This window comes from Rhodococcus sp. DMU2021 (assembly GCF_019641445.1).
In the GTDB taxonomy this organism is placed as follows: Bacteria; Actinomycetota; Actinomycetes; order Mycobacteriales; family Mycobacteriaceae; genus Rhodococcus; species Rhodococcus pyridinivorans.
Genome location: NZ_JAIFKB010000008.1, coordinates 57,672 through 167,171, shown reverse-complemented (window position 1 = coordinate 167,171; position 109,500 = coordinate 57,672). Strand labels below are relative to the sequence as shown.

Genomic DNA, 109,500 nt, shown 5'->3' with positions numbered 1-109,500 from the left:
AGTGCCTCTCTCGATGACGGATACTTGACCTTCGACAAGCCAAGAATCCACTACCGGACAGGCACTTCCGTGCTTTACACGCCGGGCTCAGCCCGCATGAGAGGAAATCTCCAGGCTAGCCCAGCCAGGTCACGGGTGCGCCCTATCCGGTGATCTGCCGCAGCGTCTTCGGCGTCCTCGGCGCGAACATCCCCGCGATCATCCGCGGTCTGATCGCGGTGGCGTGATACGGGATCCAGACCTTCCTCGCCTCGGCGGCACTCGACGTGGTGCTGATCAAGCTGTTCCCCTCGCTCGCACCCTATGCCGTGGTCGAGGACTACGGGTTCACCGGCCTGTCCGTACTCGGATGGGCCAGCTTCCTGACGCTCTGGGTGCTGCAGGCCTGCGTGTTCTGGCACGGCATGGAGTCGATCCGGCGGTTCATCGACTTCTGCGGGCCGGCCGTCTACGTCGTGATGTTCCTGCTGTGCGGTTATCTGATCTCCCAGGCCGGTTGGAGCGCAATCGATCTGACCCTCGGTGAGGTCACGCACACCGGATGGTCGTCGGTGCCGGTCATGCTCGGCGCGATCGCCTTGGTGGTCTCGTACTTCTCCGGCCCGATGCTCAACTTCGGCGACTTCTCCCGGTACGGGAAGTCCTACGCCGCCGTCAAGAAGGGCAACTTCCTCGGTCTGCCGGTGAACTTCCTGGTCTTCTCGCTGCTCGTGGTGATCACCGCGTCGCTCACGCTGCCCGTCTACGGCGAACTGATCACCCCGTGGAATCTGTACGACAACCCCGAGGTCATCCACTACACCCTGAAACCCTGGGCGCGTTCATCGGTCCGCTGTTCGGCATCCTCATCGCCGACTACTACCTCGTGCGCAAGCAGAAGGTGATCGTCGACGACCTGTTCACGATGTCGGAGAAGGGCGCGTACTTCTACCGCAAGGGCTACAACCCGGCCGCGGTGATCGCGACCGTCGTCGGCGCCGTGGTAGCGATGATCCCTGTGCTGTTCAACGATGCGCCCGGCATGGGAACCGCCGCCCAGTACAGCTGGTTCATCGGCTGCGGTCTCGGTTTCGTCGTCTACCACCTGCTCGCGACCCGCACCCGCCTCGCAGTCCGTCTCCCCGACCGGGTCGCACAGGAAGCAGTCTGATCCTCCATGTTCATCAAGGTCGTCAACCCGAACACCACGTGGTCGATGACCGCCACGATGGGCCCACCCTCGATCGAGAGCCACTACGACGAGGCGCTCGCCGTGCCGGGCATCCTCACCGAGATCGAGAAGGGTGAACGCGACGGCGTCGACGGCTACGTCATCGCGTGTTTCGGCGATCCCGGGCTGGACGCGGCGCGCGAGCTCGCCGGCGGGCCCGTCGTCGGCATCGCCGAGGCCGCCATGCACACCGCCGCGGTCCTGGGGCGCGGATTCTCCGTCGTCACGACGCTGGCCCGCACGACCGGACGCGCGTGGGACCTCGCGCACCGCTACGGCATGCGCGACGCGTGCCGGGGCGTGCACGCGTGCGACCTGCCGGTGCTCGCCCTCGACAGCGATCCCGACGCACGCAAGATCGTCACCGAGGCGTGCCTCGACGCCCTGTACGAGGACGGTTCCGACGCCATCGTGCTCGGCTGCGCCGGGATGGCCGACCTGTGCGCGCACATCTCCGCGGAGATCGGAGTGCCGGTGGTGGACGGTGTCGCGGCCGCGACGCTGACCGTGCAGTCGCTGGTCACGATGGGGCTGGCGACCGGCAAGCGAGGAGAGTTCGCGGCTCCCCCACCGAAGCGCTATGCGGGACTGCTCGACGGGTTCACGACGGGCGGGTGAAGCCCCCTACGATCGGGACGTGCCGTCCATCCACCATGCACCGCTGAGGAAGACCGACCCCGAGAGCCTGTACCGGATCATGGCTCTGCGGACCGACGTGTTCGTCTTCGAGCAGGGCATCACCAGCGAACCGGAACTCGACGGCCGCGATCTCGACCCGACCACCGAACTGTTCTGGACGCGGGAGGGCGATGAGGTCCTTGCGACGCTGCGCGTGCTCCACGACGACGGGGACATCGCCCACATCGGCCGTGTCGCCACCGCCCGGCACGCACGCGGGCGCGGCCTCGCCGCGGAGCTGATCGAGGCGGCGCTCGGGACCTGTCCGGGAGTCGTCGACATCTCGGCGCAGGCGTATCTGGAGCACTGGTACGCGCGATTCGGGTTCGTGCGCACCGGAGCGAACTACCTCGAGGCCGGGATCGACCACGTGCCGATGCGCCGCACCCCGTGACCACAGGGCGCCCGTCGGGGTGCGGTCACGGGGTGCGGGCGACGACGCGTATCAGCCGATCTCGAAGTGGACTCCTGTGAGTTTCTCCGACAACTTCCACAGCCGCGTCGAGGTCTCGCGGTCGCGGGCGCGACGCCCCACGCCGGCGACACCGGGCGCTCCGTAGAGCAGGAGACGCGGACCGATGTAGCCGCCCGCGATACCCGGATCGGAGGCGGCGAGCACGACCGATTCGGCCCCCTGGTCCGGGGTGCGCTGCAGGATCGTCTTGCCGAAACCGAACAACCGGTCGAACCACGTCCCCGTGTGACTGCCCACCTCGGTCGCCGCGTAGCCCGGATGGGCCGCGACGGCGCGCAGCGGTGAGCGGACCGCGGCGAGGCGTCGTTCGAGCTCGAGCGCGAACAACAGATTCGCGAGCTTCGACTGTGCGTACGCCGCGGCGCGGTTGTACGGGCGGCGTTCCCAGTTGAGGTCGTCGAGATCGATCCGGCCTATCAGGTGGGCGGCGCTCGACACCGTGACGATGCGGCCGGTGATACGCGGCAACAGCAGTCCGGTCAGGGCGAAGTGTCCGAGATGGTTCGTTCCGATCTGCATCTCGAACCCGTCGGCGGTGCGACCCAGCGGCACCGCCATGACCCCGGCGTTGTTGACCAGGACATCGATCCGGCGATCGGCGAAGGCGTCTGCGAAGGCACGGATCGCCGAGAGGTCGGCGAGATCGAGCGACATCATCTCGGCCCGGGGGCCGATCTCGTCGGCGATGCGCTTGCCCCGGTCGACGTTGCGACCGGCGAGGACGACGGTGGCGCCGGCAGCCCCGAGGGCGCGGGCCGTCGCTTCGCCCACACCGCTGGTGGCCCCCGTCACGACGACGGTGCGGCCGACCAGCGATGTGGTGGCGTCAGGCGCCAATCGAGGATTTGAGCATCGGGAGCATCGCCCACAGCTCGTCCTGCCAGTAACCCCACGAATGGGTACCGACGATCGGGAACGAGAAGTGTGCGGTATCGATACCCAGGGTCAGCAGGCGCACCTGGAAGGCGCGGTTCTGCGTGCGGGCGAGCGCTTCGAGACCCATGGCGTTGGTCGTGTTGAAGCTGCCCACGAGCGAGTTCGGCCGGTCGTACTGGCCGGGCAGACCGCTCGCCGCGGAGACCCACATCGGCAGTCCGCGCATCTGCGGCGCCGCGACGAACGGGTCGTGACGCAGCCACGCCGAGTCCCAGGGCGGTCCCCACATCGCGTCGGCGTTGTATCCGCCGGCGTCGAGCATGGCGAGACGGATGGCCTCGCGCATACCGGGGGCCGAGAGGTTGAGGTAACCCGAGAGGGAGCCGGCGAACTTGAACTGGTCGCGGTGGTAGGCGGCCAGGATCAGCGCCGCGTTACCGCCCATCGACAGGCCGACCACCGCGTTGTTGTTGCGGTCGATGCCGTAGACGTTCGCGAGATGGTCGGGGAGGTTCTGGGTGAGGAAGGACTCCCACTTGTAGGTGTAGGGCTGGCCGTTGAAATTGCTCGGCGCGTACCAGTCGGCGTAGAAGCTCGACTGTCCGCCCACCGGCATGATCACGTTGACGCCGTGATCGGCGAGCCACGCCGCGTTTGTCTCGTGTTCCCAGCCGCTCACATCGTCGGTGGCGCGCAGACCGTCGAGCAGATAGACGGCCTTGTTGCTGCCGTTGTTCGCCCGCCAGATGCGTACCTTGATCGCCCCGACCCCACCCGGGGCGGCGACCATGTCCTCGTGGAAGCGATCGTACGGATCGGCCGCAGCCGTGCCGGCGCCGAGCCCACTGAACGCGAGCGCCAGCGGAAGGACCAGTGCCGCCACCAGCAGCCGCACGAGAGCGCGTCCCCCCCGCCGACGTGTTCCGGTTTTCGCCGACATCGTCACAACATGCTCCCCTTGCACTCCAGTAACATTCTTCACTTCCGTCCCAGGGTATCGACGGTGCAGAAACCTTAAGCAGGCTTGCACACAATCGTTATCGTGGAAAGTCCGGCAGCGTTATCGTCGGGCCTTCGGCGCTCGCATTCCGGGCGCACCGCTAACCTCACGACCCGTGCCCGAAGCTCCCCTCCCCGTTCGCGACGGCCTGAACCCCACCCGCCTGCGACTGCCGGAAAATCCCAGCTGGGAGACCATAGCGGAGTTCCTGCTCACACGCTTCCCGAACGATGCGGCGCGCATCGCGGAGAAGATCGAATCCGGCGAAGTGGTCGTACAGGACGGCACAGCGGTCACATTTTCGACCCCGTACGTCCCACGCGAATTCGTGTATCTCTACCGTGACCCGCCCGCCGAACCGCGCGTCCCCTTCGAGATCGACGTCCTCCACCGTGACGAGAACCTACTCGTCGTGGACAAGCCGCACTTCCTGGCGACCACCCCGCGTGGTTCCTGGGTGACGGAGACCGCCGTGGTCCGGTTGCGCAAGGATCTGGACCTGCCCGAACTGTCCCCCGTTCATCGGCTCGATCGGCTCACGGCGGGCGTCCTGGTGTTCACCGTCCGGCGCGAGGCGCGACGCGCGTACCAGATGCTGTTCGACCGGCGTCTCGTCGAGAAGGAGTACGAGGCGATCGCCCCGGCCGCGCCGCGCCTCGACTTCCCTCGCGAGGTCCGCAGCCGTATCGTCAAGGAGCGCGGCGTGCTGCAGGCCCGCGAGGTCGACGGTCCCGTCAACGCCGTGACCTCGATCGAATTGGTGGACACGGCCGACGACCGTGCGCGTTACCGTCTGCGTCCCGAGACCGGCCGGACGCATCAACTCCGGGTACACATGAACTCGCTCGGAATCCCCATTCTCGGCGACAACCTCTATCCGGAGGTGTACGAGCTCGAGCCACAGGATTATTCGAATCCGCTGCAGCTTCTGGCCAGATCCTTGTCGTTCCACGATCCGATCACAGGTCGGCCGACCCGCTTCGTAAGCCGACGAAACCTGGCAGCATGGAGTAACAGCACACCAGGACCCCGCTGACCGGCGAGTTCTCGTCTTGGAGGTTTCCATGGAAATCGGCAGCATCTCGCGTACCTATGACGGGCGGGTGGCCCTGCGGTTCGAACGCTCGTTCCCCCACCCGCCGGAGAAGGTGTGGCGGGTCCTGACCGATCCGCAACATCTCCGCGCCTGGTTCCCTGCCGACGTCGAGTTCGCGCTCACACCCGGCGCCACACTCGAATTCCGCTCGACGCAGGAACAGACCCGCCGTTTCGGCCTACCCGAAGGGCACACCAGCATGGGCAGTGTCCTCACGGTGCGGCCCGCACGGATCCTGGAATACCTCTGGGACACCGACGTTCTGCACTGGGAACTCACTCCGGACGGCTCCGGCGGGTGCTGGCTCACCCTCACCCACACCACCGACGACGAGGAGGACGCCCTCGCACACGGCGCCGCCTGGCACGCCGGGTTCGAGGTGGTCGAGGCCCAATTGGAGGAACGCCCGGTCGACTGGTCGATCTGGGACCGCGCAGCCGAACTGAGCACGCACTACCAGGGCAGCTCGGGCTGATCGCCCGGCTCGGGACTCGGGCCGATCACCCGGGTGGAATATCCGCCTAGCGGCGCGCCCCACGTCGCGCGGGAGCCGAACCGATGCCGTCGAGGTCGCGCTCCCGCGCGGTCGTGCGCGCCACGATGCGCGCACCCCAGGCACCGATCGCGTCCCAGTCCCGGAAGTCACCGGAAGGGGCGCCGACCATCCTGACGACCATCCGTTCGCCGGTGCCGAGCACCGCCGGATCCAGCTTCCCCGGGAAGGTGCGATGTTCGACGGCCTCGATGCGTTCGGCGACGGCGCACGCGTCGTAGCACGTGTTCACCGACCTCCCGCCCGAGGCGACGGGACCCGACGAGAACAGGTAGACGTCGCGTTCGCGCAGTTCGGCCGCGTGCCGGTCGGAGAACTCCCGCGCGCTGCGCAGCCAGCGACTGCGGTAGACGGCGCTGCCGAGCATCACGACGTCGTACGCGTCGACCTCGTCGACGTGCTCGGGCGCGTTCACGTCGACCTGCGCGCCGTGGTGGCGCATCGACGCGGCCAGCGCAGTCGCGATCTCCGCGGTCGAACCGTGCCGACTGGCCACCGAAACAAGAACCTTCATCACTACCTCCGGACCCGCGTCGAACCATGATCGCCCCGAAACCGGGCCTTGACCAGGGCCGAAGTGCTCTTTGCCCGGTATCGGCAGATCACAGTCGGACGAATCCCCTCATATCGGACCGCGTGGCAAGGTGGAGGCAACGCGCACCGAGAGGAGCAGATGGATGCCCAGCACATCGTCGGCGACCGTCGCGGAGGAGGCGGAACGCAAGTACTCCGCCACCGGCGACCGGCCGCTTCCGGACCTGACGGGACTGCCGTCCGTCGATGCGATCGACGTCGACCGGTTCGAATTGTCGGCCCAGTACTACGACACCGCCGACCTGTGCCTGCTGCGCTCGAAGATCACGCTCCGCAGGCGCGAGGGCGGCGACGACGCGGGATGGCATCTCAAACTGCCCTCCGGTGTCGACACCCGCACCGAACTGCACTTCCCCCTCGGCGACGACTCGGCCGAGGACGTTCCCGCAGACCTCGGATCCCTGTTGCGCGGCATCCGCCGTGGCGCCCCGTTGAGCCTGGCCGCTCTGCTCGTGACCCGACGACATCGGCACCGGCTCCGGTCGTCCGACGGCGGCTTCGTCGCGGAGGTGGTGGTCGACGACGTCGACGCCGTGCGCAGCGCCGACGGATCCGAGATCCGCTGGAAGGAGATCGAGGTCGAGTGGAATTCCACCCTCGGCGACGAGACGATCGGCCGATTCCTCACAGCACTCAAGGAACGCTTCGCGGCCGTCGGGATCACCCGTTCGGAGAGCCCGTCGAAGCTCCACCGCGTGCTCGGCGACCTGCTCCCCGCCCGCCCGCCGATCGCGAAGGGCCTGATCCCGGTACGCGACTATCTCTCGAGCGAACTGCACACCCTGGGGTTGTCCGACATCGCCGTCCGCCGCGACGCACGCGACGCGGTGCACAGCATGCGCAAGGCCGCGCGGCGTCTGCGCAGCGCACTGCAGACCTATTCCGACGAGATCGTCGTGGATCCCGATCTCGTCGACGAACTCCGTTGGCTCGGAAGACGTCTCAGCCCGTCACGTGATCTCGAGGTCCAATGGGAACGGCTCACGGATCGCGTAGCCGACATCCCGGTCGAATCGCACCGGGAAGCGACGAGAGCCCGTATCGACGAGTACTTCTCGGCACGGTCGGAGGCCGCCCGCCTCGAAGCAGTCGACACACTGGACTCGGACCGGTACGTCGGGCTGCTCACCCGCCTCGACGCGGCGATCACCGACATAGCGCCCGCCACAGAAGCGGCGGGGGCACGGCCGAAAGTGGCACGGAAGGAACTGTTGCGCGCGGTCGCAGCGCTGTCGAAAAAGGTCTCGCGCCGCGTCGACAGGGTCGGCGACGCCGAGAACCCGGCGGAGCGCGACGCGCTGATGCACCGGGCACGCAAGGGCGCCAAACGGATGCGGTATGCCATCGAGGTGATCGCGCCGCTGCATCCGAAGCGTTCCGGGCGGATCCTCGACCGGTTCGACGACTTCCAGGATCTGCTCGGTGAATTCCAGGACTCCGTCGTGGCGCGGGAACACCTCCTGGACATGCTCTCCGAGCAGGGCCACACCGCCGAGACCAGTTTCGGGCTCGGGATCCTGTTCCGGATCGAGACCGAGATCGGCGACGCGCAGGCCGCACATCTGGACAGCGGATGGCGGAAGGCATACCGCGCCGCTCGCCGATTGTGGACCTGATCGAGGCCGGAAGGCTCTGGTCGGGGCCTCCCCGATCGGGGATCATGAAGATCGTCGACACCGGGTCACGGCCGCGTCGTGGCGGTAACGTGGCCTCGGTCCGACCTGCGCGCGGGAAGCCGCGCGTCGCAACGAGAAGGAGACATCCATGAGCACACCGAGCACCCGCAAGGCAGTCGTCGCAGGCGTCGACGGCTCCGAAACGGCTGTAGCGGCAGCGCGGTGGGCCGGTGCCGTCGCGTCGCGCATCGGAGCACCCCTCCACCTCGTGCACTCGATGCCCCCGGAGGGCATCTTCTACAGCGAGGCCGCAGTGCTCGTGCAGTCGCAGATGATCCAGCAGCTCGAGGAGGACGGCAAGAAGCTCCTCGCCGACGCCGCCGAGCGAGTCCGCGCAGATCACCCCGAGCTCGAGATCAGCAGCTTCATCGGTCCCGGTCCCGCAGCCAAGTCGCTGCTCGAGGCCGCCGAGGACGCACGCCTGGTCGTCATGGGCGCCACCGGCGCGGGTGCGCTGGAGAACTTCCTCCTCGGCTCCACCGTTCTGCGCGTCGCGAACCATGCGCCCTGCCCGGTGGTCGTGTGGCGCGGCAACACCGATTCTCCGCTGCCCGATTCCCGGCCGATCGTCGTCGGTGTGGACGGTAGCGAATTGTCCTCTGCCGCAGTCACTCACGCGTTCTATCTCGCGTCGGCCCTCGGGGTTCCGCTGCGGGCAGTGCACTCCTGGCTCGGTGACGCCGCACTCGGTGTCGGCGCCACGGCCGCGCTGGTCGATTGGGATGCCGTGGAGACCTCGGAGACCGCGGTTCTCGCCGAGACGCTGGCCGGCTGGAGTGATCGCCACCCCGAGGTCACCGTCGAGCGTGTGATCGATCGGGGCCCGGCCTCGAAGGTCCTGCTCGCGCACCTCGACGACGCCCAACTCGTCGCAGTCGGAAGCCACGGACGTGGCCAGTTCCGCGCCGCCCTGCTCGGATCCACGAGCCAGAACCTGCTGCACAAGGCTCCGTGCTCGGTGCTCATCGCCCGCAAGGTCTAGAACCGATCGTTCCGGTTCGACGGGGATCGCTTCGACGAAGCGATCCCCGTTCACTGTTCTCGGGGCGCGATCACCAGGGCGCTGGACCGAGCATGCTCTCCAGTCGCGCCGCGTCGACGGTCTCGACACCCGTATCGATCGCCGCTGCCTCCGGCCACGGATCCCGCCGGCGGAGTTGCTGTTCGAGCACGGCAGGGGTCGCATCGGAGGCATCGTCGCCGCGCTCGGCTCGGGATGCCATCCGTTGCAACAGGATTCCCTTGTCTGCACGGCACTCGATCTCGATCACATCCACGGAAGCACCGTCCGCGACCTTGCGGGCCGCGTCGCGCTGCCCGGACGACAACCAGGTCGCGTCCAGCACGACGGATCGTCCCCGGGCCAGAGCGGTCTCGGCACGGCGCAGCAGTTCGCGGTAGGTCGCCTCCGAATGCGTCGGTGCGTACAGACCGGCATCCGTACCGTCGCCGGTGCGGTCGGTGGGTTGCAGACCCGCCAACTCCTTGCGGACGATGTCGCTGCGCACTACGTCCGCTCCGAGATACGCACCGACCGTGCGCGACAGTGTCGTCTTGCCGGTCGCGGAGACACCACCGACGAGCACCATGCGCACGCGCCCCCGGTCGAGATGTCCCTCGAGCAACTCGACGAAACCGGTCGCCGTTTCCCGCGCCGCTGCATCACCCTGCTCGTAGCGTAGGGCGGTCACCTTCGCGCGCACCAACGCTCGATAGGCGATGTAGTGGTGCACGAGAGAGGAGGGCGGATGATCGCCCGAGACCTCACCATATTGCTCGAGCAACCGCCGTGCTGCGGGTTCGGCACCGAGACGTTCGAGATCCATTGCGAGGAAGGCGAGATCGAGTACTGCGTCGCCGTAGCGTAACTCGTCGTCGAACTCGAGGCAGTCGATGATGCGCGGACCGTCGTCGAGACAGAAGATGTCGTCGGCGAGCAGGTCGCCGTGTCCGTCCACGGCCCGGCCCGCCGCGATGCGTTCGTCGAACAGCACCGCCCGGCCGGCGAGGTAACGGTGCACGGACTCCCGGATCCGCGTCAACGCCCCGGCACGATCCGCCCCTACCTCCAGCCGGCCGAGATGGTCGAGACTGAGATCCCACAGCTCGGCGACGAAATCCGCGGAGGCACACCGGTCGATCTCGGGACCGTGCGGCGAGGAGGCGTGCAGTGCGGCGACCTGCTGTGCCACCTCGTCGATCACCACCGACACGTCCTCACCTCGGCGGACCGCGGCGGCCAGGCGCCGGTCGTCGGGCAGCCGCACCATTTCGACGAGGTGCTCGCACAACTGTCCGTCCGGGCCGTGGACGTCCGCGACGCCCAGATAGACGTCCGGTGCGAGACGCCGGTTGAGCTCCACCTCCCGGTGGCAGATCCGTTCACGGGCCTCACGCGTGCGGTTGTCGAGGAAGCCCAGGTCGAGCGGCTTCTTCAGTTTGTGCACGCGCTCGCCGACGAAGAAGACCACCGACGAATGCGTCTCCCTCACCCCCGCGTAGCCGACACCCTCCGGTCCGGCACCTGTGGTCACTGCGCCCTCCCTGTCGTCGGCGGCTCCCACCGAGTCCTCTCGTCCACCATATTGTCGTTCAGACACTCCCCCGGTGCATCTGCACAGCGCCCACCGGTGCATCCGCACAGTGTGTGTTCTCCTCCGGATCGCCCGAACGAACCGGCCGCGACAGGTAGCTTTCACACCGAGGTGACTTCTGGACGGGGTGAGATGAGAAACGATCAACCGAGCCGGGTACGAGGAGACGACACCGTGCGGGCGGACGACGGACCCACGGTGGCGGTCCTCGCGTACACGACGACTCTCGAACGAACGATGATCGAGGATTGGCTGCGCTCGGACGAGCTTCCCGCCGAGTACCGCACGCCGACCCGCCCCGAGTCGCTCGACCTCGACTCACGGGTGCTCACCGAGGAGCTCGTGACCCGCACCGACGATCCGCTGATCCTGCCCTTGCGGATCGTGTGGCTCCCGGCGGAGCGCGACGGTGCGCGGCGTATCCGGTTTGCCGACGTCCTTGCCCTCACGAACCCACGCAATCCGAATCTGCTGCTGCAGAAATGGCTCGTGCGCAAGGGTGCCGACCGCTACCGGATCGTCGTCGCGAAACCGGCCCGCCTGTCCGAACTGCGGGACGCGCTCAGGGCGGAGGGCGGTGACGGTGACGACGGGGCACTCGCGCGGTACGTGACCCGTCGCGCCGTCGTCGCGCTCGAACGCGCGGAGCGAGCGGTGATCGGCGACCGCTACAAGGTCCCGCGGCTCGTCGCCGCCCAGATCATGGACTCGCCGATCTTCCGGCGCCGTCTCGACGAGATCGCCGCCGAGCACGGCCTCTCGCGCGCCGAGGTCGAGTCGCGGGCGCGCAGTTCCCTCGACGAACTCGTGGCCGTGCAGTCACGATTGGTCACCGACCTGTTCACGCAGGCGATGCGGCCGTTGCACGCGTCGGCATGGACCGTGCACGCCGACGAGGCCGGTCTGCGCGCACTGCGCGAGTCCAACCGCCGGTACGCCCTGGTCTTCCTCCCCTCGCACCGGTCCTACGCCGATGCCTTCGTGCTGGGCGACATCCTGGCGGCGAACGATTTTCCCGGCAACCACATCATGGGCGGGGCCAACCTCACCTTCTGGCCGATCGGTCCCGTCGCCCGCCGCACCGGCACGGTGTTCATCCGGCGCAGCTTCGCAGACGACGACGTCTACAAGGCCGCGCTCGAGGAGTACTTCGCGTTCCTGCTGAGCAAGCGGTTCAACCTCGAGTGGTACTTCGAGGGCGGCCGGACCCGCACCGGCAAGCTCCGGGCCCCGCGCTACGGATTGCTCAGCTACGTCGCCAACGCGATCCGCGGCGGACGCGTCGAGGACGCGATGCTGGTGCCGGTCTCGATCACCTACGAGGGACTCGCCGAGGTCGCGGCGGTCGCCGCCGAACAGACCGGCGCGACGAAGAAAACCGAAGGCCTGGGATGGCTGGTGCGCTACGCCCGCAATCAGCGCAAGCGGGCCGGGAACGTGTACGTGCGGTTCGGCGATCCCGTGTCGATGCGCGAACTGCTGGTCGCCGGTGGGGATCCGGACCTGACCGCACCGGCGCCGGCAGCCGACCCGTCCGCGGCGCCGACGGATTCCGAGGAGATACGGGTGCTGCGCCGCAAGGCGCTGCAGAAGGTCGCCTTCGAAGTCGCGGTCGGCATCAACTGCAACACTCCGGTGACGGTGAACTGCCTGGTCACCCTGGCCCTGCTCGGTGTGCGCGACCGCTCGCTGACGCTCGAGGAGGTGCGGGCCGTGATCGCACCTGTCCGCCGTTATCTCGATCGCCGCGGTGTCCCGCAGGGCGGGCTCCACATCCTCGACGTCGAAGGTGGGCTCGAGGACGTGCTCTCGTCGCTCACCCACGCGGGGGTGGTCACCACCTACGCCGGCGGGGAGGAACCGGTCTACTCGATCCAGCCGGGTCAGCATCTCGTCGCGGCGTTCTACCGCAACAGCGGCGTGCACTGGTTCGTCAACCGGTCGATCATGGAGCTGGCCATCCTCTACGCGCACGCCAATCTCGGTGACGATCCTGTCCGGGTGGCGTGGGAGGAGGCGAAGAACCTGCGCGACCTGCTGAAGTTCGAGTTCTTCTTCCCCGACCGAGACACCTACGAGACCCAGATGCGCGACGAGCTCGCCTTGCTCGTCCCGTCCTGGGGCGACACGCTGCCGACGAAGGACGAAGCGCTGACCGGTCTCGTCGAGACCGGCTTCTTCATGTCGCACCGCACGCTGCGGTCGTTCTTCGACGCGCAGCTCGTCGTCGCCGAGCGCCTCGCCGTCCGGGATCCGGAGCTCGAGGTCGACCGCGCCGCCTTCCTGTCGGAGTGTGTGGCGGTGGGCCGGCAGATGCTGCTGCAGCGCCGCCTGTACGGGCCGGAATCGGTGTCGTCGGAGTTGTTCGCGTCCGCGCTCGACCTGGCGCGCAATCGAGGATTGCTCGACCACGACGAGGACCCCGAGACCGTCCGCGAGCGCAGGAAGGCATTCGCAGCGGAGCTGTCCGAGTTGGCCCAGCGGGTCGCGCTGGCCGAGTCGCTCGACGTGTCGAACAGAAAGGTGGAACGGTGAACCTCGAGCAGGCCCTCGAACGGGTGCGTACGGGTCCGCAGGGACCCGAGGTGGCGGCCTTCTTCGATTTCGACGGCACCATCGTGCACGGCTTCTCCGGTGTCCACTTCTTCCGCGACCGGGTGCTCGCCGGGAAGGTCTCCGCATCCGAACTGGCCGCGACGATGATCAACGGGATCCGCGGGACGGAGACCGAGGAGGACTTCGAACGCTTCGTCGCGATCGCCTTCAAGGCGTGGCGCGGTCACACCGAGGACGAGCTCTACGAGATCGGCCGCCGGCTGTTCATGACGACGATCGCCGGACACCTCTATCCGGAGGCGTGGCAACTCATCGGCGCGCACCAGAACGCGGGCCACACGGTGGTGATCGCCTCGTCGGCGTCCCGCTACCAGATCCAGGCCGCCGGGGACGCGCTGGGCGTCGAGCACATTCTGTTCACCCCACTCGAGGTCGAGAACGGTGTGCTCACCGGACGGGTCGACGGGAAATCGTTGTGGCGCAGCGGCAAAGCGGAGGCGGCACGCAATTTCGTCGAGACACACGGCATCGACGCCGAGGCCAGCTACACCTATTCCAACGGTGGTGAGGACGTGGAGTTCCTGGCCGTCGCCGGCAACCCCACGGCCACGAACCCCGATCGCACTCTCACCCGATTCGCCATCGAACGCGACTGGCCGATCATGCGGTTCCGGCCGCGCGGTACGCCGGGCGCCCGCGAACTCGTCCGCACCGCCGCCGCCTACGGCGGGATGTTCGGCTCGGTGTGGACGGGTCTCGGTCTCGGTCTGATCAACCGCAGCCGCAAGACCGCGCTGGACTCGATCATCAGCATCGGCACCGAGGTCTCCCTGGCCCTCGCCGGAGTGAACGTACGCATCGTCGGGGAAGCGAATGCGTGGGCCGCCCGGCCGGCGGTGTTCATCTTCAACCACCAGAGTCAGCTCGACCCGGTGGTGCTGGCCAAGGTCCTGAGGCAGGACTTCACGGGCGTGACGAAGAAGGAGATGGCCAACGACCCGTTGTTCGGGCCGCTTCTGCGGTTCGTCGGCGCCACCTTTGTCGACCGCACGAACACCGAGCGGGCGGTTGCGGCGCTCGGACCCGTCGTCGACACCCTCCGCGAGGGGACGTCGATCGTCATCGCCCCCGAGGGCACACGCTCGCTGACCCCGGCGATCGGCAGGTTCAAGAAGGGCGCCTTCCACATCGCGATGCAGGCCGGTGTCCCGATCGTGCCGGTCGTGATCCGCAACGCCGGCGAGATCCTGTGGAAGCACTCGACCCTGCTGCGGTCGGGCACCGTCGATGTGGCGGTGCTCGAACCGATCGACGTGAGCGGCTGGTCGCGGGAGAACTTCGGTGAGCACATCGCCGAAGTCGAGGACCTCTACCGCCGCACGCTGTCGAGTTGGCCCACCGACTAGATGACGAACGAGACCGTGACACCCGAGGAGCCGGACGACGGAGCCGACGAGAGCCCGCACGGTGAGAGCGGGCCGCTCACCCCGAAGCGACGCCGGTATCTCAAGTGGATCGTCGGTGCTCTGCTCGTCGTGGTGCTCACCGTCGAGATCGTGCTCGTGTGGCCGGAACTGTCCGACAGCGTCCGCGGCCTCGGGCATCTTCACTGGGGTTGGGTCGCGGCAGCGGTGTTCGCCTCGATGGCGGAGATGTCGACCTTCGCACGGGTGCAGCGGGCGCTACTGTCCGCGGCGGGTGTGAAGGTCTCGCAATGGCAATCGCTTTCGGTGGCCCTCGCGGCGAACTCCATGAGCGTGACCCTGCCGGGCGGACCGGTGGTCGGGACGACCTTCACCTACCGACAGATGCGGCGCTGGGGCGCACCCCCGGTGGTGGCGACCTGGCAGCTGGTCATGGCCGGGCTCCTCCAGGCCGCCGGACTCGCACTGCTCGGCATCGTCGGCGCTCTGCTCGTCGGCGCCAGCAACAACCCGTTCTCGCTGATCTTCTCGCTCGGCGGTCTGCTGCTGCTGGTCGTGCTCATCCAGTACGCGGCCGGCAATCCTGGTTCGTTCGAATCGATCGGCCTGATCGCCCTGCGGAGCCTGAACCGGTTGCGGAAGAAGCCGGAGCAGGCGGGTGCGCGAGCGTGGCGGAAGATCGTCGGCCAGCTGAGCGCGGTGCAACTCGATCGTCCTCATGCGGCCCGCGCGTTCGGCTGGTCGCTGAGCAACTGGGTATGCGACGGTGCTTGCCTGGCGTTCGCCGCATACGCGGTCGGTGGCGCGCCGAGCCTGGCCGGTATCGCGGTCGCCTACGCGGCCGGAACCGCCACCAGCCGTGCCATCCCGCTGCTCCCCGCCGGTCTGGGTGTCATGGACGCCGTGCTCGTGCCGGCGCTCACCGCCTCCGGCATGACCGGCGCGCAGGCCCTGTCGGCGGTGGTCGTCTACCGGTTGATCAGTTTCGTGCTCGTCGCCGCGGTCGGCTGGATCGTCTTCGCATTCCGCTACCGGAACGTCGGCGAGGAGGGGGACGAGGACGAAACTCCCCCGGACCTGCGGCTCTGGGACGACGGCTGAAGGCGCCGACCCGAAAAGATCGCCCGCGCGCCGGTCGGGGCGCTAGCGTTGTCCTCCATCCGGATGAATGGAGGGACGAGGTCCGTGGCACAGCACGAGGTCACACGTAAACGGGAAGTCTGGTCGGGCCGGTCGGTGTTCATCATGGCCGCAATCGGCTCGGCGGTCGGACTCGGCAACATCTGGCGCTTCCCGTACATCGCTTACGAGAACGGTGGTGGCGCATTCCTGATCCCGTATCTGGTCGCGCTGCTGACCGCGGGTATCCCCCTTCTCCTGGTCGACTACGCGATCGGGCACAAGTTCCGCGGATCGCCGCCGCTGGCCTTCCGCAGACTGCGCCGCGGCGCCGAATTCATCGGCTGGTGGCAGGTGCTGGTGTGCTTCGTCATCGGCGTGTACTACGCGGTGATCGTGGCCTGGGCCGCGCGGTACACCTTCTTCTCGATCACCGAGGCCTGGGGCGACGACCCCGAAGGCTTCTTCATGAGTTCGTTCCTGAACCAGGACACCGATGCGACCTTCGGCCTGAGCTTCGTGCCGGGCGTCGCGTGGACGCTGCTGCTGGTCTGGATCGCGACGCTCGCGGTGCTCGCTCTCGGCGTCCAGCGCGGTATCGGCAACGCCAATCGGTTCTTCGTGCCGTTGCTGGTCCTGCTGTTCGGTGCGCTCGTCGTCCGGTCGCTGACCCTCGACGGCGCGACCGCCGGTCTCGATGCGTTCTTCACCCCGAACTGGTCGGCGCTGACCGACACCGGGGTGTGGATCGCGGCGTACGCGCAGATCTTCTTCTCGCTGTCCGTCGCCTTCGGCATCATGGTGACCTACGCGTCGTACCTGAAGCGCAAGACGAACCTCACCGGTTCGGGTCTCGTGGTCGGGTTCTCGAACTCGAGCTTCGAGGTGCTCGCCGGCATCGGCGTCTTCTCCGCTCTCGGCTTCATGGCCCAGGCGCAGGGTGTCGAGGTCGGTGAGGTGGTCGCGGGCGGTATCGGCCTCGCCTTCATCGCTTTCCCCACGATCGTCTCGGAGATGCCCGGCGGCCCGCTCTTCGGTGTGCTGTTCTTCGGTTCGCTGGTCTTCGCCGGGTTCACGTCGATGATCAGCATCATCCAGGTGACCGTCTCGGCCTTCCAGGACAAGACGGGCCTCGGCCGGGTGCCGGCGGTACTCGCCATCGGTGGTGTGTCGGCAATCGTGTCGCTGCTGCTCTTCCCCACCACCACCGGCCTGAACACTCTCGACGTGGTGGACCGCTTCGCGAACCAGTTCGGCATCGTGGGTGTCGCCTTCGTGGCGCTCGTGGTGGTCGCGTGGATCTATCGTCGTCTGCCCGAACTCCGCGACCACCTCAACTCGGTGTCGTCGTTCAAGGTCGGCACGGGCTGGATGGTGTTCACGGGCATCATCACCCCGCTCGTCCTCGGCTACATGCTGTTCAGCGAGATCCGCGACCGTGTCCGCGACGGCTACGGCGGTCTTCCCGACAGCCTGGTCACGGCCTTCGGCTGGAGCGTGCAGGCCGGCGTGATCATCCTCGCCGTCCTCCTGACGTTCATCCCCTGGCGCAGGGGAATCGACGAGGAATACGAGCTGGACGAGAACCGTCCGCCCGCATCCGCCCAGGCGCCTGCTTCGTCCGGTGCTCCCTTACCCGGACCCGACTCGTCCACAGGAGGTACCCGATGAGCACAGCGGCCGTCGCCATGATGATTCTCGCCCTCGTCACGCTGTGGGGCGGTCTCCTGCTGAGCATCCTGCATCTGCGTAAGCATCCGGACGATCCGGACTGATCATCCGCACCACCGACTCACATGGGTGTCGGTTCGGTAACACCACGGGGCGGCGCTCTGGCCGGAGCGCCGCCCTTGTGGTCTCCTGGAGCGGTCATACTCTAAACCTCTAGTTTAGAGTTAGGTAAAGCCCGTCCGGGTGTCACGACCCACAGGAGGAGAACCCCATATGAGCCGCAGACACCGCAATCGGATGCGTCGCATCTCGGCCGCCGCAGCCCTGACCGTCGCCGCAGGTCTGGCGCTTCCCACCATCGCCGGCGCCGAACCCGCACCCACGGACCCGGCAGCACCGGCGGAAGCGCCCGCCACGAGCCCGCTCGTGAGCTCGCTCGAGGCTCTCCGCGCGCTGCCCGGCGTCGATCCCACGACTCTCGCTGCCGCCGAAGCGATCGCGAACGCACGCGGAAGCGCTGTCGACGCGGCCGAAGCGACACCGCTCGGCGCCTACGAGGACGGCATGGAGTTCCTGCGTCGCCTCGGCGTCGAACCGTTCCTCTACCCCACCGGCGCACCGTTCTGCACGGCCGACGGCGACCTGCCGCTGGGCACCGTGCCCGCCGTTGCGGGTGCTCTGCCCGGGCCATGGCCGAACCGCAGCCTGTCGCCGCTGCCGGGCACCCTGAACGTCGTCTCGCCCGGTGAGACGCTCTTCGCGTTCGTCCCCGTCGGCCTCGAGGAGGACGCCGACACCTCGGGCATCCAGCTCGCGTGGTTCAACGTCAACACCTTCCAGGGTGGCTTCGTCCCGATGGGCACGCCGGAGGAGACCGCGGCGGGAGCCATTCCGGCCGGCCTTCCCGTCCAGGCCCGCGGCATCGTCGAGCAGGCCATCACGACCTTCATCGCCGACACCCTGCCGCTGGGTGGCGTGCGGGTCGCGCCGGTCGAGACGGGGTCGGGCACCGTACTCTCGGCCGTCTTCGGCAACGTGCGCAACGGCGACACGCAGTGCTTCTTCCTGCCCACGATCGGCATCGTGGACGTGCCGGCCTGATCGAACCAGAGCTCCCGAGCGGAGCCCAGAACTGCAGCGGGTGGGCGTCAGCACGCCCGCTGCAGTCGGTTCAGCCGGTCGAACACGAGCGTGACGGCGGTGTCCATGTGCGCGAGCACATCGTCGACCGACTGCCGGCCCGCCACCCAGGCGACCAGCGCCGACATCCACACGTCGGCGATGATCCGCACGGCGTTGAGCACCTCTTCGGTGACGATGTCGATGCCTGCCGCCTGCGCGAACAGTCGGGTGAGCACCTCACCGAGACGGTCGAGTTCGGGCGCCGAGGACGCGTCGGCGAACATCGCCGCCCGGATGAGCGCGTCGTAGCGCAGCGGATTCTCGGACAGACGCGGCATCACTCCGCGCAGGACGCCCATCAGGCGCTCGGCGGCACCGTCGCCAGGGATCTCCACGGTGGTCACGGCTTCGGCGGCGGTCTCGAATTCGAGTACGAGCGCCACGACGAGCAGGTGGTTCTTCGAGGGGAAGTAGCGGTAGACCGTGCCGAGAGCGACACCGGATCGGTCTGCGACCGCCCGCATCTGCACGGCGTCGTATCCACCCTCGGAGGCGAGCTCCTCGGCGGAGGCGATGATCCGCATGTACCGCGCCCGCTGTGCCGGTCGCAGGCCCGCACCGGGCGACCGGGTGGACCCGAGGGCCGGCCGCGAGGTCTGCGTCGACGCCGACTCCTCGCCCGCGGTCTCCGTCGTCGACTGCTCCGTCATCACGCCACCTTCCGTTCATGCCCGTTTCGAGGATAGTTCAGCGTGGGACGACTGCCTTTTCGTACGGCCGACCGGCCGCAACCGGACAGGTGTCCGGAAATCTCTTCCCTCCGGATGTAGAACGCGTTACATTTTCTCCGTCACCGTCTGGAGAGGGGCTGTTGTGCGCCACGGAATCACCCTGTTCACGAGCGACCGGGGAATCCGGCCCGAAGTCGCTGCCTCGACCGCGGAGAGTCGCGGTTTCGACAGTTTCTACGTGCCCGAACACACCCACATCCCGATCCGCCGCGAATCCGCGCATCCGGGAACGGGCAACGAGACCCTTCCCGACGACCGTTACATGCGCACCCTCGATCCGTGGGTGGCGCTGGGGCTCGCAGCCGCGGTGACGTCGACGATCAAACTGGGCACCTCCGTCGCACTGCCCCTCGAGCACGACCCCATCACGCTCGCCAAGACCATCGCGAGCCTCGATCACCTCTCCGGCGGCCGGGTGAACTTCGGTGTCGGATTCGGTTGGAACGCAGAAGAACTCGCCGACCACGGCGTACCGCCGAAGAAGAAGCGCACCGCCATGCGCCAGTATCTCGAAGCGATGCAGGCGCTGTGGACCGAGGAAGAAGCCTCCTACGAGGGAGACTTCGTCGCATTCGGGCCGAGCTGGGCGTGGCCGAAACCCGTGCAGCAACCACGGCCCCCGATCTTCCTCGGCGCCGGTTCCACCGACCGCAACTTCGACTGGATCGTCCGCCACGCCGACGGCTGGATCACCACCCCCACGGAGAACAACGTCGTCGACAACGTCGCCCGTCTCCACAAGGCCTGGGCCGACGCCGGTCGTGCCGGAACTCCCGAGATCCTCGCTCTGGCAGGCCGTCACGACGCCGAACAACTGAAGATCTGGGAGGACGCCGGGGTCACCGAGGTGATCTTCGGTCTGCCCGACCGCGCCCAGGACGACGTCGTCGCGTACATCGGCCGACTCGCCTCGAAACTCGACCACTGATCACCGACCCCGAACGGACCCCGATGAGCACCGATCTCCACCCCCTTCCCGCCGGCAGCGTCTCCACCTGGGACCACGAAGCCGACGTCGTCGTCGCCGGTTACGGCATCGCCGGTGTCTCGGCGTCCATCGAGGCCGCCCGCGCGGGTGCCGACGTGCTCGTGCTCGAGCGGACCGGCGGTTGGGGCGGTGCGGCCTCACTGTCGGGCGGCATCGTCTACCTCGGCGGCGGCACCCCGCTGCAGAAGGCCCTCGGATTCGACGACACGCCCGAGAACATGAAGGCGTTCATGCTCGCCGCGCTCGGGCCGGGCGCCGACGAAGCGAAGATCATCGAGTACTGCGAGGGCAGCGTCGAACACTACGAGTGGCTCGTGGACAACGGCGTGGTGTTCAAGGAGAGCTTCTGGGGCGAACCCGGGTGGGAGATCCCCGGTGACGACGGCCTGATGTACTCCGGCGGCGAGAACTCCGCGCCCTTCAACGAGATCGCGACGCCCGCCCCGCGCGGCCACGTCCCGCAGATGACCGACAAGCGGACCGGCGAGAAGGGTGGCGGGTACATGCTCATGCAGCCGCTCTCCCAGGTCGCCGAAAGCCTCGGTTTGCGTGCCGAATACGACGTGCGGGTTCAGCGGTTGATCGTCGACGGCGACGGACGCGTCGTTGGCCTGACGGCCAAGCAGTACGGCAAGGACGTCCACATCCGGGCCCGCCGCGGCGTCGTCCTCGCGACCGGCAGTTTCGCGTACAACCAGGAGATGGTCGAGTCGTACGCGCCGCAGCTCAGCGGTCGCCCGGGTGCGGCGATCGAGGAGCACGACGGCCGTGCGATCCGCATGGCGCAGGCGCTCGGCGCCGATCTCGCGCACATGGACGCCACCGAGGTCGCCTTCTTCGGCGACCCGCAGTTGATGGCCCGCGGCATCCTCGTCAACGGCCGCGGTCAGCGGTACGTCCCCGAGGACACCTATCCGGGCCGTATCGGTCAGCTCACGCTGCTGAAGAACGACAACCAGGCCTATCTGATCATCGACGAACAGGCGTACGAGGAGGGTTGTGCGGCAACGAGTTCGACGCCCTTCTTCCGGTTCCGTCCGAAGTGGGTCGCGGAGACCGTCGCCGAACTCGAATCCGACATGGAACTGCCTGCCGGGACGTTGCAGGCGACCGTCGAGGTCTACAACAGGCACGCGGAGAACGGCAGCGATCCGGTGCTGGGCAAGAAGAGCGAGTGGGTCAAGCCCATCGGCAGCCCGATCGCCGCGCTCGATCTCCGAAACTGCACAGCAGGTTTCACGCTCGGCGGTCTGCGCACCTCGGTGAACTCGGAAGTGCTGCACGTGTCCGGCGATCCGATCCCCGGCCTGTTCGCCGCCGGTCGCTGCACGTCGGGCGTGTGCGCGTGGGGTTATGCGAGCGGCACGTCGCTGGGGGACGGAAGCTTCTTCGGTCGCCGCGCCGGTCTGTCGGCCGCGAAGGGCTGAGACCGAACGGGTGGTTCCCGCGGCCGAGCCACCGGAACCACCCGTCAGGTCAGAACACGCGATCCAGGTCGCGTGAGACGATCCGATCGGCGCCGTACTCGGCGAGTGCCGCGATCGTCATCGACGGATTGCACGCCCCGGTCGATCCCGAGATCTTCGCGCCGTCCACCACATACAGGCCGGGCTGGCCGTGCACGCGACCGGCGTCGTCGCACACCGCCCCGAACGGCGCACCCCCGAGCGGATGGAAGGTGTTGATGTCGACGGCGTTGACGTCGATGACGATCGAGGCCGGTCCCGCGATCCGCCGGATGCGGGCCTCGATCGCGCGGGTGAGTTCCCGGTCGTAGGCCTGATCCCAGTTCAGGACCGCATCGTCGCGGCCGGCGTCGTAGTGCCAGACTCCTCGGCCGTCGACGATCCCCAGACCGATCATCGTGGTCGTTCCCACATCGTCGGGGAACGGCACCGGGCCGGTGACGATCATCAACGGTCCGGCGGGATCGGTGTAGTCGCGCATACCCACACAGGCGGGGCCGCCCTGATGGTCGCCGGGGCTGACGAGCGGACTCGTCACGGCGAACACTCGGTCGCCGTTGTTGCCCCATCCCGTTCCGACGCCGTCGGGAAGATCGGGGACGAACCCCTTCGCCTTCGCCTTCACGAGGAGACGGGTCGTGCCGGCCGATCCGGCACCGAGGAACAGCGACTGTGCGAGGATCCGCTTGCGTTCGAGAACCTTCCCATCCGTGTGGATCCGGTCGACGTGCACGATCCAGGTGCCGTCCGGAGCGCGCTCGATGTCGCCGACCCGATGCAGCGGCTCGACCGTGACGTGTCCCGTGCGTTCAGCTTCGGCGAGATAGGTGACGTCGACCGAGAACTTACCGCCGTTGTTGACTCCGTAGATGACGTCGCCCGTCGTGTAGGACGGTTTCAGTTCCCCGGTCAGCTCCCGTCGCGCGAAGTCCCAGTCGATGCACATCGGCACCCTGAACGTGTCGTAGCCCTCCGAGCCTGCACGGTCCAGGAACTGTCGTGAGGACCGGTACCGATCGTGGTCGAGCAGATCGTCCGGGATGGTCGCGACCTGCAGCATCCGCGCCACCCGCCGGTAGTGGTCGGAGGCCAGCAGGTCGTAGTCGATACGCGAGGACACCGAATCGGAGAATCGCTGCCCGTCGGGCTGCACGGTCATGCCGTGATAGGCCAGCGAACTCCCGCCGACCCCCGCGCCGCACATGACGTCCATGCCGTTCCCCGGAACCCGTTCGATGAGCCCGGTGAACGGTTCGGTCGGGATCGGCGGAGTACCGGTCATCACCGGGGCGGACGACAACCACGACATCCGCCGGTCCGGTTGCAGCATGTGAGGGAACGTCTCGGCATTCGGTCCCGTGGGCCAGCGGATGCCCCGTTCGAGGACCAGGGTCTGCACACCGGCCCGGCCGAGATGCAACGCGGTGATCGCACCGCCGAATCCGCTGCCCACGACGACCGCCCGATGGCGCTCCTCGGTGACCTCGGCGCGTGCGCGTGGGATCGGGGACAACGACAACGCGGCAACGGCCGCACCGCCGACGACGGTTCCCCGCAGGAAGGTACGGCGGGACAGCGCAATATTCACGAAGGGCTCTCCTGGAGCGTGGTCAGACAACCGTGAGCGGGAGTGGGATTCCCCGATCTTCGAAGACGAAGGACGAACCCGTGCTGAAGCGCGTGATGGCGACCTCGTCGCACTCGTTCGCCGGGGATTCGGCACGGAACACCTCGACGACGAGAGCCTCTTCGGTCGCGGAGACCAGGCGGGTGGTGAAGTGCGGGTCCACACCGCGCACCAGAGCGTCGAGCGGACCGAGGTGTTCGGGGTCGATCAAAGTGGGCCAGGACCCGTCGTCGAAGGCGCCACCTCGCCGGTTGATCCGGAGACCCAGCGCGTCGTCGTCGAAACAGATCACCCGATCGACATACCGGTCCGGTGCCAGCATCGGGTGTACGTCGAGCACCGCGGACAGGCCGGCGAACGAGCGCGGCAATCCCAGCGCGGTACGGATGCGCTCGGACGTGATGCCGGCGATACCCGTGAGCTGCTTGCGGGTCAGCTCGATCGCGGACTGCTCGTCGGTTCGCTTGCGCACACTCATGAGGAAGCCCAGAGCGAGCAGGTGATGCTGCAGGCACACCTCCTCGGCGATGCGTACCAGGGCCGACTTCGAGAACTCGTCGAACCGGAGGTCTGCGAGGAGGGGACCCGAATAGTCTTGTCTCCCTTCGCCTTCGCGGTCGATCGGGCTCAGCTCGAGTGCCACGGCCGCGGACCGGCCGAGCGCTTCGGTGTGAGGTGCGACAGCCGGTGGTTCGTACGAGGGGTCGATGGTGACCGTCCACGCGCAGTGCGGGTGCCGATCGGCCGGCGCGCGGGGCGGCCGATGGATCGGCCGCACCCGGGCGTGCGGATTGGTGGCGAGCGCGGTGGCGTCGAAGGTCGGGTCCTCGATGTCGTGGCACATCGCGGTCACGTAGGCGTCGCCGAGGGGCTCGACGTCCATCAGCGCCCCGCAATGGTCGAGCGAGAACTCGCCGTGGTCGCGGTCGTCGACGCGATAGCGGAAGTCCATGAACTGCGGGGGCGCCCCGATATCGAGTTGCATGCCCTTGAAGATGGTGACGACGTCGTCGCCCTCGAACTTCAGGGCACGCTGCATGCGGCGCGTGTACCACGGCGACGACGCCTGCCATTCCTCGATGGCCACCTCCGCCATGCCCTCCCGACCGAACGCCGAGATCAGATGCGCCATCCCCGAACGGTCGATGAGCTGACCGCACAGCAACAGTTCGGGGACGAGCGCGGCGAGGTCGGTGCGGGAGAGCGCGGCGAACGATCCGCCGGTGTCCACGCCGGTCACCACAACGGAACCGGCGACTCGCCGACCCGGTACCAGCCGGGAAGACGCTTCTTCCCCGTCGATCGCTCGATCCGCTTCTGCATGCCGCCGGACAGCGCATCCGCCGTGATCATCTCGAGGAACAGGTGCGAGACGTTGCCGAAGTCGAAGAAGTCGCGCTGCCACGACCACTGGAAGTTGCCGCCGTACCGGAACCAGCTCCCGCCGATGCCGTGCACGGAGTAGTGCTCGCCGTTCTCGCGGGTCGCGTCGGCGATCTGCTTCCAGAACCCGATCACGTCGCCGGAGCGTTCGTCGACGACGAACTGCTGGTAGGGATACTGCCAGCCTTCGAGCCCGTCCATCTCCTGGCCCAATGCGAGGTCGCGGATCTCCTCGCGGCCCACGGCCATGAACTCGTCCTTCGGACCGTAGTTCCAGCCGTAGGTGGCGTCCTCGGTGTACAGGTCGGCCAAAGGCTTCCAGTCGCCTTCGGCCTCGGCGCGTTTGTTGGCGTCGACCCAGCGGGTGATCATCTCGTCGAGCTCGGCACGATCGAACGTGGCCATCCTGTCTCCTGGTCCTCAGTCTTCGACGATGCGAAGGGCTTGGGTGGGGCAGTACTTCACAGCTGCTCGTACGTCGGCGTGCATCTCCTCCGGCACGGGGTCGAGGAGGATCTCCACCTCACCCCGTTTGGCGACCGTGAAGGCGTCCGGGGCTTCCATCGAGCACATCGCGTGTCCTTGACACAGATCGAGATCTGCTTCGATCCTCATCCGAACCTCACTCCTGCGTTGCCGTGCCGGTGCCGGCCGCCGCGCGGGTGCGACGCCGGTACCGCACAGCACACGGCTGTTCGAGCTGGACCACCATCTTCGAGTGATCGTTGCGGTAGGTCTCGGGCGGCTGGGACAGTTCGAACTCGAAGTCGCGCAGCAGAACCGAGAATATCGCCTTCAGCTGCATGAGCGCGAACGCCGCTCCCACACAGCGGTGCCGGCCCGCCCCGAACGGGATCCAGGTCCACCGGTTGACGATGTCCTCCTGGTTGGGGTCGATGTAGCGGCCGGGATCGAAGGCGTCGGGATCCGGGAAGTCCTCCGGGATCCGGTTGGAGATCGCCGGTGTCGCACCCACGAGATCGCCCTCCGAGATCCGGTATCCGGCGACCTCGAAGTCGTCGCGCGCGACCCGAAGAAGCAGGATCAGCGGCGGGTGCAGGCGCAGCGTCTCCTTGAGCACCGCCTCGAGTACCGGGATCTGCCGCAGTGCATGGAAGCTCACGCTCTCGCCGTCGGAGTACAGGACGTCGAGTTCTGCCGTGACCTGCTGCATGCACTCGGGGTTGCGCAGCAGTTCGATGAGCGCCCAGGCCGCCGTGCCGGAGGTGGTGTGGTGGCCGGCGAACATCATCGAGATGAAGATGCCGGTGATCTCGTCGGCACTGAACCGCTCCTTGCCGTCCTCGTCCTTGATCGAGACGAGGACGTCGAGCATGTCGCGGTCCTCCTTGCCCTGCGGCGGGTTCGCGATGCGTCCGTCCATGATCTCCTGCACGAGCTCCACAAGCCCGCGGCGGGCCTCGTCGCGTCGCCGGAAACTCTCGATCGGCGCGTAGGGATCGACGAAGGCCAGTGCGTCGGTGCCCTTCTCGAGGTCGTGGTAGAGGTGGGCGAACCGTCCGTCGAGCTGGTCGCGGAACTTCTTGCCGATCAGGCAGGCCGACGACGTGTAGATGGTCAGCTCGGCGAAGAATTCGAGCAGGTCGATCTCGCCTTCGTCGCCCCACCGGGCGACCATGTCCTGCACTTCGCGGTCGATGGTCGCCGCGTGACCGCGCATCTGTTCGCCGCGCAGCGCCGAATTGTGCAGCATCTCCTTGCGGCGTTCGGGGCTGGCGTCGAAGACGACACCCTCACCGAAGACCGGCTTCATGAACGGATAGGCGGCCTGCTGATCGAGATCCTCGTCCGCGGCACGGAAGAAGAACTCGTTGGCCTCCGCACCGGAGAGGAGTACGACCTTCTTGTCGGCGAGCTGGAAGACCCCGACGTCGCCGCACTCCTCGCGCACCCGGCGCATGAGCGCAATGGGATCGGTGCGCAGTTCCTCGAGGTGGCCGTGTTCGTGTTCGCCGCCGGACACACGCCGGGGCTCGACGAGTGTGGTCATGGATTGTCCTTCCGCAGGGGTGCTTCGGGTTGAACCTCGATGAGCACGATGTGGGCGCCGCGGGGGGCCGAGACGACCGAGAGCGCGGCCGCGGCGATGTCGGATGCGCGAAGGAAGTAGGGGTGTCGGGCGAAACCCCATGTGCCCCAGTCTTCGAGCATCGGTTCGAGCACCTCCGCCGGCGCGGTCATGCCGGCACCGGTCTGCGTCGGTCCGGGGCGCACGACCGACGCGCGGACACCCGTACCCTCGAGTTCCATCCGCATCTCGCGGACGAGCGCTTCGAGGCCGGTCTTGGCGGCGTTGTAGGCACCCATCCAGGGCCGGGGAAGCACGGCACAGTCGGATCCGATCACGACGAAGTCGCCGCGCTTGCGTTCGATCATGCCGGGGAGCACGCGATGGGCCAGGCGTTGGGTGCCCATCAGGTGCACGTTGACCTGGAAGGCGAACCGGTCGGGGTCCATCTCGTGGGGCAGCGCGAAATCCATGTCGCCCGCTCCCGAGACGACGATCTCCGCGGCGCCGAGAGCCTCTTCCGCTGCGGTGACGAACTCGTCGACGGATTCGGTGGACGACACGTCGAGGAAGTGGGCGAAGGCCTCGCCGCCCTCACCGCGGATCTTCTCCGCGATCGCCGCGCACTCCTCCACGCGGCGCGCCCCGAGCGCGACGGGGTGCCCGGCCTCGGCGAGCGCGTAGGCGGTGGCGGTACCGATTCCGGAGGAGGCTCCGGCGACCAGCGCGGGACGGCGTTCGGGATGGGGTTCGAATCTAGGCATGTCGTTCGGTGACCTCTACAGGAAGGGCCGCGAAGCCTCGGACATTGGTGGAATGGACACGTTCGCAGCGGTCCTCGTCGATCTCGTAGTCGGCGACGCGCCGGGCGAACTGTTCGAGCGCGATGTTCGCCTCGAGGCGGGCCAGATGTGCACCGAGGCAGAAATGCACTCCCCCACCGAAACTGGCGATCTTCTGGGAGCTGTCGCGTCCGATGCGGAAGTCGTCGGCGGTGTCGAATACGTCGGAATCGCGGTTGGCGGATCCGATGAGCAGCAGCACCTTGTCGCCGGACCGGATGGTGGCGTCGTGCAGTTCGATATCGGCGACGGCGGTGCGGGCGACGATCTGGCTCGAGGTGTCGTAGCGGAGGGTCTCCTCCACCCACTGCGGTGCGCGAGCCGGATCGCGGAGGACCTGCGCCACCTCGGATTTGTTGTGCGCGCCCCAGTAGAGGGCGTTACCGAGGAGTTTCGTGGTGGTCTCGTTGCCCGCGACCACCATGAGGAACATGAACCCGATGATCTCGTCGTCGGTGAGCCGGTCGCCGTCGATCTCGGCTGCCAGCAACGCCGACGTGAGGTCGGAGGTCTCCTTCTTCCGGCGTTCGGCGAGCATGTCGGCGTAGTAGCCGACGAGGTGCAGCGATGCCTCCATCGCGGCGACCGGCACGTCGAGCACGCCCTCCTCGCGGTGGACGACGAGGTCGGCGAGACGGCGGATCTCGCTGCGGTCGGATTCGGGCACGCCCATGAGTTCGGAGATCACGTCCATGGGCAGCTTGCCTGCGAACTCCGAGATCCAGTCGAATTCCCCTGCTTCTGCAGCGGGTTCGAGATAGCGCAGGGTCAGTTCGAGGATGCGTTCCTCGAGGTCGGCGACGCGCCGCGGAGTGAATCCCTTGGAGACGAGCCGGCGCATGCGCATGTGGCGCGGGTCGTCCATCGCGAGGAAGGACATCACCTTGTGGGCGTTGGGCCCGTAGGCGGACGGATCGAGCGAGACACCGTTCGCACTCGAGAGTCGCGTGTTGTCGCGGAAGGCCGCGACGACGTCGGCGTGACGGGACAGGGCCCAGAACTCGAGGTCGGGGTTGTGGTAGACCGGCGCCTCTTCACGGAGGCGGCGGTAGGTGGGATACGGATCTTCGTGGAAGGCGTAGTCGTACGGGTTGAAGATCACGGGGCCGAGCGTCGGTGGATCGGGCGAAGCGGGCCCTGCGTGCGACGCGGAGCCCGGGGATGCCTGGATCATGGCTCACTCCAATAGAAGTCGGGCGGATGTCTCCAGCCTGTCGGCGAGTTTCTCGTAGGTGCCGTAGCCCATGCCGGCCCGGACCAGCGCGCCGGCGTAGAGCAGTTCGAGTGCTTCGAGTTCGTCGGGATCGGAGTCGGCGCCGAGCGCTGCCGAGATCCGGTGACGGATGTCGAGTCCGATGCGCGCACGCAGGTGTTCGACATCGGGGTCGTGACCGAGCAGTGCACTGGTGACGGCGGCGGCGAGTTCGGGTTCGTCGGCCAGCAACAGCGCGATTCCCCGCAGCACCGCGACCACCCGATCGGCACGGCTCGTGCTCTCGGCGTCGGCCGTGGGAGCGTTGGCCAAGCGACGCCAGAACACCTCGGCGACGAGGTGTTCCTTCGACGAGAAGTAGGTGTAGGCGGTGGCCGGGGCGACACCGGCGCGGGCGGCGACCATACGCACCGTCAACCCCGTGAATCCCTCCTCGCGGAGCACCTCGACCGCGGCCTGCGTGAGCCTCGCAACCGTGTCGGCCTGCTTCTCGGTCAGGCGGCGACGGGTCGATTCGAGATTCACGTTTCTGGACACGTGTCTGGACATTACTACGGTTGGAGGGGGTCGGCAATGCCCGCAGCGCGTTCATTCGGCGAATTCAGCGCTCTCGGGGGTGGATACGGACGGGCATGGACTTGATGCCGTTGATGAGATTCGATCGCAACCGCCGCGGTTCACCCGCCGGCTCGACCCGGTCGATCCGGGCGGCGAGGGTCTCGAACATGATCCGCAGTTCGAGTCGCGCCAGATGTGCCCCGAGGCAGAAGTGCACACCCGTCCCACCGAAGGCGACGTGCGGATTGTGCTCGCGCCCGATGTCGAAGACGTGCGCGTCGTCGAAGACCTCCTCGTCGCGGTTCGCGCTCGGGTAGTAGACGATCACCTTGTCGCCCCGTTCGACCTGCTGGTCGCCGATCGCGGCCGGACAGGTGGGCGTGCGGCGGAAGCCGACCACGGGCGTGACCCAGCGCAGGATCTCCTCCACGGCGCTGTCGATCAGACCGGGATCGTCCTGCAGCCGGCGCCATTGTTCGGGATGATCGACGAAGGCCTGCATCCCGCCCGAGATCGCGTTGCGCGTCGTCTCGTTGCCCGCGATGACGAGCAGGACGAAGAACATGTCGAACTCCATCTCGGAGAGCGTGTCGCCGTTCTCGTCGGGACACCCCAGCTTCGAGACGATGTCGTCGCGCGGTTCGATGCGTCGTTGCGCGGCAATCTCGTTGGCGTACAGGAAGATCTCGGCGGCGGCGAGCTCGCCGTCCTCCTGGGTGGTGCCGTATTCGGGGTCGTCCCAGCCGATCATGCGGTTCGACCAGTCGTAGAGCTTGCTGACGTCCTCGGCCGGTGCGCCGAGCAGCGCTGCGATCACCTCCAGCGGCAGTGGTGCCGAGATCGCCGGGACGAAGTCGATCACCGTGCCGTCGCGTGCGGCCTCGATCGCGGCGTCGACGGTGCGTTCGCACGTCCGCCGGATGCGCTCCTCGAGCGTCTTCACCATGCGCGGGGTGAAGCCACGGCTCACGAGTTGCCGAAGGCGGGTGTGCTCCGGCGGATCGAGGTTGAGCAGCATGGACGCCTGTTTCAGGCGTGTCTCCTCGTCGAAATCGTCGATCTGGGTGGTCCCGAGGGCCGAGGAGAAAGTCGTGCTGTCGCGGGAGACCGCGATGACGTCGGCGTGCCGGGTGACGGCCCAGAAGCCTGCGCCGCCCTCCTCGGGTTGGCGGTGGACCGGACAGGTGCGCCGGAGTTCGGAGAAGTAGCCGTGCGGGACCCCCTGGGCGAAGACGTCGGGGTTCTTGAGATCTGTGGGTGAAGTCGTCATGAAGCCGCTCTCGTGGGATTGTACGAATGGTATTCGTTTACAAACTACTCACCTTCGTTTGGAATGGAAGCCCCTTAGACTGCTTTCATGGCAGACGACAACTCCCGACCCGTGCGTCGGCGGACACTGACCCGCGACAAGGTCGTCGCAGCCGCGCTCGGGATCGTCGACGAGCTGGGATGGGAACAGCTCACGATGAGCACCCTCTCGTCGCGCTTGGGAATCGTCACGGCCTCGCTGTACAACCACGTCCGCAATCTCGACGATGTGCGGGCGACCGTGCAGATCCGCGCGATGAGCGATCTCGGAGCGCATCTGCGGGAGGTCGCGATGGGCCGCAGCGGCGTCGACGGGTTGCGCGCGCTGATCGACGCCCACCACATCTGGGCCGTCGAACATCCCCGCCGCTACGAAGCATTGACCACTGCACCGGTCGATCGCGACGGTCTGCTCGCCGCCGCACTGGACGCCAACGTCGCTCTGCGAACGATGCTCGCATCCTGCGGCGTTCCGGAGGAGGAGACGCTCGAGGCCGCGGTCGGCATGTTCGCCGCCCTGCACGGTTTCGCGGTTCTCCAGAGCAGCGGCTTCCTGGGCGACGAGCTCGATCTCGACCGCATCTACGAAGCGGTCGTGCGCGGAGTTCTGGCCGGCGCCTCCCTCGACCCCACGAAGACACGCTAGAGTGGCACGCATCAACTGAACACGTCCGTCTTCAGATGGAGGGGTCATGCGGACGATCGACACTCTCGGCGATCTCGTCTCACCGCTCGGTGGCACGATCAACGCCGCCAACGTCATCATGCAGCTCGCCCATCCCGGCGTCGGCCAGGGCGTCGTCGACAGCACGGTCGATACCGGCCGCGCCGATCTCCATCCGGTCAAGCGGGCCCGCACGACCGGCACCTATCTGGCGGTCGCGGTGTTCGGTAACGACGCCGACCGCGATTTCGTCCGCGAGTCGGTGCGGAAGATCCACGCGCGGGTCACGTCGTCACCCGGCGCGGAGGTCCGCTACAGCGCCAACTCCCCCGCCCTGCAGTTGTGGGTCGCGGTCTGCCTGCTCAAGTACTTCATCGACCAGCACGAATTCCTGTACGGCCCGCTCACCGAGGAGCAGTACGCCCGCATCCTTCGCGACGGCGCAACCCTCGCGACGACACTGAACGTCCGACCGGAGTCGTGGCCCACGACCCGCGAGGAGTACGAGGAACTGTGGAAGGCCGGCGTCGCCGACATCTCCATGAACGAGCAGGTGCGCGAGTACCTCACCGAACTCTGCAATCTCGCGTTCCTCGAGGTGCGTCTCGGACGACTGGGCCGCGGGATCCACCGGGTGCTCGGCAGGTCGTTCGAACTGATCACGCGCGGTGCGCTGCCGCCGGAGTTCCGCGACCTCATGCACTACCCGTGGACCGCCGACGACCAGCGGCGTTTCGACCGCTATCTCGTGGCGGTCCGGCGCCTGCACCGCGTCACGCCGTGGATATGGCCGTTGCTGTGGAAGTCCTATCTGCTCGATCTGCGCACGCGGCGACACCTCGGACTGCGCGTGTTCTGACCGGAGACCACCGGACCCTCGTCGAGACCGGTGTTGTGTGCGAGATTCGTCGAATTCCTCACACACGACACCGGTTTCGTCCGTTTCGGACGAACCGTTGCATTCGATCGCGTCGCCGAACTATAGTCCAGACACCTGTCCAGAACCGAGGGAACGTCTGATGACACTTCGCCCTACCGACAGCTCCACCCTTCTGATCGACGGCAAGCTCGTACCCGGCAGCGGAGGCACCTTCGCGATCACCGATCCGAGCACCGAAGAACTGCTCGGCCACGCGGCCGAGGGCACCGCCACCGACATGGACGCCGCGATCGCGGCCGCGCGTCGCGCCTTCGACGACACCGACTGGTCACGCGACCACGCCTTCCGGGCCCGCTGCCTCCGTCAGTTGCGCGACGCCCTGCGCGAACACATCGAGGAACTGCGGGAGATCACCATCGCCGAGGTCGGTGCTCCCCGATTCCTCACGAGCGCCGCGCATCTCGAAGGCCCCATCGACGACCTGCTCTACTTCGCCGACCTCGCCGAGAGCTACGCGTGGACGCAGGATCTCGGCAACGCCTCCCCCATGGGTATCCCGACCCACCGCTATCTGCTCAAGGAGGCGGTCGGGGTCGTCGGCGCGATCACGCCGTGGAACTTCCCGCACCAGATCAACTTCGCCAAGCTCGGGCCCGCTCTCGCCGCCGGGAACACCGTGGTGCTCAAGCCCGCCCCCGACACCCCGTGGTGCGCGGCACTGGTCGGGCGGATCGCGGCCGAGGAGACCAACATCCCGCCGGGAGTACTGAACATCGTCACCTCGAGCGACCACCGGCTCGGCGCACAGCTGAGCGAGGATCCGCGCGTCGACCTGATCTCGTTCACCGGTTCCACCGCGACCGGCCGGGCCGTGATGCGCGCGGCCTCCGAGAACCTCAAGAAGGTCTTCCTCGAACTCGGCGGCAAGTCGGCGTTCATCGTCCTCGACGACGCCGACCTGCGCGGCGCCTGCTCGATGGCGGCCTTCACCGTGTGCACGCACGCCGGCCAGGGCTGCGCGATCACCACGCGCCTGCTCGTCCCCCGCGAACGGTACGACGAAGCCGTGGCCCTGACCGCGAAGTCCATGAGCGGTATCCGGCCCGGCGACCCGCGCGATCCCGGCACGGTGTGCGGGCCGCTCATCTCCGAGAAGCAGCGGCAGCGCGTGGAGGGCTACATCCGCCTCGCCGTCGAGGAGGGCGGCACGATCGTCACCGGCGGCGGACGTCCGGCCGAACACGAGCGCGGCTTCTTCGTCGAGCCCACCCTCATCGCCGGCCTCGACAACTCCGCGCGCACGGCGCAGGAGGAGATCTTCGGCCCGGTGCTCGTGATCATCCCTCACGACGGTGACGACGACGCGATCCGCATCGCCAACGACTCCCTCTACGGCCTCTCGGGTTCGGTGTACGGCACCGATCCGGACCGCATCGCGCGGATCGTCGCAGGTGTACGGACCGGCACGCTCGGCGTCAACGGCGGCATCTGGTACGCCGCCGACGCCCCGTTCGGGGGCTACAAGCAGTCCGGGATCGGCCGCGAGATGGGTGTGGCCGGTTTCGAGGAATACCTGGAGACCAAGCTCGTCGCCGAACCCGCGAGCTGACCCGAACTTCCGAAAGGACTTTTCCGATGGCACGTTTCACCGGTCGCACCGCGATCGTCACCGGCGCCGCCCAGGGGATCGGCGAGGCGTACGCGCGTGCGCTCGCCGCCGAGGGCGCGAACGTGGTGGTCGCCGATATCGATGCCGAACTCGGCGAGCAGGTTGCCAAACAGATCGTCGCCGACGGCGGCATCGCGAGCTTCACGTCGGTCGATGTCTCCGACCCCGCCTCCGCCGAGGCACTCGCCGTGTCGACCGTCGAGACCTACGGCGGCATCGACCACGTGGTCAACAATGCCGCCATCTACGGCGGCATGAAACTCGATCTGCTGCTGACGGTTCCGTGGGACTACTACAAGAAGTTCATGAGCGTGAACCTCGACGGCGCCCTCAACGTCACCCGCGCAGTGTGGCCGCACATGACCAAGAACGGCGGGTCGATCGTCAACCAGTCGTCGACGGCGGCCTGGCTGTACTCGGGTTTCTACGGGCTCGCGAAGGTCGGGATCAACGGTCTCACACAGCAACTCGCCGTCGAGCTCGGCGGGTCGAACATCCGCATCAACGCGATCGCCCCCGGCCCCATCGACACCGAGGCGACCCGCACCACCACCCCCGCGAACATGGTCGCCGACATGGTGAAGCAGTTGCCGCTCAAGCGCATGGGCACTCCCGACGATCTCGTCGGCATATGCCTGTTCCTGCTCTCCGACGAGGCCGCCTGGGTCACAGGGCAGATCTTCAACGTCGACGGCGGGCAGGTGATCCGCTCGTGACCGGCTCCACGATCGGCCGGGTCGGTTACATCGGGCTGGGCAACATGGGGGCACCGATGGCCGAGCGGGTGTTCACCCGACCCGGAGGCCTCACCGTGCTCGACGTGGTGCCCGAGGCGATGAGCCCGTTCACCGACAAGGGTGCCGCCGCGGCGTCGAACCCGGCGGAGCTGGCCGCCGACTGCGACCTCGTGTGCGTGACCGTCCTCGACGACGCCCAGGTCCGCGACGTCGTCACCGGTCCGGACGGACTTCTCGCGACGGCCCGGCCCGGCACGGTCGTCGCGGTGCACTCGACGATCTCCGACACCACCGCCGTCGAACTCGCCGCGAAGTGCGCCGAGAAGGGAGTCGACTTCGTCGATGCACCGGTCAGCGGCGGCGCCGGCGGTGCGAAGAACGGCACTCTCGCAGTGATGGTCGGCGCGACCGACGACGGCTTCGCCAAGATCGAAGAACCGTTCGGCACCTTCGCGTCGCTGGTCGTGCACGCCGGTCCCGTCGGCGCGGGAACCCGGATGAAGCTCGCCCGCAACCTGCTCCACTTCATCGCGTTCACCGCGGCGACGGAGGCACAGCGACTCGCCGAGGCCGCGGGCATCGACCTCACCGAGCTCGGCAGGGTCGTCCGGCACACCGACGCGATCACCGGCGGCGCCGGTTCGATCATGTGGCGCGACACCACATCTCCCCTCGCAGAGGACGACTCCTGGTTCCCGATCTTCTCGCGCGTGCGCGCCCTGGGTGAGAAGGATCTCGCGCTCGCACTCGATCTCGGCGATCGCCTCGGAATCGCCCTGCCGCTCGGAGCCCGGGCGCTGTCCGACCTCGGCCCCGGCCTCGGAGTCGGCACGGGCGAGATCGCACGGACCCGTTCCCGGAAGGAGCACGCATGACCGACGAGACCCGCCGCCGCGGCCTGGAGATGATGTCCAAGGTCTACGGCTGGGAAATGCAGGACGGTCCCGGTGAGCACTTCGCCGTCACCGCCGACCACCTGTTCGCGAACATCTGGACCCGGCCCGGGCTGACCATTCGTGATCGGCGACTGCTGCTGCTCGGGGCACTCACCGCACAGGGGGCCCCCGACATCGCCGAAATCCAGATCGAAGCGGCGCTGAAGAACGAGGAGCTCGACGAGCAGCAGCTCCGCGAGATCGCCCTGTTCCTGTGCCACTACGTGGGCTGGCCGCTGGGCTCGAAGCTCGACAACGCAGTGGGCAGCGTGCTGCAGCGACGGAAGGCGGCGGCCCGCTCGTGAGCATCCCCGGCGGATCCGTACCGGAGCCGGACTGTCCGGAACTCGGATTCTACGGCCTCGCCGGGCACGCCGACGACCCGAGGGCGCTGCTCGACGAGATCGTCGTCGCCGAACGCATCGGTCTCGGCTCGGCCTTCCTGTCGGAACGGTTCGACACCAAGGACGCAGCAGCGCTGGCCGGTGCGGCCGCCGCGACGAGCCGCACGCTCGGGATCGGCACCGCGGCGACCAATCCGCACACCCGCCATCCCCTCGTCACAGCGACGATGGCGACCACACTGCACCGGTTGAGCCGCGGCCGCTACGCCCTCGGGCTCGGCCGCGGCTTCGACGTGCTGTTCGCTCTCATGGGTCTGCCTCGCGTGACGTCGGCGCGGCTCGAGGACACCGTCGATCTGCTCCGGACGCTGTGGCGCGGTGACGCGGTCGTCGACCGGCACGGCCCAGCCGGCGACTTCCCGTATCTGCGACGCACCGCCGAGGACGTCGACCGCATCCCGATCCTCATGGTCGCGCTCGGCGAGCGCACGCTCGACCTGGCGGGACGCGTGGCCGACGCCGTCGTCCTGCACACAGTCTTCACCGGACCAGCGACCCAACCAAGGCCGCTGCGCGCCCAACCCCCGATTTTCTGCTCGATGTACGTCCTTCCGGGCCATATGGCAGGTAATCGACACCACGTCGGGATCAGCGACAACAGTTCGGGTCCAGCACTATCCGCAGGGCTTCGAGAGACTCGGCGCGAGGGCGGTAGAAGACGTTCATCCCGCGGCGTTCGGATACGACCATGCCGGCCTTGCGCAGTTGCCCGAGGTGGTGACTGACGGTGGATTCGGTCAGGTCGACGCCGGTGGCGAGATCGCAGGTGCACACTTCGCCGTCGTCGGCGGTGAGCAGGATCGACATGAGCTTGATGCGGACCGGGTCCGCCAGCGCCTTCAGCCGCAGGGCGAGTTCGAGAGCTGCGTTGTCGCTCATCGGCGCGGCCGAAACCGGTTCGCAGCAGATCGGGGCGCTGACGTCGATCACAGGCAGAGCTTTCGGCATGGTTCGAGCTTATCCACTTACTTGACATATGTCGAAAAGGTGGCGCATCCTGTACCCGTCCAGAGTTTCGACATATGTCACACAAGTGGAGGATGTCATGTCCCGCGCACAACTCGCCCTCAACGTCGACGACCTGCAAGAAGCGGTCGCCTTCTACTCGAAGCTGTTCGGCACCGAACCGGCCAAGGTCAAGCCGGGCTACGCGAACTTCGCGATCGCCGAGCCGCCGCTCAAGCTCGTGCTGCTGGAGAACCCCGGCAAGGGCGGCACCATCAACCACCTGGGCGTGGAGGTGGAATCGAGCGAGAAGGTCCATGCCGAGATTGCCCGCCTGACCGGCGAAGGGCTGTTCACCGATGAGGAGATCGGCACCACCTGCTGCTTCGCTACCCAGGACAAGGTGTGGGTCACCGGCCCGGCTGGGGAGAAGTGGGAGGTGTACACCGTCCTCGCCGATTCGGAGACCTTCGGTTCGAGCCCGCAGCATCTCGACGATCCGGCCACCGCCGGGGGTGGGGTGTGCTGCGGCACCGCTGCGGCCCCGGCCGAGGACACACAGCAGGCCCCGGCCGCACCGTCCTGCTGCTGAACAACCCACCTCGATGTCGGCCACCGGATTCGGGTGGCCGACATCGGTGTCTTCAGCGACGGAGCCGGTGGGCGAGGTCGGTGACGCGAGCGGCGATGTCGTCGCGGACCAGCCGCATCCGTTCGATGCCGTCGATGCCGCGCTCGGACGGCTCGTCGGTGTCCCAGTTCTCGAACTGTGTCCCGGGCACCGGATCGAGACGGGCTTCGCGGCCGAGGGTGACCACGAGATCGACGTTCCGAACCAGCTGGGGGTCGACCGGTACCGGGGTCTGGCCGGTGATATCGACGCCGACTTCGAGGAGTACTTCGGCGGCCAAGGCATTGATGCTGGTGCCGGGTTTCGTGCCGGCGGAGTGCACCGTAAGGGTGTCGCCGGCGGCGGCTTTCATCAGTCCGGCGGCCATCTGGGATTTTCCGCCGTTCTTCACACAGACGAACAGCACCGAGGGTGTGCTCACGGTCGAGGTCCTTTCACGCAGGTCGGGTGTCGAGGTCGAGGTCGAGGTCGGCGACAGCGGCCTTGGCGGTGCGGCCGACGCCGAGGAGGGTGGCCGAACCGGGTCCGGTCCAGTCGCCGTAGCCGAGCAGGTGCAGGCGCGGTTCCTTGAGTGCGCGGGTGCCGGCGACCGGCACCGTGCCGGTGTGATCGCGCAGCCGCAACGGGCGCAGGTGTGCGAGGGCGGGCCGAAATCCCGTCGCCCACACCACGACATCAGCCCGCTGGTGACGCTCGCCCCAGGCGATGCCGTCGACGGTGAGCCGATCGAACATCGGCAGCGCGGTCAAGACGCCGCGCTCACGGGCGGCAAGCACCTCCGGGACCATCACGATGTCCCCCAGGGCGGCGATGCCGCCGGGATCAGTCCGTCCGGCAGCCAGGGCCACTGCACGGCGGGAGGCGAGCTCGAACAAGGCCCGGCCGTCGACGCCATCCGGCAGGAACCGCGGGGGCCGGTTGGTGACCCAGATGGTTCTCGCGGTGGTGGAGATCTCGGCGACGAGTTGAGCCGCGGAGTTACCACCCCCGACCACTACGACGTCCGAGCCGGTGAACTCGGCCGCGCTACGGTAGTCGACGGTGTGCAACTGCCGCCCGGTGAACACATTTATGCCCGGATAGCTCGGCAGAAACGGTCGCTGCCAGGTACCGGTGGCGCTGATCACCCGCCGCGCCCGCCACTGCCCGCGGTCGGTGTCGACCAGCAGATCAGGGCCGTCGCGGCGTACCGCCTGCACCCGCACCGGCCGCTCGATCGGCAGGCCGTAGCGGGTTTCGTAGGCGGTGAGATAGTCGACGACATGCCGTGCCGGCGGGAATCCGTCCGGCCAGCGGGGCATCGGCCACCCGGGCAGGGACGCGAATTCCGCCGGGGAGAACAGATGCAGCGAGGACCACATGTGCGGCCACGCCCCACCCGGCCGTTCCTGGTCGTCGAGGATCACGAAGCGGTGCCCCGCCCGGCGCAGATAGTAGCCGGCAGCCAGACCCGCCTGCCCACCGCCGATCACCACGACATCGACGTTCGTCGTCATCGGAGAGCCTCGCGTCAGCGCGGGGTGGGCGGGGCGGTCAGCTCGGCGATGAGGGCTTCGACCTTGGCGCGGATCTCATCGCGGATCGGACGCACCGCCTCGAGGCCCTGCCCAGCCGGGTCGTCGAGCACCCAGTCGCGGTAGGACTTGCCGGGAAAGACCGGGCAGGTGTCCCCGCAGCCCATCGTGATCACCACATCCGATGCCTGCACCGCCTCGGTGGTGAGGATCTTCGGGTTCTCGGTCGAGATGTCGATGCCGACCTCGGCCATCGCCGCGACCGCGGCCGGGTTCACCTGCTCGGCCGGGGCGCTGCCGGCCGAACGCACCTCGATCCGGTCCCCGGCCAGAGCGGTGAGGAACCCGGCGGCCATCTGCGAGCGGCCGGCGTTGTGGACACAGACGAACAACACACTCGGTGTGCTCACGGATCAGACCTTTCGTGGCGCCGGCACCTGCGCCGACTCGTGACGGGTGAAGCGCTTCCGTAGGGCGAGGGAGACGTAGACCAGGGCGACCAGGACGGGAACCTCGATGAGCGGTCCGACCACCCCGGCCAGGGCCTGCCCGGAGGTCACGCCGAAGGTGCCGATCGCCACGGCGATGGCGAGCTCGAAGTTGTTACCCGCCGCGGTGAACGCGAGGGTGGTGGTGCGTTCGTAGCCGAGGCCGATCGCGGCGCCGAACAGGTATCCGCCGACCCACATGATCGCGAAGTACGCCAGCAGCGGCAGCGCGATCCTCACCACGTCCAGCGGGCGGGAGGTGATCTGCTCGCCCTGCAAGGCGAACAGGATCACGATGGTGAACAGCAACCCGTACAGGGCCCACGGTCCGATCTTCGGCAGGAAGGTGTCCTCGTACCAGGTGCGGCCCTTGGCCTTCTCGCCGAAGTGTCGGGTGAGGAACCCTGCGACCAGGGGAATGCCGAGGAAGATCAGCACCGATATGGCGATCTGCCATGGCGATACGTCCAGGGCGGCCTGTTCGAGGCCGAGCCAGCCGGGGAGCACCGACAGGTAGAACCAGCCGAGCACGGCGAACATGATCACCTGGAACACCGAGTTGATCGCCACCAGCACCGCCGCGGCTTCCCGGTCGCCGCAGGCGAGGTCGTTCCAGATGATGACCATGGCGATGCACCGGGCGAGACCGACGATGATCAGGCCGGTGCGGTACTCGGGCAGATCCGGCAGCATCAGCCAGGCGAGTGCGAACATCAGTGCGGGTCCGAGGATCCAGTTGAGGATCAGCGACGAGACCAGCAGTTTGCGGTCGCCGGTGACGGTGTCGAGGCGGTCGTAGCGCACCTTCGCCAGCACCGGGTACATCATGATCAGCAGACCGAGGGCGATCGGCAGGGAGATGCCGTCGATCTCGATGAAACTCAACGCTTCACCCAGTCCGGGGATCAGGCGGCCGAGCAACAGACCCACCACGATGGCGGCGCCGATCCACACGGCCAGATACCGGTCGAGGGTTGACATCTTCCCGACGACAGCCGGGTGTTCGGTGTTCGTCGCGGTCATCGGGCCGACTCCACGGCATCGCTGGCCGGGGCACAGCCCGAACCCGGCAACACCCCTACCTCGGCGGAGAGCACGGCCGACAACTGCGCCAGGGCTGACGGGATCACCCGGTAGTACACCCAGGTGCCACGGCGTTCGCAGTCGAGCAGGCCGGCCTCGCGCAGCACCTTGAGGTGATGCGAGATGGTCGGCTGGGACAGGTCGAAGGCCGGGCTGATGTCGCAGACACAGCTTTCGCCGCCCTCATGGCTGGCGATCAGGCTGAGCAGCCGTAGGCGTACCGGGTCTCCGATCGCCTTGAACATCCGGGCCAGGTCTGCGGCCCAGTCCTCCGTCAGAGGTTCCCGTACCAGTGGTGCGCAGCAGAGGTCACCACTATCAGTTTGAATCGACACCCATCAATATTGACACTGATCGAATCAGCCGGCAAATCGTCTTGCCACATCCGGTCAGGGCAGAACCTCCTCCCACAGAACCTGACGGTTCACATTCCTAGGATCACCGCCCATGACAACCAGTACCCAGTTCACGCCTTCTCGTGAACGGCTCCTCGAGCTCATCGACGAACTGTGGAACGGATGGAATCGGTTCTTGAACCGAGACCCCAATCGTTGTGCCGACCGCGGGATACCGAACATCCACTGACCACAGCCGTGGTCATGGCCTATGAAACAGCGATCACCGCGCATTGGCTCGCCGAGGTGGGAGATTCGCGGTGATCTCCGTCAGTCCCCCGTACAACGAGTCCGGTGGCGGCGGCACGGCGTGTCCCGTCGTAGCCCGGTCGACAGATCGCATCTGGTCGGTCCTCGCGACCGTCGACGAGTCGACGCCCGAGGATCTTTCGTTCGCGGAAGCTGACCGGACGGCTCGCGACCTACCTGCAGGGCTGTGGTGACGTGCTCGTGCGTGCGAACAGCTGGGATCCTCAGGTACTGCACCGTTTCAGGGACGACGCGCAGGTCCGTGCTCATTCCGGACCGATCGACGCGGCGCCCACCGAAACGGCGCCAAGCCCACCGAGCTCGCCCCGGTCGCCGCCGCGTGGCGGACGACCCGCGACCCCGAGCGTTTCGCACCTCTACCCGCAAACCCCGGCCGGAGCGCACGATGACCGATCTGTAGTTGTCGGTGGACGACCTGACTCCCGAACGACTCTCGGCCGTGCTCGGTGGCACGGTACGCACGTGCAGGTCGAGCGGATCGGAACGGGCCGGATCGCCACGAGGACCGAGCGCGGCGACCGCATGTTCGCGGTGATGGTCGAGCGGTCGTGCGCCGCGATCCGCGATCTCGACAGTCTCACCGTCGTGTCCGAGAGCATCGGACGCCGCGATCGGTCGGTAGGGTGCTCGGGATACACCGCATCACGCGAGAAGAACGGAGATCCATCCGATGTCCCGCACCACCCTGCCCCGTGAGGCGATCGAACTCGCTGAGGCGACACCGGGTTTCATGCCCCAGGACGAGGGAACCGCACTGCACGAGGCTGCGGTGCAGTATCTCGGTGACGGCGTCGGCGTCGAGATCGGCACCTACTGCGGCCGCTCGACCGTGTATCTCGGCGCTGCGGCCAAGGCGACCGGCGGCACCATCGTCACCGTCGACCACCACCACGGTTCGGAGGAGCATCAGCCCGGCTGGGATTACCACGATCCGTCGCTGGTCGACCCGCACACCGGCCGCCTCGACACGGTCGGCGCACTGCGGCACACTCTCGCCGACGGCGACCTCGAATCGCACGTCGTCGCGGTGGTCGGCAATTCTCCTGTGGTGGCGTCGTTCTGGCGCACCCCCGCCTCGTTCGTGTTCATCGACGGCGGACACAGCAGCGAGGCGGCCCGGGCGGACTACGACGGCTGGGCGAGATGGGTGCGCATCGGCGGCGCCCTGATCATCCACGACGTCTTCCCCGACCCGAAGGACGGCGGCCGGCCTCCGTACGAGATCTACTGTCTCGCACTGGAGAGCGGGGAGTTCGTCGAGAAGTCGGTGACGTCCTCGCTGCGTGTTCTCCAACGCACCGCCGGCACGGTCGGATCACGGCCCGGCAGCTGAACTACCGGACGAGCACCGGGCAACGCTCGGTGCAGCGGTCGGCGCCCACCTGGTCGGCGGGTGCCGCCGCATCCCGGAAGATCGCGTTTCCTCCCGTCGTGCGCGAGAGCGCGTCGGCGGCGAGGATCACCGCTGCGCTGGTCCAGGAACTGACCTCCACCGGCCAGCGCTTGCCGTCGGCGTAGACCAGACCGGTCCAGTACGAACCGTCCGGGTCGCGCAGATGCTGCATGGCCGCGAACAATTCGCGGGCACGCCCGGCGTGGCCGAGTGCGTCGAGCGCCAGGACCAGTTCGCACGTCTCGGCTCCGGTGACCCACGGACGATGGTCGACGCACCGGATCCCGAGACCGTCGACGACGAAATCCGGCCAGCGTTCGCGGATCCGTTCGTGCGCATCGGTGCCGCGCACCGCTCCCCCGAGGATCGGGTAGTACCAGTCCATCGAGTACTCGGGCTTGGGCGTGAACGCCTCGGGATGCCGACGCAGAGCGTGGCCGAGACGGATCAGCGCGACCTCCCATTCGGGTTGCGCCTCACCGATCAGATCGGCGATCCGCAGACCGCACCACAGACTCTGGTGGATACTCGAACAGCCTGTGAGCAGCGCTTCGTCGAACATCCCGCCGTCGCCTCGCGCCCAGGAGATCTGGCCGCCCGGCAACTGCATGTCGACCACGAGGTCGAGCGCTGCCCGCACCGTCGGCCACATGTGCTCGACGAACCCGCGATCACCCGTCACGAGATGGTGGTGCCATACGCCAACGGCGATGTAGGCCGTGAAATTGCTGTCGGTGTCGTGGTTCTCGACGATGTCGCCCCGGAACTGGATGGGCCACGACCCGTCGGCGCGCTGCGTCCGCCGCGACCACTCGAAGGCGGCGTCCGCCTCTTCGCGTAAACCGATGACGGTCAACGCCATCGCGGATTCGATGTGATCCCACGGGTCGATGTGCCCACCGGGGAACCACGGGACGGCGCCCGAGGGCTCCTGCATCCGCGCGATGGCCCGGCCCGTCGCCAGGCTCTGTTCCGGCGACAGCACACCCGGCACCGACGGCACCGTCACGCGCGCGGATTCACCGCGCCGCACCGGCGTTTCCCGGCTTCTCGAGGTAGAACACGACACTCTTCCCGATGACGGGATCGAGGATCTTCTCGGCCGTGCGAGTGATCCACGGGGCCTTCATAAGATCCCAGACCAGCAGCCGGTGGTACGCCTTCGTCAGCGGATTGTCGTCGTTGTCGACGCCGACGGCGCACTTGAGCCACCAGTACGGTGCGTGCAGTGCGTGGGCGTGGTCGGTGCCCGAGACCGTCAGACCGGCTGAGGCGAGTTTCGCGGCGAGTTCGTCGGCCTTGTAGATGCGGATGTGCCCGCCCTCCACCTCGTGGTAGGCATCCGACAGTGCCCAGCAGATCTTTTCCGGCAGCCAGCGCGGCACGGTCACGGCCGCGACACCACCGGGTTTGAGGACCCGGACGAGTTCGGCGATGGCCCGCTCGTCCTCCGGCACGTGCTCGAGCACCTCGGAGATGAGCACGAGATCGAAGGTCGCGTCGTCGTACGGCAGCGCGAGCGCGTCGCCGACCTCGGCCCGGGCCAGCGCACCCTCGGGGACCTCGCCTTCGAGTTCCATCGCGACGAACATGTCGGCGACGGCCTTCATGTCGTCGGCGTTCTGGTCGAAGGCGACGACATCCGCGCCGCGGCGGTACAGCTCGAAGGAGTGGCGCCCCGCGCCGGCCCCGATGTCGAGAGCGCGTATCCCCGGTACGACGCCCAGGCGGTCGAAGTCGACGGTCAGCATCCGTTCTTCCCCTCTCGATGCGCGGCGATCGCCTTGTCGTAGATCGCGGCGGTCTGCGCGGCCACGGCCGCCCAGCTGTAGCGTTCGAGCACACGCTCGCGGCCCTTCGTGCCGAGACGCCGACGCTCGGCCGGGTCGTCGAACAGGCCCGCGAGCCCTGCTGCAAGCTGTTCGGCGTCGCCCGGAGGCACCAGCCGACCGGCGCCCCCGACGACCTCGGGGATGGCCCCGGCGCGGCTCGCGACGAGCGGTGTTCCGCACGACATCGCCTCGATGGCCGGCAGCGAGAATCCCTCGTACAGCGACGGCACCGCCGCGATCTCGGCGGAGGCGAGCAGGTCGGCGAGTTCGGTGTCGTCGATCCCGGAGACGGTGCGCACGACGTCGCCGATCGCGAGTTCGTCGATGAGCTTCTCGGTGGCGCCGCCCGGGGCGAGTTTCGAGACGAGGACCAGTTCGATCTCGCGTTCGGTGCGCAGCTTCGCGACCGCCTCGAGCAGGGTGGGAACACCCTTGAGCGGGGCGTCGGCGCTCGCGACGCAGACGATCCGACCGGGAACTCGCTCGTCCTTCCGCGGCGCGAACACCTCCGTGTTCACGCCGAGCGGGATCGTGTGGATGCGTTCGGATTCGATCCCGAAGGCGGTGCGGATGTCGTCGGCCGAGTTCTCCGACACCGTGAGCAGCGTGGGAATCTGCTGGGCCACCTTCTCCTGCATGCGCAGGAATCCGTACCAGCGCCGGAGCGTGACCTTACGGCTGAGGGTGGTCGCGGAGGCGAGATCGAGTTCGCGGTCGCGGGTGATCGGATGGTGGATCGTCGCGACGAGAGGAAGGTCCTCGGCGATGCGCAGCAAGCCGGACGCGAGCGACTGGTTGTCGTGCACGACGTCGAAGTCGCCGAGGCGGTCGCGCAGCAGTCGTGCGGCGCGCAGACCGAAGGTGCGTGGTTCGGGGAAACCGGCGGTCCACATGGTGGCGACCTCGAGGACGTCGATCCAGTCGCGGTACTCACCCAGCTTCGGGGTGCGGAACGGATCGTCGTCGCGGTAGAGATCGAGACTGGGCACCTTCGTGAGCGTCACGCCGGGGTCGAGCTCGGGGTACGGCTGCCCGGAGAACACCTCGACGGTGTGCCCCTGGGCGACGAGTTCGCGACTGAGATGGCGGACGTAGACCCCCTGACCCCCACAATGCGGCTTGCTCCGGTACGACAACAGAGCTACGCGCACATTCCACCTCGGGGTTCGCTCGGAGGGCCAGGTCACTCGGACAGATGTCCACTAGTTGTGTAGGGCACACACTAGAACATGTTTTGTGTCCTCACGATAGCGAGCCTGACCGCACCCGGTGCGGATCGGCGATACGAGTGGGACCACGACGCAGACACCGGACCGCGAACAGGTGACGACGACGAAGCCCCGGTATCGATGTGATGCCGGGGCTTCGCCTGGAGCGACCCTGACGGGACTCGAACCCGCGACCTCCGCCGTGACAGGGCGGCGCGCTAACCAACTGCGCCACAGGGCCATGAGGAACCGGAGTTCCCACAGCTCGACCCACCGCAACCGGTGGGTCGAAGATATGAAATTGATGGTTGCTCGCCGGACAACCGTGGTGGCCAGGGCCGGGATCGAACCGGCGACCTTCCGCTTTTCAGGCGGACGCTCGTACCAACTGAGCTACCTGGCCGGACGGCACCCGAACCGAATGCCGATCGAAACTCTGGAGCGACCCTGACGGGACTCGAACCCGCGACCTCCGCCGTGACAGGGCGGCGCGCTAACCAACTGCGCCACAGGGCCATATATATTCACTTCTCACACCAAGATACTGCACACTTCGACGAGGTCGAAGCGTACCCCCTACGGGATTCGAACCCGCGCTACCGCCTTGAAAGGGCGGCGTCCTAGGCCGCTAGACGAAGGGGGCCCGATCGGATTTCTCCGAACCGCACCCTCAACGGGTTTGGCGTTCCGTTGGGAGCTTGGACAGCTTATGCCACGGCATTCGCGAATCACAAATCAGCAGGTCAAGTGGCTGATTCGTCGTTGTTGGGCCTGCTCGGCCAGCCCTTCTCCCGCCACTGCGCGAGCCACTGCTCCGATGCCATCGCCTCGAGCGGCACCTCTACGCAGGCCTCGAAACGGGCGCGGACGTCGGTCTCCGGCGACGTGAGGTCGGCGAGATAGCGTTGACCGGCGAGTGACGACGCGATGGCCTCGACGAAACGCTGGAGGTCGACATCGGGCCGGAACAGGCCCTTCTCCTGCGCTTCGCGCGCCAGCTGGTAGCCGGCCCGCCCCCACAGGACGCTGCCGCGCAGCCTGACCTCCTCCGCGAACTCGGGTTCGGTGACCAGACGGAACTCCGCGGCGATGACCACGTCGTCGTGCAGAGCCGCACCGAGATCACCGACGAGACCGTGCAGCCGCTCGAAGGGGTCGAGATCGGGGACGTCCATCCACCTGCCGACGATGGCACGGTAGTGCTCGAGTCCTTCGTCGAGCACCGCCCGGGCCAGATCCTCCTTGGACGCGAAGTGAAAGTACATCGCACCCTTGGTGGCGTTCGACTGCTCGAGGATGGCGTTGATCGATGCTGCGGCGAAACCTCGCCGCGCGAATTCGGTGGCTGCCGATCGGACGATCGCAGCCCGCGTACGACGCGCACGCTCCTGTTGACGAGGCATGGGGAAATTCGGCCTTCCACGTTCCTGTGTTCCCCCACGAGACAACTCTAGTCTGCCCCCCACAACCCCGGTTCCAGGCCGTGTTCCACCGGGTGAAATGTGAAACTCCACCCCCGACACCCGGGTTTCCACAGAACACACCGAGTGGTACGCTTTGTCCGGCTCGGGTGCGGAGCAGGGGGTGGGCACCCGAGCCTCTTTCCATTCGTCACGGGTGGCGTCCGCACCGCCGGATGTCCGATATCATCGATCGCGCAGCGTGGCTCACCCTGTGATGTGGTCACCGGACCATGCGGTCTGATCACTGCGGTGTGGTTACACTGTGCGCCCATGCCCCTATAGCTCAGTTGGTAGAGCTACGGACTTTTAATCCGCAGGTCGTAGGTTCGAGCCCTACTGGGGGCACCGGCAACGCCGGCGTCGTACACGACGCCGGCGTTCGTCGTTCCGGAACGTCCCACGGTCCTTCGTCGGAGTCCGGGTCCTTCGTCAGAGACGGTGGGAGCCAGGCGGGACGTCGTCGGTGTTCCGGCCGAGTTCCTTCTCCGCCTCACGGCGCGCCTCGAGGCGCTCCTGCTCGATCCGGCGCTGCTCGAGATCCGTGCGGGCCTGCTTCAGATCACGTCCGCGCTTGCGGTAGCGGGTGAGCGCGACGACGAAGATCACCGCGAACAGAGCTCCGACGATCGCGCCGATCAGCGTGGCGCCGCGGAAGCCGGGCGCGTCCACGTCGAGGATCCGCTCCCCCGCGTGCGCACCGTTCCCCGTACCCAGCACGACCGCCAGGGTCATGAGGTTCGGCAGGGCGACCACCAGCGCGAGCACGCCGAAGGTGATCTGCAGCCCGCGGCTGTACCGCCAGTTGCGGACCTGCCAGATCCACGCGAGCAGCGCGATGGGGATCGCCGTGCACAGGATGCCGAAGAGCAGACCCCACAGCACTCCGCGCGCGAAGCCGCCCTCGGCGAGGTTTGCGATCCGCTGCGCCCACCAGCGAGGAACGAACGCCGCCAGGGTGTAGTAGGCGATGACGAGCACGATCAGCGCCACGACCACGGCGATGGTCTTCTTCGCCCACGGCGGCAAGCCTTTCCGCGAACCGGTCTCGTCGACATTCATGTCCGTCATTTCGAACCTTCCTGGCCGATCGGTCCATGTGCACCTGCCGTGCGCATCTCACCCTACGGACCACCGCGTTCGGAGCAGTGCATTCGGGCAGGTCTCTTCGCACTGCGAATTTCACCCGGTGCGGTTGCCCGTCTTTGTATACGGTGAGCCGCAGGGGTAATCGAATGTTCATCGTCCGGGGAGGAACATGCGCAGTTTCGTGGACCTGGGCCTGTTCCTGGCCGCCGTCGCTCTGGGAATCGGGTCGGTGTTGCCGGTGGTCGGCGGAATACGGCCCACCGAGATTCCCCTGTCGGCGCTGCGCGACGGTTTCCCCGAGGGCGATCTCGCCGGTGTCGCGGTCCCGGGTCTACCGCTGTACGAGTCCCTCGCGGTACCGCTGGTCGTGGCCGCGATCCTGCTCCTCGCTGCCGCACTGTTCGACTCGGTGGCCGTCGGCTGGGCCGGGACGCTGATCGGCGTCGCGACGGCCGCGGTGTTCTGGACGCGTCTGTTCCAGACCCACGGCGAGTACGTCGAACTCAATCGCAGTACGACCCTGACCAATCAGAACGGGACGGTGCTCCTGCTCAGCGGCACGCTCGTCGCACTGCTGTGTTGCCTGATCGCGTTGCGCCGTTCGCCGACGAGCGCCGCCTCGCTCGACTGACGCCTCCCGCTGCAACGGGCTTCGTCCCGATACCCTCTCGGCACCGGGTGGCCACTTCGGGGCACCCACGAGTCAAGGCAGGAACGATGGCAAGTCTCGACGATCTGATGTCCCGCATTCCCGTCGACCAGGTGGCGCAGCGACTCGGTGTCGACAACGCGACGGCGGAGACGGCCGTCCGCGCCGCACTCCCCACCCTCGTCGGTGGTCTCGACGCCAACGCCCAGAATCCGACCGGGGCGGCCTCGCTGCTCTCCGCGCTGGGCAAGCACTCCGAGTCGAACCTGGCCGAGGGTCAGGTCGACGTCGACGGGATCGACACCGAGGACGGCGACAGGATCGTCTCCAATGTCTTCGGCGACAAGAAGGATCAGGTGATCTCGACCCTCGGTTCCGTGAACGGCGCCGGTGGGAACGATCTGATCGCCAAGGTCCTGCCGATCATCGCCCCCATCGTGCTGTCCTATCTCGCCAAGCAGATCGGTGGCGGTGCGGGAACGAACACCGCGAGCGCTCCGCAGGGCGGAGGTCTCGCCGATCTCCTCGGGGGTCTGCTGAAGAACGCCGGTGGTGGATCGGTCGGCTCCGGCGGTGGGATCGGCGACGTCCTCGGCAGCGTGCTCGGCGGCAGTTCGGGTGGTGGACTCGGCGGTCTCCTCGGGGGACTTCTCGGTGGAGGCAAGCGCTGAAACCCTCCGGAACCGCACGTTCCGCTCGTCCGTGTGATACGGCACGAGCGGGACGGTACTGTCCTCGAGCCGCTCGGACCTGTACCGTGATCCGGGCGAATGTGGGGGGCCACCGGTGCACCGCGTGCCGCGGCGACGAACGGCCGGGCTCCCCTCCTCCGTAGGCCGGCGGAATACACGGACACGATGTGAGGGGTAGAAGAGTATGACGCGAGTCCTGACTCAACTGGAGCTGCTGCGAGAGCTGGAGCCTGTGGCCGAGGCGAACCTCAACCGGCATCTCTCGATGGCGAAGGACTGGCACCCCCACGACTACGTGCCGTGGGACGAGGGCCGGAACTTCGCCGCGATGGGCGGTGTCGACTGGGAACCCGAGCAGTCGAAGCTCGACGAGGTCGCCAAGGCTGCCATGATCACCAACCTCCTCACCGAGGACAACCTGCCCTCCTACCACCGGGAGATCGCCGAGAGCTTCTCGCGCGACGGCGCCTGGGGCACCTGGGTCGGCCGGTGGACCGCGGAGGAGAACCGCCACGGCATCGTCATGCGCGACTACCTGGTCGTCACGCGCGGTGTCGATCCCGTCGCACTCGAGAACGCCCGCATGGAGCACATGACGAACGGCTTCGCGTCCCCCAACTCGACTGGCATGCTCCACTCCGTCGCCTACGTGACCTTCCAGGAGCTCGCGACCCGCGTGTCGCACCGCAACACCGGTCGTGCCTGCGACGACTCGATCGCCGACAAGATGCTCCAGCGCATCGCCGCCGACGAGAACCTGCACATGATCTTCTACCGGAACATCTGCGACGCGGCGATCGACATCGCTCCGACCCAGACGCTCGCCGCGATCGTCGAGGTGCTCGAGAACTTCCAGATGCCGGGTGCCGGCATGCCGAACTTCCGTCGCAACGGTGTGTTGATGGCCAAGCACGGCATCTACGACCTGCGTCAGCACCTCGACGACGTCGTGATGCCGGTGCTGCGCAAGTGGAGGATCTTCGAGCGAGATCTCGGCAGCGAGGCGCAGCAGGATCTCGACAAGCTCGGCAACTTCCTCGACGAACTGGAACGTCAGGCGGGGCGGTTCGAGGAGATGCGCGATCGCTCCCTCGCCCGCGAGGCTGCCAAGCGCGAGAAGGTGGGCGCGCACGCCTGAGTCCGGATGCACACAGCCGCCCGAGTCCGGATGCACACAGCCGCCCGAGTCCGGATGCACACAGCCGCCCGAGTCCGGCGGAGGTTATCCTGTAGCCCGGTGCCGTTTTCGGTGCCGGGCACAGTCGTTTCCGCGGCCCATCACTGACGGGCACGCTATTTCTTTGTCACACAACGTTTTCCAGAGGTACCCATGTCTTCCCTCCGTATCGGCCCGCTCGAACTGAACAGCCCGGTCGTGCTGGCGCCGATGGCGGGAGTGACGAATGTCGCATTCCGCACGCTGTGCCGCGAACTCGAACTCGAACGGGCCGGCAGCACGTCGGGCCTGTACGTCTGCGAGATGGTCACCGCCCGCGCCCTCGTCGAGCGGCACCCGGTCACCATGCACATGACGACCTTCGGCCCCACCGAGACGCCGCGGTCGCTGCAGCTCTACACCGTCGATCCCGGCACGACCTACGCGGCGGCGAAGATGATCGTCGACGAGAACCTCGCCGACCACATCGACATGAACTTCGGATGCCCGGTCCCGAAGGTGACCCGCAAGGGCGGAGGGTCGGCCCTCCCTTACAAACGCCGGTTGTTCGGGCAGATCGTCGCGGCCGCCGTCCGCGCGACCGAGGGCACCGACATCCCGGTCACGGTCAAGTTCCGCATCGGGATCGACGACGAGCACCACACACATCTCGACGCCGGTCGCATCGCGGCCGCTGAGGGTGCCGCGGCCGTTGCCCTCCACGCCCGGACCGCTGCGCAGCGGTACTCCGGAGCGGCCGACTGGGACGAAATCGCGCGGCTGAAGGAGCACGTCACCGACGTGCCCGTGCTCGGCAACGGCGACATCTTCGACGCCTCCGACGCCGAGAAGATGATGGCGCAGACCGGTTGCGACGGCGTCGTCGTCGGTCGCGGTTGCCTCGGACGTCCGTGGTTGTTCGCCGAACTGAGCGCCGCGCTCGGCGGTCGCCCGATCCCCACCCCGCCGAATCTCGGTGAGGTGACGCAGATCATGCGGCGGCACGCCGAACTGCTCGCCGATCACCACGGCGAGGATCGCGGTCTGCGCGACATGCGCAAGCACATCGCCTGGTATCTGCGTGGTTTCCCTGCGGGTTCGGAGATCCGCAACGGCCTCGCCCGCGTGTCGACGCTCGCCGAACTCGACGACCTGCTGGGCAAACTCGACCACGACGTACCCTTCCCCGCCGATGCCGAAGGCCCGCGGGGACGTCAGGGCTCCCCGAGCAGCGTCGCTCTGCCCGACGGCTGGCTCGACGATCCCGAGGACACCTGCGTGCCCGAGGGCGCCGACATGATGCACTCGGGCGGGTAACCCGTCCCGGCATGTAGTCCCGGACGATAGATGGATCGACCGGTGGATGTCGTGCGACACAGCCGCGTCACCGTCACATGAAACAGACGATCAGTATCATTGCGGAGTCCTCGCGACGGTCGCCGGTGAGCGATCACGTGGACGACGACGGATCCGAGGCGGTGCGACCGCGGAAAGAGCAGGTATCGGTGGACGAGGAGCACGAGACAGGATCCCCGGATCCTCGCGCTCCCTGGGAACGGCCGATCGCCGACAGCAGCTACCGCGAATCCCGCTCGTCCCGCCGCAGCCGCTCGGGTGGGGTGCACCGCTCCGACGACACCGATCCCGATTCGCGTCGCCACGAGAGTGCACGCAACCGCCGGGCCGCGGACTCGGACGATCCGGAGCAGCTCACGGTCGCCGAACTGCTCGACAAGATGGGACGACGATCCGATCCGTCCCCCCGGTCGGATCCGCCCCCGGCCGATCCGCCGCACACGTCCACCTCGTCGTTGCCCCCGGCCCGTCCCCGCGACCCGGAATCCGCCCGGCACGTCGCGACCGAGGACGATGCCGGTCGAGCGGAACTCCCGCGCAGGACGCCGCCTCCGGCTTCGCCGCCGACTCCGTCGGGACCTCCCAGCCCTCCGGTGCCGCCGGCTTCTTCGGGACCGCCGACCACGGTCGCCCCCCCGGTGCAGCCCGGTGCTCCCCGGGTGCCCCCGGGACCGTCCCGGCCCCGGCCGCCGGAGAAGCCCGTCCCGCCGCACATCCAGGCTCCCGATCGGATGGCGGGCCCCCCGTCCGTTCCGCCCCCGGTACCGACTCCCCCGACCTCGGCGCAGCCCCCTCGAGCAGTGCCTCCCTCGGACTCGCGCCCGGTGCCTCCCGCGGACTCGCGCCCGGTGCCTCCCGCCGGGTCGCCGCAGACCGTCAGACCGCCGCAGACGCCTCCTCGACAGCAACCGCCGATCGCGGACGAACAGCCGACCGTCAAGATCGATGCGGTGTCCCCCGAGGGCGCTGCGTCGCCCGCCGAGGACGAGAACGACGACCGGACGACGGACGAGAAGGCGCACGGCTCCGCTCGGCCCCGCACGGTGGGCAACGCGACTCTCGGCCGGCTCGCGCAGAGCAAACAGCGCAAGCGGAAGCGTCTGAGGTTCGCGGCGAGAGCGGCGGTGGCGTTCGTCTCGGTCCTCGCGCTCCTCTGTAACGGTGCGGTGTGGGGATACGTCCGGTCCACGGAGGCCGGCTTCTCCCAGATCGCCGCGCTGGACACCGAGTCGGAGGACATCGTCGACCCGGTCGGTCAGACCGGCGACGAGACTTATCTGATCATCGGCACCGACACCCGCGCCGGTGCGAGCGGTGAGATCGGCGCCGGGACGGCCGACGACGCCGAGGGCGCTCGTGCCGACACCGTCATCCTCGTCAACATCCCCGCCGATCGCAGCCGCGTGGTCGCGGTGTCGTTCCCCCGCGATCTGGACGTCGATCGACCGGTCTGTCGCGGATGGGACAGTACGACCGGCGAATACGATTCCGAGCTCTATCCGGCCGCCGAAGGCGACAAGCTCAACGCGACCTACGCCCTCGGCGGACCGAAGTGCCTGGTAAAGGTGATCCAGAAGATGTCCGGATTGAGGATCGGCCATTTCGTGGGCATCGACTTCGCCGGCTTCGAATCGATGGTCGACGAGATCGGCGGCGTCGAGGTGTGCACCTCCATACCGTTGTACGACAACGAACTCGGTCCCCTGATCGAGACTCCCGGCACCCACACGCTCGACGGCAAGCGGGCACTCGACTACGTCCGCGCCCGCAAGATCGACCAGGAGGGCAACAGCGACTACGGCCGGATCAGCCGACAGCAGAAGTTCCTGTCGTCGCTGCTGCGCTCGACGTTGTCGAACAAGGTGCTGTTCGATCCCGTGAAGCTCAACGGCTTCATCAGCGCCTTCACCCGCGCGACCTTCGTCGAGAACGTCAACGCCGAGTCGCTCGTCAAACTCGGGCGTTCGATGCAGAACGTCGAGGCGGGTGCGGTGTCCTTCCTGACCATCCCCACGGCCGGTACCAACGACTGGGGCAACGAGATCCCGCGCACGGACGACATCAAGGCGATCTTCACCGCGATCATCGACGATCTCCCTCTGCCGGGTGAGAAGCGGGGGGAGGACCCGACGGAGGTCGCGTCCGCTCCCCCGGCCGAACCGCTGCCCGCCCAGCTCGCTGTCGATCCGTCGACGGTGTCGGTGCAGGTCTCGAACGCGTCGGGTCTGTCCGGGCTGGCGGCCGGCACCGCCGAGGAGGTCGCCGCCTACGGCTTTCCGGTCTACTCGATCGGTAACTATGCCTCCGGGACGAGCAAGCAGACCGTGATCCGCTTCAGCGAAGGACAGGAGACCGACGCTGCGACGGTGGCCTCGGCCTTCCCCGGTGCGGTGCTGCAGGAGGCTCCGCCCTCGGCCCAGCTGGGCAGCATCGTGGAGATCGTCCTGGGTACCAGCTTCGACGGCACCGTCGTCGCTCCCACCCCCGCGGGCACGCCGCTCGCCCCGATGCAGATCCGGACCCGGTCGGAGTCGTCGGTCGAGCTCCCCGCCGATCTCGCGATCACCAACGCCGCCGACGATCTGTGCACGTAGACACCACTGTTCGGCCGTCGACGTTCACCTCTGGTTCATCCGATGCTCGCCGTTCGGACCGCTCGAGGTCGTAGGCTGTGCCACTATGCGCGTCGTCTACAACGAACAGATGGGCGAACTCGGCGATCTCCTCGGGGAGATGGCCGGGCTCGCCGGGACCGCGATGGAGCGGTCCACCAGAGCTCTTCTCGAAGCCGATCTCGCTCTCGCCGAGCAGGTGATCGACGAGCACGAGAAGATCACCGAACTCGTCACGATCTGCGAGGAGAAGGCGTTCCAGCTGCTCGCCCTGCAGGGTCCGGTCGCCGGCGATCTGCGTGCCGTCGTCAGCGGCATCCAGATCGTGGCCGACATCGACCGCATGGGTGCGCTCGCACTGCACATCGCGAAGGCGACCCGCCGACGTCATCCCAAGCACGTGCTCCCCGACGAGGTGAAGGGCTACTTCGCCGAGATGGGACGGATCGCGGTCGCCCTCGGTGCCGCCACACGGGAGATTCTCGAGACCCGTGATCCCGCCCGGGCCGCCCGCCTCCACCACGAGGACGAGGCGATGGACGATCTGCACCGACACCTTTTCACCGTGCTCATGGACCGCGAATGGGCGCACGGCGTCGCAGCCGCCGTCGACGTCGCCCTGCTCGGCCGCTTCTACGAGCGGTTCGCCGATCACGCCGTCGAGGTGGGCCGCCGCGTCATCTTCCTCGTGACCGGCAAGCTCCCCACCGAGGAGGAGATCCGTCAGCTCGTGGAGAAGGTGGACAGTCTGACCGTCTACCCGGAGCACCACCGAGCGCAGAACCCCTGAGCCCACGACTGTCGAGTGCAGTATGCACACGAACGACGAGACCCCGACCGGACGGATCCGGTCGGGGTCTCGTGTAGGTAGTGGCGGCTCAGCCGAAGCGGCCGGAGATGTAGTCCTCGGTGGCCTTCTTGCTCGGGTTCGAGAAGATCTTCTCGGTGTCGTCGATCTCCACCAGACCACCCGGGCGGCCGGTCGCCTCGAGGTTGAAGAAGGCCGTCTGGTCGCTCACGCGCGCGGCCTGCTGCATGTTGTGCGTGACGATGACGATGGTGAAGTCCTTCTTCAGCTCACCGATCAGGTCCTCGATGGCCAGCGTCGAGATGGGGTCGAGGGCCGAGCACGGCTCGTCCATGAGCAGCACGTCGGGCTGGACCGCGATGGCGCGGGCGATGCACAGACGCTGCTGCTGACCACCGGACAGGCCACCGCCCGGCTTGTCGAGACGGTCCTTGACCTCGTTCCACAGGTTGGCGCCGCGCAGCGACTTCTCGGCGATCTCGTCGAGGGTCTTCCGGTCGCGCACACCCTGCAGCTTGAGGCCGGCGACGACGTTGTCGCGGATCGACATCGTGGGGAACGGGTTGGGACGCTGGAAGACCATGCCGATCGTCTTGCGCACACCGACCGGGTCGACGTTCTGATCGTAGATGTCCTCGCCGTCGAGGAGGATGGATCCCTCGACACGGGCGCCGGGCGTCACCTCGTGCATGCGGTTGATCGACCGGAGCACGGTGGACTTGCCGCAACCGGACGGGCCGATGAAGGCGGTGACGTTCCGCGGCGGCACGGACAGCGTCACGTCGGCCACGGCGTGGAACTTGCCGTAGTAGATGTTGACGTCCTTGAGATCCAGACGCTTAGCCATTACCGGCTCCCTACTGGTGTATCGATGTGAGAAGAGGTCTGTGGGTTACTTCTTGCCGACCTGCGAGTACCGGCTGATCAACTTGGCCGCGATGTTGAGGACCGCGATGACCAGGATCAGGGTGAGCGCGGCGCCCCAGATGCGCTGCGAACCGGCGTCGGTCGGGTTGTTCATCTCGGCGACCATGACGCCCGGGAGGGTGCCTTGCTCACCGCCGAACAGGTCGAGATTGATGAAGGGCGCGTAGCCGACGAGGATCAGCAGCGGCGCCGTCTCGCCCATGACGCGGGCCAGGGCGAGCATGATGCCGGTGATGATGCCGGCGAGCGAGGTGGGCAGCACGATGCGCGCGATGGTCTTCCACTTGGGGACACCGAGGGCGTAGGACGCTTCGCGCAGGTCCTGCGGGACGATGCGCAGCATCTCCTCGGTGCTGCGCACGACCACCGGCACCATGAGCAGAACGAGCGCGAGCGACACCGCGAAGCCCGACTTGGGCATCCCGAAGGTCGACACCCACAGTGCGTAGATGAACAGTGCCGCGACGATCGATGGGACACCGCTGAGGATGTCGACCATGAACGTCGTGATCCGGCCGAGCCGCGACCGGCCGGCGTACTCGACGAGGTAGATCGCAACGAAGACGCCGAGCGGGATGGAGATGATCGCGCAGACGAGTCCCTGCAGGAGGGTGCCGACGAGGGCGTGGTAGATGCCGCCGCCCATCGACGAGGACGTCAGTCCGCTCAGCGAGTGCGTGAACCAGGTCGGCGAGGTCAGGGCCGGCAGGCCCTTGGCGACTACGGTGAACAGCACCCAGGCCAGGGGAATCAGCGCGACGACGACCGACAGCGTGACGAGCACGGTGGCTGCGGTGTCCTTGATGCGGCGACGCCCGCTGACCCGCTGGAAGGCCGGGGGCTTGACCGGCGAGGAGAGCGCGGTGGTCGACGTGGTGGTGGTCGACATGGATCAGTCCTTCTTTCCTGCGACGATCATGCGCGCGGCGGCGTTGACCACGAAGGTGAGCACGAAGAGCACGAGACCGGCGGCGATGTAGGCGCCCGCCTGGATGTCGTTGTTGAATTCGGCGTATCCCAGCGCAATCTTGGACGCGATGGTCGCGCCGCCGTCGAACAGCGACCAGGAGAACGCCTGCGAGGTGGTGCGCAGGATGAGGTACAGCGCCATCGTCTCGCCGAGCGCGCGGCCGAGACCGAGCATCGAACCGCTGATGTAGCCGGACTTGCCGAACGGGATGACGGTGGTCCGCACGACCTCCCAGCGGGTCGCGCCGAGTGCGAGCGCGCCCTCGATGTGGGCCGTCGGGGTCTGCACGAACACCTCGCGGCTCACCGCGGCGATGGTCGGCAGGATCATTACGGCGAGGACGATGCCGGCGGTGAAGATCGTTCCGCCGCCCACGATGGACCCGCTGCCGGTGGCGAAGAGCGGGAACCAGGCGAGGGTGGTATTGAGCCATTCCGCGACGGGGCGCAGGAACGGGGCGAGGACGAGCATGCCCCACAGGCCGTAGACGATCGACGGGACCGCGGCGAGCAGGTCGATGACATACGCCAGCGGTTTCCGGAGCCGGTCGGGGCAGTACGAGGTGAGGAAGATCGCGATGCCCAGCGCGACGGGCATGGCGAGGAACAGCGCGAAGAAGGAGACGAGCACCGTCACCTGGAACAGGTCGAGGACACCGAACGCCATGTCGGTGATGTCCTGCGTGATCCAGTCACGGCTGGTGAGGAAGTTGACCTGGTTGCGCTGCAGCGCCGGGACGGCACGCCAGACGAGGAAGACTGCGATCGCGCCGATGATCACGGAGATCAGGACGGCGGAGCCGGAGGCGAGCGAGCCGAAGATTCTGTCTCCCGGCCGCACGACTGTCTTGCGTGCCCTGTCCGGGGATGGGGGTGGGGTGCTGATCGTGTCCTCCGTGATGCCGGTTGCACCGCCCGTTCCTGAGCGGGTCGGTTCGTCGGTCGCGATAGAGACCGACGTGTTGTGCGCGTCACTCATGTGCGCTCGCAATCCTTCTCAGCGTATTCCTCAGGAACGGGCGGGTCGATGATCCCTCGGTTACTCACCGGACCGAGGGATCGGCGGGTCATCCGGCGGCGATGGCGTCGATCGACTCGGTGAGGCGGGTCTTGAAGGCGTCGGGCAGCGGGACGTAGCCCTGCTCGGACAGGCCTTCCTGGCCCTCGTTGGCGGCGGAGATCAGGAACGACTTGACGGCCGCGGCGGTGTCGGCGTCGTAGCCGGCCGAGCACACGATCTCGTAGGTGGCCAGCACCAGCGGGTAGGCACCCTCTTCGGAGCTGCCGAAGATCGACGACAGGTCGAGCGTGAGGTCGCCCTCGGAGGCCGGGACGAACTCGGCGCCCTCGATGGCCTTGCCGGCGGTCTCCTCGGTCAGTTCGACGGGTCCGGAGCCGTTGTCGATCTGCGCGATGCTCAAACCGTTCTGGTCGGCGAAGGACTTCTCGACGTAGGTGATGGAGTTCGGCGAGCCGGAGACGGCCTGCGCGACACCCGCAGAACCCTTCGCGCCCTCACCGACACCGCCGGTGAAGTCCGAACCGGCACCGGAGGTCCATGCGCCGTTCGACGCGGTCTCGAGGTACTGCTGGAAGTTGTCGGTGGTGCCCGACGAGTCCGAGCGCACGATCGGGGTGATGTTCGCGTCGGGCAGCTCAGCGCCCTCGTTGAGAGCGGCGATGGCCGGATCGTTCCACGTGGTGATCGAGCCGTTGAAGATCTTCGCGGCCGTCTCGGCGTTCAGCACGAGCTCGTCGACACCCTCGACGTTGTAGGCCAGTGCGACCGGGCCGAAGACCAGCGGCAGGTTCCATGCGGGATTGCCGGCGCAACGCTCGGCGGCCTGTGCCGCCTGCTCGTCCTTGATGGCCGAGTCCGAGCCGGCGAAATCGATCTGGTTCGCGATGAACTGCGTGCGGCCGTCACCGGAACCGGTGGGGTTGTACGCGACGTTGACGTTCGTGCCCTTCTCGGAGCACACCGCGATGTAGGTGGAGACGAACTGGTCCATCGCGTTCTTCTGGGCCGACGAGCCGGCACCCGAGAGGTTGGACTTGCCGTCGCAGGCTGCAGCGGACGCGGACGCATCGACGTCGACCGACCCGGCATTGTTGTCGGTACCGCACGCGGCCAGCGTGAGGGCTCCAGCGGCCACAACACCGAGCAGGGCGCCATTGCGCTTGAGGTTCACCTGTTCTCCTCCGGAAGTAACTTCACACGACCGCGGCGCCGAGCGGCGGCGGCATCGAGGCGCGGGCGACGCCGGCGCCGGGTCTGCGGCACTCGACCCGCTAGTGAAGTTAGGAGGAGACGGTGGACACTCGGACTACCGAAGGTTAACGCCGGATGAACACGCCGGATACACCTGGCGATGGTGTTGCGACCATCACTCGAATCCTGACCGCGATCGGCGTGTCGGGTGGCAGAGTCCACCCTTCACGCCGTTCGTCCACCCGATCGGAGAGGGTCACGCCCGGGCGTAGGCGACGTCCACGTGGAACCGCTCGAAGCCGAGTTTGCCGTAGGTGTTCAACGCCGCGGTGTTGTCGCCCTCGACGTAGAGCAGGACACCGGGCAGACCCCGATCGCGCAGATAGTGCAGACCCGCGAGGGTGAGCAGGCGACCGAGCCCTCTGCCCTGCGCGGACGAGTCGATACCCACGACGTAGACCTCGCCGAGCTGCGGGTCGGACGCCGTGGCCGGGTGCACCTTGGTCCAGTGGAATCCGAGCAGCTTGTCGGGCTCGGCGGGATCGAACGCGAGGAACAGGCCTTCGGGATCGAACCACGACTCGCGTCGGCGTTCCTCCACGTCGGCGGCCGTCCAACGCCCCTGCTCGGGATGCCACTCGAAGGCCGCCGCGTTGACGCGGAGCAGTTCGGCGTCGTCCTGCGGGCCGCCGTAGGTGCGCAGCAGCACCGAGTCGGGCACCTCGAGGGCGGGAAGATCGTCCTGCTCGAGGGATCGACGCAACTGCAGGAGTTCGCGGACACCGGTCAGACCGAGACGGCGCGCCACCGCCTGCGCGGCGGGCAGGTCGCCGTGTGCCCACACGCGGGTGCCGTCGCCGCCCTCGGTGAGTGCACGCTCGACGAGTTCGCGGCCGAGTCCGTGCCCGCGCTGCGGCGGGTCGACGACCACCTCTGCCATCGCCGGATGACCGTCCTGGGCAGGAACGACGTTCGCGTAGCCCGCGACCTCACCGTCCTCTCCGAACGCGACGAGATGCCGGGCCGCGCCCTCCCGTCCGAGGGAGTGCACCGCCTGTTCGGAGATCGGCGCGGTGCCGTCGGTCTGCGTCGCCCGCGACACCACGGCGCGTACGGCTTCGGCGTGGTCGGTGGACGGGTGGTCGACGAATTCCGTATCGGTGCTCACGGAAGGAATTGTGCCCCGGACTCCCCTGCGCCCGAGTCACCCGCGCCGGATTCCTCCGCACGGGGGTCGTCGAGAAGCGTGTCGTCCACATCGTCGTCGTCGACATCGGGAGTGGCATTGCCACCCTTGCCCACGCGGTTGGAGGGACGCACCGCCTTGTAGCCGACGTTGCGGACCGTTCCGATCAGCGCTTCGTGCTCGGGGCCGAGTTTCGCTCGCAGACGTCGGACGTGGACGTCGACGGTGCGGGTACCACCGAAGAAGTCGTAACCCCAGACCTCCTGCAGCAGCTGGGCGCGGGTGAACACCCGACCCGCGTGCTGGGCGAGGTACTTGAGGAGTTCGAACTCCTTGTAGGTGAGGTCGAGGGGACGTCCGCGCAGGCGGGCGGTGTAGGTGCCCTCGTCGATCGTGAGTTCCCCGAGAGTGATCTTGCCGGTGTTCTCCGGTCCCACCGCGACACCCGAGCGGCCCATGAGCAGGCGCAGGCGCGCGTCGAGCTCGGCCGGTCCGGTGCTGGACAGCAGGATGTCGTCGAGTCCCCATTCGGGGTTGACGGCCACGAGTCCGCCTTCGGTGAGCACGGCGACGACGGGCAATGCCGACCCGGTGCTGCCGAGCAGTCGGCACAGTCCTCGCGCGGCCGCGAGATCGGAGCGGGCATCGACGATGGCGATATCCGCCGAACCCGCCTCGAGCAGCGACGAAACTTCTGTAGGAGCCGGCCTGACCGAATGCGGGAGCAGCGCCAAGGACGGCAGGACCGCATCCGGATTCGGGTCGGAGGTCAGAAGGAGCAGCTCCACCGGGCCTCCAGTTCTTCGCGCGACCAGCGCGGATAGGGGTCGTAAACGTCGTGCAACAGACTAACGCCCCGATTGTTACCGCCATGTAAGCACGAGAATTCCGTGGACGGTCTCGGAGCGGACGGGCGCGGCCCGACCGACGGCGCGTCCGACACAATGGTGGGCGTGCGCAAACTGATCTTCGGTCTCGTAGTCCTGCTCGGACTCGCAGTCCTCGCCGACTTCGGCGCGGCGGCGTGGTCGGAATACCGCGTCTCGCGTGCGCTGCGGGAGGGTGGCGTTCTCGAATCCGATCCGGCGGTGACCATCCACGGCTTCCCCTTCCTCCTCCAGGCCCGCGACGGTCACTACGAGAACGTCGAGATCGTGGCCGACAACGTCCACACCGATCTGCTCGGGGACATCACGGTCGAGGCCAATCTGATCGGTGCGCACGCCGAGGCCGGTGAGCTGCTCGACGGGTCGATCCGGTCGGTGCCCGTCGACCTGCTGTACGGCCGCGTCATGCTCGACGCCACCGAGCTCGGACAGCTCTACGGCATCCCCGACCTGCAGGTTTCCGCTCCCCCGGCGAGCAAGTCCGACGGGACGGGCGGATCCGGCGGGTCCGGTCCGACGACCGCCGGCGGGGTCGTCCTCACGGGGACGGTGCCGGTCGGACCGGTGGATGCGACGGTGAGTGTCCAGGCCGATCTGGTGCTCGACGGCGACCGCGTCCACATCGTCGCGTCGGATCTCTACTTCGGCCCCGAGGGACGCGCCGACTTCTCGGTTCCCGACGTCCTGAAGCCGGCGGTGCTCGGACTGTTCACGACGACGATCGAGCCGCAGAATCTGCCGTTCGGCGTGCGGCCCACCTTCGTCGAGGCGCGGGGCTCCCGGATCGTCATCGAGGGCGAGGCCCGCGACGTCGTCATCGATCTGCAGGAAGTGCAGACGCCCGCATGATCGCAGTGATCGTCCTCGTGGCCGTGATAGTCGCCACACTGGCGGTGGGAACGGCCCTGCGCACCCGTTCCGGCAAGCTCCGCACCACCGGCGCCGGCGCCTCGGCGGGCACCCACGAACTCCATCCCGCGCTGGCCACAGCGGGTGTCGGTGACGGCGTACCGGTGATCCTGCATTTCTCCGCGCCGTGGTGCGGACCGTGCGCGGCCGTGCGACGGGTCGTCGTGCAGGTTCTCGACCGCGATCCCGGTCGGGCACGCGAGGTCGAGCTGGATCTCGACGAAAATCCGGTCCTGGCACGGAAACTCGGGGTGCTGTCGCTGCCCACTACCTTCGTCTTCGACGGCGAGGGGCGCGAACGGTTCCGCGCGTCCGGCGTTCCGTCCGTCGACGACCTGCGCACAGCCCTGTCGTCGTTGTGATCCCGGGGGTCCACCCCCGAGGGGACGTGCGTTAAACTCCCTCGCGTGCAGAACCGCCACGAGCTGATGCTCACCCGACGCCGCGCAGTCGATCTGTGCCGCCTCGGTGGCTGTTGTTGTCCCTGCTGAACGCATCGACGGGCTGGCCCCGATCCTTGCGGCACCGATGCCGCCGAACCGATGCGTCGCCCCGCGGTCGTATGAATACCCTCCGCCCAGCGAATCAGAATCCAGCAGGAGATTCCCCATGTCCGTATCCACTCCCCGCACGTCCGGTCGGCAGGTCGACGTCCGTGGCCCGCGTTTCGCGGCGTGGATCACCACCGGCGTCCTCGTCCTCGCCCTGGTCGTCGCCACCTTCTCTCCCGTCGCAGCGGCCGTGATCCTGGCCCTGCAGACGATCGTGTTCGCTCTCGGAGCGGCACTCGGCCCGCGACGCAGCCCGTACGGTGCGCTGTTCGCGAGGCTCGTCGCTCCCCGCCTCGGTGCTCCGATCGAGACCGAGCCGGTGGAGCCGCTGCGGTTCGCGCAGCTCGTCGGATTCGTCTTCGCCCTCGTCGGAACGGTCGCGTTCTTCGCCGACGCCATCGTCGTGGGCTCGGTGGCCGCAGGCTTCGCGCTGTTCGCGGCGCTGCTCAACGCCGCCTTCGGCGTGTGTCTCGGCTGCCGGATCCACCCGCTGGTCGCTCGAATGCGTCGCGTGCCCGCCTGACCGGCGGTCACCGAACTCGACATCCCACACCTCACCCTGGCACGGACCCTCGCACGGGTTCCGGTCACGGAAACCTCCCGGATTCCCTCACCGAAAGGAACACCCATGGCTCGCTCCGACGTCCTGGTCTCCGCCGACTGGGCAGAGCAGAACCTCACTGCGCCGAAGACCGTCTTCGTCGAGGTCGACGAGGACACCTCCGCCTACGACGGCGGCCACGTCGAAGGTGCCGTCAAGCTCGACTGGCGCAAGGACCTGCAGGACGCCGTCCGTCGCGACTTCCTGAACCGTGAGCAGTTCTCCGAGCTCCTCTCACGCAAGGGCATCGCCAACGACGACACGGTCGTGCTCTACGGCGGCAACAACAACTGGTTCGCCGCCTACGCCTATTGGTACTTCAAGCTCTACGGCCACCAGGACGTCAAGCTCATCGACGGCGGCCGCAAGAAGTGGGAGCTCGACGGCCGTCCGCTGTCGAAGGACGAGGTCACCCGCCCGGCCACCGAGTACAAGGCCGCCGAGCCCGACTACTCCATCCGCGCCTTCCGCGACGAGGTCATCGACTCGATCGGCACCAAGAACATCGTCGACGTGCGTTCGCCCGACGAGTTCTCCGGCAAGATCCTCGCCCCGGCGCACCTGCCGCAGGAGCAGGCGCAGCAGCGCGGCCACGTCCCCGGCGCCATCAACATCCCGTGGAGCACCACCGCCAACGAGGACGGCACCTTCAAGTCCGACGAGGACCTCGAGAAGCTGTACGCCGAGAAGGGCTTCGACGACAGCAAGGAGACCATCGCCTACTGCCGTATCGGTGAGCGCTCGAGCCACACCTGGTTCGTGCTCCAGGAGATCCTCGGCAAGAAGAACGTCAAGAACTACGACGGCAGCTGGGTCGAGTACGGCTCGCTCGTCGGTGCACCCATCGAACTGGAGGTCAACTGATCATGTGCGGCGCCCCTGTCCAAACCCAGACCCTGCCCGCCGGCGTGGACACCGAGAAGGAGACGGTCATCACCGGCCGTGTCCTGAACGCCGACGGCGAGCCCGTGGGCGGTGCGTTCGTGCGCCTGCTCGACGGCACCGACGAGTTCACCGCCGAGGTCGTCGCCTCGGCGACCGGCGACTTCCGTTTTTTCGCCGCCCCCGGCGACTGGAAGATCCGCGCCCTGTCGAGCTCCGGCAACGGCACCTCCACCGTGAGCCCCACCGCTCCCGGCGTGCACAACGTGGACGTGACGGTCGCCAAGTAATCCGGCCGGAACACCCCGCCGAAGGGCTCTGCTCCACCAGGAGCGGAGCCCTTCGTCGTACCGGAAAAGGGGTTGTCTAGAATGACCGCGTGGTCATCTTCTTCGAAATCCTGCTGGTCGCCGCGGCGCTCCTCATCACGTGGTTCGCGCTGTACACCATCTACCGCGTGGTCTCCGACGGATCGTGACGAACGACGGATCGGACGCCCAGCGGCGTAGCGGCGACGAGGCGATCGCCCGGGCCGCCGAGCGCGCTCGCGCCACCGCCGAGCTGAACCTTCCCGTCCTGGCCGGGCTGCCGGGCGCCGAGGACACCGCGAACCTGCGGCTCGGCCCCGACCTGAGCCCTGCCCTGCTCGCCGTCCTTCCCTTGGTCGGTGTGTGGCGCGGCGAGGGTGAGGCCAACGATCCCGAGACCGGCGACTATCCGTTCGGTCAGCAGATCACCGTCGCGCACAACGGCGGCGCGTATCTGGTGTGGGAGTCGCGCACGTGGCGTCTCGACGACTCGGGTGAATACGTGGGCGAGGATCGGCGCGAGAGCGGCTTCTGGCGCGTGTCCGGAACGGGCGCGCCCGACAGCGACGATCCCGAGACGCTCGAACTGCTGCTGACGCACAGCTCCGGCGTCGTCGAGCTGTACTACGGCACCGCACTCACCCAGTCCTCGTGGGAGCTCGCGACCGACGTCGTGATCCGCACCAAGTCCGGTGAGGTCGTCGGTGGCGCCAAGCGCCTCTACGGCATCGTCGACGGCGGCGACCTCGCCTACGTCGAGGAGCGCGTCACCGCCGACGGCGAACTGAAGCCCCGGATGTCCGCCCGCCTGTCACGCCACATCGGCTGACCAGGCCTCTTTCTTCCGAGACTCGAACGGTCCGGGTCTGTTCCCCTGTGAGGGAACAGACCCGGACCGTTTTTCTCAGTTCTCCTCGACGACCGTCGTGCCGGTGGCACTCTTCTTGTCGGCATGTTCACCGTCGCCTCGTACACGGAGTGCATCGGGTTCGCCGGCATGGACCCGGTGGATTCCGGCGTCCTCGGCATCCTCGGCTGCGTTCTCGCCGTCCTCGCACTCGTCCGGGATGGCCCGCGTGTGGATGACGACCTCGGGTGCGGGTAGTTCCTGAGCAGCCTCGAGTTCCTCGGCCGACCGCACCTCGGGCCACTGACGGGTGATCGGCTCCGGCCGCTCGCCCAGGTCCTCGCGGATACCGCGCACCAGGCTGTACATCATGATGAAGCCCATCACGAAGAACGGCAGACCCACCACGGTGATGACCTGTTGCAGGGCGTCGAGCCCGTCCTTACCGGTCGCGACGAGCATGGTCGCTGCGACCAGGCCCATGAGCACCGCCCAGAACAAGCGCTGATGGATGGGCGCCTTCCCCTCGTGACCGGCCGCCATCATGTCGAGCACCATCGCGGTCGAGTCCACCGAGGTGACGAAGAAGATCACCACCAGGATGATCGCGATGCCGGACACCAGGCCGGTGAGGGGGAAGTTGCCGAGGAATTCGAACAACGCACCCGGGATGTCCCCGTCACCCACGACCCGCTCGACGAGACCACCGTTGCCCTCGAGTTCGATGTGGAACGAGCCCATCCCGAAGATGCTGAACCAGATCACCGAGAACAGCACGGGCAGACCGAGGACACCGCCGACGAACTCGCGGATGGTGCGGCCTCGCGAGATGCGCGCGATGAAGATGCCGACGAAGGGCGACCACGTGATGGTCCACGCCCAGTAGAAGACCGTCCAGGTGTTCTGCCAGCCGGAGTCGGCGAAGGTGTCGTTCCAGAACGCCAGGCGCGGCAGGGCCTCGGCGTAGATACCGGCCGACTCGATCATGCCCTTGAGCAGGAACAGACTCGGTCCGGTGACGAGCACGAAGACCAGCAACATCACGGCCATGCCGATGTTGATGTTCGACAGGCGCTTGATGCCCTTGTCGAGACCGAGAGCGACCGAGATGCCGGCCATCACCGTCACGATCGCGATGAGGGCGATCTGGACGATCCCGGATTCCTGGATGTCGAACAGCTGCGCGAGACCGGCGTTGATCTGCAGGGTGCCCAGGCCGACCGAGGTCGCGACACCGAAGATGGTGCCGATGATCGCGACGACGTCGATGGTCTTGCCGATCGGGCCGTAGATGCGACCTCCGAGCAGGGGCGCGAAGATCGAGCTGACGCGCGGCGGCAGGTGCCGCTTGTAGATGAAGTAACCGAAGCCCAGGCCGGGCAGGGCGAAGATCGTCCAGGTGTGCAGTCCGAAGTGGTAGAGCGCGAAGCCCATGGCCTCTTCCGCGGCCTCCACGGACTGCGGCTCGACATCTTGCATGGGCGGGTTCGCGAAGTGGGAGATCGGCTCGGCGACGCCCCAGAACATGAGGATCGTGCCGATACCGGCGGCGAACAACATGGCGAACCACGCCAGGGTCGAGTGCTCGGGCCGTTCGTCGTCGCCGCCGAGCCGGACCCGGCCGTAATGGGTGAAGGCGATTCCGACGAGGAAGAGCAGGAAGGTCGTGACGCCCAGGATGTAGAACCATCCGAGGTTCGTCATGATCCAGTTGGACGCGGTACTGAAGATGGAATCGACGCCGTCGGTGAACGCGATCGTCACGACGACGAAGAGCAGCGCGATGAGCGCAGAAGAGAAGAAAACCCCCGGTGACGTGCGCAATCTTAACGAATCGTGAGCTTTTTGAAGTATCGGCACCAAACCGGTGTACCCAGAACGGACGAACTTGTACACCCGAAACGCCGATTTTGCACGAATGCGAACAGCCCCCGAGCCGCACCGCCGCACGGATCGCTCCGTGGACCGGCGGTCCCGATCGGACGGACCGGGAGCTCGGGGGCCGGGTGACTACCTGGGATTCGCCAGCCGCGCGCGGTCGGTGAATTCCGTCGTCTCGAGCAGCTAGCGGGTAGCCACCTCACGCGTCCGAATATCAATCACTTCCAGACCACCTCCTTCCTCGTGTACCAGCGAAACTACGCTTCGTTCACGAGGCGGGCAACGCATTTTTCTCGACGCGAACGACCAGGTCGGCGGCGGTATCCGCGGGCAGGCGGTGGGTGACCACCACGACGGTGCGCTCGGGGCCGACCAAGCGTGCGTCGCGGTCCAGGAGGAGTCGCTGCATCAGGTCGGCGCTCTCGTCGTCGAGATGTTCCGTGGGTTCGTCGAGCAGCAGGATCCGTGCGGGCGACAGCAGAGCCCGGGCCAGCAGGAGGCGACGGCGCTGCCCACCGGAGACCGTGCGGGCTCCGGCCCCCAGGACGGTGTGGACTCCCTGCGGGAGTCCGTCCACCCACTCCCCCAGCCCCACGGCGCCGAGGGCGGCCAGTGCCTCGTCCTCGTCCACGTCGCCCCGCGCGACACGCAGGTTCTCGAGGATCGACGTGTCGAACAGGTGGGCGTCCTCCGCGAAGAAGCCGATCTTGCGGCGCAGGGCCGCGGGATCGATGTCCGCGAGGTCGACACCGTCGAGCGTCACTGCGCCTCCGCGTGGGGCGAGCAGACCCGCGAGCGTCATGAGCACGGTGGTCTTGCCGCTGCCGCTGCCGCCCACGATCGCGACGCGACAGCCCGGCCTCAGGTCGAGGTCGACCGGTTCCGTGGACGGTCCGCCGGGCCATCCGCCACGCAGACCCACCGCACGTAGCCGGCCGGGTCCGTCGGCCGGTTCGATGCCGTGCGGCACCGTCCTGTCGGCGCGGTCGAGCATCTCCGTGATGCGACCGGCCGCCAGGCGTGCGCGGTTGAGGGTCTGCGCGGCTGCCGGGAGGACGGCGGTGGCCTCGAACGCCGACAGCGGCAGCAGGACGAGGATGCCGAGTGTCGTCGGGCTCATGGCCGCCGGACCGGAGCCGAAGACGGCGATACCGACGAGGAGCGCACCGAGCACACTCGCGCCGACCGCGAGGGGTGCGGCCGCGTCGGCGAACGCCGCGGGGACCGCGGAACGGTCGGTGGCACGGACGGAGGCGACGTTCGCGGCGCGGGCCCGCCGGGTGAGCGGGTCGAGCCGTCCCGCGACCCGCAGTTCCGCCGCGTGGTCCAGCACCGTGACCGCGTCCTCGGTGAAGCGGGTCCGTGCGGCGTTCGCATCGGCGTCCGCACGGGCCGCGGCGCGGGCGGACAGCCACGGTGCGAACAGTCCGGCAACGAGCAGCGCCGCGGCGAGGACCGCGCCGGCAGCGGGAGCGATGACGGTGAGGGTCACGACCGCCGCGAGGGAGAGCACGGCCGCGACGGCGATGGGCACGAGTGCGCGCACCACGACGTCGCCGAGAGCGTCGACGTCGGCACCGGTGCGCGCGAGCAGGTCGCCGCGTCCCACGCCCAGGGCGGCGGCCGGGTCGCCGTCCGCGAGTCGCCGGTAGAGATTCGCGCGGGCCGAGGTGGTGCCGCGCAGCGCGGTCTCGTGCGTTGCGAGTCGTTCGAAGTAGCGGAACAACCCGCGGGAGATTCCCAGCGCCCGCACCGCGACGACCGCGACGGTCAGGTCCAGGACGGGCGGCATCTCCCATGCCCGCACGATCAGCCACGCCGAGAGACCGGCGAGCAGCAGGGCACTGCCGAGGGTCGCGACACCGGCGAGGACGGCGAGCAGCACTCGGCGCGGCTCGAGCTCGAGCAGGGCCATCGCCCGGCGCAGATCCTTCACCGGGACACCTCCGTCGGTGCTGCGTGGACGGTGACGACCTCGTCCGCGATGGCGAGCAGGGTGGGGCGATGCGCCACGACCACCACGGTGCGGCCGGCCGCGGCGAGCCCGCGCAGCGTGGACAGGACGGTGGCCTCGGTGTCCTCGTCGAGGTGGGCCGTGGGTTCGTCGAGCAGCAGGACCGGGCGCGGGGAGGCGAGGGTGCGGGTGAGCGCCAGTCGCTGACGTTGGCCGAGCGACAGGCCCGTGCCGCCGGCCCCCACGACGGTCCGCCAGCCGTCCGGGAGTTCGGCGAGCACACTGTCGAAGCCGGTGGCGGCGCAGACGTCGTCGAGTTCGGTGGCCTCCGGGTCGACACCGGTGAGTCGCAGATTGTCGGCGAGCGTGCCGGGCAGCAGCACCGGCCGCTGCGGAAGCCACGCCATCTGCGACCACCAGTTCTCGTCGCCCGCGACGGGACGTCCGTCGACGGTGACGGTCCCCTCGCTCGGCTCGGCGAGCCCGAGCAGCGCCAGCAGGGCGGTGGACTTGCCGGCCCCGTTGGCGCCGGTGAACGCGGTGATCCGGCCGGGACGGCAGATCGCGTCGAGCCGGTGCGGGGCGCAACCGTCGCGGCCGGGCACGGAGACGCCGTCGAAGACGATCTCGCAGTTCGCGACCCGGTCGGTGCCGGTCGTGTCCGTGGAGGTGCGACGCGAGGAGGCGCGGCGAGAGGAGGCGCGGCGAGAGGAGGCGGCGTCCGGCACCGAGTCGAGCACGGCGAATGCCTTGTCGGCCGCCGCCATCCCGTCCTCGGCGGCGTGGAACTTGCTGCCGACGGTGCGCAGCGGGAGGTAGGCCTCCGGCGCGAGGATCAACGCGGTGATGCCGGCTTCGAGGGGCATGGATCCGTAGACGAGGCGCATACCGATGCTCACGGCGACGAGGGCGACGGACAGCGTCGCGAGGAATTCGAGGACCGTGCCGGACAGGAAGGCCACGCGCAGGGCCGACATCGTAGTCGCGCGATGCTCGTCGCCGAGTTCGCGCACGCGATCGGCGGGCCCCTTCTCACGACCGAGGGCGCGCAGTGTGGGAAGACCCGCGAGGAGGTCGAGCAGTTGTGACGACAGTGTCGTCATCGCGCGCAGGGTGCGGTCGGCCTTGCCTTTGGTGAGCAGGCCGATGAGGATCATGAAGATCGGGATGAGCGGCAGCGTGATCACGACGATGACCGCCGAGGTGAGGTCGTGCAGGGCGATCACGACGATCGTCACCGGGGTGAGGATCACGGCCAGCAGCAGCGCCGGCAGATAGCCGGTGAGATATTCCTTCAGCCCGTCGAGTCCGCGGGTGAGAACCACCGCGATCTCGTCGCGTCGCGGGTCGAGTTCGCGCGGGGGCAGATTCGCCGCGGAATCGAGGACCTCGTGTTCGAGTTCGGCGACCACGCGGGTCGCGGACCGGTGCGCGTACCGCGACTGCAGCCACGTCACCGCGACCCGCACGACGATCGCCACCGCGAGGATCGCCAGTTCGGTCGTCCAGTCGCCGACGGACCGGGCGTCGGTGGTGATGACGCCCGCGAGGACCCGTCCGATCATGAGTGCGGTGACGACGACCATCACGACATCGACCACCGAGGTGACCACGGTCAGGACGAGATATCCGCGGGCTGCGGCCGAGTAGCGCCACAACCGCGGGTCCACCGGCCCCCGCCGACGCGCGGGCGCGTCGGCGGGGGCTGCGGACTGCGTCATGCTCACTTCGAGCCGATCTTCAGACCGATCGAGTGCGGGATGTGGTCGGTCGACAGACGCTGACGGAACACCCAGTACGTCCAGCCCTGGTAGGCGAGGACGACCGGGGTCATGAACGCTGCGGCCCACGTCATGACCTTCAGTGTGTACGGGCTCGACGACGCGTTCTCGATCGTCAGCGACCAGGACGGGTCGAGGGTCGACGGCATGACGTTCGGGAACAGCGACGCGAACAGCAACACCGAGGTCGCGGCGATCGCGACGGTGGTGAACACGAACGCCCAGCCCTCACGCGCGACGATGGTCAGCGCGACCACCGCGAGCAGGGAGATCGCCGCCACGGCGACGAGCGCGATCGTCCAGCCCTTGCCGTAGGCGAGTTGGGTCCACACCACGAACGCACCGGCCACGAGGACGGCGGGCACGGCCAGCTTCCGCGACATCGCCACGGCATCCGTCCGGACCTGTCCCTCGGTCTTGAGCGCGATGAACACCGCGCCGTGCAGCGCGAAGACCAGCGCCGTCGTCGCACCGCCGAGCAGGGCGTACGGGTTCAGCAGGTCGAAGAATCCGCCGACGTACTGCTTGTCGGCGTCGATCGCCACGCCGCGCACGATGTTCGCGAACGCCACACCCCACAGCACGGCGGGCACCCACGAGCCGAAGATGATCCCCCAGTCGCAGCGGCGACGCCAGGTCGGATCGTCGACCTTGCCGCGCCACTCGATGGCGCACACCCGCACGATCAGGGCGAGCAGGATCAGCAGCAGCGGGAGATAGAAGCCCGAGAAGAGGGTCGCGTACCACTCGGGGAACGCCGCGAACAGCGCACCACCCGCGGTGATGAGCCAGACCTCGTTGCCGTCCCAGACCGGACCGATCGTGTTGAGCAGCACCCGGCGCCGGGTGTCCGCCTCGACGGTCCTACCGCGGCCGAGCACCGGGAAGTGCATGCCCACACCGAAGTCGAACCCCTCGAGGACGAAGTAGCCGGTGAACAATACTGCGATGAGAATGAACCAGATTTCCTGAAGTCCCATGTCCGCCCACTCCTAGTACGCGAAGGACAGCTGTTTCGGCTGCGTGTCGTCGGTATCGTCGTCGGAGCCCGGCGGTTGCGCGTCGTGCTCCTGCGGGCCTTCCATCGCGTACTTGCGGATGAGCCAGAACCACACCACGCCGAGCGCTGCGTAGACGAGGGTGAAGGCGATCAGCGAGGTGAGCACCGTTCCTGCCGCATGATCGGAGACACCCTGGTCGACGGTGAGCCGGATCATGTCCACGCCCGTGGGATTCGGATGCACCACCCAGGGCTGCCGGCCCATCTCGGTGAAGATCCAGCCCGCACTGTTGGCGAGGAAGGGCGTGGGGATCGCGACGAGCGACAGCGTCGAGAACCACCTCTGGTCGGGCACCCGGCCGCCGCGGGTGACCCACAGCCCGGCCAGGGCCAGGGCCGCGGAACCGGCGGCGAGGCCGATCATCGCGCGGAACGACCAGTAGGTGACGAACAGGTTGGGCTTGTAGTTGCCGGGGCCGAATTGCTGTTCGTACTGCGCCTGCAGGTCCTCGACGCCCTGGAGGGTCACGCCGCTGAACTCGCCCTGCGCGAGGAAGGACAGCACGTAGGGCACGTCGAGGACGTGGATCACGCCATCGCAGTCGTTGTGCGTGCCGATCGTGAGGATCGAGAAGTTGGGGTCGGTCTCGGTGTGGCACAGCGACTCGGCCGAGGCCATCTTCATCGGTTGCTGCTCGAACATGAGCTTGGCCTGGACGTCACCGGTGACGAACAACCCGATGCCCGAGATGATCATGACCATCAGGCCGAGGCGGGTCGCGGGGCGGAACAGTCCGCGGGCGTCGTTCTCGAGGCGCTGGGCCTCCTCGGGTTCCGAGGTGCGGATCTCGGCGGCGCGTCGCATGTTGCGGACCATCCACCAGCCACCGATGCCGGCGACGAAGGTTGCGGCGGTGAGGAATCCGCCGGCGACCGCGTGGGGGAAGGCTGCGAGCGCGGTGTTGTTGGTGAGCAGTTCCCAGATGCTCGTCAGCTCGGCGCGGCCGGTCTCGGGGTTGTAGGTGGCCCCGACGGGATGCTGCATGAACGAGTTCGCCGCGATGATGAAGAAGGCGGAGGCGTTCACGCCGATCGCGACGAGCCAGATGGTCGCGAGGTGCACGAGTTTCGGCAGGCGCGTCCAGCCGAAGATCCACAGGCCGAGGAAGGTCGACTCCATGAAGAAGGCGACGAGACCTTCGAGGGCGAGGGGTGCGCCGAAGACGTCGCCGACGAAGCGGGAGTACTCGCTCCAGTTCATGCCGAATTGGAATTCCTGCACGATGCCGGTCGCGACACCGAGCGCGAAGTTGATCAGGAACATCTTCCCGAAGAACTTCGTGAGGCGGTACCAGTGATCCTTGCCGGTGACCACCCACATCGTCTGCATGATCGCGACGAGCGGCGCGAGGCCGATCGTCAACGGCACGAGGATGAAGTGATACACCGTCGTGATCCCGAACTGCCACCGGGACAGATCCAAGACGTCCATTGCCACTCCGAGTGAGGCCCGGTCGATACGGAGATCCAGAGCGGGGCCGACGCTGCGGTTCTCGTTCGCGAAGACACGCCGGTAGTACTGCTCCGGCCTTGCTACTACCGAATGTAGTAGCGATTGCGCGAAGTGGGACAGGTTCGTGTCGCCCGACACATCGGACTCACGTCACATCGGATACGGATCACCCGCGGGGGCACACCCGCCGCCACTCAGGAAGCTGCATCGACCGATTCGCTCACGAAGCGGCGTCGACCGCCTCGTCGACGAGGCCTTCGATCTCGCCCTCCTGGACCCGCGAGACCAGCGCGTGCCCGTTGAGGGTGTGCACCCGCACCGCGAGCGCCACGCTGGAGATCAGCCAGAGACCGTCGGCGACGACGAGATCCGCCGGGCGCAGCGGCTCGTACCGGACCGTGAAGTCCCGCTCCCCCGCCAGGTCGAACAGTGCCTGCTGCGTGGTACCGGGGAGGATCCCCTGCTCCGGCGGCGGAGTGAGCAATGTCCGGCCACGCGCGACGAGCACCGTCGACCGCGGACCCTCGAGCACGTAGCCCTCGGCACTGACGAAGATCACGTCGTCGGCGCCGACCGACTCGGCGTGACGCAGTGCCGCCATGTTCGTCGCGTACGACAGCGTCTTGGCACCGAGGAGCTGCCACGGCGCCTTCTGCGCCAGATCGGTCGAAAAACCCCGTTCGAGGGTCACCACGGACACGCCGTCGCGCCGTGCGATGCCGACACGCTCGGCCACCGGCGTCACGAGCAGGAAGGCCGTCGGCGTGTCGGCGCCCTCACGACCACGCGTGTAGACCAGGCGCAGCACGCCCTCCTGCTCGGCGCCCCACTGTTCGAGTGCCACGTCGACGGCGAGCCGCCAGTCGTCGCGATCGGGTTCGGGCAACTGTGCGGCGGCCGCGGACGCCGCGAGCCGGGCGAGATGCAGTTCGAGCGCACGCGCCCGGCCGCCTCGCACGAGCAACGTCTCGAACACCCCGTCGCCACGAAGAACACCGAAATCGTCGGCGTGCAGAAGGGGTGCGTCCGCATCCCTCACCTCGCCGTCCAGCGTCACCAGCACCCGCTCAGCCATGGCGCTCAGCCTAGCCACTGGAAGACCTGTCGGCCGGTTCCCCATAGACTGGTGTCGTGACCGAGTCTCCGATCGTGTCCGAAAGCGCCCTTCTCGCACTTCCCGGCGCAGTCGCCTCGCCTTCCGGCGGGCCCGATGCCGGACTTCCCTGGCATTACGGCGACCCGCTCGGCGAGCAACGTGCCGCCGCTACGTCCGCCGCCGTGGTCGACCGTTCCACCCGCTTCGTCCTCGCTGTTCCGGGCGACGAACGCCTGAGCTGGCTGCACACCATTTCCAGCCAGCACATCGCGTCGCTCCCGAACGGCACCTCCGCCGAGAACCTGAGCCTCGACGCGAACGGCCGCGTCGAACACCACTTCGTGCAGACCGACCTCGACGGCGTGACGTGGATCGACACCGAAGCCGACCGCGGACCCGACCTGCTGGCCTTCCTGAAGAAGATGGTGTTCTGGGCGAAGGCAGAACCCCGCAACGGCAACGAACTCGCGGTCCTGAGCCTCCTCGGGCCGGACGCCGGCAGCCCCGCCGTGCTCGCCGTGCTCGGGATCGACGCGCTGCCGGCCGAACCCTATGCCGCCGTCGCCCTGCCCGCCGGTGGCTTCGTCCGCCGCATGCCGTGGCCCACCGAGCACTCCTTCGACCTCCTGGTGCCACGCGAGTCGCTCACCGCGATCTTCACCGCCCTGCGGGACGCCGGCGCGCGTCCGGCCGGCAGCTGGGCGTTCGAGGCCCTGCGCGTCGAAGCGGTCCGTCCCCGGATCGGTGTCGACACCGACGAGCGCACCATCCCCCACGAGGCCCGCTGGGTCGGCGGACCCGAGCAGTACGGCGCCGTCCACCTCGACAAGGGCTGCTACCGCGGTCAGGAGACCGTCGCGCGGGTCCACAACCTCGGCAAGCCCCCGCGACATCTCGTCCTTCTCCATCTCGACGGCTCGGCCGACGGACGACCCGAGACGGGCGACGACATCACCGCCGGAGGTCGCGCGGTCGGACGCATCGGCACGATCGTCGACCATCACGAACTCGGGCCGATCGCGCTTGCGCTCGTCAAGCGCACCATCACGCCCGACACGGCCCTCGTCGCAGGACCGTGCGCGGCGTCCATCGACCCCGACTCCATCCCTCCCGACGACGGCATCCAGGCAGGAAGGGCGGCGGTCGACCGATTGCGCGGCCGGTGACCGCCGAGACGGCCGGCACGCGGCCGGCGACCTCGGGGACCGTCGCAGCGGTCTGCGTCGTGCACACGCTGCACGAGACCGGACTGCGGCGTAATCCCGTCACCGCGATCGACAAGCGTCCCGTCGACGGGCCGGTGCACGTCGGCGAGCTCGGCTTGACCGGCGACCGCCAGTGCGACACCGCCAACCACGGCGGCGTCCACAAGGCCGTCTACGCCTTCTCTCAGGACGAGTCGCGCCGCTGGGGCACCGAACTCGACCGGGAACTGCCCATCGGCTGGTTCGGCGAGAATCTGCACGTCGCCGGGTTCTCCCCCACCGACGCCGTCATCGGCGAGCGGTGGCGCGTCGGCGACGGCGGTCTGCTCCTCGAGGTGACCGGCCCCCGTACCCCTTGCCGCACCTTCGCGATCCGTTCGGAGGAGGGCGACTGGGCCACCCGGTTCGTCGCTCGCGGCGATTGCGGCGCGTACCTGAAGGTGATCTCCGAGGGACCGGTGGCCGCGGGCGACCGCATCGTCGTCGAGCACGTCCCCTCCCACGCGGCCACGGTGCGCGATCTGTTCACCGGGCAGGGCCACGAGCGGGTCGCCGCGATGCTCGAGCAGCAGGCCGACATCGCTCCCGGCGTCGCCGACAAGGCCCGCCGCCTCGCCGGACGACCACAGGAGGGGCGGGCACGGAAGGGAGAGAGTCGTTGAGCGTCGAACTGGTCGAGGTGGTGCGCTCGGGCTTCCGGGAGTGCATCCACCGCGGCTCGCTGATCGTTCTGGACCCGGACGGCGAGGTCCTCGTCTCGCTGGGCGAGGTGCACACGCCGATCTATCCGCGGTCGTCGAACAAGCCGATGCAGGCGGTCGCGCTGCTGCGCGCCGGCTTCGTCCCCCGCGACTCCGCCGAACTCGCGATCGCCACGGCGTCGCACGAAGGTGAGGCCGACCACGTGGAGGCCGTCGAGCGGATCCTGTCCGGTGCCGGTTTCACCGAGAAGGACCTGCGCTGCCCGACGGATCTGCCCGGCAACGAACTCACCCGCGCCGAGGTGCTCGCCGCCGGACGCACGCCGCGGTCGATCTACATGAACTGCTCGGGCAAGCACGCGGCGATGCTCGCGGCGTGCGCGGCGAACGGCTGGGACACCGACGGCTACACCGACGCCGGCCACCCGCTGCAGCAGCTGGTGACCGAGACGATCCTCGAACTGACCGGCGACATCGAGGACACCGATCTCGGAATCGACGGCTGTGGTCTGCCGATCGTGCCCGTCCCCCTGTTCAATCTCGCCCGCGCCTACTCGCGGCTCGCGACGGCGGAGGTCGGCACGCCCGAGCGCGCCGTCGCCGACGCGGTGCGCGAGCATCCGTTCCTGATCTCCGGCACCGGCAAGGACGATCTGAAGCTCATGCGCGCGGTGGGCGGTCTGCTGTGCAAGGCGGGCGCCGACGGGATCCACGCCGGCGCGCTGCCGGACGGCACATCTTTCGCCTTCAAGATCGACGACGGGCACGAGCGGGCACGCCTCCCGCTCACCGCGGCCCTGCTCCACCGCCTCGGAGCGGGTGCCGCCGCGAACGCCGCGACCTTCGATTCCGAACGGCTGGCGGTGCTCTCGTCGGCACCGGTCTTCGGTGGTGGCGTGCGAGTCGGCACCGTCCGGGCCGTCCCGGGGGTGTTCTGAAGGGCATCTCTATCACATTTCAACAGCATTCATGCAGGTCGGGTCGTTATGAGGCGTAACGGACACCGGCCCAGCCGGGTGTGTGGAGGCGCAACCGAAGTTTCCACGCTAAAGTGGGCGTCAGGAAAATACTCAACACACCGGGGCCGCCACTTTTCCCCAGGCCGCCCCGTCAAAGCGCGAGGGGGTTGGCCATGGGCCGCGGCCGGGCTAAGGCAAAGCAGACCAAGGTTGCACGGCAACTCAAGTACAGCTCGCCGTCCACCGACTTCGAGAGCCTCCAGCGAGAGCTGTCTGGCGGAGCAACCAACTCGCAGCGGGACGAAGTCTTCGCCGAGCAACGTTCCGGTTGGGACGACGACTACGACGACGACTGGCGTCGCTGACCTGATATCACTCTCCGACGGAGGGGGAGGCCGACTTTCGGCTCCCCCTCCGTCGGTGGTGTGGTCGGCGTTCGACGCGAGGCCGGACGGCGCTCGTCACCGTCCGCAGCCTTCGAGCCTGTGACTTCCGAGTTCACAACACGGCAGTAGCCGAGAGGCCGGTTCCCCCATTCATCCTGGGGGAACCGGCCTTTCGTCGTGTTCGCGTCGGGCGACGCGCGCCCGTCAGAAGCGCGGGTGGTCTCCGAGCAGCACCGCGCGCTCGTCGGCGCCGTCCTGCGCCTTGCGGACCGTGCCGAGCGTCCAGCAGTCGATGTGCCGGGCGGTGAGCACCGCCAGAGCCCGGTCGACGTCCTCGGGGGCCACGATGGCCACCATGCCGACGCCCATGTTGAAGGTCTTTTCCATCTCGACCCGCTCGACCCGTCCGCGCTGCGCGATGAGGCCGAAGACCGGAGCCGGGCTCCAGGTGGTGCGGTCGAGCTCTGCGACGAGCCCCTTGGGCATCACGCGCGCGAGGTTCGCGGCGAGACCACCACCGGTGACGTGGCAGAAGGTACGCACCTCGGTCTCGGCGGCGAGCGCGAGGCAGTCCTTGGCGTAGATACGGGTGGGCTCGAGCAGCTCCTCGCCGAGGGTGCGACCGAACTCGTCGACGTGCGCCGTCAGGCTCATCTTGCCGATGTCGAGCAGCACCTTGCGGGCGAGCGAGTAGCCGTTCGAGTGCAGACCCGAGGCGCCCATCGCGATGACGACGTCGCCGGGGCGCACGCGGTCGGGTCCGAGCAGCTTCTGGGCCTCGACGACACCCACGCCGGTCGCGGACAGGTCGTAGTCGTCGGCCGCCATGACGCCCGGGTGCTCGGCGGTCTCGCCACCGAGCAGCGCGCAACCGGCCTGGACGCAGCCCTCGGCGATGCCGGCGACGATCTCCGCGACCCGCTCGGGCACCACGCGGCCGACGGCGATGTAGTCCTGCAGGAAGAGCGGCTCGGCGCCGCAGACCACAAGGTCGTCGACGACCATGGCGACGAGGTCGAGACCGACCGTGTCGTGCTTGTCGAGTGCCTGCGCCACCGCGAGCTTGGTGCCGACACCGTCGGTGGACGCCGCGAGCAGCGGCTCCTTGTATCCGTCCTTGAGCGCGAACAGACCGGCGAACCCACCCAGGCCGCCCATGACCTCCGGGCGGGTGGCCCTCTTCGCGTGCGGGGCGAACAGTTCGACGGCTCGGTCACCGGCCTCGATGTCCACGCCCGCCGCGGCGTAGGAAGCTCCGGGGGTTGCGTCCTCGGTCATGAGTTGTCGGCTCCAGCCTCGAGTTGTGTCTTGTCGTGAAATATCTGGCTACATGCGGGCAGGCACACCTGCGTCCGGGCATGCGAAACGCACGCCGAACCGTGCCGACCGCGGCACTTACGGTACCCGACCAGCTTCTACGGCCGACTGAGAACGTCCGCGTTGTCGTTGTCCAACACGGTCGGGGTGGCCGAATCGGTGTCGACGACGCCGGCGAGGACGTCCTTGCCCGCCTGATGTTCGCTGGGGAGGGCGATCGGGTAGTGGCCGTCGAAACATGCAGCGCACAAACGGGATGCGGGCTGCTCGGTGGCGCCGATCATGCCGTCGATCGAGATGTAGCCGAGCGAGTCGGCACCGATCGACCTGCGCACCATCTCGACCATCTCGTCGTAGTCGTGCCCCTCCTCGACGGTGTCGCGGGTACCTGCACCGTTGGCGATCAGCTCGGCCGGCGACGCAAAGTCGATGCCGTAGAAGCAGGGCCACTTGACCGGCGGCGAGGCGATGCGCACGTGGATCTCGAGAGCACCGGCCTCGCGCAGCATGCGGATCAGGGCGCGCTGGGTGTTGCCACGCACGATCGAGTCGTCGACGACGACGAGGCGCTTACCGCGGATCACCTCGCGCAGCGGGTTGAGCTTGAGCCGGATACCGAGCTGGCGGATGGTCTGGCTGGGCTGGATGAAGGTGCGGCCGACGTAGGCGTTCTTCATCAGGCCCTGGCCGTACGGGATCCCCGAGCCCTGCGCGTAACCGACGGCGGCCGGGGTGCCCGACTCGGGTACCGGGATGACCAGATCGCCGTCGATCGGGTGTTCCTTCGCGAGCCGGCGGCCGATCTCCACGCGGGTCGCGTGGACGGAGCGACCGGCGATGGTCGAGTCGGGGCGCGCGAGGTAGACGTACTCGAAGACGCAGCCCTTGGGTTCGGGGTTCGCGAAGCGCGACGAGCGCACACCGTCCGCGTCGATCGCGAGCAGTTCGCCGGGCTCGATGTCGCGAACGAAGGAGGCACCGACGATGTCGAGGGCGGCGGTCTCGCTGGCGACGACCCAGCCGCGGTCGAGGCGTCCGAGGCACAGCGGGCGGATACCCCAGGGGTCGCGGGCCGCGTAGAGGGTGTGCTCGTCCATGAAGGTCAGGCAGAACGCGCCGCGCAGCTGCGGGAGCAGCTTCATGGCGGCCTCTTCGATCGTGCTGTCCTTCGCGCCGTGAGCGAGCAACGCACCGACGGTGTCGGAGTCGGAGTTCGCCGCACCGGGCCGTGTGGGATCGAGCACGCCGAGACGACGTCCGCGTTCGGCGAGTTCGGCGGTGTTGACGAGGTTGCCGTTGTGGCCGAGCGCGACGCCCGAGCCGGCGGCGGTGGTGCGGAAGATCGGCTGCGCGTTTTCCCAGGTCGTCGACCCGGTTGTGGAATAACGGCAGTGGCCGATGGCGATGTGGCCGGTCATCGCGGCGAGCGTCTGCTCGTCGAAGACCTGGCTGACGAGACCGAGATCCTTGAACACGAGCACCTGCGAACCGTCGGCCACGGCGATGCCCGCAGCTTCCTGCCCTCGGTGCTGCAGCGCATAGAGACCGTAGTAAGTGAGCTTCGACACGTCCTCGCCGGGAGCCCACACTCCGAACACTCCGCACTCTTCGCGGGGTTCGTTCTCGGGTTCGGTGGAGGCGAGAAGATTACGTGTGTGGACCGACAGATCGGCACTGGTCACGGACGTGCTCCCTGAGGCTGGACAAGCGGGGCTCCCCCCATTCTACGGGCAGCGCGGGGTGCTTCTTCCCGGACGCCCGGCGTGAACCCCGGCGAACGTCAGAGTCGGGCGATCGGGAGCAGCCGTCCGATCTCCGCTGCGCGCCCACCCGACGCCTCCACCGCACCCGAGTCCACGGCCCCGGCGAAATCGATGCTGCCGACCACCAGACGCAGCCACGTCCGCGGATCGGTCTCGACGACGTTCGGTGGTGTCCCCCGCGTGTGACGCGGGCCTTCGATGCACTGGACGGCCACGAAAGGCGGCACCCTAACCTCCACACTCGACCCAGGGGCTATCTGCTCGAGGCTGCGGGCACTGAGCCGCACAGCGGCGGCGAGATCGGAGCGCGGCGGTTTCTCGTCGCTCTCCCCCCTCATCCACGGACCCACCCGTTCGAGAGCTGCGCGCAGTTCGGCGGGGTCGACGGGTCTCCGGGGTGCCATGGCAGCACACCCTAGCGACGCGCGTCGCGCTCGGAAGTACGCAGCCTCGTCGCGATGCCCACGGCGACGGCCCCGCCGGCGTTGATCGCCAGGTGCAGGAGCATCGGCGCGACGACGCTGCCGGTCCGTCGTCGCAGTTCGTCGAACACCACCCCGCTCAGGGCGGTGAGCGCGACGGTTCCGGGCACCGAGTCCCCGGCGTGCCGGGCGGGGGCGACGTGCCAGAGCCCGAAGGCTACCGAGGTCAGCACCCGGTGCCACCTCCGTGACTCGCGGCGGGTCAGGGCGTACAGAACCGATCGGAACAGCAGCTCCTCGGCCAGGACCGTCCCGAAGGGGATGTGCACGAAGACCCACTCGGTGTGGTCGGCGCGTCGCGCTCCGGCGGCCATCCGCCGTCGTACGGGTGGGACGGCGAGCATCACCGTGTAGGCCGCGACGGGCAGGACCACCGACGCGGTCCCCCACCGCAGGCCCTTCCCTGCCCCGCGCCAGCCGAGCTCGGTTGCGGAGACCCCGGCCGCGCGGGTCGCCGCGGCGAGCGCGACACCGAATCCGGCGTTCGCTGCGGCCCGGCCGCGCGGACCGAGATCCATCGCCGGGAGGACGAGGTTGTTCCACGCGACCAGCGCGGCGGCACATCCCGCAGCGGTGCAGCTCATGGCGGTACCGGTCACTGCAGCGACTCGCGATGTCATTTCTCGGGCCCGTCGTCCTCCGCGAACGCCTCGAGGGCGATGCGCACCCGCTCGGTGTCGTTCTCGCTCCAGCCCTCGGGCTGGGTGATCTCGATCCATCCCTCGAGCACCGCCGACCCGTAGTTGTGGCCGTGTCCGTCGGGGACGCCGGCAGCGTTGGTGAGGTCTGCGGAGACCTGCCAGAAGGTGACGAAGGGGAACCACCGCATCTGCGGCAGCCGGTCGCGTCCGGGCGGCTCCGACAGCCAGTCGGGGCGGGAGAACAACAGGTCCGGCGACCACCAGACGACGGGATCCGAGGCGTGCTGGATGTAGAGCACGCGCGGCGACAGCCACGGTGTGTCGGGCTCGTGGATCGCCTCCCGGCTGTCTGCGAAGCGCACGACGAGACCGTCCGCGTACACCGGTTGCACCTCGGTCGTGCCGGGATCGCGGCGCTCGACGAGCTGCCGCCACAGACGGTTGGAGTTGGGCGGGCCCACCCACAACACCCCGTCCATCTGGGCGCGGATCTCGGCAAGGCTGTCGAAGGCACCCTCCCCCGACTGCGTGCCGAGGCTCTCGCCGTAGAGGAACAGATCGGGGCGGTCGTCCTCGGGCAGCTGCGACCAGCGTTCGTGTACCCGCTCGATCAGCATCTTGCCTGCGGCCGCAGCCTTCTCACGGTCGGCGAGGAAGGAGATCCAGCTCGGGAGGTAGGAGTACTGCCAGGCCACCATCGCCAGGTCGCCGTTGTGCACGAGCTCCATCGCGCGGGCCGCGGTGGGATTGACCCAGCCGGTGCCGGTGGTGGGGATCAGGACGAGCGTCGAGCGGTCGAAGGCACCGGTCCGCTCGAGTTCCGCGAGGACGAGGTCGATGCGTTCTTCCGGGGTGGGTGCGGTGTCGAGACCGACGTACACGCGGATCGGTTCCGGTGCGGGACTGCCGTTGACGGCGGTCAGTTCCTCGGCGTCGAGTCCTCGCGAGACGAAGTTGCGACCCTCGAATCCGAGCGTCTCCCAGGCCGCGAGGGACTCGGGACTGCCGGACTTTGCGGGGTCGACCGGTTGGATCGCCCCGGGACGAGTGGTGTCGTCCTCCAGGCCGAACGCCTGATTGACGATCGCGTAGGAGCCTCGGACGAGCACGCCGTCGATGAGCATGAAGGTCGCCAGCACGACGACGAGAACGCCGAGCGTGCGGGCGAGACCGAGCGGCATCCGGGTGCGGCGCATGAGCAGCATCGACACCCAGCGGACGATGTCGCGCAACCCGCGCCACAGAGCGATGAGGGCGGCAGCGACCGCGACGCTCAGCACGATGGTGCGCAGATATCCCGAGGTCGTGGTGCCCTCGACACCCATCAGGGCGGCGAGCTGGCGTTGCTCACCGGCGGAGAGCACGAGCGCGACGAGCGACGCGAGAACGGCCGCGACCGGAACCGCGACCTTGATGGCACGCAGCACAGGCAGCGGCGGCGGCCACCATCGCCACGCGGGGAGCAGGAAGCGGGCCACGGGCCAGCCGACGACGCATCCGACGCCGTACCCGATCGCGGCGTTGATGCCGCCGATCAGGCCCTGGAAGAGCCAGTCGCGCGGAAGCAGCGACGGCGTCAGCGACCAGCAGAAGAACAGCGCGGCGAAGGCGACGCCCGTGAAGTCCAGGCCGAGCCACCCCCACACCCGCGCGGTGAGGGGGTGGCGCTCACCGAAGTCGGTGACCGCGGCGATGATCCGGCCCTGCCGGGCCTCGAACGCCGCCAGTCGATCGACCTGGGTGGCCGGCACGGTTACCCGAACAGGGCAGGCAGGGTCCCTTCCCACACCTCGCGCAGCTCGGTCATGGGGATCGAGAACAGGCCCTGGATCTCGACGGAGTCGGATCCCTCGTCGACGACGCCGATGCGCACCCACGGCATGTTGCGTGCGGTGCACATGCCCGTGAAGCGCGATTCCTCGGTGCGCGGCACGGCCACGAGCACGCGGCCGGCAGATTCGGAGAACAACGTCACGAACGGATCGGCGCCCTCGGGGAGCAGCACGCGGCAGCCGGTCTCGCCCGCGAGTGCGGCCTCGACGACGGCCTGCGCGAGACCACCCTCGGACAGGTCGTGTGCGGCGGAGATCAGGCCGTCGCGCGAACCGGCGGTGAGGATCTCCGACAGCAGCCGCTCACGGTCGAGATCGACCTTCGGCGGGACACCACCGAGGTGGTCGTGTTCGACCTGCGCCCAGATGGAGCCGTCGAACTCGTCGCGGGTCTCGCCGAGCAGGATCAGCGTCTCGCCCGGCTCGAGGCCGACGCCGGTGGGGATGCGACGGTGCACATCGTCGATCACACCGAGCACCGCGACGACCGGGGTCGGCAGGATCGCGGTGGCGCCGGTCTGGTTGTAGAAGCTGACGTTGCCACCGGTGACGGGGATGCCGAGCTTCGCGCAGCCGTCCGCGAGGCCGCGCACGGCCTGCTGGAACTGCCACATCACGCCGGGGTCCTCGGGCGAACCGAAGTTCAGGCAGTTCGAGACGGCCTTCGGCGTCGAACCGGTGACGGCGACGTTGCGGTAGGCCTCGGCGAGGGCGAGCTGGGCGCCCGTGTACGGATCGAGCTGCGTGTAGCGGCCCGAAGCGTCGGTCGCGAGCGCGATGCCGCGGCCGGTCTCCTCGTCGATACGGACCACACCGGCGTCGGCGTTCTCGGCGAGCACCGTGTTGCCGCGCACGTAGCGGTCGTACTGCTCGGTGATCCACTTGCGGCTGCACAGCGCCGGCGACGCGAGCATCTTCAGCAGCGTCTCGCGCAGCTCGTCGGCGGTCTCCGGACGCTTCAGGCCGGCGGTGGTGTTCGCGATCAGCTCGTCCTGCGAGGCCGGGCGCTCGACGGGGCGCTCGTAGACCGGGCCCTCGTGCGCGACCGTGCGCGGCGGCACGTCGACGACGGTCTCGCCGTGCCAGTCGATGACGAGGCGGTCGCCGTCGGTGACCTCACCGATGACGGTGGCCAGGACGTCCCACTTCTTGCAGACGTCCATGAAGGCGTCGACGTTGTCGGGCGTGACGACCGCGCACATGCGTTCCTGCGACTCCGAGGACAGCACCTCGGCCGGGGTCATGCCCTTCGCGCGCGTCGGGACACGCTCGAGGTTGATGTGCATGCCACCGTCGCCGGCGGCGGCGAGCTCGGAGGTCGCGCAGGACAGACCGGCACCGCCGAGGTCCTGGATGCCGACGACGAGCTTCTCGCGGTAGAGGTCGAGGCAGCACTCGATGAGCACCTTCTCGGTGAAGGGGTCGCCCACCTGCACGCTCGGGAGCTTCTTGGGGCGGCCGCCGGCGCTGTCGTCGAAGGTCTCGGAGGCGAGGACGGATACGCCGCCGATGCCGTCGAGGCCGGTGCGGGCGCCGAACAGGATGACCTTGTTGCCCGTGCCGGAAGCGTGGGCGAGGTGCAGGTCCTCCACGCGCATCGCACCCGCGCACAGCGCGTTCACGAGCGGGTTGCCCTGGTAGGAGGCGTCGAAGACGGTCTCGCCACCGACGTTGGGCAGGCCCAGGGAGTTGCCGTAGCCGCCGACACCGCGCACGACACCGTCGACGACGCGACGGGTGTCGGGGTGATCGGCGGCGCCGAAGCGGAGCTGGTCCATCACGGCGATCGGGCGGGCGCCCATGGCCATGATGTCGCGGACGATGCCGCCCACGCCGGTCGCGGCGCCCTGGTACGGCTCGATGTAGGACGGATGGTTGTGCGACTCGACCTTGAAGGTGACGGCCCAGCCGTCGCCGATGTCGACGACGCCGGCGTTCTCACCGATGCCCGCGAGCATCGACTCACGCATCTCGTCGGTGGTGGTCTCGCCGAAATAGCGCAGGTGCACCTTCGACGACTTGTACGAGCAGTGCTCGGACCACATCACCGAGTACATGGCGAGTTCGGCGTCGGTGGGGCGACGGCCCAGGATCTCCTTGATCCGGGTGTACTCGTCTTCCTTCAGACCCAGCTCCCGATAGGGCTGAGCGGCGTCGGGGGTTTCGGCGGCGTGGGAGACGGTATCCACGTGCGGTGACACTGGGCGTCGGGTCCCTTCACTCTGGGATCGAAAACGGCAGGCCGGGCGGGAACTGCCGCGGATCAGTCTATCGTTGTGCAGGCGCGACGGGGTTCACCGGTGCGGGCACGAACCCCGACGGTGTGACGGCCACCTCGGTGCCCAGCGCATCGAGGGTGACGGTGCCCGAGTGCTCCCCGTCGAATCGGTACCACCCGTCGACGAGCGTGAAGGTCGCGATCACCGGTGGTCCGCCGAGATCGACGATCCAGTACTGCGGGACGCCGGCCTCCGCGTATTCGGAGAACTTCGTGACGCGGTCGGTGCGGGCCGTGCCGTCGACGGTGACCTCCACGACCAGCTTCACCTCGGAGATCGGCGCCCGATCGGGATCGGCGTCGACGAGGGAGCGTCCCACGACGATCACGTCGGGGCACCGCACCGTCAGCGGCTTCTCCGCGACCAGCACCTCGACGCCTCCGAGCGCGCACCATTCGTCGGGCAGCTTCTCGTCGAGGAGCAACGCCAGGGTCACCGCGGCATGATCGTGCGCCGCCCCCGGCGCGGGCGCGGCGAGGAGCACGCCCTCACACACCTCCACATGGTGCCCGTCGGATTCGGGCAGGGCCGCCCACTCGTCGAGGGACAGCAGATGATCGGGGTAGGACGGGACGTCCACTGCATTCCCCCGTTCTCTCCGACCGGACACGACCGTCTTCAGTGTGTCACCGGCGGGTGCTTCGGGGCGGGCGAACGCGGTCACGATGCCGGGGTCAGGAAAGCGGTCAGGGCCTGCGCATAGCTCGCCACGTCGTCCGCGCCCATGAACTCGCGCGCCGAGTGCATGGCGAGCTGCGGGGCGCCGACGTCGACGGTCGTGATGCCGGTCCTCGACGCGGTGATCGGGCCGATCGTCGAGCCGCACGGCAGGTCGGCGCGGTGCACGTACCGCTGCAGCGGGACCCCCGCCTGCTCGCAGGCCAGCACGAAGGCTCCGGCGCCGGTCGCGTCGCTCGCGTAGCGCAGGTTCTGGTTCACCTTCAGGACCGGTCCGCCGTTGACCGCGATGCGGTGGGCGGGTTCATGCCGCTCGGGGTAGTTGGGGTGCGTGGCGTGCGCCATGTCGCCGGACGCGACGATCGAGCCGGCGCGGGCGCGGAGGAACTCCTCCCGGCCGCCACCCCGGAGCAGGACGATCCGTTCGAGGACGGTGTCGAGCAGTTCCGAGAAGGCGCCGCGGTCGGACATGCTGCCGACCTCCTCATGGTCGAACAGGGCGAGGAGCGGCATCGGGCCACCGTGCGCTGCGACGTGTTCCGCGGCGGCGAGAAGGGCGTGCAGTCCGGCGTAGCAGGTGCCCTGGTTGTCGAGACGCGGTGCGCTGACCAGGTCGCGGCCCGGCCCGACGACCGCGCTCGGTGCGAGGTCGTGGGTCATCAGTTCCCAGCCGAGCACCGCGCCCGGGTCGATTCCGTGCTGCTCGGCGACCCACGCGATGAACGAGCGCGGTTCGGTGCCGACTCCCCAGACGCCGTTGACGTGGCGCTGCGGATCGAGCTGGACGCCCTTGCGGTCCTCGGACAGGTGGATGGCGAGCTGCGGGACACGCAGGACCGGCGCGTCGACTCGGACGAGGACGTCCTCGGTCGTCTCCGCCGCGCGCACGGTGAAGCGGCCGGAGATGCCGAGGTCGCGGTCGAGCCACGAGTTGAGCCACGCACCGCCGTACGGTTCGAGTCCCACCATCCGCCAGCCCGCCGATGTGAGGTCGGGATGCTGCTTGACGCGCAGGTTGGGGCTGTCGGTGTGCCCGCCGACGATGCGGAAGGGTGCGGCCGGATCGTCGGCGACACCCTCGGTGCTCCATGCGATCAGCGACCCGCCGCGTACCAGGAAGAAACGTCCCGGTTCGGAGGGCCAGGCCTGCTGCTCGTGCAGTTCGACGAAGCCCGCCTCGGTCAGCGCCGCGGCGACGGTGGCGCAGACGTGGAACGGCGACGGCGACAGGTCGACGAAATTACAGAGACCCCGAGCATCGGCACGCGTGGAAGACATGACTGCATCTTCGCATCACGGACAGCGGGACCGCCGACCGAAAGCGCCGGCCCGCTCTCCTCGTACGAGTGTCAGTGCCCCTCGGCGACGCAGAACAGGTTGCCCTCGGGGTCGGCGAGCGTCACCCAGCGGAAGTCGTCGCCCATGTCCTCGCGGTGGACCTCCTTCGCGCCGGCCTGCACGAAGCGCTCGACCTCGGCGTCGAGGTCGGGGGCGGCGAGATCGAGGTGCACGCGGTTCTTCCCGGGTGTCGGATCGGACACCTTCTGGAAGCCCAGCCTGATGCCCTGTGGCAGGGCAACGATGAAGAACCAGCCGTCGTTCTCCTGCTCGATGCGGCCGCCCGTACGCCCGGCCCACCATCTCGCGATCGGAGCCGGATCGGTCGTGTCGAAGGTGATCATCGCAATGGTCGCTGTCATGGCGCGACGGTACCGCCGGGGACCGACACGCAACGCCCGTCGACGGACAGGCCCGATTTGGGTAGTCCTACTCAGGACAAGACGATTCGGCTCCGGCAAACTGATCCGCGATGTCGCGCATGGGGGATGACGACGACATCGCGCCCGGGACTTGATCGGGGGGTCGAGCTCCGGGTTGTAGGGACGAGGGATTCCGCAGCCGATCGGGACGGTGGCGGGGTCCCTCGTTCCGTCTCTCCTGTCCCGGAACTTCGGTTCGAAGGATTCCTCGAGCCCGCCGGAACGAGCGACGCCCCCACGACCCGGGAGGGTCGATGGGGGCTTCGCCGGAAAATTCCGGTCAGGCGGTCACGCGTTGACGACCGCGTCCAGCACGCTGTAGAACATGCCGAGTCCGTCATCGCTGGGGCCGGTGAGCGCCTCGGTGGCGTGCTCGGGGTGCGGCATGAGACCGACGACCCGGCCGTTCGCCGACGAGATGCCGGCGATGCCGCGCTGCGAACCGTTCGGGTTGTCGCCCGCGAAGCGGAACACCACGCGACCTTCACCCTCGAGCTCGTCGAGCACCTTCTCCGATGCCTGGTAGCGGCCCTCACCCGACTTGAGCGGGATGAGGATCTCGGCGCCGGCCTCGTAGCGCGAGGTCCACGCGGTGGTGTTCGACTCGACCTTCAGCCACTCGTCGCGGCAGACGAAGTGCAGACCGGCGTTGCGGGTGAGCGCGCCGGGCAGCAGACCCGCCTCGCACAGCACCTGGAAGCCGTTGCAGATGCCGAGGACGGGCATGCCCTTCTGCGCGGCCTCGACGACCTTGCCCATCACCGGTGCGAACCGTGCGATGGCACCGCAGCGCAGGTAGTCGCCGTAGGAGAAGCCGCCGGGCACGATCACCGCGTCGACCCCCTTGAGATCGGCGTCCCCGTGCCACAGGCTCACGGCCTCACCACCGGCGAGCTTCACCGCGCGGGAGGCGTCGACGTCGTCGAGCGTGCCCGGGAAGGTGATGACTCCGATGCGTGCGCTCATGCGTCACCGTCGATCCGCCGGATGGCCCAGTCCTCGATCACCGTGTTGGCGAGCAACGACTCGGCGATCTTCTCGAGCTCCTCGTCGCCGACGCTGCCGTCGACTTCGAGCTCGAAACGCTTACCCTGACGGACGTCGGTCACGCCCGCGAAGCCCAGCCGCGACAGCGCCCCGGTGATGGCCTGACCCTGGGGGTCGAGAATCTCGGCTTTGGGCATGACTTCGACGACGACACGCGCCACGTGCTGCTCCTCGGTAGTAGTGCTGACGCCCGGGGACGGACACCGGACATCCAGCAGTTTACCGGCCGTGGCCACCGGGAAGGGCATCGGCCGAGGTCCTCCTCGTGCGAGACCCGTCACCCCCGTTCAACGCCGCTCGGCAGCAACGAGTTCGCGCACGCGGGGCGCGACCTCACCGGCGAAACGTTCGAGGTCGGACCGCGACCCGTCCGCGGTCTCCGCGAAGGTGCCGGAGATGTTGTAGAGCCGGCGGATCGCGGCGGGATCACGCCCGGCACGGTGCGCGCCCTCGTCGACGCGGGCGCTCATCTCCCCCAGCTTCTCGGGCCCGGCGGCGAACGAACTCGGCAGCCATCCGCCGGCGAAGCGGCCGGTGACGTCGAGCATCCGCTTGCCGTAGGCGCCGAGCCAGATGCCGAGAGCGTGCGCGGGGAACGGGCCCCGCTTCGCGCCGGTCAGCCGGTAGTACGTGCCGTCGATCCCGGCCGCGCCCTTCTCGTCCGACCACAGAGCACGGATCACCTCGATCGCCTCGATCAGTGCGTCGACCGCTTCGCCGGGGCTGCGATGCGGTCCAGGCGCTCTCCGACACCACGGCGAGGTCGACGACGCCCACCGGATCGGCAGCGGACGGCGTGAGGAAGATGCCGAAGCGGAGTTCCTGTCCGTAGTCGGTCATCGGGCTCCTCCCGACGGCATACTCGACGACATGCAACTGACCCATTTCGGCCATTCCTGCATCCTCGTCGAACACCTCGGCGCGAAGCTCCTTTTCGACCCCGGAAATTTCTCCCACGGGTTCGAGGGCATCACCGGACTCGACGCGATCCTCGTGACCCACCAGCATCCCGACCACGCCGATACCACCCGGCTGCCCGCGCTCCTCGAGGCCAACCCCGGAGCGCAGTTGTTCTCCGACCCGCAGTCGGCGAACCTGCTCGACGGCGACTGGACCGCCGTGCGTCCCGGCGACTCCTTCTCGGTGGGTTCGCTGACCGTACGCGGCACCGGCGGACGGCACGCGGTGATCCACCCCGACATGCCCGTCATCGACAACACGGCCTTCCTCGTGGGCGACGACGAGAATCCGTCGCGGCTGCTGCACCCCGGCGACTCGCTGTACATCCCGCACGAGCGCGTCGACGTGCTGGCCCTGCCGTCGACCGCGCCGTGGCTCAAGATCTGGGAGGCGATCGACTACCTGCGCGCGGTGAATCCGCGGGTCGCCGTGCCGATCCACCAGGGCATCGTCAACGACAACGGTCGCGGCATCTTCTACGGCCGGTACAGCGAGATGGCGCCGGAGGGCACCGAATTCCGCGTGCTGCCGCACGAAGACGGCGTCGAGGTCTAACGCTGCGGAGCGCGAAACGGTCGTCGGCGCGGGATGTTTCGCGCTCCTACGACCGTTTTGCGCTCTGCTGTCCCAGTCGACGCCGACGGGAGGTTCAGCGGGCGGCGGCGCGACCCGCCGCCCGGCCCGAGAAGATGCATCCGCCGAGGAAGGTGCCCTCGAGCGACCGGTAGCCGTGGACGCCGCCACCACCGAAGCCGGCGACCTCACCGGCGGCGAAGAGGCCGTCGAAGACCGACCCGTCCGACCGCAGCACGCGCGAGGACAGGTCGGTCTCGAGCCCGCCGAGCGTCTTGCGGGTGAGCAGGTGCAACTTGACCGCGATGAGCGGTCCGGCCTTGGGGTCGAGGATCCGGTGCGGCGCCGCGATGCGGACGACGCGGTCGGGTACGTAGGCCCGCGCCGAGCGCACCGCCGCGACCTGCAGGTCTTTGGTGTACTTGTTGTCCATCTCGCGGTCCCGGGCCTCGACCACCGAACGCACCTGCTCGTAGTCGAGCGGCGCCTCGGGGGTGAGTTCGTTCATGCCCGCCACGAGATCGGCGAGCGTGTCGCGGACGACGAAGTCGACACCGCGCTCCTTGAAGGCCTCGACCGGTCCGGGGGCACCCGACCTGACCCGCTGCAGCAGCAGGCGGAGGCTGCGCCCGGTGAGATCGGGATTCTGCTCGGAGCCGGAGAGCCCGAACTCCTTCTCGATGATCTTCTGGTCGAGCACGAACCAGGTGTGGTCGTAACCCGTGCTCACGATGTACTCGAGGGTGCCGAGCGTGTCGAAGCCGGGGAACAACGGCACCGGCAACCGCTTGCCGGTGGCGTCGAGCCACAGCGACGACGGGCCGGGCAGGATGCGGATGCCGTGATCGGGCCACACCGGGTCGTAGTTGGTGATGCCCTCGGTGTAGTGCCACATGCGGTCGCGGTTGACGATGTTCCCGCCGGCCTTCTCGGTGATCTCGAGCATCCGGCCGTCGACGTGCGCGGGCACACCGCTGAGCATATGCTTCGGCGGCTCCCCCATCCGCTTCGGCCAGTTCTTCTTCACGAGGTCGTAGTTGCCGCCGATCCCGCCGGAGGTGACGATCACGGCTCCGGCGGAGAGCTCGAAGTCCCCGACGACGGTGCGGGAGGACGCCACGCCGCGCGCCGCGTCGGTGGGCTCGAGGATCGCTCCGCGCACACCGGTGGCGGCGCCGTCGGTGACGACGAGTTCGTCGACCCGGTGGCGGTGCTTCAGCGTGACGAGACCGCGTTCGACGCCTTCGCGGAGCTTGCACTCGAAGATCTCGACGAGGCCCGGACCGGTACCCCAGGTGATGTGGAATCGCGGGACCGAGTTGCCGTGCCCTGCAGCGTCGTATCCGCCGCGTTCGGCCCAGTTGACCATCGGGAAGATCTTCAGCCCGCGCTGCTCGAGCCAGGCGTGCTTCTCCCCCGCGGCGAACTCGACGTAGGCCTGGGCCCAGCGCCGCGGCCAGCGGTCCTCGATCTCGCGGTCGAAGCCGGCGGTCCCCATCCAGTCCTGCAAGGCGAGTTCGTAGGAATCCTTGATCCCGAGTCGTCGCTGTTCGGGACTGTCGACGAAGAACAACCCACCGAACGACCAGAAGGCCTGCCCACCAATGTTGTTCGAGTTCTCCTGATCGACCAGCAGAACCTTGCGACCGGCGTCGATCAGTTCACCGACCGCCACGAGCCCCGCGAGTCCCGCCCCCACCACGATCACGTCAGCATCCATGGCCGCCAACATTACCGAGCGGATGCGGCGACCGGGAGCACCGGCGGGCCAGGCGGGATCACGCCACGCGGCTGTTCGACGGACGCGGCCGCCAGGCGTGGACGGTCGGTTCGGCACCGTGGTGCAGCGCGAGGTCGACGGCGTCGAGGATCGCCTGCCGGGGGCCGGACTCGGCGAGCCGGGGAGCGGCGATCGCCAGACGCAGCAGCTCCCCGCGCCGCGCCGTCCGCGACGCGCCCATCACCATCGCGCGGCAGCGCCACACGTCCGACCCCGCACCGTCACCGAGCGCGTACAGCCGCGTCTTCGTCACGGTGCCCGCCACCAGATCGTGGATCCCCGCGTTGTCCGCCATCATCCGGAAACCGACCTGCGGAAGTGCTGTCACTGCGCCCGGCGACGCGCGCCATCGCGGTGGTGCGAACAGCCGGGTGCGCAGTCCGGTCTCCTCGAGCACACGGTCGGCGGCGAGCAGGCGCAACCGTGCTTCGTGCTCGGGCAGCGTCGCGAACTCGGCGCGACGTCGCTTCGTCGCCGCCTGGTCGTAACCGTGCAGCACGATCGCGTCGCCGCCCTCGCGTCGCTCGAGCAGCCACTCCTGCGTCGCCGAATCCCGCACGAGGCGGTAGTGGTCTTTCAGGCGGGGTGCGACGAACAGCGACAACGGCACTCCACGCGCGTCCGTCTCACGGGCGAAGGCGTCCACGAGGTCGCGCGTGACGTCCCGGATCCCCGACACCGACACGATCATCCGTCCGCTCATGCCCCCGAGCCTGCTGCACTCGGGTGAACGGCGTCCTGCCCGACCGGGAAGTCCGGATGAAGACTCGGGCCGGCGATCCGCATCCCGTTCATCGGGACAGTGTCGACGGCCACACGGAGCCGGGCATACCGTCCGGGCGTGGCAGTCCCGAACCAGACCTATACGCGCCTTCTCTCCCCCGGCACCATCGGGCCGATCACCCTGGACAACCGCGTGGTGATGCCCGCCATGGACATGAACCTCTGCGAGGACGGGGAGATCGAGCAGGGCGACATCGATCATTTCGTCGCCCGCGCGGCCGGAGGCACCGGGCTGATCGTCACCGGATGCTGCGCGGTCGCCTATCCGGCGGGATGCACCAGCACGAAGGAACCCGGCCTGTCCGAGGACCGGTTCATCCCCGGCCTCCGCGCACTGACCGACGCCGTCCACGAGGCCGGCAGCAAACTGTGCGTGCAGATGGTGCACCACGGCAAGGTCGCCCGTATCGACACCCTGCAGGGCCGGCCGCAGCTCGTGCCGAGCATCCCGAAGCCGCCGAGCGACATGAGCGCCATGGCCGACTGCACGCCCGCGGAACTGCAGCGCATGGCATCGATCCAGGGTGGCGCGCAGGCCACCTACAACGAGGCCTCCGAGAGCGACATCGAATGGTTGATCCGGATGTTCGCCGAGGCCGCGGGCCGGGTCGCCGCCGCCGGAGCGGACGCCGTCGAGATCCACGCCGCCCACAACTACGTGCTCGGCGCCTTCCTCAGCCGCTACACGAACCAGCGCACCGACGGATACGGCGGGTCGCTGGAGAACCGGGCCCGGCTGACCTGCGAGGTGATCCGCGCGGTCAAGGCCGAGGTCGGCGACCGCCTCGCCGTCATCGTGCGGCTGGCAGGGCAGGAATACGGTGAGACGGACGGCCTGACCGTCGAGGAATCCGCTGCTGCCGCAGTGCTGTTCGAGCAGGCCGGTGCCGATGCACTCCACGTCACTGGCACCGCGCTGAACGCGTTCGCGAATTTCACCGACGGCCCGTTGCCGGACAAGGTCGGCTACTACACCCACAACGCGGCGGTCATCAAGCGTGCGGTGTCGATCCCCGTCATCACCGTCGGCCGCATGCTGCCGGAGGTCAGCGAGCGAATGATCGCCGAGGGCGTCACCGACTTCGTCGCGATGGGACGTCAGTTGCTGGCCGATCCCGCGCTCGTCGCCAAGCTCAAGCAGGGCCGCAGCGAGCAGATCCGCCCGTGCATCAACTGCTATGTGTGCGTGCAGGAGAACTTCTGGGATGCCACGCCCATCTGTGCGGTCAATCCGGCGCTGGGCAACGAGACACTCGTGCCGTTCGTCCGCACTGCGGCGCCGAAGCACGTCGTCGTGGTGGGTGCCGGGCCGGGCGGCCTCGAGACTGCTCGGGTCGCCACCGAGCGCGGGCACCGCGTCACCGTCCTGGACAAGACCGACCGGCTGGGCGGGACCCTGTGGTTCTCGACCCTCACCACCCCCGACAACGAGCGGCTGCTGAAATGGCTGACGGCCGAGGTCACCCGCCTCGGCATCGACGTGCGGCTCGGCGCCGAGGCCACCTCCGCATCGATCCGCGCCCTGAAGCCGGACGTGGTGGTCGTCGCGACGGGCGCCGTGCGGGAACGTCCCACCGTGCCGGGCGGGGACTTGCCGCACGTGCACACCGGCGACAGCATGCGTGCGCTCATGACGGGTGCGGGCGACGTCTCCGATCAGTCCCCGGTGCTGCGGGTGATGGGCCGGGTGGGCAGGCTCGCCGGTATCACCACGAGCCCTCGGAGGATCCGTGATCTGAGCCGGCGGTTCCTGCGTTTCCTGCCGATGGCGAAGGACGTCGTCGTGATCGGCGGGTCGCTCGTCGGGCTCGAACTCGCGGAGTTCATGGCCGAGCGGGGAAGCCGGGTGACGCTGCTCGCCGAGGGGAAGCAGCTCGGGGTGCCGATGGCGATGCCGCGCCGGTGGACCGCCGTCAAGCACGCGCGCGAGGTCGGCCTCGAGGTGCATCGTGGTGCGACGGTTCAGCGCATCACCCCGAAGACGGTGGAGTTCACCGTGGGTGGCGAGACGAAATCGGTACGCGCCCGCATGGTCGTGGTCGCGTCCGGTGTGTCGGCGGCAGCACCGCTCGCCGACGAACTGGCCGGCTCGGACATCGATGTCCGCGTCGTCGGGGACGCGGGTCGGGTCGACTACATCGAGGGCGCCATCCACAGTGCCTGGAAGGTCGCGACCGAACTCTGAAAACAGGCAGGTGGCGACCGATCTGTGAAACAGCGGGTGGCGGCCGGCTCGCGCACTCACGAACCGGTCGCCACCCGTCGGATCAGGCTTCCCGGTCACCCGGCGCCGCGAACCTGTCGCGGTGCACGGCCTCCTCGAGCTGGCGCCCCTTGCGCCAGCCGAACCGTTCGAGGTCGGGTATCTCTTGGAGCCGCGTGACCGGCCCGACACACAGCCACGCGATGGGACGCACGGGTGCGCTCACTCCGACGAAGTCGGCGAGGAAGTCCTCCTCGTAGAACGACACCCATCCCACGCCGAGACCCTCGGCGGTCGCGGCGAGCCACAGGTTCTGGATCGCCAGCACGGCCGAGAACAGGCCGGATTCGTCGATGGTGTGACGGCCGAGGATGTGCTTGCCGCCGCGTTCGGGGTCGTAGGTGACGACGACGCCGGTCCCCGATTCGACGATGCCTTCGATCTTGATGGGGTCGAAGGTGGTCTTCCGGTCCTCGGGGAGCGAGTCGGCGAACGCCTGCCGGCAACCGGCGACGTGCTCGGCGAACTCCTTCAGCCGCTGTTCGTCCTGTACGACGACGAAGTCCCAGGGCTGGGTGTTGCCGACACTGGGTGCGTGATGGGCGGCCCGCAGGATGCGCATCAGCGTGTCCTCGTCGAGCCGTTCCCCGCTGAATTCTGCACGGACGTCGCGACGCATGCGGATGATGTCGTACAGCGCGTCCCGCGCTTCTGTGCCGAACATGTCAGGCCGGCAGGATCTCTTCGAGGGCGTCGAGGATCTCGGGCGCATCCGGTTCCGTGCGGGGACGGAAGCGCGCGGCGACCGTGCCGTCGGGAGCGATGAGGAACTTCTCGAAGTTCCACTGGATGTCGCCGGCCTCGCCGGAGGCATCCGGGTGCTTGGTGAGCTCGGCGTAGAGAGGATGCCGGTTCTCGCCGTTGACCTCGATCTTCTCGAGCAGCGGGAAGGTCACGCCGTAGGTGGCGGAGCAGAACTCCTGGATCTCCTCCGGCGTTCCGGGCTCCTGACCCATGAACTGATTGCACGGCACGCCCACGACGAACAGTCCGCGGTCGCGGTATTCCTGCGCGAGCTTCTCGAGTGCCGTGTACTGCGGGGTCAGGCCGCACTTGGACGCGACGTTCACGACGAGTACCGCGTGGCCCTCGTACGAGCCGAGATTCGTGGGTTCACCCGAGAGGGTGTTGATCGGGATGTCCTGGAGAGGCGTGGTCATGCATCCAAACTATCGTGTGCCCGATCACTCCCCCGAACATCGGCGTGCTACATCTTCTCCCCCCGGCAGCGCGGCGGCCTGTCTCACCCACTTCCGGACCTTCTCCTCGTCGAGGTCCTCGAGCCGGCGGATGTCGTGATAACGCATCTCGGGATGCTTGGACTCCTTCTCCGGCAGCGGGTCGAGCGAACTCCCCCTGAAGAAACTCAGCTGCACGTAGTTCGTGAAGCAGCGGAACGTGAGGAACCAGCTGTCGTCGGCGGTGCCGTAGAGCGGCTGATTCCACTTCACGGCGTTGTGGACGTCGGGAACTTCCTCGAGGATCAGCTCGTCGAGGCGTCGGCCGATGTCGTGCTTCCACTCGGGCATCGCCGCGATGTAGGCCTCGACCGGTTCCCTGCCCATCCCCTTCGGGATCTGGGGGTTGCCACCCGACAACAGCTTGGGTCCGGTGCCCTTCTCGGACTCGCTCATGAGGTTTCCCCTCCTTGTCCCGGCACGGGAGCACCCGCCGGGAACCCTTCTGCGATGTAGGACTCGTAGACCGGCCGCCAGGCCTCCGAGTCGGTCTCCTGCGACGGCGGTTCGCCTGCCAGCAGGGCGTCGAACTCGTCGAGGCATACCGTCCAGCCTGCGGCGACCATCGCGGCGGTCTCCCGGTCGCCGAGGACGTTGACGAAGACGAACAGGCAGCCCTGCGGCGTCGGGTTCAGTGTGAACCCCAGTTCGTCGCCCTCCCACGTGTAGGACAGGCTGCCGCGTGGCTCGCACGCCAGGATCGTGCCCTTCGTGGGCTCGGCGCCGGGCTCGTCGGTGAAGGTGATCGTGCCGCCTTCACGGAGTTCGATGTCGACGGCGGCGGGGAACCATCGGGAGAGTTCGGCCGGGTCGGTCACCGCGCTCCACAGGCGTTCCTGCGGATACGGGTACTCCCGCTCGAAGCGGATCGCGGGGCGGCCTTCGACATCGACGAATCGAGCTCGGTTCTTCACAGCGACTCCCGAAGTTGTGCGGTTGAAGAGCGTTGCGTGGCTTCTTCCCCGAACTATGCCGCATCCCTCCGACAGGAGGGTGCGATCAGGAGACCCGGTCGAACTCGTCCTCGATGTCCCCGCTACGGCTCGAGCACCACCTCTGTCGGAGGCCGCGGTGACATAGCAGGATCGAACCGACCACCGCAGCCATCAGGAGAACGTCCATGCGCATCGCCAACCTCGACAACCGAGCCGTCCTCGTCGTCGGTGACCCCGGCAACGAGCGGGGCATCGACATCGCCACCGCGTCCGACGGCCGGTTCGGACCCGACCTCGCCTCGATCTACGAGTCGTGGGACGAGGTGCGGGCGTGGGCGGCGGACGCGGACGTCACCGACCACGCTGCGATCGACCGTGCCCGGCTCGGCGCCCCTTCCCCCGCACCCCGTCAGGTCTTCGCGGTCGGGTTGAACTACGACGACCACGCCGCCGAATCGGGCTTCGAGGCGCCCACACATCTGCCCCCGGTGTTCACCAAGTACGTCTCGGCGTTCACCGGCCCCGACTCCGAGGTCACGATTCCGGACGGCGGCAACGTCGACTGGGAGATCGAACTCGTCGCCGTCATCGGTCGGGAGGCACGCGACGTCGACGCAGCAGACGCCTGGTCGTACGTCGCGGGCCTGACGGCGGGGCAGGACATCTCCGAGCGCGTCGCCCAGATGCGCGGACCGGCGCCCCAGTTCGGTCTCGCCAAGTCCTATCCGGGCTTCGCTCCGCAGGGTCCGTGGCTCGTCACCCCCGACGAGTTCGCCGACCCGGACGATCTGGAACTGGGATGCACGATCGACGGCGAGGAGGTCCAGAAGGGCCGCACGCGGGAGATGATCTTCTCCGTGCCCGCGCTGGTCGCCGAGCTGTCGCGCAACGTCACCCTGTATCCGGGCGACGTGATCTTCACCGGCACACCCGCGGGTGTGGGCATGGGCCGCGACCCGCAGCGCTACCTGCGCGCCGGTGAGCGGCTCGACAGCTGGATCGACGGCATCGGCGAACTGCACCAGCGTTTCATCGCCGCCCGCGCGTAGTCGCTACAGAAATGGCTGTCCGCTACGGAAATTCCGTAGCGGACAGCCATTGTCGTAGCGGATGCCGGATCAGACGGACACCTTCTCCAGCTTCGCCGGTTCGCGCTCGGGAGCGGGCTCGTGATCGTCGACCATCATGCTCTCGTCGAACGGCAGCCGTCCGCTGAGCACCTCGTCGACGCGGTCACGGTCCACCGACTTGGTCCACGTGCCGATGAGCAGGGTCGCGATGGCGTTGCCGGAGAAGTTGGTGACGGCACGCGCCTCGGACATGAACCGGTCGACACCGACGATCAGGCCGACACCGTCGAGCAGGTCGGGGCGGTGGCTCTGCAGACCGCCGGCCAGCGTCGCCAGACCGGCACCGGTGACCCCGGCCGCACCCTTCGAGGCGACGATCATGAACAGCAGGAGCGAGATCTGCTCACCCATGTTCAGGGGACTGCCCATCGCGTCGGACACGAACAGGGCGGCCATCGTCAGGTAGATCGCGGTGCCGTCCAGGTTGAACGAGTAACCGGTGGGCACGACCACGCCGACGGTGGTGCGCTGGACACCGAGGTGCTCCATCTTGGCGATCAGACGCGGCAGCGCGGACTCCGACGACGACGTCGCGAAGATGAGGAGGTACTCGCGGGCGAGGTACTTCACGAGCTTGAACACCGAGACACCGGCGACGGCCCGCAGCAGCGATCCGAGGACGCCGAAGACGAACACGACGCACGTGAGGTAGAAGGCGATCATCAGCACACCGAGCTGCAGGACCGCGCTCAGTCCGGTCTGGCCGACGACGTTGGCGATGGCGCCGAATGCACCGATCGGGGCGAGCCACAGGATCATCGTCAGGATGCGGAAGACGAGCTTCTGCAGGTGGGCGATGCCACGGAGGATCGGTTCACCCGACTTGCCGATGCCCTGGATCGCGAAGCCGACGAGCAGCGCCACGAACAGGGTCTGCAGGACGCTGCCGGCAGTGAGTGCGGAGAGCAGGGAGGTCGGAATGATCGACGCGATGAAGTCGACGGTGCCGCCGGCCGCGTGTGCCTTCTCGGCGAGTTCGGCACCCGATCCGGCGTTGGCCGGATCGAGGGTGAGCCCCGAACCCGGGTCGAGCAGGTTGCCCACACCCAGGCCGATCGCGAGGGCCACGGTCGACATGCCCACGAAGTAGATCAGCGCGAGTCCACCGATCCGGCCGACGCTCGCCGCTGCCCGGACCGACCCGATGCCGAGCACGATGGTGCAGAAGATCACCGGGCTGATCATCATCTTGATCAGGTCGACGAACATGGTGCCGAGGACACCGAGCGACTTGCCCGTCTCGGGGGCCAGCCATCCGACGGCGATACCGGCGACGACGGCGATGATGACGCCGATGTACAGCCAGTGGGTACGGTCGCGGCGTTTCTCGCCCCGCACGGTTGTGGTGCTCATGGAGTGCCCTTCGATCATGCGCGGGCTCGTCGCGCGATGTTCACGGATAACGGGATGCGGTGACGCACCGGCGAGGACTCGGGAATCGACCGTGGTTCGGTCGGGTACTACGGGACCCTGGTAGGGGCCGCTCCGCGCCCGGGTGGTGACCGGCATCACGTCCACATAAGGACATGGTGGTGGCCGGGTCGCCGCGGGAGAAGTTTGTGTACATAGTGTTCACGGGAGGTGAACGGTGAACCGTCGCCAGGCGAGACCGCCGATGAGCGTGGCGGGCCAGCTGCTCATCCTCCAGCTGGTGGTGTTCACGGTGATAGCGATCGTGGCGGGTGCGCTCATCGTCGTCGACGAACGCCGCGACGCCGACGAGGCCACGCGCCGCACCGTGACGGATATCGCAGTGACAGCCGCGCTCTTCCCGGAGGTCGCGGACGGGTTGCTCTCCCCCGATCCGACCGCAGCGCTCCAGCCCCGCGCCGAGCAGATCCGCGAGGCGACAGGGGTGGACTTCGTCGTCGTCGTGGACCCCGAGGGCATCCGCGTGACACATCCGGTGCCGGAGCAGATCGGGTTGCCGTACACGGGCCACACCGATGAGGCCCGTTCGGGCACGCCGTTCACCGAGACGTACACGGGCAGCCTCGGATCGTCGATCCGCACCATCGCGCCGGTCTACGACGACAGCACGCTCGTCGGATTCGTGTCGGTCGGGGTGACACGGGAGAGGATCGCCGAGAACTTCGTGCGGAGCCTTCCGGGCATCGTCGGCCTGGTGGCGGCCGGGCTCGTGGTCACCGCGGCGGGCGGATACCTGATCGCGCGGCGCCTGCGCCGTCAGACCCTCGGGCTCGATCCCGACCAGCTGCGGCGCATGTACGAACACCACGACGCCGTCCTGCACTCGATCGGCGAAGGGCTGCTGGTGTTCGGTGGAGCACCCGGCGCCTCACCGCAGGTCGACGTCGTCAACGACGAGGCACGCCGCCTGCTCGGCCTACCCCCGACCGGGCCGGTCCCCTTCGACGCCCTGCCCGAGACACTGCGCGAACTCGCAACCACCGGCGAGGCACGCGACGAGGTGCACCTGACGCGCGACCGCACCCTCGTCGTCAACAGCGACGCGGTGAACTGGAACGAGCGCCGCATCGGCACCGTCGTCACCCTCCGCGACCACACCGAGTTGCGCGGTGTCCTCGGTGAACTCGACTCGGTCCGCGGATTCGCCGAGTCGCTGCGGGCGCAGGCCCACGAGTCGGCGAACCGTCTGCACACCATCGTCACGATGGTCGAACTCGGCCGGACGGAGGACGCGGTCGCGTTCGCGACGCAGGAACTGGCGGTCTCCCAGCACCTGATCGACAGGTTGACAAGTGCCATCCACGAGCCGGCGCTGTCGGCGTTGCTGCTCGGCAAGATCGACGAGGCCGCCGAGCGAGGTGTGGAACTGACCGTCACCGACGACACGGAACTGGGCCCGGTTCCGTCCATCCCGGCGCGCGATATCGTCACCCTCGTCGGGAATCTCATCGACAACGCCATCGACGCCTCCCATGCGTCGGACGACCCATGGGTGGAGGTGACTGTGCGTCGGGACGATTCGTCGATGATCGTCGAGGTCGCCGACAGCGGGCCGGGGATGTCGCCGGAGGTGCTGGCCCAGGCCATGCAGCGCGGCTACTCCACCAAGTCCGAGCAGCGCGGCCTCGGACTCGCACTCGTCGCCCAGGTCGTGGCGCGTCACGGGGGAACTCTGCGCACCGAACCGTCGCTGGGTTCGATGATCGTCGCCGTGATCCCCTTGGAGAGCCGGTCGTGATCCGGGTGCTCGTCGTCGAGGACGAACCGCTCATCGCCGAGGCCCACCGCGAATACGTCGGGAGGGTGGACGGGTTCGAGGTGGTAGGTGTCGCGCACACGGGTAGCGACGCCGTGCGGGCGGTCGCGTCGGCTGCGCGGGTGGGCACACCGGTGGATCTGGTGCTGCTCGACATCGGGCTCCCCGACACGAGCGGCCTCGAAGTGGCTGCACGCCTGAGCGCCGGTCGTCCGAGTCCCGACATCATCGCCGTCACGTCGAACCGCGATCTGGAGGTCGTGCGGACGGCGGTCGCGCGGGGTGTGGTGCTGTATCTGCTCAAGCCGTTCACCTTCGCGGCACTGCAGGACAAGCTCGAACAGTACGTGGCCTACCGCTCGGCGTTGCGCGACGCCGAGACCGCGGCGGGCCAGCACGATATCGATCGCGCCATGTCGGCTCTGCGCACGAGCAGTTCCCGTCCGTCCACACCCAAGGGCATCTCCCCCGACACGCTGTCGAAGATCACCGATTTCCTTCATCACGCCGACGGGCCGCGAACCGCTGCGGAAGTCGGATCGGCCGTGGGGGTCTCACGCGTGACGGCGTGGCGTTACCTCGAACGGCTCGCCGACGACGGAGCCGCGACCCGCATCACCGAGTACGGCCGCGCCGGCCGGCCTCAGGTCCGGTACGAACTGCGCAGGTGAGCGGTCTGCTATCGGCTACACAGTTCGTCATTCGCGTCGGCAATTGCTGCGGCGAATAGCGCGAACGCGAGCGGATACCGAGCTCAGCCCGCAGAGGTCTCCGCGCGGCAGGCGCCCGACGTCTCGAGCACCCACGCGAACTCGAACGCGACCTCGCGCCACTTCTCGTACCGGCCCGACACACCGCCGTGTCCCGCGCTCATCTCCGTCTTGAGCAGCAACGGCGCATCGCCGGTCTTCGTCGCGCGCAGCTTGGCGACCCACTTGGCGGGTTCGACGTAGAGCACGCGCGTGTCGTTGATGCTGGTGATCGCGAGGATCGCCGGGTAATCCTTGGCCTCGACGTTCTCGTAGGGGCTGTACGAGCGCATGTACTCGTACACCTCTGGGTTCTCGAGCGGGTTGCCCCACTCGTCCCATTCGATCACCGTGAGCGGCAAGGACGGATCGAGGATCGACGTGAGCGGGTCGACGAACGGGACGTTCGCGAGGATGCCCGCGAACAGCTCGGGTGCGATGTTCGCGACCGCACCCATGAGCAGGCCACCGGCACTGCCGCCGTCGGCGACCAGCTTCTCCGGGCTCGTGACGCCGGCGTCGATCAGGTGCCGCGCGCACGCCACGAAGTCGGTGAAGGTGTTCTTCTTCGTCAGCGACTTGCCGTTCTCGTACCAGTGCCGGCCCATCTCGCCGCCGCCGCGCACGTGCGCGACCGCGAAGACCATGCCCCGGTCGAGCAGCGACAGGCGTGCGACGGAGAAGGCCGGGTCGATGCTCGCTTCGTACGAGCCGTAGCCGTACAGCAGCGTGGGCGCGTTCTCGGGGGTGCCCTTGCGCGCGACGATCGACAGCGGGATCTTCGTGCCGTCCTCGGCGGTCGCCCACTCGCGGCGCTGCTCGTAGAGCGTCGGGTCGAACTCGCCGAGCACCGGCTGCGACTTGAGCAGCTTCAGCTCACCGGTGCTCACGGTGTAGTCGTAGACCCGGCTCGGGGTGATGAACGACGTGTAGCCCAGACGCAGTGTGGGCTGGGTCCATTCGGGGTTCGCGCCCGGTCCGACGGCGAAGAGTTCCTCGTCGAACTCTAGTTCGGTGAGCTTGCCGTAGCCCTCGTCGGTCAACGGCCACACCGCGAGTCGGGTGAGGGCTTCGCGGCGGTAGCCGAGCACCAGGTGTCCCTCGAACGCGTCGACGTCCTCGAGGCGCACGTCGTGCCGGTGCTCGATCAGGGTGCGCAGCGCGGACGGGTCGTCGACGGGAGCCTCGGCGAGGACGAAGTTCTCGGCCTTCTTCCCCGTCTCGGGGTCGACGTCGTTGTGCAGGATCAGGAAGCGGTCCTCACCGGCGATCACGGCGTGCTCGGCACCGTACTCGACACCTTCGCGGCGCGGCAGGATCACACGGAATTCGCCTGTGGGGTTCTCGGATTCGAGCACCCATCCCTCGGTGGTGATCTTCGAGCCGACCCAGATCATGAGGTACTTCTCGCTGCGGGTCGAACCGATCGACACCCAGTACCGCTCGTCGGGTTCGTGGAAGACCTTCACGTCCTCGTCGACGGAGGTGCCGAGCTTGTGCCGCCAGACGGTGTCGGGCCGCCACGACTCGTCGACCGTCTGGTAGAAGACGTGGCTGTGGTCGAGCGCCCACGTCGCTCCCGGTGCGGTGCCGGGGATCTCGTCCGCCCGCATCTCACCGGTGGTGAGGTCCTTGATGCGCAGGGTGTAGCGCTCGTCGCCCACGACGTCGGTCGAGTACGCGAGCAGCGTGCCGTCGTGGCTGATCGAGAACGCCCCGAGCGAGAAGAACTCGTGCCCTTCCGACTCGACGTTGCCGTCGAGGAGCACCTGCTCGCCGGGGAGTTCCACACCAGGCGTGACATCGGGCGGTGTCCAGTCGTCGGCGTCGGCGATCGGGCACCGGCACTGGATCGCGTACTGCTTGCCCTCGACGGTGCGGGCGTAGTACCACCAGTCACCCATCCGGGTGGGGACCGACATGTCGGTCTCCTGGGTGCGCGACCTGATCTCCTCGAAGATCGCCTCACGCAGCGGAGCGAGATGTTCCGTCTGCGCCTCGGTGTACGAGTTCTCCGCTTCCAGGTACGCGACGACCTCGGGGTCGTTCTTGTCGCGCAGCCATTCGTAGTCGTCGACGAAGGTGTGCCCGTGATGGGTGCGCTCGAGCGGCACCTTCTTCGCGACCGGCGGAGTGATCTTCGAGGAGGTCATATGCGGTCAGCCGATCCAATCGTCGAAGGACAGTCCCGAAATACGTTCGTACGCCTCGATGTAGCGAGCTCGCGTCTTGTCGACGACGTGCTGCGGCAGCGGCGGGGGCGGGGTGTCGGAGGCGCGGTCCCAGCCCGATTCGGGTCCGGTGAGCCAGTTCCGGACGATCTGCTTGTCGAAGCTGGGCTGAACCTTGCCCTCCTCGTACTCGTTCGCGTCCCAGTAGCGGGACGAATCCGGGGTGAGGACCTCGTCGGCGAGCACCAGATTGCCGGCCTTGTCGAGACCGAACTCCAACTTGGTGTCGGCGAGCAGGATGCCGCGGTCGGACGCGTACATGGCGGCGCGGTCGTAGATATCGAGCGTGTCCTGGCGCAGCTTCATCGCCAGGTTCAGACCGACCTTCTCGACGACGTCGTCGAAGGAGATGTTCTCGTCGTGGTCGCCGAGCGCAGCCTTGCTGGCCGGGGTGAAGATCGGTTCGGGCAGTCTGCTGGCCTCGACGAGCCCCTGGGGCAGGGTGACACCGCAGACGGAGCCCGTGGCTTGGTAGTCGAGCAGGCCGGAGCCGGTGAGGAAGCCTCGGGCGACGCACTCGACGGGCACCATCTCGAGGCGCTTGACCACGAGTGCGCGGCCGAGGACCTCCTCGGGGATACGCTCGTCGTCGGGTTCTCCCGCCAGGTGGTTGTTGGTGGCGTCGAGCAGCTTGAAGAAGAACACGCTCATCGCAGTGAGGACCCGTCCCTTGTCGGGGATCGGGGTCTCGAGCACGTGATCGTAGGCCGAGATCCGGTCACTGGCGACGAGGAGCAGGTGCTCGTCGTCGATCACGTACAGATCACGCACCTTGCCGCCGGCGAGGTGTTGGTAGGACTCGAGTGAAGGACGCACGCTGACACCCTAGTGCTCATCGAGTGGGCGTACCGCACCCCGTGGCGGATATCCCACTCGTTCACCGCCGGGTGGAACAACGAACGTACGAGTGGGAACAGGAGTGGCATGGCCGCATCGTCGCGAGTGGACGTCGGGTTCGGGTCCGAGCGGGGCCCGATCCTCATCGCTCTGATGCTCGCCACCTCCCTCGTGGCGCTCGAGAGCACCATCCTGGCGACCGCGATCCCGACGATCGTCGCGGACCTGGGCGGCTTCACGCAGTTCCCGTGGTTGTTCTCCGCCTATCTGCTCACGCAGGCGGTGCTCGTCCCGGTCTACGGCAAACTCTCCGACGTCTTCGGCCGCACTCCGCTGTTGTTGTTCGGGATCGGGGTGTTCGCGGCGGGTTCGGTGCTGTGCGCGGTGGCGTGGAGCATGCCGGCGCTGATCGCGTTCCGCGCGGTGCAGGGACTCGGCGCCGGTGCGGTGCTGCCGATGGCACAGACGATCGCCGGGGACATCTACACGGTCGCCGAGCGCGCCAAGGCGCAGGGCTATCTCGCCAGTGTGTGGGGCATGTCGGCGGTGATCGGCCCGACCGTGGGCGGTGTCTTCGCAGACTTCCTGTCGTGGCGGTGGATCTTCTGGATCAACCTGCCGTTGTGTGCCCTCGCGGCGTGGGTGCTCGTCCGCAACTTCCGCGAGGACACGCCGTCGGGACCGCGACCGCGCGTGGACTGGGCCGGCGCGGCGACACTCGCGGTAGGCGCCGCCCTGCTGATCCTCGGCCTGCTCGAGGGCGGGCAGTCATGGGCGTGGACGTCGGCGACCGGGATCGGCATCTTCGCCGCCGGTGCAGCCCTGATCGCGGTGTTCGTGTGGATCGAGTCCCGCGCCGCCGAGCCGATTCTGCCGATCCGGCTGTTCACGCGACGTGTGCTGGTCACCACCAGCGCGGTGTCGTGCCTGGTGGGCGCGGTCGTGCTGGGTCTGACCTCGTACGTTCCGTCGTTCGTGCAGGGTTCGCTGGGGACCACGGCGCTCGTCGCGGGGTTCACGCTGGCGACGATGACGATCGGCTGGCCGATCGCGGCGGCGCAGTCGGGCCGGCTCTATCTGCGGATCGGTTTTCGCAACACCGGTCTGGTGGGTGCGGTGCCGCTGTTGTGCGGCGCGGCGCTGTTGACGCAGGTCGGGGTGGATTCGGCTCCCGGGGAGGTGGCGCTCTGCTGCGTGCTCGTGGGACTCGGGATGGGGTTGATCGCCAGTCCCGCGCTGATCGCGGCGCAGTCCAGCGTCGACTGGTCCGAGCGGGGCGTCGTCACGGGCGCGAACGCCTTCGCACGTGCGATCGGCAGCGCGGTGGGCGTGGCGGTGTTCGGTGCGCTGGCCAATGCAGCCCTCGGGGGCGCAGCGGCGGACGAGACCGTCACCGGAACTCCCGGTGCGGCGCAGTTGGCGGACTCGGTGGCGCCGGTGTTCGTCGCCGTTCTGGTCTGCGCCGTCCTGCTGGTGTCGTGCGTGTGCCTGATCCCGAACCGTCCGGCGGCGGCCGGGTAGGCGACACGCCGCGTGCCTATACCGTTACCTACGAGCTGTTTCGTATTCGCTCGAGATCGGGCACCATCTCTGCGGTGAGAACGACAAGCGGCGGCAAGGACACCATCGACGACGTGACGTACTTCCCCGTCGGAGCTGCGGAGCATGCTCTGCAGCGACTGGCACACGCTACGGCGATGCAGGACACGACGGATTACGAGTCGCTGCGCTCTGCCATGGACGCGGAGTACTTCTGGCGCGGTGTCGCCGAGACCTTCCGGATCGCCGACGAGGCGTTCCGGATCGTGTCGTCCGCGACACGCGACCGGCAGGACATCTGCGCGCACGTCATGGCACGCGCTGCCGACTGGGTGGGCACCATCGAGCTCGCCACCGAGGGATCCCGGTTGTACGGCGCGCTCGTCGCTTACACCCAGGGCGTCAGCGAAGGGTATTCGGCCGTGGAGGCCTGGGCGCGCGACGGACGGGTATGACGCGAAAGCGCTGATCGACGCGAAGGCGGGGCCGGGGATCACCCCGGCCCCGCTCGTCGACCCGCAGGTCAGCCCACAGCTTCGAGATCGCCCGTGTCCTCGAACCGCCGCAGCGTCGGGGTCGCAACGAACATGATCGCGATGATCACCACACCGGCCACGCCGTAGATGGTCAGGGCCATCGAGATCGGCACCAGCGAGGCCACGACGCCCGCCGCGACCGCGCCGACGGAGGTACCGGCCGTCACCTGCGCGCCCCACACGGCCGCGATCCGTCCGCGGTACTCGTCGGAGGTGTTGCGCTGGACGGTCGCGTACCGCACGACGTCCGCGAGCGAGTCGCCGAAACCGTGCGCGGCCAGACCGAGCAGCACGACGGCGAGGACGCCGGTCGCGCCGGCACCCACCAGACCGGCGGCGGAGACCGCCATGAGCAGGTACACCACCAGCCCGTACCGGCGGATCGAGCCGGTCCAGCCGCTGGTCAGCGAGCCGACCACGGCTCCGACGGCGGGTGCGGTGTAGAGCAGGCCGACCACCGACGGTCCGACGCCGAGCACCTCGTCG

107 protein-coding genes, 5 tRNA genes and 2 pseudogenes (1 of these 114 cut by a window edge) are annotated in these 109,500 nt (G+C 68.1%); 51 read left to right on the top strand and 63 right to left on the bottom strand.

Annotated features, from left to right (window positions below; translation table 11 throughout):
• Nucleotides 1-119: 119 nt before the first annotated feature.
• The 3 genes and pseudogenes from K3M35_RS13805 to K3M35_RS13795 form a co-directional block, all read left to right on the top strand.
• A pseudogene (locus K3M35_RS13805) lies at nt 120-1,150 on the top strand (cytosine permease); the annotation flags it as partial.
• A gap of 6 nt (nt 1,151-1,156) precedes the next feature.
• Complete coding sequence (locus tag K3M35_RS13800) at nt 1,157-1,828, top strand: aspartate/glutamate racemase family protein (protein WP_220666557.1); 672 nt, start codon at nt 1,157-1,159, stop codon at nt 1,826-1,828.
• Between the two features lie 19 nt (nt 1,829-1,847).
• Entirely contained in the window at nt 1,848-2,282 is a 435-nt protein-coding gene (locus K3M35_RS13795; RefSeq protein ID WP_019289985.1) for a GNAT family N-acetyltransferase, read from the top strand.
• 51 nt (nt 2,283-2,333) lie between these two features.
• Here the strand turns inward: K3M35_RS13795 and K3M35_RS13790 are convergent, their stop codons facing one another.
• Together K3M35_RS13790 and K3M35_RS13785 are read right to left on the bottom strand one after the other, a co-directional pair.
• Nucleotides 2,334-3,200 (bottom strand): oxidoreductase, encoded by an 867-nt coding sequence (locus K3M35_RS13790; protein ID WP_220666556.1) that lies wholly within the window; start codon nt 3,198-3,200, stop codon nt 2,334-2,336.
• Nucleotides 3,190-4,179, bottom strand: a complete 990-nt coding sequence (locus tag K3M35_RS13785) for an alpha/beta hydrolase family protein (RefSeq protein WP_051121583.1) — start codon at nt 4,177-4,179, stop codon at nt 3,190-3,192. Before K3M35_RS13785 ends, K3M35_RS13790 begins: the two co-directional genes overlap by 11 nt.
• Nucleotides 4,180-4,354: 175 nt before the next feature.
• Here K3M35_RS13785 and K3M35_RS13780 point away from each other — a divergent pair, with 175 nt between their 5' ends.
• Nucleotides 4,355-5,275, top strand: a complete 921-nt coding sequence (locus K3M35_RS13780; protein WP_024103044.1) for a pseudouridine synthase — start codon at nt 4,355-4,357, stop codon at nt 5,273-5,275.
• Nucleotides 5,276-5,303: 28 nt separating this feature from the next.
• On the top strand, nt 5,304-5,810 hold the full coding sequence (locus K3M35_RS13775) for an SRPBCC family protein (RefSeq protein WP_006551738.1): 507 nt from the start codon (nt 5,304-5,306) through the stop codon (nt 5,808-5,810).
• Between the two features lie 46 nt (nt 5,811-5,856).
• Here the strand turns inward: K3M35_RS13775 and K3M35_RS13770 are convergent, their stop codons facing one another.
• Nucleotides 5,857-6,402 carry a flavodoxin domain-containing protein gene (locus tag K3M35_RS13770; protein ID WP_220666555.1) on the bottom strand — a complete coding sequence of 182 codons (546 nt, stop codon included), beginning with the start codon at nt 6,400-6,402 and terminating at the stop codon, nt 5,857-5,859.
• A gap of 163 nt (nt 6,403-6,565) precedes the next feature.
• On the opposite strand from K3M35_RS13770, the gene K3M35_RS13765 reads away from it, so the two are divergent.
• Both K3M35_RS13765 and K3M35_RS13760 read left to right on the top strand, forming a co-directional pair.
• Entirely contained in the window at nt 6,566-8,098 is a 1,533-nt protein-coding gene (locus K3M35_RS13765; protein WP_220666554.1) for a CYTH and CHAD domain-containing protein, read from the top strand.
• 148 nt (nt 8,099-8,246) lie between these two features.
• Nucleotides 8,247-9,140: a universal stress protein gene (locus tag K3M35_RS13760; RefSeq protein WP_064062131.1), complete on the top strand. Its 894-nt coding sequence runs from the start codon at nt 8,247-8,249 to the stop codon at nt 9,138-9,140.
• A 70-nt stretch (nt 9,141-9,210) separates the two neighbouring features.
• Here the strand turns inward: K3M35_RS13760 and K3M35_RS13755 are convergent, their stop codons facing one another.
• Nucleotides 9,211-10,722, bottom strand: a complete 1,512-nt coding sequence (locus tag K3M35_RS13755; protein ID WP_064255940.1) for a bifunctional aminoglycoside phosphotransferase/ATP-binding protein — start codon at nt 10,720-10,722, stop codon at nt 9,211-9,213.
• 162 nt (nt 10,723-10,884) lie between these two features.
• On the opposite strand from K3M35_RS13755, the gene K3M35_RS13750 reads away from it, so the two are divergent.
• From K3M35_RS13750 to K3M35_RS13725, 6 genes are all read left to right on the top strand, one after another.
• Entirely contained in the window at nt 10,885-13,287 is a 2,403-nt protein-coding gene (locus K3M35_RS13750; RefSeq protein WP_220666553.1) for a glycerol-3-phosphate 1-O-acyltransferase, read from the top strand.
• Nucleotides 13,284-14,714, top strand: a complete 1,431-nt coding sequence (locus K3M35_RS26655) for an HAD-IB family hydrolase (protein WP_006551744.1) — start codon at nt 13,284-13,286, stop codon at nt 14,712-14,714. Before K3M35_RS13750 ends, K3M35_RS26655 begins: the two co-directional genes overlap by 4 nt.
• A complete protein-coding gene (locus K3M35_RS13740; protein WP_219129943.1) occupies nt 14,715-15,833 on the top strand; it encodes a YbhN family protein in 1,119 nt (372 codons plus the stop codon).
• Nucleotides 15,834-15,917: 84 nt separating this feature from the next.
• On the top strand, nt 15,918-17,522 hold the full coding sequence (locus tag K3M35_RS13735; protein WP_019289992.1) for a sodium-dependent transporter: 1,605 nt from the start codon (nt 15,918-15,920) through the stop codon (nt 17,520-17,522).
• Nucleotides 17,519-17,626 carry a methionine/alanine import family NSS transporter small subunit gene (locus K3M35_RS13730; protein ID WP_006551747.1) on the top strand — a complete coding sequence of 36 codons (108 nt, stop codon included), beginning with the start codon at nt 17,519-17,521 and terminating at the stop codon, nt 17,624-17,626. The genes K3M35_RS13735 and K3M35_RS13730 overlap by 4 nt, the downstream gene beginning before the upstream one ends.
• 169 nt (nt 17,627-17,795) lie before the next feature.
• A complete protein-coding gene (locus K3M35_RS13725) occupies nt 17,796-18,623 on the top strand; it encodes a hypothetical protein (RefSeq protein WP_037217111.1) in 828 nt (275 codons plus the stop codon).
• A 47-nt stretch (nt 18,624-18,670) separates the two neighbouring features.
• Here K3M35_RS13725 and K3M35_RS13720 read toward each other — a convergent pair whose 3' ends face one another.
• Nucleotides 18,671-19,354: a TetR family transcriptional regulator gene (locus K3M35_RS13720; protein WP_220666552.1), complete on the bottom strand. Its 684-nt coding sequence runs from the start codon at nt 19,352-19,354 to the stop codon at nt 18,671-18,673.
• 163 nt (nt 19,355-19,517) lie between these two features.
• On the opposite strand from K3M35_RS13720, the gene K3M35_RS13715 reads away from it, so the two are divergent.
• Together K3M35_RS13715 and K3M35_RS13710 are read left to right on the top strand one after the other, a co-directional pair.
• Complete coding sequence (locus K3M35_RS13715) at nt 19,518-20,363, top strand: LLM class F420-dependent oxidoreductase (protein WP_024103036.1); 846 nt, start codon at nt 19,518-19,520, stop codon at nt 20,361-20,363.
• Nucleotides 20,364-20,386: 23 nt separating this feature from the next.
• Nucleotides 20,387-21,850, top strand: coding sequence for an FAD-dependent oxidoreductase (locus K3M35_RS13710; protein ID WP_220666551.1), 1,464 nt, complete (start codon nt 20,387-20,389; stop codon nt 21,848-21,850).
• A gap of 49 nt (nt 21,851-21,899) precedes the next feature.
• On the opposite strand, the gene K3M35_RS13705 is transcribed toward K3M35_RS13710, so the two are convergent.
• The 9 genes from K3M35_RS13705 to K3M35_RS13665 form a co-directional block, all read right to left on the bottom strand.
• Nucleotides 21,900-23,477 carry a GMC oxidoreductase gene (locus K3M35_RS13705; protein WP_006551752.1) on the bottom strand — a complete coding sequence of 526 codons (1,578 nt, stop codon included), beginning with the start codon at nt 23,475-23,477 and terminating at the stop codon, nt 21,900-21,902.
• A 22-nt stretch (nt 23,478-23,499) separates the two neighbouring features.
• The gene (locus K3M35_RS13700) at nt 23,500-24,759 is read right to left on the bottom strand and encodes a hypothetical protein (protein WP_220666550.1); all 1,260 of its coding nucleotides are present in this window, start codon (nt 24,757-24,759) and stop codon (nt 23,500-23,502) included.
• Nucleotides 24,753-25,304, bottom strand: coding sequence for a nuclear transport factor 2 family protein (locus K3M35_RS13695; protein WP_220666549.1), 552 nt, complete (start codon nt 25,302-25,304; stop codon nt 24,753-24,755). The genes K3M35_RS13700 and K3M35_RS13695 overlap by 7 nt, the downstream gene beginning before the upstream one ends.
• A 15-nt stretch (nt 25,305-25,319) precedes the next feature.
• Complete coding sequence (locus tag K3M35_RS13690) at nt 25,320-25,514, bottom strand: ferredoxin (RefSeq protein ID WP_006551755.1); 195 nt, start codon at nt 25,512-25,514, stop codon at nt 25,320-25,322.
• Between the two features lie 7 nt (nt 25,515-25,521).
• Nucleotides 25,522-26,910, bottom strand: a complete 1,389-nt coding sequence (locus K3M35_RS13685) for a cytochrome P450 (RefSeq protein ID WP_006551756.1) — start codon at nt 26,908-26,910, stop codon at nt 25,522-25,524.
• Entirely contained in the window at nt 26,907-27,692 is a 786-nt protein-coding gene (locus K3M35_RS13680; RefSeq protein WP_006551757.1) for an SDR family oxidoreductase, read from the bottom strand. Before K3M35_RS13680 ends, K3M35_RS13685 begins: the two co-directional genes overlap by 4 nt.
• Entirely contained in the window at nt 27,685-28,872 is a 1,188-nt protein-coding gene (locus tag K3M35_RS13675) for a cytochrome P450 (protein ID WP_006551758.1), read from the bottom strand. The genes K3M35_RS13680 and K3M35_RS13675 overlap by 8 nt, the downstream gene beginning before the upstream one ends.
• A gap of 75 nt (nt 28,873-28,947) precedes the next feature.
• Nucleotides 28,948-29,508, bottom strand: a complete 561-nt coding sequence (locus tag K3M35_RS13670; protein WP_016693012.1) for a TetR/AcrR family transcriptional regulator — start codon at nt 29,506-29,508, stop codon at nt 28,948-28,950.
• 76 nt (nt 29,509-29,584) lie between these two features.
• On the bottom strand, nt 29,585-30,811 hold the full coding sequence (locus tag K3M35_RS13665; protein ID WP_220666548.1) for a cytochrome P450: 1,227 nt from the start codon (nt 30,809-30,811) through the stop codon (nt 29,585-29,587).
• Nucleotides 30,812-30,898: 87 nt separating this feature from the next.
• Between K3M35_RS13665 and K3M35_RS13660 the strand changes: the two genes are divergently transcribed.
• The 7 genes and pseudogenes from K3M35_RS13660 to K3M35_RS13630 all read left to right on the top strand — a co-directional run.
• A complete protein-coding gene (locus K3M35_RS13660; protein ID WP_019290002.1) occupies nt 30,899-31,495 on the top strand; it encodes a TetR/AcrR family transcriptional regulator in 597 nt (198 codons plus the stop codon).
• 46 nt (nt 31,496-31,541) lie between these two features.
• Complete coding sequence (locus K3M35_RS13655) at nt 31,542-32,372, top strand: oxygenase MpaB family protein (protein ID WP_220666547.1); 831 nt, start codon at nt 31,542-31,544, stop codon at nt 32,370-32,372.
• A gap of 160 nt (nt 32,373-32,532) precedes the next feature.
• On the top strand, nt 32,533-34,002 hold the full coding sequence (locus K3M35_RS13650) for an aldehyde dehydrogenase (RefSeq protein ID WP_220666546.1): 1,470 nt from the start codon (nt 32,533-32,535) through the stop codon (nt 34,000-34,002).
• A gap of 26 nt (nt 34,003-34,028) precedes the next feature.
• Nucleotides 34,029-34,778: an SDR family oxidoreductase gene (locus tag K3M35_RS13645; RefSeq protein WP_220666545.1), complete on the top strand. Its 750-nt coding sequence runs from the start codon at nt 34,029-34,031 to the stop codon at nt 34,776-34,778.
• Nucleotides 34,775-35,674 (top strand): NAD(P)-dependent oxidoreductase, encoded by a 900-nt coding sequence (locus tag K3M35_RS13640; protein WP_220666544.1) that lies wholly within the window; start codon nt 34,775-34,777, stop codon nt 35,672-35,674. Before K3M35_RS13645 ends, K3M35_RS13640 begins: the two co-directional genes overlap by 4 nt.
• Nucleotides 35,671-36,039: a carboxymuconolactone decarboxylase family protein gene (locus K3M35_RS13635; RefSeq protein ID WP_006551766.1), complete on the top strand. Its 369-nt coding sequence runs from the start codon at nt 35,671-35,673 to the stop codon at nt 36,037-36,039. The genes K3M35_RS13640 and K3M35_RS13635 overlap by 4 nt, the downstream gene beginning before the upstream one ends.
• Nucleotides 35,949-36,608 (top strand): annotated as a pseudogene (locus tag K3M35_RS13630) (LLM class flavin-dependent oxidoreductase); the annotation flags it as partial. The gene K3M35_RS13635 and the pseudogene K3M35_RS13630, both read left to right, overlap by 91 nt.
• 118 nt (nt 36,609-36,726) lie before the next feature.
• Here the strand turns inward: K3M35_RS13630 and K3M35_RS13625 are convergent.
• Entirely contained in the window at nt 36,727-37,086 is a 360-nt protein-coding gene (locus K3M35_RS13625; protein WP_220666543.1) for an Rv2640c family ArsR-like transcriptional regulator, read from the bottom strand.
• A gap of 97 nt (nt 37,087-37,183) precedes the next feature.
• Between K3M35_RS13625 and K3M35_RS13620 the strand changes: the two genes are divergently transcribed.
• Nucleotides 37,184-37,675: an ArsI/CadI family heavy metal resistance metalloenzyme gene (locus tag K3M35_RS13620; RefSeq protein WP_006551769.1), complete on the top strand. Its 492-nt coding sequence runs from the start codon at nt 37,184-37,186 to the stop codon at nt 37,673-37,675.
• Nucleotides 37,676-37,727: 52 nt separating this feature from the next.
• Here K3M35_RS13620 and K3M35_RS13615 read toward each other — a convergent pair whose 3' ends face one another.
• From K3M35_RS13615 to K3M35_RS13595, 5 genes are read right to left on the bottom strand one after another with little or no spacing between them, the layout of a single operon-like run.
• On the bottom strand, nt 37,728-38,135 hold the full coding sequence (locus tag K3M35_RS13615) for a low molecular weight phosphatase family protein (protein ID WP_006551770.1): 408 nt from the start codon (nt 38,133-38,135) through the stop codon (nt 37,728-37,730).
• A gap of 13 nt (nt 38,136-38,148) precedes the next feature.
• Nucleotides 38,149-39,210, bottom strand: a complete 1,062-nt coding sequence (locus K3M35_RS13610) for an ArsO family NAD(P)H-dependent flavin-containing monooxygenase (protein ID WP_006551771.1) — start codon at nt 39,208-39,210, stop codon at nt 38,149-38,151.
• A gap of 14 nt (nt 39,211-39,224) precedes the next feature.
• Nucleotides 39,225-39,638, bottom strand: coding sequence for an arsenate reductase ArsC (locus K3M35_RS13605; protein WP_072740566.1), 414 nt, complete (start codon nt 39,636-39,638; stop codon nt 39,225-39,227).
• A gap of 3 nt (nt 39,639-39,641) precedes the next feature.
• Nucleotides 39,642-40,739 (bottom strand): ACR3 family arsenite efflux transporter, encoded by a 1,098-nt coding sequence (gene arsB / locus K3M35_RS13600; protein WP_220666542.1) that lies wholly within the window; start codon nt 40,737-40,739, stop codon nt 39,642-39,644.
• A complete protein-coding gene (locus K3M35_RS13595) occupies nt 40,736-41,134 on the bottom strand; it encodes a helix-turn-helix transcriptional regulator (RefSeq protein ID WP_033096821.1) in 399 nt (132 codons plus the stop codon). Before K3M35_RS13595 ends, arsB begins: the two co-directional genes overlap by 4 nt.
• Nucleotides 41,135-41,926: 792 nt before the next feature.
• On the opposite strand from K3M35_RS13595, the gene K3M35_RS13590 reads away from it, so the two are divergent.
• Nucleotides 41,927-42,160 (top strand): hypothetical protein, encoded by a 234-nt coding sequence (locus K3M35_RS13590; RefSeq protein WP_064061892.1) that lies wholly within the window; start codon nt 41,927-41,929, stop codon nt 42,158-42,160.
• Entirely contained in the window at nt 42,135-42,797 is a 663-nt protein-coding gene (locus tag K3M35_RS13585) for a class I SAM-dependent methyltransferase (RefSeq protein ID WP_006551778.1), read from the top strand. Before K3M35_RS13590 ends, K3M35_RS13585 begins: the two co-directional genes overlap by 26 nt.
• A gap of 1 nt (nt 42,798) precedes the next feature.
• Here the strand turns inward: K3M35_RS13585 and K3M35_RS13580 are convergent, their stop codons facing one another.
• From K3M35_RS13580 to K3M35_RS13545, 8 genes are all read right to left on the bottom strand, one after another.
• Nucleotides 42,799-43,890, bottom strand: a complete 1,092-nt coding sequence (locus K3M35_RS13580; RefSeq protein ID WP_220666541.1) for a prenyltransferase — start codon at nt 43,888-43,890, stop codon at nt 42,799-42,801.
• A complete protein-coding gene (locus K3M35_RS13575) occupies nt 43,877-44,608 on the bottom strand; it encodes a class I SAM-dependent methyltransferase (RefSeq protein ID WP_024103028.1) in 732 nt (243 codons plus the stop codon). The genes K3M35_RS13580 and K3M35_RS13575 overlap by 14 nt, the downstream gene beginning before the upstream one ends.
• On the bottom strand, nt 44,602-45,840 hold the full coding sequence (locus K3M35_RS13570; RefSeq protein ID WP_006551781.1) for a glycosyltransferase family 4 protein: 1,239 nt from the start codon (nt 45,838-45,840) through the stop codon (nt 44,602-44,604). Before K3M35_RS13570 ends, K3M35_RS13575 begins: the two co-directional genes overlap by 7 nt.
• Before the next feature lie 224 nt (nt 45,841-46,064).
• Nucleotides 46,065-46,138, bottom strand: a tRNA-Asp gene (locus K3M35_RS13565).
• Between the two features lie 85 nt (nt 46,139-46,223).
• Nucleotides 46,224-46,300 (bottom strand) — tRNA-Phe (locus tag K3M35_RS13560).
• Nucleotides 46,301-46,339: 39 nt separating this feature from the next.
• Nucleotides 46,340-46,413 (bottom strand) — tRNA-Asp (locus tag K3M35_RS13555).
• A 54-nt stretch (nt 46,414-46,467) separates the two neighbouring features.
• A tRNA-Glu gene (locus K3M35_RS13550) sits at nt 46,468-46,540 on the bottom strand.
• Between the two features lie 100 nt (nt 46,541-46,640).
• A complete protein-coding gene (locus K3M35_RS13545) occupies nt 46,641-47,300 on the bottom strand; it encodes a TetR/AcrR family transcriptional regulator (protein WP_006551782.1) in 660 nt (219 codons plus the stop codon).
• 332 nt (nt 47,301-47,632) lie between these two features.
• Here K3M35_RS13545 and K3M35_RS13540 point away from each other — a divergent pair.
• Nucleotides 47,633-47,705 (top strand) — tRNA-Lys (locus K3M35_RS13540).
• A gap of 84 nt (nt 47,706-47,789) precedes the next feature.
• Here K3M35_RS13540 and K3M35_RS13535 read toward each other — a convergent pair.
• Nucleotides 47,790-48,428: a hypothetical protein gene (locus K3M35_RS13535; protein WP_024103026.1), complete on the bottom strand. Its 639-nt coding sequence runs from the start codon at nt 48,426-48,428 to the stop codon at nt 47,790-47,792.
• A 187-nt stretch (nt 48,429-48,615) separates the two neighbouring features.
• Here K3M35_RS13535 and K3M35_RS13530 point away from each other — a divergent pair, with 187 nt between their 5' ends.
• The 6 genes from K3M35_RS13530 (at nt 48,616) to phoU (ending at nt 55,701) form a co-directional block, all read left to right on the top strand.
• Nucleotides 48,616-49,077: a hypothetical protein gene (locus tag K3M35_RS13530; protein ID WP_006551784.1), complete on the top strand. Its 462-nt coding sequence runs from the start codon at nt 48,616-48,618 to the stop codon at nt 49,075-49,077.
• 86 nt (nt 49,078-49,163) lie between these two features.
• On the top strand, nt 49,164-49,766 hold the full coding sequence (locus K3M35_RS13525; protein WP_019290016.1) for a DUF937 domain-containing protein: 603 nt from the start codon (nt 49,164-49,166) through the stop codon (nt 49,764-49,766).
• Nucleotides 49,767-49,971: 205 nt separating this feature from the next.
• Nucleotides 49,972-50,925: an acyl-ACP desaturase gene (locus K3M35_RS13520; protein WP_220666540.1), complete on the top strand. Its 954-nt coding sequence runs from the start codon at nt 49,972-49,974 to the stop codon at nt 50,923-50,925.
• A 192-nt stretch (nt 50,926-51,117) separates the two neighbouring features.
• Nucleotides 51,118-52,260 carry a tRNA dihydrouridine synthase DusB gene (gene dusB, locus K3M35_RS13515; protein WP_024103024.1) on the top strand — a complete coding sequence of 381 codons (1,143 nt, stop codon included), beginning with the start codon at nt 51,118-51,120 and terminating at the stop codon, nt 52,258-52,260.
• Between the two features lie 770 nt (nt 52,261-53,030).
• A complete protein-coding gene (locus K3M35_RS13510; protein WP_259444015.1) occupies nt 53,031-54,893 on the top strand; it encodes an LCP family protein in 1,863 nt (620 codons plus the stop codon).
• An 85-nt stretch (nt 54,894-54,978) separates the two neighbouring features.
• The gene (phoU, locus tag K3M35_RS13505; RefSeq protein ID WP_006551790.1) at nt 54,979-55,701 is read left to right on the top strand and encodes a phosphate signaling complex protein PhoU; all 723 of its coding nucleotides are present in this window, start codon (nt 54,979-54,981) and stop codon (nt 55,699-55,701) included.
• A gap of 88 nt (nt 55,702-55,789) precedes the next feature.
• Here the strand turns inward: phoU and pstB are convergent, their stop codons facing one another.
• From pstB to K3M35_RS13475, 6 genes are all read right to left on the bottom strand, one after another.
• Nucleotides 55,790-56,566, bottom strand: coding sequence for a phosphate ABC transporter ATP-binding protein PstB (pstB, locus tag K3M35_RS13500; protein WP_006551791.1), 777 nt, complete (start codon nt 56,564-56,566; stop codon nt 55,790-55,792).
• A gap of 45 nt (nt 56,567-56,611) precedes the next feature.
• Nucleotides 56,612-57,535, bottom strand: a complete 924-nt coding sequence (gene pstA, locus K3M35_RS13495) for a phosphate ABC transporter permease PstA (RefSeq protein WP_006551792.1) — start codon at nt 57,533-57,535, stop codon at nt 56,612-56,614.
• Nucleotides 57,536-57,538: 3 nt separating this feature from the next.
• A complete protein-coding gene (gene pstC, locus K3M35_RS13490; protein ID WP_006551793.1) occupies nt 57,539-58,594 on the bottom strand; it encodes a phosphate ABC transporter permease subunit PstC in 1,056 nt (351 codons plus the stop codon).
• A gap of 88 nt (nt 58,595-58,682) precedes the next feature.
• Nucleotides 58,683-59,807, bottom strand: a complete 1,125-nt coding sequence (gene pstS, locus K3M35_RS13485; RefSeq protein ID WP_006551794.1) for a phosphate ABC transporter substrate-binding protein PstS — start codon at nt 59,805-59,807, stop codon at nt 58,683-58,685.
• 276 nt (nt 59,808-60,083) lie between these two features.
• Nucleotides 60,084-60,995, bottom strand: coding sequence for a mycothiol synthase (mshD, locus tag K3M35_RS13480; RefSeq protein WP_033096825.1), 912 nt, complete (start codon nt 60,993-60,995; stop codon nt 60,084-60,086).
• On the bottom strand, nt 60,992-61,801 hold the full coding sequence (locus K3M35_RS13475) for a response regulator transcription factor (RefSeq protein WP_006551796.1): 810 nt from the start codon (nt 61,799-61,801) through the stop codon (nt 60,992-60,994). The genes mshD and K3M35_RS13475 overlap by 4 nt, the downstream gene beginning before the upstream one ends.
• Before the next feature lie 165 nt (nt 61,802-61,966).
• Here K3M35_RS13475 and K3M35_RS13470 point away from each other — a divergent pair, with 165 nt between their 5' ends.
• The 7 genes from K3M35_RS13470 to K3M35_RS13445 all read left to right on the top strand — a co-directional run bounded on the left by K3M35_RS13470 (nt 61,967) and on the right by K3M35_RS13445 (nt 65,980).
• Nucleotides 61,967-62,749 carry an LmeA family phospholipid-binding protein gene (locus K3M35_RS13470; RefSeq protein WP_081364962.1) on the top strand — a complete coding sequence of 261 codons (783 nt, stop codon included), beginning with the start codon at nt 61,967-61,969 and terminating at the stop codon, nt 62,747-62,749.
• Entirely contained in the window at nt 62,746-63,171 is a 426-nt protein-coding gene (locus tag K3M35_RS13465; RefSeq protein WP_220666539.1) for a co-chaperone YbbN, read from the top strand. Before K3M35_RS13470 ends, K3M35_RS13465 begins: the two co-directional genes overlap by 4 nt.
• A gap of 45 nt (nt 63,172-63,216) precedes the next feature.
• Nucleotides 63,217-63,300: a putative leader peptide gene (locus K3M35_RS26885; RefSeq protein ID WP_363887211.1), complete on the top strand. Its 84-nt coding sequence runs from the start codon at nt 63,217-63,219 to the stop codon at nt 63,298-63,300.
• A gap of 118 nt (nt 63,301-63,418) precedes the next feature.
• Nucleotides 63,419-63,883: a DUF4395 domain-containing protein gene (locus tag K3M35_RS13460; RefSeq protein WP_220666538.1), complete on the top strand. Its 465-nt coding sequence runs from the start codon at nt 63,419-63,421 to the stop codon at nt 63,881-63,883.
• Nucleotides 63,884-63,988: 105 nt separating this feature from the next.
• A complete protein-coding gene (locus K3M35_RS13455) occupies nt 63,989-64,825 on the top strand; it encodes a sulfurtransferase (protein ID WP_006551800.1) in 837 nt (278 codons plus the stop codon).
• A gap of 2 nt (nt 64,826-64,827) precedes the next feature.
• Complete coding sequence (locus K3M35_RS13450; RefSeq protein WP_006551801.1) at nt 64,828-65,133, top strand: DUF1416 domain-containing protein; 306 nt, start codon at nt 64,828-64,830, stop codon at nt 65,131-65,133.
• A 184-nt stretch (nt 65,134-65,317) separates the two neighbouring features.
• Nucleotides 65,318-65,980, top strand: a complete 663-nt coding sequence (locus tag K3M35_RS13445) for an FABP family protein (protein WP_006551803.1) — start codon at nt 65,318-65,320, stop codon at nt 65,978-65,980.
• 75 nt (nt 65,981-66,055) lie between these two features.
• Here K3M35_RS13445 and K3M35_RS13440 read toward each other — a convergent pair whose 3' ends face one another.
• Nucleotides 66,056-67,762: a BCCT family transporter gene (locus tag K3M35_RS13440; protein WP_228045097.1), complete on the bottom strand. Its 1,707-nt coding sequence runs from the start codon at nt 67,760-67,762 to the stop codon at nt 66,056-66,058.
• Between K3M35_RS13440 and K3M35_RS26650 the strand changes: the two genes are divergently transcribed.
• A complete protein-coding gene (locus K3M35_RS26650) occupies nt 67,701-67,838 on the top strand; it encodes a hypothetical protein (protein ID WP_228045205.1) in 138 nt (45 codons plus the stop codon). The genes K3M35_RS13440 and K3M35_RS26650 overlap by 62 nt on opposite strands.
• Before the next feature lie 309 nt (nt 67,839-68,147).
• Here K3M35_RS26650 and cydC read toward each other — a convergent pair whose 3' ends face one another.
• From cydC to K3M35_RS13415, 5 genes are all read right to left on the bottom strand, one after another.
• Complete coding sequence (gene cydC / locus K3M35_RS13435; RefSeq protein WP_220666560.1) at nt 68,148-69,794, bottom strand: thiol reductant ABC exporter subunit CydC; 1,647 nt, start codon at nt 69,792-69,794, stop codon at nt 68,148-68,150.
• A 17-nt stretch (nt 69,795-69,811) separates the two neighbouring features.
• Entirely contained in the window at nt 69,812-71,554 is a 1,743-nt protein-coding gene (cydD, locus tag K3M35_RS13430) for a thiol reductant ABC exporter subunit CydD (RefSeq protein ID WP_220666537.1), read from the bottom strand.
• 2 nt (nt 71,555-71,556) lie between these two features.
• The gene (cydB, locus tag K3M35_RS13425) at nt 71,557-72,594 is read right to left on the bottom strand and encodes a cytochrome d ubiquinol oxidase subunit II (protein ID WP_006551807.1); all 1,038 of its coding nucleotides are present in this window, start codon (nt 72,592-72,594) and stop codon (nt 71,557-71,559) included.
• A gap of 12 nt (nt 72,595-72,606) precedes the next feature.
• On the bottom strand, nt 72,607-74,106 hold the full coding sequence (locus tag K3M35_RS13420) for a cytochrome ubiquinol oxidase subunit I (protein WP_006551808.1): 1,500 nt from the start codon (nt 74,104-74,106) through the stop codon (nt 72,607-72,609).
• A 241-nt stretch (nt 74,107-74,347) separates the two neighbouring features.
• On the bottom strand, nt 74,348-75,202 hold the full coding sequence (locus tag K3M35_RS13415; RefSeq protein ID WP_024103013.1) for an aminodeoxychorismate lyase: 855 nt from the start codon (nt 75,200-75,202) through the stop codon (nt 74,348-74,350).
• A 56-nt stretch (nt 75,203-75,258) separates the two neighbouring features.
• On the opposite strand from K3M35_RS13415, the gene K3M35_RS13410 reads away from it, so the two are divergent.
• The 4 genes from K3M35_RS13410 (at nt 75,259) to K3M35_RS13395 (ending at nt 78,453) form a co-directional block, all read left to right on the top strand.
• Complete coding sequence (locus K3M35_RS13410) at nt 75,259-76,389, top strand: folate-binding protein YgfZ (protein WP_220666536.1); 1,131 nt, start codon at nt 75,259-75,261, stop codon at nt 76,387-76,389.
• Nucleotides 76,386-77,090, top strand: coding sequence for an MOSC domain-containing protein (locus K3M35_RS13405; RefSeq protein ID WP_220666535.1), 705 nt, complete (start codon nt 76,386-76,388; stop codon nt 77,088-77,090). The genes K3M35_RS13410 and K3M35_RS13405 overlap by 4 nt, the downstream gene beginning before the upstream one ends.
• Entirely contained in the window at nt 77,087-78,067 is a 981-nt protein-coding gene (locus tag K3M35_RS13400) for an asparaginase (RefSeq protein WP_006551812.1), read from the top strand. The genes K3M35_RS13405 and K3M35_RS13400 overlap by 4 nt, the downstream gene beginning before the upstream one ends.
• Nucleotides 78,068-78,261: 194 nt before the next feature.
• Nucleotides 78,262-78,453 carry a DUF3073 domain-containing protein gene (locus K3M35_RS13395; protein WP_006551813.1) on the top strand — a complete coding sequence of 64 codons (192 nt, stop codon included), beginning with the start codon at nt 78,262-78,264 and terminating at the stop codon, nt 78,451-78,453.
• Between the two features lie 225 nt (nt 78,454-78,678).
• Here K3M35_RS13395 and purM read toward each other — a convergent pair whose 3' ends face one another.
• From purM to K3M35_RS13335, 12 genes are all read right to left on the bottom strand, one after another.
• Nucleotides 78,679-79,752 carry a phosphoribosylformylglycinamidine cyclo-ligase gene (purM, locus tag K3M35_RS13390; protein WP_006551814.1) on the bottom strand — a complete coding sequence of 358 codons (1,074 nt, stop codon included), beginning with the start codon at nt 79,750-79,752 and terminating at the stop codon, nt 78,679-78,681.
• Nucleotides 79,753-79,889: 137 nt separating this feature from the next.
• A complete protein-coding gene (gene purF / locus K3M35_RS13385; RefSeq protein WP_006551815.1) occupies nt 79,890-81,473 on the bottom strand; it encodes an amidophosphoribosyltransferase in 1,584 nt (527 codons plus the stop codon).
• 98 nt (nt 81,474-81,571) lie between these two features.
• Nucleotides 81,572-81,958, bottom strand: coding sequence for a sterol carrier family protein (locus K3M35_RS13380; protein WP_024103011.1), 387 nt, complete (start codon nt 81,956-81,958; stop codon nt 81,572-81,574).
• Nucleotides 81,959-81,969: 11 nt separating this feature from the next.
• Complete coding sequence (locus tag K3M35_RS13375; RefSeq protein WP_081263449.1) at nt 81,970-82,656, bottom strand: CPBP family intramembrane glutamic endopeptidase; 687 nt, start codon at nt 82,654-82,656, stop codon at nt 81,970-81,972.
• The gene (locus K3M35_RS13370) at nt 82,653-84,428 is read right to left on the bottom strand and encodes an alpha/beta-hydrolase family protein (RefSeq protein ID WP_064061100.1); all 1,776 of its coding nucleotides are present in this window, start codon (nt 84,426-84,428) and stop codon (nt 82,653-82,655) included. Before K3M35_RS13370 ends, K3M35_RS13375 begins: the two co-directional genes overlap by 4 nt.
• 2 nt (nt 84,429-84,430) lie before the next feature.
• Nucleotides 84,431-86,710 (bottom strand): phosphoribosylformylglycinamidine synthase subunit PurL, encoded by a 2,280-nt coding sequence (gene purL, locus K3M35_RS13365; RefSeq protein ID WP_024103009.1) that lies wholly within the window; start codon nt 86,708-86,710, stop codon nt 84,431-84,433.
• A 67-nt stretch (nt 86,711-86,777) separates the two neighbouring features.
• The gene (locus K3M35_RS13360; protein WP_006551820.1) at nt 86,778-87,368 is read right to left on the bottom strand and encodes a Uma2 family endonuclease; all 591 of its coding nucleotides are present in this window, start codon (nt 87,366-87,368) and stop codon (nt 86,778-86,780) included.
• 80 nt (nt 87,369-87,448) lie between these two features.
• Entirely contained in the window at nt 87,449-88,744 is a 1,296-nt protein-coding gene (locus K3M35_RS13355; RefSeq protein ID WP_220666534.1) for a M18 family aminopeptidase, read from the bottom strand.
• A 71-nt stretch (nt 88,745-88,815) separates the two neighbouring features.
• Entirely contained in the window at nt 88,816-89,166 is a 351-nt protein-coding gene (locus tag K3M35_RS13350; RefSeq protein WP_033096835.1) for a VOC family protein, read from the bottom strand.
• A gap of 348 nt (nt 89,167-89,514) precedes the next feature.
• On the bottom strand, nt 89,515-90,192 hold the full coding sequence (purQ, locus tag K3M35_RS13345) for a phosphoribosylformylglycinamidine synthase subunit PurQ (protein ID WP_006551823.1): 678 nt from the start codon (nt 90,190-90,192) through the stop codon (nt 89,515-89,517).
• Nucleotides 90,189-90,434: a phosphoribosylformylglycinamidine synthase subunit PurS gene (gene purS, locus K3M35_RS13340; RefSeq protein ID WP_006551824.1), complete on the bottom strand. Its 246-nt coding sequence runs from the start codon at nt 90,432-90,434 to the stop codon at nt 90,189-90,191. The genes purQ and purS overlap by 4 nt, the downstream gene beginning before the upstream one ends.
• Nucleotides 90,435-90,560: 126 nt before the next feature.
• The gene (locus tag K3M35_RS13335; RefSeq protein ID WP_006551825.1) at nt 90,561-90,956 is read right to left on the bottom strand and encodes an LLM class flavin-dependent oxidoreductase; all 396 of its coding nucleotides are present in this window, start codon (nt 90,954-90,956) and stop codon (nt 90,561-90,563) included.
• A gap of 187 nt (nt 90,957-91,143) precedes the next feature.
• Here K3M35_RS13335 and K3M35_RS13330 point away from each other — a divergent pair, with 187 nt between their 5' ends.
• Nucleotides 91,144-91,788: an MBL fold metallo-hydrolase gene (locus tag K3M35_RS13330; RefSeq protein ID WP_006551826.1), complete on the top strand. Its 645-nt coding sequence runs from the start codon at nt 91,144-91,146 to the stop codon at nt 91,786-91,788.
• A 94-nt stretch (nt 91,789-91,882) separates the two neighbouring features.
• On the opposite strand, the gene K3M35_RS13325 is transcribed toward K3M35_RS13330, so the two are convergent.
• Together K3M35_RS13325 and K3M35_RS13320 are read right to left on the bottom strand one after the other, a co-directional pair.
• Entirely contained in the window at nt 91,883-93,526 is a 1,644-nt protein-coding gene (locus tag K3M35_RS13325; RefSeq protein WP_220666533.1) for an FAD-binding dehydrogenase, read from the bottom strand.
• Between the two features lie 58 nt (nt 93,527-93,584).
• A complete protein-coding gene (locus K3M35_RS13320) occupies nt 93,585-94,289 on the bottom strand; it encodes a DUF2334 domain-containing protein (protein WP_220666532.1) in 705 nt (234 codons plus the stop codon).
• Between the two features lie 138 nt (nt 94,290-94,427).
• Between K3M35_RS13320 and K3M35_RS13315 the strand changes: the two genes are divergently transcribed.
• Entirely contained in the window at nt 94,428-96,554 is a 2,127-nt protein-coding gene (locus K3M35_RS13315; RefSeq protein WP_219129923.1) for an FAD-dependent oxidoreductase, read from the top strand.
• An 82-nt stretch (nt 96,555-96,636) separates the two neighbouring features.
• Here K3M35_RS13315 and bluB read toward each other — a convergent pair whose 3' ends face one another.
• Genes bluB through K3M35_RS13295 form a run of 4 tightly spaced genes read right to left on the bottom strand, consistent with a single transcriptional unit; the run spans nt 96,637 to nt 98,784 of the window.
• Nucleotides 96,637-97,296: a 5,6-dimethylbenzimidazole synthase gene (gene bluB / locus K3M35_RS13310; protein ID WP_220666531.1), complete on the bottom strand. Its 660-nt coding sequence runs from the start codon at nt 97,294-97,296 to the stop codon at nt 96,637-96,639.
• Between the two features lies 1 nt (nt 97,297).
• A complete protein-coding gene (locus K3M35_RS13305) occupies nt 97,298-97,792 on the bottom strand; it encodes a glutathione peroxidase (RefSeq protein ID WP_019290035.1) in 495 nt (164 codons plus the stop codon).
• A 24-nt stretch (nt 97,793-97,816) separates the two neighbouring features.
• The gene (locus K3M35_RS13300; RefSeq protein ID WP_220666530.1) at nt 97,817-98,266 is read right to left on the bottom strand and encodes a DUF1801 domain-containing protein; all 450 of its coding nucleotides are present in this window, start codon (nt 98,264-98,266) and stop codon (nt 97,817-97,819) included.
• Nucleotides 98,263-98,784 carry an SRPBCC family protein gene (locus K3M35_RS13295; protein WP_138841688.1) on the bottom strand — a complete coding sequence of 174 codons (522 nt, stop codon included), beginning with the start codon at nt 98,782-98,784 and terminating at the stop codon, nt 98,263-98,265. Before K3M35_RS13295 ends, K3M35_RS13300 begins: the two co-directional genes overlap by 4 nt.
• Before the next feature lie 206 nt (nt 98,785-98,990).
• Here K3M35_RS13295 and K3M35_RS13290 point away from each other — a divergent pair, with 206 nt between their 5' ends.
• Nucleotides 98,991-99,854 carry a fumarylacetoacetate hydrolase family protein gene (locus K3M35_RS13290; protein ID WP_088897500.1) on the top strand — a complete coding sequence of 288 codons (864 nt, stop codon included), beginning with the start codon at nt 98,991-98,993 and terminating at the stop codon, nt 99,852-99,854.
• 69 nt (nt 99,855-99,923) lie between these two features.
• Here the strand turns inward: K3M35_RS13290 and K3M35_RS13285 are convergent, their stop codons facing one another.
• Complete coding sequence (locus tag K3M35_RS13285) at nt 99,924-101,288, bottom strand: cation:dicarboxylate symporter family transporter (RefSeq protein ID WP_039958022.1); 1,365 nt, start codon at nt 101,286-101,288, stop codon at nt 99,924-99,926.
• Nucleotides 101,289-101,550: 262 nt separating this feature from the next.
• Here K3M35_RS13285 and K3M35_RS13280 point away from each other — a divergent pair, with 262 nt between their 5' ends.
• Both K3M35_RS13280 and K3M35_RS13275 read left to right on the top strand, forming a co-directional pair.
• On the top strand, nt 101,551-103,104 hold the full coding sequence (locus K3M35_RS13280) for a sensor histidine kinase (RefSeq protein ID WP_220666529.1): 1,554 nt from the start codon (nt 101,551-101,553) through the stop codon (nt 103,102-103,104).
• The gene (locus K3M35_RS13275) at nt 103,101-103,793 is read left to right on the top strand and encodes a response regulator (protein WP_006551834.1); all 693 of its coding nucleotides are present in this window, start codon (nt 103,101-103,103) and stop codon (nt 103,791-103,793) included. The genes K3M35_RS13280 and K3M35_RS13275 overlap by 4 nt, the downstream gene beginning before the upstream one ends.
• A gap of 83 nt (nt 103,794-103,876) precedes the next feature.
• Here the strand turns inward: K3M35_RS13275 and K3M35_RS13270 are convergent, their stop codons facing one another.
• A complete protein-coding gene (locus K3M35_RS13270) occupies nt 103,877-106,024 on the bottom strand; it encodes a S9 family peptidase (protein ID WP_064852806.1) in 2,148 nt (715 codons plus the stop codon).
• A gap of 6 nt (nt 106,025-106,030) precedes the next feature.
• A complete protein-coding gene (locus K3M35_RS13265; RefSeq protein ID WP_006551836.1) occupies nt 106,031-106,918 on the bottom strand; it encodes a phosphoribosylaminoimidazolesuccinocarboxamide synthase in 888 nt (295 codons plus the stop codon).
• A 108-nt stretch (nt 106,919-107,026) separates the two neighbouring features.
• Here K3M35_RS13265 and K3M35_RS13260 point away from each other — a divergent pair, with 108 nt between their 5' ends.
• Nucleotides 107,027-108,460 carry an MDR family MFS transporter gene (locus K3M35_RS13260; protein WP_094979470.1) on the top strand — a complete coding sequence of 478 codons (1,434 nt, stop codon included), beginning with the start codon at nt 107,027-107,029 and terminating at the stop codon, nt 108,458-108,460.
• 74 nt (nt 108,461-108,534) lie between these two features.
• Entirely contained in the window at nt 108,535-108,933 is a 399-nt protein-coding gene (locus tag K3M35_RS13255) for a hypothetical protein (RefSeq protein ID WP_006551838.1), read from the top strand.
• Between the two features lie 68 nt (nt 108,934-109,001).
• Here K3M35_RS13255 and entS read toward each other — a convergent pair whose 3' ends face one another.
• Nucleotides 109,002-109,500, bottom strand: the 3' end of a protein-coding gene (gene entS / locus K3M35_RS13250) for an enterobactin transporter EntS (protein WP_024102995.1). 752 nt of this gene lie beyond the right edge of the window; the window shows 499 of its 1,251 coding nt (coding positions 753-1,251); its start codon lies off the right edge, out of view; it ends in the stop codon at nt 109,002-109,004.

What these genes read in the sequence shown, in the direction of transcription:
- K3M35_RS13800 (WP_220666557.1), top strand. Translation starts at nt 1,157, where the DNA reads ATGTTCATCAAGGTCGTCAACCCGAACACCACGTGGTCGATGACCGCC.
- K3M35_RS13785 (WP_051121583.1), bottom strand. Translation starts at nt 4,179, where the DNA reads ATGTCGGCGAAAACCGGAACACGTCGGCGGGGGGGACGCGCTCTCGTG.
- K3M35_RS13775 (WP_006551738.1), top strand. Translation starts at nt 5,304, where the DNA reads ATGGAAATCGGCAGCATCTCGCGTACCTATGACGGGCGGGTGGCCCTG.
- K3M35_RS13770 (WP_220666555.1), bottom strand. Translation starts at nt 6,402, where the DNA reads ATGAAGGTTCTTGTTTCGGTGGCCAGTCGGCACGGTTCGACCGCGGAG.
- K3M35_RS13765 (WP_220666554.1), top strand. Translation starts at nt 6,566, where the DNA reads ATGCCCAGCACATCGTCGGCGACCGTCGCGGAGGAGGCGGAACGCAAG.
- K3M35_RS13760 (WP_064062131.1), top strand. Translation starts at nt 8,247, where the DNA reads ATGAGCACACCGAGCACCCGCAAGGCAGTCGTCGCAGGCGTCGACGGC.
- K3M35_RS13750 (WP_220666553.1), top strand. Translation starts at nt 10,885, where the DNA reads ATGAGAAACGATCAACCGAGCCGGGTACGAGGAGACGACACCGTGCGG.
- K3M35_RS13740 (WP_219129943.1), top strand. Translation starts at nt 14,715, where the DNA reads ATGACGAACGAGACCGTGACACCCGAGGAGCCGGACGACGGAGCCGAC.
- K3M35_RS13730 (WP_006551747.1), top strand. Translation starts at nt 17,519, where the DNA reads ATGAGCACAGCGGCCGTCGCCATGATGATTCTCGCCCTCGTCACGCTG.
- K3M35_RS13725 (WP_037217111.1), top strand. Translation starts at nt 17,796, where the DNA reads ATGAGCCGCAGACACCGCAATCGGATGCGTCGCATCTCGGCCGCCGCA.
- K3M35_RS13720 (WP_220666552.1), bottom strand. Translation starts at nt 19,354, where the DNA reads ATGACGGAGCAGTCGACGACGGAGACCGCGGGCGAGGAGTCGGCGTCG.
- K3M35_RS13710 (WP_220666551.1), top strand. Translation starts at nt 20,387, where the DNA reads ATGAGCACCGATCTCCACCCCCTTCCCGCCGGCAGCGTCTCCACCTGG.
- K3M35_RS13695 (WP_220666549.1), bottom strand. Translation starts at nt 25,304, where the DNA reads ATGGCCACGTTCGATCGTGCCGAGCTCGACGAGATGATCACCCGCTGG.
- K3M35_RS13690 (WP_006551755.1), bottom strand. Translation starts at nt 25,514, where the DNA reads ATGAGGATCGAAGCAGATCTCGATCTGTGTCAAGGACACGCGATGTGC.
- K3M35_RS13685 (WP_006551756.1), bottom strand. Translation starts at nt 26,910, where the DNA reads ATGACCACACTCGTCGAGCCCCGGCGTGTGTCCGGCGGCGAACACGAA.
- K3M35_RS13680 (WP_006551757.1), bottom strand. Translation starts at nt 27,692, where the DNA reads ATGCCTAGATTCGAACCCCATCCCGAACGCCGTCCCGCGCTGGTCGCC.
- K3M35_RS13665 (WP_220666548.1), bottom strand. Translation starts at nt 30,811, where the DNA reads ATGACGACTTCACCCACAGATCTCAAGAACCCCGACGTCTTCGCCCAG.
- K3M35_RS13660 (WP_019290002.1), top strand. Translation starts at nt 30,899, where the DNA reads ATGGCAGACGACAACTCCCGACCCGTGCGTCGGCGGACACTGACCCGC.
- K3M35_RS13655 (WP_220666547.1), top strand. Translation starts at nt 31,542, where the DNA reads ATGCGGACGATCGACACTCTCGGCGATCTCGTCTCACCGCTCGGTGGC.
- K3M35_RS13650 (WP_220666546.1), top strand. Translation starts at nt 32,533, where the DNA reads ATGACACTTCGCCCTACCGACAGCTCCACCCTTCTGATCGACGGCAAG.
- K3M35_RS13645 (WP_220666545.1), top strand. Translation starts at nt 34,029, where the DNA reads ATGGCACGTTTCACCGGTCGCACCGCGATCGTCACCGGCGCCGCCCAG.
- K3M35_RS13635 (WP_006551766.1), top strand. Translation starts at nt 35,671, where the DNA reads ATGACCGACGAGACCCGCCGCCGCGGCCTGGAGATGATGTCCAAGGTC.
- K3M35_RS13625 (WP_220666543.1), bottom strand. Translation starts at nt 37,086, where the DNA reads ATGCCGAAAGCTCTGCCTGTGATCGACGTCAGCGCCCCGATCTGCTGC.
- K3M35_RS13620 (WP_006551769.1), top strand. Translation starts at nt 37,184, where the DNA reads ATGTCCCGCGCACAACTCGCCCTCAACGTCGACGACCTGCAAGAAGCG.
- K3M35_RS13610 (WP_006551771.1), bottom strand. Translation starts at nt 39,210, where the DNA reads ATGACGACGAACGTCGATGTCGTGGTGATCGGCGGTGGGCAGGCGGGT.
- arsB (WP_220666542.1), bottom strand. Translation starts at nt 40,739, where the DNA reads ATGACCGCGACGAACACCGAACACCCGGCTGTCGTCGGGAAGATGTCA.
- K3M35_RS13585 (WP_006551778.1), top strand. Translation starts at nt 42,135, where the DNA reads ATGTCCCGCACCACCCTGCCCCGTGAGGCGATCGAACTCGCTGAGGCG.
- K3M35_RS13575 (WP_024103028.1), bottom strand. Translation starts at nt 44,608, where the DNA reads ATGCTGACCGTCGACTTCGACCGCCTGGGCGTCGTACCGGGGATACGC.
- K3M35_RS13545 (WP_006551782.1), bottom strand. Translation starts at nt 47,300, where the DNA reads ATGCCTCGTCAACAGGAGCGTGCGCGTCGTACGCGGGCTGCGATCGTC.
- K3M35_RS13535 (WP_024103026.1), bottom strand. Translation starts at nt 48,428, where the DNA reads ATGACGGACATGAATGTCGACGAGACCGGTTCGCGGAAAGGCTTGCCG.
- K3M35_RS13530 (WP_006551784.1), top strand. Translation starts at nt 48,616, where the DNA reads ATGCGCAGTTTCGTGGACCTGGGCCTGTTCCTGGCCGCCGTCGCTCTG.
- K3M35_RS13525 (WP_019290016.1), top strand. Translation starts at nt 49,164, where the DNA reads ATGGCAAGTCTCGACGATCTGATGTCCCGCATTCCCGTCGACCAGGTG.
- K3M35_RS13520 (WP_220666540.1), top strand. Translation starts at nt 49,972, where the DNA reads ATGACGCGAGTCCTGACTCAACTGGAGCTGCTGCGAGAGCTGGAGCCT.
- dusB (WP_024103024.1), top strand. Translation starts at nt 51,118, where the DNA reads ATGTCTTCCCTCCGTATCGGCCCGCTCGAACTGAACAGCCCGGTCGTG.
- K3M35_RS13510 (WP_259444015.1), top strand. Translation starts at nt 53,031, where the DNA reads ATGGCGGGCCCCCCGTCCGTTCCGCCCCCGGTACCGACTCCCCCGACC.
- phoU (WP_006551790.1), top strand. Translation starts at nt 54,979, where the DNA reads ATGCGCGTCGTCTACAACGAACAGATGGGCGAACTCGGCGATCTCCTC.
- pstB (WP_006551791.1), bottom strand. Translation starts at nt 56,566, where the DNA reads ATGGCTAAGCGTCTGGATCTCAAGGACGTCAACATCTACTACGGCAAG.
- pstA (WP_006551792.1), bottom strand. Translation starts at nt 57,535, where the DNA reads ATGTCGACCACCACCACGTCGACCACCGCGCTCTCCTCGCCGGTCAAG.
- pstC (WP_006551793.1), bottom strand. Translation starts at nt 58,594, where the DNA reads ATGAGTGACGCGCACAACACGTCGGTCTCTATCGCGACCGACGAACCG.
- K3M35_RS13465 (WP_220666539.1), top strand. Translation starts at nt 62,746, where the DNA reads ATGATCGCAGTGATCGTCCTCGTGGCCGTGATAGTCGCCACACTGGCG.
- K3M35_RS13460 (WP_220666538.1), top strand. Translation starts at nt 63,419, where the DNA reads ATGTCCGTATCCACTCCCCGCACGTCCGGTCGGCAGGTCGACGTCCGT.
- K3M35_RS13455 (WP_006551800.1), top strand. Translation starts at nt 63,989, where the DNA reads ATGGCTCGCTCCGACGTCCTGGTCTCCGCCGACTGGGCAGAGCAGAAC.
- K3M35_RS13450 (WP_006551801.1), top strand. Translation starts at nt 64,828, where the DNA reads ATGTGCGGCGCCCCTGTCCAAACCCAGACCCTGCCCGCCGGCGTGGAC.
- K3M35_RS26650 (WP_228045205.1), top strand. Translation starts at nt 67,701, where the DNA reads ATGATCCAGTTGGACGCGGTACTGAAGATGGAATCGACGCCGTCGGTG.
- cydC (WP_220666560.1), bottom strand. Translation starts at nt 69,794, where the DNA reads ATGGCCCTGCTCGAGCTCGAGCCGCGCCGAGTGCTGCTCGCCGTCCTC.
- cydD (WP_220666537.1), bottom strand. Translation starts at nt 71,554, where the DNA reads ATGACGCAGTCCGCAGCCCCCGCCGACGCGCCCGCGCGTCGGCGGGGG.
- cydB (WP_006551807.1), bottom strand. Translation starts at nt 72,594, where the DNA reads ATGGGACTTCAGGAAATCTGGTTCATTCTCATCGCAGTATTGTTCACC.
- K3M35_RS13420 (WP_006551808.1), bottom strand. Translation starts at nt 74,106, where the DNA reads ATGGACGTCTTGGATCTGTCCCGGTGGCAGTTCGGGATCACGACGGTG.
- K3M35_RS13415 (WP_024103013.1), bottom strand. Translation starts at nt 75,202, where the DNA reads ATGGCTGAGCGGGTGCTGGTGACGCTGGACGGCGAGGTGAGGGATGCG.
- K3M35_RS13395 (WP_006551813.1), top strand. Translation starts at nt 78,262, where the DNA reads ATGGGCCGCGGCCGGGCTAAGGCAAAGCAGACCAAGGTTGCACGGCAA.
- purM (WP_006551814.1), bottom strand. Translation starts at nt 79,752, where the DNA reads ATGACCGAGGACGCAACCCCCGGAGCTTCCTACGCCGCGGCGGGCGTG.
- K3M35_RS13380 (WP_024103011.1), bottom strand. Translation starts at nt 81,958, where the DNA reads ATGGCACCCCGGAGACCCGTCGACCCCGCCGAACTGCGCGCAGCTCTC.
- K3M35_RS13375 (WP_081263449.1), bottom strand. Translation starts at nt 82,656, where the DNA reads ATGACATCGCGAGTCGCTGCAGTGACCGGTACCGCCATGAGCTGCACC.
- K3M35_RS13355 (WP_220666534.1), bottom strand. Translation starts at nt 88,744, where the DNA reads ATGTCTTCCACGCGTGCCGATGCTCGGGGTCTCTGTAATTTCGTCGAC.
- K3M35_RS13350 (WP_033096835.1), bottom strand. Translation starts at nt 89,166, where the DNA reads ATGACAGCGACCATTGCGATGATCACCTTCGACACGACCGATCCGGCT.
- purQ (WP_006551823.1), bottom strand. Translation starts at nt 90,192, where the DNA reads ATGAGCGCACGCATCGGAGTCATCACCTTCCCGGGCACGCTCGACGAC.
- K3M35_RS13330 (WP_006551826.1), top strand. Translation starts at nt 91,144, where the DNA reads ATGCAACTGACCCATTTCGGCCATTCCTGCATCCTCGTCGAACACCTC.
- K3M35_RS13325 (WP_220666533.1), bottom strand. Translation starts at nt 93,526, where the DNA reads ATGGATGCTGACGTGATCGTGGTGGGGGCGGGACTCGCGGGGCTCGTG.
- K3M35_RS13320 (WP_220666532.1), bottom strand. Translation starts at nt 94,289, where the DNA reads ATGAGCGGACGGATGATCGTGTCGGTGTCGGGGATCCGGGACGTCACG.
- bluB (WP_220666531.1), bottom strand. Translation starts at nt 97,296, where the DNA reads ATGTTCGGCACAGAAGCGCGGGACGCGCTGTACGACATCATCCGCATG.
- K3M35_RS13305 (WP_019290035.1), bottom strand. Translation starts at nt 97,792, where the DNA reads ATGACCACGCCTCTCCAGGACATCCCGATCAACACCCTCTCGGGTGAA.
- K3M35_RS13300 (WP_220666530.1), bottom strand. Translation starts at nt 98,266, where the DNA reads ATGAGCGAGTCCGAGAAGGGCACCGGACCCAAGCTGTTGTCGGGTGGC.
- K3M35_RS13290 (WP_088897500.1), top strand. Translation starts at nt 98,991, where the DNA reads ATGCGCATCGCCAACCTCGACAACCGAGCCGTCCTCGTCGTCGGTGAC.
- K3M35_RS13285 (WP_039958022.1), bottom strand. Translation starts at nt 101,288, where the DNA reads ATGAGCACCACAACCGTGCGGGGCGAGAAACGCCGCGACCGTACCCAC.
- K3M35_RS13280 (WP_220666529.1), top strand. Translation starts at nt 101,551, where the DNA reads ATGAGCGTGGCGGGCCAGCTGCTCATCCTCCAGCTGGTGGTGTTCACG.
- K3M35_RS13270 (WP_064852806.1), bottom strand. Translation starts at nt 106,024, where the DNA reads ATGACCTCCTCGAAGATCACTCCGCCGGTCGCGAAGAAGGTGCCGCTC.
- K3M35_RS13260 (WP_094979470.1), top strand. Translation starts at nt 107,027, where the DNA reads ATGGCCGCATCGTCGCGAGTGGACGTCGGGTTCGGGTCCGAGCGGGGC.